Raw genomic sequence first — 104,707 nt, forward strand, 5'->3', positions numbered from 1 at the left:
ATTTTATTTTAGAAATTTTCTAAACAAACTTTCTTTCCTAACAATGCGTAATTGAAAAACAGATTGTTAATTTGAATATGAAAAATAGCTTTATTTATATTTGTTTAATGGTGGTTGCAATGATTTCATGCAATCAGGATGATAAGGATCCAGATGTAAATATTCTGGGCTATTGGAATATTGTAAGTGTTAATCGTAATTGGTCAAGCGAAATGAAACCTGACGAAAATATTGATTTTCAAGAACGGTATATTTTTAATGATGACGGGACATTCATCAAATTCTCGACAAAAAATCAAATTTCTGGAAAAACTTTCTTGGAACCAATTCAAGCTTTTGGTATCTATGAAATTAACCCTATCACCGACACTGATAATTTGTTTGAAGTTATCTTGACATTTGAAACCAACGTAGTTTTGGCTTCCAATTGTGGAAGTGATGCGGAGTACATGATTCTTACCAAAGACAACAAGCTTGTCAATAACTCATGGGTTGCCTGCGACGGGCCTAGTTTTGTATATCAGCGAAGAAAAATCTGACAGCTGTTTTTAAGCATTGAATATCAACTTGAAGGTAGTTCCTTCCCCTAGTTTTGACCTAACTTGAATATTCCCTTTATGTCTTCTCATTATCTGTTTTGAAAGACTTAAGCCGATGCCAGATCCTTTGCTTTTTGTAGTGAAAAATGGAATGAAGATTTTCGACAAAGCTTCCTCTTCTATGCCTTTACCGGAATCCGAAACTTCGATGATGATTTTCCCAGACTCGTCAATAAAAGCATCTATAGACAAGACCTTCGTGATAGCATCTTGCATAGCATGGATTCCATTGTGGATCAAGTTGATCAAAACTTGCTCGATGAGATTTTGATCACCAAACAAGATTAAATCTTGTGGCGCAACATTGCACTTCACTTGTATTTGATTTGATTCAAATTGGTGTTGCATCAATGTTTCCAATTGCATAAAAAGGTTTTTGATCTTGATGACTTGGAATTTTGGAGTTGGGATATGTGCCAAGCTTCTAAAATCACTCACGAAATTTATCAGCCCTTCGCTTCTTTTTTCGATGGTACCAATACCCATCAGATAATCTTCCAAGTCATCTGGTGGAATACTTGCGTTTTCATCAATTTTTTGTTCAATGTCACCTTTGATAGTAGCCGCAAGGGAAGAGATCGGAGCGATAGAATTCATGATTTCATGCGTGAGGATTTTGACAAGGTTTTGCCAAGCTTCCATCTCTTTTTCTTCAAGCTCACTTTGGATGTTTTGTAGTGATACCAATTTGATTTTCACATCTCTCATAAGCAACTCTATGACATATACCGAAAGTTGCATGATTCCATCTGGATGAGCGATTTTGATCAATTCACTTCCACCCGTTCTCAAGCTATGGATAGCTTGATGAAGTTCCTTATTGACACCCTCTATTTCCGAAATACTATGAAGCTGAGTGATGTTCAGCATTCTTTTGGCAGCGGTATTGAGGATCTGTATTTTCCCATCCTCTTCAAAAGTTATCAAGCCTATGCTCAAATGCTGGAAAACAGACCTGAAATACTGGTAATTGGCATCTTTCTCGGCCTGATCTTCTTTCAGTTTGGCAAGGATAGCATTGAATTCTATGTGCAAGTCGTCAGTTTCTGTACCGTCAAATTTCACAGGGAAAAGACTCGTGTAGTCATCCTGCTTGATATTATCTAGAAAAAGTCGAACTTTTTTGAAGGAGCTTTCGGCATAGCTCAGCAAAAAGATAGTCTGGGCCATAATCAAAATGATGAACAAAGAGATAGCAAATACTCCAGCACCATTGAGGATAAAGTAACTAAGAAAAAATAATGATATGGCCAGCAGGATAATCCTGCCAACCAAGCCGATTTTATAATCCATATTTCTCTAATCTTCTGTATAGGGAAGCCCTTGTCAAGCCGAGTTCTTTTGCAGCTTTTGAGATGTTCCCACCATTTTTGTCTATTGCTTTTTGGATGACATTTTTCTCCACCTCATCCAGATTGTAAGAAGCTGGAGTAGCTACTTTGTCATTTGTAGGTTTTGAGGATAAGAAAAAGAAGTCTCTGCTGTCAAGTTCGTCACTTTCAGCCATAATGATAGCTCTTTCAATTGCATGTTGCAACTCTCTAATGTTTCCAGGCCAATTATATTGTTGTAATAATTGCATGGCTGAAGATTTGAATCCACGGAATTCTTTGCGGTACTTTTGAGCATACACTTTGAGAAAATGATCTGCCAACAAAGGTATATCATCTTGTCTTTCTCTCAATGGTGGAAGGAAAATTTCCACCGTATTGATTCTATAAAGCAAATCCTGACGGAAAGTGTTTTCCATGACCATTTCATGTACATGCATATTTGTCGCACAGATCAATCGGATATCTACAGGAATAGCTTTGTTTGTACCGATTCTTGTTACTTCCCTTTTTTGCAAAACAGTGAGAAGCTTTGATTGCAAAGGCATGCTTAGATTGCCTATTTCATCTAAGAAAAGCGTACCATTATCAGCAATCTCAAAGCGACCTGCTCGATCGTCTTTTGCATCTGTAAAAGCCCCTCTTTTGTGACCAAAAAGTTCACTTTCGAACAAAGTCTCAGTAATCGACCCCATATCTACACCGACGAAGATCTCGTCTTTTCTCAATGATCTGTCATGAATAGCTCTTGCTATCAGTTCTTTTCCTGTCCCATTTTCTCCCAGTATCAAGACATTTGCGTCTGTTTGCGCCACTTTATCAATGATTGAGAAGATATTTTTCATAGAAGCACTAGTCCCAATGATATCAGAGTATGGTTTTTTGAGATCGGACTGCAGTTGCTTTTGTTTTTTGCTGAGCTTATCTACTTGGTCATAACTATCCTTGAGTCGGCTTGCTGAGGTTAGGGTAGCGAGTAGTTTTTCGTTTTGCCATGGTTTGAGAATAAAGTCTGTAGCTCCTTCTTTTAGCGCTTTGACAGCCATTTCTACGTCTCCAAATGCTGTAATCAGGATCACAACAGCTTTCGGATCTATTTCTTTGATTTGCTTCAACCAATGAAATCCTTCTTTGCCAGAAGTGGTATCTTCGGTGAAATTCATATCTAAAAGTATCACATCATAGCTGTTGTTATTGACCAAAAATGGAATCCTTCTAGGGTCTTTTTCAATAGTAACTTCCTTCGCATACTTTTTCAAATGCATTTTTGCTGCAAACAATAAGTCTTCGTTGTCGTCAATGATGAGGATTTTTCCTAACTGCTGATTGTCCATGGTAAATATTTTTCATTAGTAGTATTCAAAATGATGCCATTCGGAAAAGAGTCTGATTTTGAACAGATTGAGCAAATTTACAACATTTAATGTCCAAATACGAACGATTTATGGTCATTAGTGAACAGTTTTTAAATGATTATTGCTTTGGTTTTAATCCCTATCAAAAATTCATAACTTTGAACTTTACAAAACAGAATAAAAAAAATATGTCATTAGCAAGTAAAGGAAATTCGGTAAAAGTTCACTACACAGGGAAATTGAAAAGTGGAATTGTTTTCGATTCTTCAGAAAATAGAGAGCCACTTCAGTTTGTCTTAGGTGATGGAAATATGATTAAGGGCTTTGATGCAGCCGTTCACGGAATGCAAATAGGAGAAGCAAAAAGTGTTACCATACCTTCTGATGAAGCTTATGGTGAAAAAAGAGATGATATGATGGTAGATATCCCAAGAGCGGAAGTTCCTGCGGATATATCACCTGAAGTGGGGATGGATTTGACATTACAAGGGCCACAAGGTCAGCCAATGCCTGTGAAAGTTGTAGCTGTAGATGATGAAAAAATCACTTTGGACGCAAATCATCCATTAGCAGGTGAGGATTTGATCTTTGATATTACTTTGGTAGAGATCGTTTGATTTGATAAGCCTTGAAATAAAAAAGTCGCTGGAATTTGATTTCAGCGACTTTTTCTATTAATTGACTTGGGAATCAATCCTTTTTTTACTTCCTGGAGGGATGGCGTAGATACTTTTTGTAATGTTGTACTTTGAATTCCCTACCTCAACAACGAAAAGCTGGCTTTGGATATGGCTAAGATCATAAGATTTTTTGCCATTGTCTTCGGGCATTATCCTATCTTCAAAAAGAAGATTTCCAAGCGTGTCAAACACCTTTATTTTGGTGATTTCCACTGACTTTTTATCAAGAATTATTGAGAATTTTTTAATACCTTCTGCCTGTAGGTCAAAAGAAACTCTTTCTCTATTCAAATCAGCTGGGAAAGATATTTCTGCTTCTATCTTAGTTCGTTTTTTAAAAATCTGTGCATTGGAAACGAATGATACGCATATCATCACCATTGTGATGAAAATTAATATCATATTAAAAATGTATTGTCGGTTTATAGGTTTATTCATGCTTTTGCAAAATTGCAAAAATCAAACCATTTTATCAGCATTTTTAGAAAGCAATTAACATTTTTTTGAATTATTTCTTTCTTTAGAGTAAGGATAATGGGGAATTTTTTTTCTCAAAAATAAGTATTTGTTTGCTGTTGTAGAAAATCACTGATCGATTCGATAGGAGTATTTGGTATGAATCAAGATAAGCAGGTAATTGATATATCTGCGTCTTTTCATTTTGGATATCGATACATTTCAAATCACCATTTTCTATGGTCAATAAATTATCTTTCCAAAAACTCAATCTTTTTTCATTTGGTGTAAATATCTTCTTTATAAAATTTGCTTGATTGTCTAATATGCTTACTCCTTCATCTTTGATTTTTAAGAAAACAAGGTTTTGATATTCTTTGATTTCTCGTATTTGTAAAAAAGAGTTTGAAAGAATGAGGTTGAGGGGCTGTTTTTGAAGAATTCTATTTCTTCTATGATCGAATTGATTCAAGGTGAAATCAGATTCGTCGTATATCCAAATGATGTTGTTGTTACCAAGGGTTGCAGCTTTTGCCAGGTTGATTTCCTTTTGTTGTATTCTGTTTTCAGATATTGGATTGAGGAATCTATCTAAAATCCGATATTCTTGTAAATCTATTGAAAATGTAAAAAGATTGACCGTCCATGCAGCTTCAATTTGATCAATTGCCCCTTGCCTTGAGGGGGAGAAATTGTTTACCAATTCACCGATTTCGGTGTATTGATAGATATTTCCTTCCTGATTGGTGACAAAAAGAAATCCTTGATTATCCAAAGATACTTGGCTAAGTCTGTCAATTTTAATTTCTATAGGGTTAACCCATTGCTCATTTTGGGCCATGCTCTTGTGAAAGAACATAATGGTAAAAAGTAAGATTAAAAAAGACTTTTTCATTTGTCGAAAGTCTTGAGTTCCATATTTCTTCCGTCAAAGACACCATAAGTGTATTGGTTCACCCACTCTCCAAGGTTGATATAAGTTGAAGATTTACCTACTTCCAACTCCAAAGGCAAATGTCTATGACCGAAAATATAGTAATCAAAATGCTGTCTTTTGTCCATTTCTTTACAATATGCCCAAAGCCACTCATCGTTTCCTTTGAATTCATTCTCGTTTTTATTGTTGTTTGCCAAGCGACTATTGCTAGACCATTTGTGAGCGATTCTCATTCCTATGTCAGGATGAAGCCATTTGAATAACCACTTGCAAAATGGGTTTGTGAATAGTTTTTTGAGGATTTTGTATGTTTCGTCTCCGGGTCCTAATCCATCACCATGTCCAATCAAAAACTTTTTCCTTTCTATCTCCAATTCTATTGGGTAATGATAGACGGGTATTCCTAACTCCTTTGTAAAATAGTCTTTCATCCAAAGATCGTGATTGCCTGTAAAGAAGAAAATAGGAATGTTTTTGTCTCTCAGATCGGCGATTTTACCCATAAATCGGATAAATCCTTTAGGGATAACTTTGTCATACTCAAACCAAAAATCGAAGATGTCGCCAACAAGAAATACAGCAGCCGCATCATTTTCTATGAAATTGAGCCATTTGATGATTTTTTTTTCTCGAATTGCGCTCGAGATTTCATCAGGAGCTCCCAAATGAAAATCTGAGGCGAAAAATACTTTTTTTTGATTTAGTTGGATATTCATTCTTTAATTTTCAAAATTCAATTCGGGCTCAATCCGCTCTTCTTTTTTTGTTGTTTTTATTTCCATTATCATCTATTCTGACGTCAGGATTTATATAATTATCTTCCGCTAAGATCAGTTTCGAAGCATTATCAAACAATATATTTTTGTAATATAATGGGAGGACATAATTTCCATTTTCATCAATTACACCATACTTGTCACCTTTTCTCACCAAAATTATATTATGATCTTCTTTTCTTAATTCATCGAATTGTGGCTCTACTACCTCAATCCCCATTGAATTTATCAATCCAAAAACTCCATTGGATTCAGTAATATAATAATTGTCTGGAAGCAGGGAGACTCTGTCAAAACTCTTATCGTTTAGGATGTTTCCATTTTTATCTATCAGATGACTACTTCCATTTTTTTGTACCACCGCTAATCCTTTGTAAAACCTGCCTACAGCATCGTACTCGTTGCCAATGATCATTTGGCCTTGTACATTCACATATCCCCATTTCTCCGAACTTCTAACCGCAGCCAAGCCTTCATAGAATGGTAATACTTCATCAAAGCTATTTTGGATGGTCCAGGATCCTTGTTTGTCAATGAAGCCAAATTTTCCTGATTTCAATGAAGGGTATAGGTTTTCATTACCAGGAAGGATCTTTTCGACGTTCAGTGTTGGGGTTACTTCCCATCCATTGATTCCCAATAAGCCTACTTTCTTTTCTCTTGAATAAACATTATATTTTTCTTTTCCTACGAGCTTTACCTGTTCTATTCCAGTCATGTCAAGTAATATGCCGTCTTTTTTCATCACTCTTCGGAGTTTACCATGAATATATTCTAACATCATCGTATTTTCCAAGGTGATTTTATGGTAACTGGTATATTTGATGTCTGCACGCTCTTCACGTGCATGGATTAGCATATATTGGTTTCCGTCAAAAGCATAAAAATAGTCTTCATCCAAATAGGTCATTTCGTCAATAATTGGATCTAGAATATACTTTCCCTCTCTATTTATCAGTCCATATCCTGTTGTTTCATGAGAAATTATAAAGTTTTCATTTACTTCTCTGAGGTCTCCAAATGTCTTGTAGGGGTTGGAAGAGATAGGCAATGAATAACCTTTTTCGGACTTGGCTATTATTTGACCATTTTTTGCAAGTATGGCATTTTCGAATGTTCCAATCATTTCTACGGATCGTTTCATCCTATCATATACCCAAAAATCATTACCTTTCTTGGCTAGCAATCTTGTATAGAAGATTTGAATGTCATCGTAATCAGGAGTGAAAATCTCTTCACCATATTCATGAAATGCGCCTAATCCATCAGGTCCTTTGACGATAAGCCAAGGTTCTAGATATTGATATACTGATTCACCTTTTAAATCCAAAAACGGTTTGTAATCTTTGCTTAAAAGCCTCAATTGCTTGTTTGCGGTACTTACACGTACAGATTCACCTAGGATATTAATTTGGTCGTAAGCAATTCTCGATTTTAAATTGAGTTTGTGGTCATAAATTTCCCAAGACTGAGAGTTTGCTATAATTGGGAAGAGTAAGCTGCATATCAAAAAGATCTTTTTGAAATATTTAATTATTTTCATGATTCAGGTAAATTGAAAAGTAAAATAAGGGCTTTAGAACTGCATTTCAAAAAAAATAGATGTCATTTCTGACATCTATTTTTTTATGTGTATCCTCTTTGGAATCAGTATCCACATTTCACTAGGGACATACATTGAATTCAGCTGCTGTCGTCCGTCGACAGTCGTCGATTATCAGCATGATTTTATATGAAAATTCACCTACAAGTGTCATTGCAGATAATCATTATTTCTTTTCACTTACTCTTTCTAAATCAAAAAGGTCGGATAAAATCTCTATCATATTGTCTGCCTGATCTCTTTGGCAAGCAGCTCTAAGCTGTACTACAGGAACTTTAAGTATCTTTTGCATCATGCTTTTCGTGATTCTATCGATTACATCAATTTCCTTTTGATCGGCATTTTTCAAGAATCTTTCCATTTCTTCAAGTCGAATTTGCTCTAACGCATTTTTCAATTTGTTGATAGTAGGAGAGACCATCATTTCTTTTTTCCAATTATAAAACTCATCTATGCTCTCTTCGATGATCTGTTCTACTTTAGGAACGGCAGCAAGCCTATTTTCTAAAGTTTCCGAAGCTTTACTTCTAATGTTATCTACATTGTATAGTAATACTCCAGGGACATCTTCAATAGAAGTCTCGATGCTTCGAGGTACTGAAAGGTCCACAAACAATTTATAACTAGATATATCAAATGTCTTTACAAGGTTTTTTGTGATAAATGGTTCTGACTTCATGATTGAGGAGATGATTACATCTGACTCTTTCATCGCTTCGATGACGTTTTCAAAAGGAATAACATCAAAACCCATTTCTGAAGCTAATAATTGAGCTTTTTCAAAAGTTCGATTCGTGATCGTAACTTTTGCGTTCGGCAGATGTACCATGTTTTTGGCTACATCTTCACCGATTTCACCAACACCAATCAAGAGTATCCTTGGCTCAAAGATATTAGAAGTCAATTCTTCTATAAGTTCTACAGCAGCATAAGAAACTGAAGCAGCACCATCGCGGAAAGCAGTTTCCTGAACGACTCTTTTGTTGGTGAAGAAGATCGTATGCATCAATCTATGAAGAAAAGGACCTGCCAAATTGAGGTCTGCAGATGCTTGATATGCTCGCTTTACTTGATTTGAGATTTGCATATCACCTACCACCTGAGCTTCAAGTCCCATAGAAACTTTGAAAAGATGATTGATAGCCTCTCTATCGTTATTGTAAATCTTGAAATATTCTAGATAGTTAATGATTGTGGTAATTCCCTTTTCCAATCCAATCAGTTTGATAATCTCAGAACTAAGGTCTAAATCATGCGAGTAATAGATCTCTGTCCTGTTGCAAGTAGATAGGATTAAGGTGTCAGTAACACTAAAAAAATCTTTTAATTTCACCAAAAGTGCATGGATAGAACCTTCGTCTAAAGCGATGATCTCCCTTATCTCTACTGGAGCACTTTTATGTGATAAACTTATTGCTCTAAACTTGTTTTGCATTTTCATTGACTTTCGGGTACAAATTTAATTTATAAAGCGTAGCAAAAGAAAATTTTGAATAATCAGATTGCAATTTAAAACCTGTCTAAATAAGCTATCTTTAAATTTTTTTTCTACGCAAATATCGACATTTTTGGAATGCGCTGCCAATATTATTATCTTATGATCCATAGTTACGATCTATAATGCCAGTTTGGATTTATATTTTTAAATAAACTTTTAAATGATCAACAATGGTGAGAAAAATTATGTTTTTTATGAAAAACACTTTTGGGTTTACAAACAGGGAGTCAAGAGGTTTTGTGCTGCTTTTACCTGCTCTTATGGTATTGTATGCTGTCCCATTAGTTCATAGTAAAATAGTGGAGAGGAAAAAGCATTTTGAATACGATTCCTATCTTATGAAGATGGATAGTTTGGAAAGTGCTGGTTGGAATCGGGTCAATGTCAGTTATACCAACCAAGATTCCAGTAAGTCAAAGTCAAGCTACCAAAGAAGAAATCAACCGAAATTCAACAAAATCTTATTTGATGAAGCGGATTCTATTGTTTTGCAAATAGTTCCTGGAATTGGGCAGGCTACTGCTGGGAGGATTATTAAGTTTCGCGATGCGATAGGAGGGATGTATCAAAAAGAACAGTTGTTGGATGTTTATGGAATGACACCTGAAGTTTTAGAGAGGGTATTCGAATATTTTGAATTCCGACCTGGTATCAAAACAAAAATCAATATCAATACTGCAGACGTCGGAATGCTGGCTAGCCATCCTTATATTAATTATGGAAGTGCAAAAGTAATAGTAGCATACAGAGATCAGCATGGATTTTACACTTCTTCAGATGAATTGTTGAAAGTTAGGATTTTTACACAAGAATGGATTGAAAAAATAAAGCCCTATCTAACATATTGAAGTAAGACTTTATACAAATATACTTTGTTTAAGTAATTGAATTTAATTTTTAATTTTTTATAAATTATGGAAAGAAAATGCAAGAACCCAACATGTAGTAAGCCTATTTTGGGGAGATCTGACAAGCAATTTTGTTGTGACGGCTGTAGAAGTGCATATTTTAATGATAGAAAGAAAGAGAAAGTCTATGATCTCTATTCGGTTATTCCTAGAATTCAAAAGCAGAATAGGGAGATTTTGATGGTGATATTTTTAAAATATGGAGATCAAGTCAGAATATCCAAAAATTACCTGAATATGATCGGTTATAACTTTATATATCATACCCATACCATGATTGATAGTAAAGGTATTTTTTATCAATGCTGTTTTGAATTTGCAATAAGGCAGCTAGATGCATACTGGGTTGAAATCTCCCATGGATTGGAGGGTAATAATAAATTTAATAGTGAATTTGTAAAATCAATGTGATTTTAATTAATCTATACTTTTATACTCTGCAATTAGATGGGTAGGTGAATTTCCCAATAAAATTACAGCGATAATCGTTCTTTGCGATTTGCGGATTAGGAAATCAGTTGACTTGAAGTACATCGATTTGTTTGGCTATTTGTCAATGTGTTGATATACAACTCTACGGTATGTGCGGTTTAGTTGGAGGTGATTCATAATGATAAAGTTACAGATGAAATTATTTACTTTAATTTTTCTATTCTTCTGTTGAATTGTAAACTTTAGATGACACTGTTATATTTGGGGGTAAAATTTTTTAACTTTTTTTCACAACCCGTGCAACCTATTTTTATGATTTTGTATCTACCTATTTGAAAGCCACAAAAAAAGCATGTTCACAAGAAAAACTTTTAATTCTGAATCTGACATCATCGAAGGTTGCCTCAAAGGAGAGCGGAAAGCGCAGCAGCATTTGTATGAAAGATATTCAAGCAAGTTTTTCGCTATTGCGATTCGATATACCAAAGATCGAGAGATAGCAGAAGATGTGATGATTGAGTCTTTTATGAAAATATTTGAAAAGCTGGATCAATATGAATCAAAAGGAAGTTTCGAAGGCTGGATGAAGAGAATCATCGTCACTCAATCGCTATTGACCTTGAGAAATAATAAAAATCTCAGCATGGAAGTCAATATGGAAGAAGGGTCGGATTTTCAGAATCATCAGTATGAATTGAATAGCCTCGAAGCTGATGATCTCTTGGAACTGATAGAAGAGCTTCCTACTGGATATAGAACAGTTTTCAATCTCTATGCAATAGAAGGTTATAGTCATGCAGAGATTGGAGATTTGCTTGGAATCACAGAAAGCACTTCCAAATCACAATTGAATCGAGCTAGGAATTTATTAAAGCAAAAAATAGCCGAACAACAACTTAAAGAAAGGAGAATCAATGGCTAATGAAGATAAAAATTTTGATGAGCTATTTAGAAATAAGCTCTCAAATCATGAAGTAAAACCATCATCGCTTGCATGGGAGAGATTGGAAAATAAGCTCCCAAAAAGCAAGAAGTCTGGTTATTACCCATTTTTGAAAATAGCAGCATCTATAATTCTGCTTATGGGACTTGGATATATGGGTTGGTTTCTGTCAATTGATTTAGAACCTGAAGCACCTCAGGTGGCAGAAGTCACCAAGGGTCAAGTTGGAGAAGAAGCAGAAGGGGATTTTGGGTTGGAAAATGAAAAAGTGGAAACCGAGACTGCTGAAATAGCCCCGCAAGTAGATAAAACAGAGGTGATTTCAGAACCAATAGAAACAAAAAAACAAGTAGAGCATCATAAGCCAATCGTAAAACAGGAGGAGCCAAATGAATTGCTTGCTGAAAACCCTAAAGCTCCTCAAAGGATAGAGGTAGAGTCGTTACCGGAAATAGAAGTTCCAGAATTGGATTTGAATCAATCAGTGGCTATAAACGAGTCTGTTGAAGAACCTGAAGAGACAGAAGTCTCTTACAAAATCACAATAGTGAGTAGAGGAATATCAGATTCAGAACCGGAAAAACCTGGATTGATCGACGGAATTGAAAACAAAGTGGAAAAAATCGGTGGGATTTTGAGTAAGGTAGATCAGGGATTTGCAGAACTGCAGGATGCAAAAAACAATCTGTTTGCCTCAATTACCTCCAAAAAAGAAAGAAGTAAGTAATATTTTAGAATCACAGAAACATGAAAAAATATTTGTTATTATTTAGCTTGATGGCCATTGTGAGCTTTGCTTTCGGAGGAAATCATGAATCACTTTACGCTGAGAAGGATAGTATCATCGTAGAGTTTGGAAAGTCTGGAAAAGTCGTATTGATAGTCGATAATAAGGAAGATTTTGAAAGATTGAAATCAATGAATATCAATCAGATAATCAAGGAGTTGGATTTGCAACTTAATGAAGAGACGGGAGAGCTCACTGTAGTAGAAATCAAAAATAAATCAGGAAACAAAGAAATAGTAAGAGTAAGGGAAGATGGTCCTGAGACGGAAGTATCGGTTGGTAGGTATAAAGTGATTGTAGATGAATCTGGAGGAAATACAAAAATCAAGGTTGAAACAAATCCAAAGAAACGTAAAGATCCTCCATTCAGAACATATTTCAATTTGGATTTAGGTATCAATACTTACTTGGATGGAAATGGAAATTTCCCTTCTTCAAGTGATCCATTTGCAACCAAAGGCTGGGGAAGTTGGAATGTTGGTTTGAATTGGATGGCATCACAAAGATTGGCAAAAGGCTTTTATTGGGACTTTGGTTTGGGTGTACAATGGTATAATTTCAAGTTTGAGAATAGAGATTTTCAGGCTGTCAGAGGGAATGACGAAATCGATTTTATTCAAAGAAATGACGTCAACGGATTCAAAAGTAAAATTTCAGCATCATACCTGACAGCTCAAACTCTCTTGAAACTTGATTTTGGAAAAATGAATGACAATGGGAAAAAAGGAGTAAGAATAGCAGCAGGTCCTTATGTAGGTTACAGATTAGGTGGGGGAAGCAAGTTTGTATATAGAGAACTAGATGGTGGTGGACGAAGAAAAGCCAAACAAAACACAGGAGTCTATCTCAATAACTTCAGATATGGTGTAAGGGGAGAAGTAGGAGTAGGAAGGTTCAATTTCTTCTCTACTTATGACTTGAATACCTTATTCCAAGATGGAAGAGGCCCTGAACTTCACCCGATCACTTTTGGAGTGATATTTTAAAAAGTAATTTTATAAACCTTTTTGTAAAGTATTTAAGCTGAGAAAAAAATGAAGAAGATATTATTGATACTATGTTTTGGGGTGTTCTTTTCAGGAAATTCCTTTTCACAAGAGGAAGAAAAAGGAGATTTAGAAAAAAAGGAAATAGTAAAGACCAAAGATTTTAAACTATTTGGTTCAGAATGGCACTATGAAAAGTATGCCGACAAATCATACACATTGATTACAAACGACGGGGATATTGATATCTCAGGAAGAAAGAAGCGCAGATATCAAAGGTCATTAAATTTTGACTTGGGAATCAATACTTGGATTAATGATGAGACTGCACCCACTGTAAAACCATGGGGAAGTTGGAATGTGGCGATTAATTATCAGCATCAGTACAAGTTTGGTAAGAATTTCTCTTTGAACCCTTCTATTGGTGTGAGTTGGTATAATTTCAAATTTGAGGACACTAACCTGATTGCTGTAAAAGAGACAGATGGAATAGAATTTCAAGATTTCAATGGAGGCGTAGGTACCAAGTCAAAAATTTCCGCATCGTACCTGAATTTGAGTTTGATTCCGATAGTGCACAGTAGTAATGGTAAGTTTAGGTTTGGGATTGGACCATATGCAGGACTTCGATTGGGAGGGAGAGGTAAATTTGTTTATGATGATCAGAATGGACGATCTCGTAAATTGTTTGAAAAGTCAAACATGTACGCAAACAATTTCAGATATGGAGGCAGAGTAGTGCTGGGAGTATCAAATGTAGATTTGTTTGTCAATTATGATTTGAATGAGTTCTTTGAAAAAGACAAAGGACCTAGAGTAAATGCATTGAGTTTTGGTTTAATTTTATAAATAATCAAATATGAAAACTTTAAAAATAAGTATCTTTTTAATCATTGGGGTTTTGATGATGTCAAATACCTCGGAGCTATACGCTCAAATGCAAGTTTTGGTGGACACCAAAAAGACATTCGAAGCAATCAATAGGTTGGAAATCAGCAGTTCAGCCTTGGAAGTGGAATACATCGGTGATCCAAATATGAAGGTGGTAGTAGTAGAAGCTTATTTGGAGTCAACACAAGACGGTCAGGATATAGTTTTTGTGACTTTGGGAGAAGTGTTGAAAATTTCTTATCAGCAAAATGATCTGAAAAATATCAGCTGGGGGCTTAACCAAACTAAAGGGTATATTAGAATAAAAGGGCCTGAAAGTATTCAGCTTAGCATGACTGGAGGATCAGGGAAAATCAGAATAGACGGAGTTTCTTCAGAATTCACTTCTCTAAAAGTAGGTTCGGGACATTTGCAAATAGCCAATATTCGTGGAGACTTAGAAACAAGTGCTGGTTCTGGAAGGATTGAAATTTCGGATGTCAGTGGCTATCTCAAATTAAAAATGGGATCAGGAACTGCCAGTCTTTCTAATCTTTATGGAGATGCCGACGTATCATTTTCAAGTGGAAGCTTCAAAGCGAGTAATGTAGAAGGATTATTATCTTTATCTGTAAGCTCTGGAAATGCAAAATTGTCTAATGTAGCGCAATTAGGAAATGTATCAATCTCTTCTGGATCTGTGAAAGCAGAGAAATCAGGCTTAAGTAGTATGACTAATCTTAAAGCTTCTTCTGGAAGTATTAAGATCAATACAGATTCCAACCTGAATGATTACAATTATAACTTGAAAGCTACCTCAGGTTCATTGAGAGTAGGGGACAAAAGACAAGGCAAAACCTTGCAAATAAACAACGGCTCTCCAAACATGGTTAATGGAAGTGTTAGTTCAGGATCAATTTCGATTGAGAATTAGGTCATTTTTTGCCAAAAAAATTAAAGGCACAAAGAACATTATTCTGTTCTTTGTGCCTTTTTTATGGCTCTTGATTCTTACTGCTTCTAACTTTCCCTTGTCTTGATCCGGATGACACGCTCTTTTTCTTCACCTTTCAGCTTTAAAAGCCTAACAATCCTGTCGGGACTAGGTTTGCCAAGTGACAATAGTACCAATGTAACAGCATAAGCAATGATATACCCATTGTTTTCAAAAAACAGTAAACCCAATGAACATAAAATGCTGCTTAGAAATAATATCCAAAACCTACGCATTGTAGCTTGTTGGTACAAGTGAATTTTGGTTTCTAAATCCTGATTGCTGATAAAGGTTTTGCCTATTGCATTGTGAAAATTCCAATAATGAACTGCCAGCAATCCATAGATCAATCCCAGAAGGAAAAAATCAAGGATTTGTGGCAAATCAAATGGAGATCTGTTGATGGATTCACTTTGAGAGTAAAGGTATACTATTGCGAAAAAAGGAATGGAACACGCAATCAAAATCAGCGTATTCCTTTCAAGTTTTTCATAAATTGGCCTTATGGGGTCTTTTTCCAAAATTTTCTTATTCAATGATTATTTTGATATCGCTGCTTGCTGGTTTTGAGGAGCAACATAAAATATAGCCTTCTGCAATCTCTCCTTCACTAAGTCCTGCATCTTCAATCATGTCAACTTTTCCAGATACCAAACGGCCTCTACATGCTGTGCACAAGCCACTTTGGCAACTGTATGGCATATCAATGTTATTGTCAAGGCCAGCTTCCAAGATCGTTTTTTCTGGAGCTACTTCATAAGTGTAATCTTGACCTTCTACACTTACTATCACTTCTCTTGTCAATGATGGAGCCATTTCACCACTTGCTTTGAGTGCAGCTTCTTTTGCGTCTAGATCTGTGTAAAAGCTTTCTTCGAATATCAGTTCAGTAGAGATGTTGAGTTCCTTGAAGGTGTTCAGAGTTGTTGTCATCAAGCCTTCAGGTCCACAAACAAAGTATTTTTTGGTCGTTGTTGATTTGTCATCACTCCAACTCAAAACTTCCTTTACTTTTGTAGAGTCCAACCTGCCTTTCATGCCTTTCCATTCCGGATTAGGTTGGCTGAGGTTGTGGATGATCTCTAACTTGTCAGCATATTTTTCTTTTAGGACTTCAAATTCCTTTTTGAAGATTATTTGCTCTTCAGATCTTGAGCAGTACAGTAATGTGATTTTGGAGTCAGGCTCGTTGACCAATACAGACTTGACAAGTCCCATGATTGGAGTGATTCCGCTTCCACCAGCAACCATGAAATATTGCGTTCTATTTTTAGAATGAAAAGAGGTCGTAAAATTCCCCATAGGCTTCATGATCTCTATGGTTTTTCCTGGTCTTATTTGGTCATTGAGAAAATTGGAAACCACTCCTTTTTCTACCCTTTTTATAGTAATTCCAGGATATGGATCTACAAAAGGAGAGGTGCAAAGACTATAAGATCTTCTTTCTTCCTTTCCGTTGATTTCTAATATGACCGTGATAAATTGGCCAGGCTTGTAATCCAAATATGGCTCTGGCTGTTCAAAGAATATGCTCACTGTATCGGGAGTTTCTTTGACTACTTCCCTCACTTTCAGAGATAAATATTGTTCGCCTTTAGATGGCTCGTCTTTCTTTTTTTTGAATAAATTAAACATTCCCGCTTATTCTTTACACGTTAATCCAATACGTAAGCTTCAAAATTAATGCACGATTTTTAATTTGAAGATTTTCTGGATGATAATTATCAGTATACACAACAAAGAAATCCGACACAGGTTTGAATCTCCATTGAAACCGTGTATTGACATTGATGTTTTGAATTTGACTGTTGTATTGTACAAAGGTACTCAGAAACAATTTATCTGTAAAGGAAACTTCAGCTCTAGGGCCAATTAACCATAAATTACCCGAACTGAATGGTTTTGGAAGGTCAATTTTATTGTATTCTGCAAACATTGATATATTACCGAAAGGTTGGAAGCGATAGTTTAGGCTGGTATTTACAAATGTTCTTTTCCCATTAAAAAAGCCTCCATAATAAGTAGTGGCTGAATAATTAAACAATTTTCTTCTATCCGAAGTATAGGTAATGCCTGTTCTTAGGTAAGAATAATTAGTGCCCGCTTCCAATCTTTCTCCACCAGAACGAGTAGGATCAAATGAGTTGAAAAGGTAAATGTATTCATTGAATAATCTATATTGAATAGTTGCTGTGTTTTTTAGATACAATCGGTAAATAAATGAAACAGTTTCATCTGTTTTGAAAGTGAGGTTATCATTGGAATACATATCATACCTTATCTGAAAAGTTTGCTGAAAGATTTTCTTGTTATCTATGACATGACGGTACAATATACTAGGTTCTAATCTCCAATATGATCTTCTTGGGACGAATCCTACTTCAGCATTATATCCTTCCCCAACATACTCGTGATTCCATTGTAGTTTCCAAGTTTTAGAATTATAATCTAGATAACTTGCATGTGCTTTATTGTCGTCTTTATTTTCAGGACTAAAAGATTGGTGATAGAAAAATTTTCCAGTCCATTTATTGTCTCTAGAAGCCAAATTATAGTCCAACCCCAATACTCGATTATAATTAGAAATGGGATTTGTTTCTCCTACTTGACTTGTGTTTTGTCTGTTTACGAAGATTGCTGCAATATTTGATCTGGAAAAAACTTTCTGCTGTACTGTAGCAACTGTATAGTTTTGACCTGGGTAGCCAATGTTATCTTCGGTAGCAGTTTGCATATTTAGAAGCCCAACCCTGAGGTTATCATTTAAATTACCATTCAATCTTGCTCCAAATAGGATTCTGTTACTGACACTTCTTCCTAAACTATCAGTGGCAATACCAATTCTTCTAGAAAAAAATGGGCGAATGCTTCTAAATCCAAAATCACTGAACAAATCAGCATTTTCCAAAAAGAATTGTCTTCTTTCGGGAAAGAATAGTTCAAAGCGATTCAAATTAGTCTGTTGCTGATCAACTTCTACAGTTGAAAAGTCAGGGTTGAAAGTTAAGTCCAAATTTAGAGATGGTGTTACTGCAATTTTGGCATCAAGGCCTATGGCATATCCACCTCTGATAGGACTATCCTCTTGGTAATCTTTGGATCCACTTGCTGCAGCATAGGGGATCAGGGCGATATTAGAACCAGGTTTTTTTAATGGTTTGTCCCAGTTCAAATATCCTGTAAAAGCAAGACTTCCAATTCTTTGATTCAATGGTACAGGCACCCATGAAGATTGTTCGAAATTTTTCCTGTCGTTTCTTAAAAAATTCACTTTCCAGTATTCAGATCCTTCTGTATATCTAAGAGTTTTGAAAGGAATGGCCATCTCGACTTCCCATCGATCATCAAATCTCGTTACTTCTGAATACCATTTATTATCCCAGACACTTGAAAGTCGATCACCACTATTGACTAAGCCTTCCATCTGAATGTTAAAAGGCGAGACACCAAACATAAACCCATTGTTTCCGTCATCGTATGGGCCAATTAGAATGGCAAATGCATCATTTTGGTCAAACTCAAAGTCTCTTTTTAACGAAGATACTACATAATTCCCTGGCGTTTTGATATAAAGTGTAGCAGCCACATATAGAAAGTCTTCATCATATTTCAGTCGTACCTCAGTGGATTCTGTGGCAGGAAGGCCTTCTTTTGGGATTTGTTGGACAAAATTACTAATTATTGTTGCCTCAGCCCACTCGTCTACATTAATGATTCCATCTACTGTGATTTTTGACTTTGAGGGACTGACTTCAAGTCCAAATTCTTTTTCTTTTATGTCTTTTTTATCAAAAGCAAAACAAAAAGAAGTAGACATCAAAAGTGTGATTATACTTGGGTAAATATATTTCATTTGAGCAAAAGTAAAAGATTTAGGAAGCTTGGGCTATGTCTATTTTTCTTATGGTAAAATGCTAAGATATTAAAGCGAGATTTAATTATAGATGGAGGGTGCTTTTTCCTAGATAAAGGCTAAATTTGCATCCTCAAAACAAAAGCTAATCCCATGAATTTGACTAACCTGACAGCCGTAAGTTCCATTGACGGTAGGTATGGTAGCAAGACTGCGCCATTAAGACAATACTTTTCAGAATTTGCCTTGATCAAATATAGAGTTCACGTAGAAGTAGAATATTTCATTGCGCTTTGTGAACTACCACTTCCACAGCTAAAGGATTTTGACAAAAATTTGTTTGGATCTCTGAGAGAATTGGTGAAAAATTTCAGTGTAGCTGATGCGGAAAGCATCAAGGAAACTGAGAAGGTGACAAATCATGACGTGAAAGCTGTTGAGTATTTTCTTAAGGAAAAATTTGATGGGTTGGGACTGGATGCATTTAAGGAATTTATTCATTTTGGACTTACATCTCAGGATATCAACAATACCTCAACACCACTGATGCTCAAAGAAGGGCTTGAAGAAGTGATTTTACCTGTGTTGAATGAAGTGCTGGGGAATTTGAAAAGTAGGATGGAGGAATGGAAAGATATACCAATGCTAGCCAAGACACATGGTCAGCCTGCTTCCCCGACGAAGTTGGGCAAGGAGTTTCAGGTGTTTGTGGCAAGGGTAGAAAAGCAGTTAGAACTTCTAAAGCAAGTTCCTTATTCTGCAAAATTCGGTGGTGCTACTGGAAATATGAATGCTCATCATGTCGCATATCCAGAGATAGACTGGATGCTTTTTGCTAATGGTTTTGTGGCAAATTACTTAGGTTTGGAAAGAAGCTACCCAACTACACAGATCGAGCATTATGATAACCTAGCAGCGCTATTTGATGGATTGAAGAGGGTAAATACCATCCTTTTGGATTTGTCCAAAGATGTGTGGCAGTATGTAGCCATGAATTATTTCAAACAAAAAATAAAAGCTGGAGAGATTGGTTCATCAGCTATGCCTCACAAAGTGAATCCAATAGATTTTGAAAATGCAGAAGGAAATCTAGGTGTTGCAAATGCACTTTTGGAGCATCTGTCGGCCAAATTGCCGATCAGCAGATTGCAGCGAGATTTGACAGATAGTACGGTGTTGCGTGTTATTGGTGTGCCTTTGGGTCATATGCTTATAGCTTTTGAATCCTTGAACAAAGGCTTGAACAAGCTTGAATTGAATGCCGCCGCGATAGATGCAGACCTTGAAGACAACTGGGCAGTAGTAGCGGAAGCTTTACAGACAGTGTTGAGAAGAGAAGGGTATCCAAAGCCTTATGAAGCATTGAAAGACCTTACAAGGACAAATACTAAAATCACAGCAGAATCAATTTCAGATTTTATAGAAACCTTACAGGTAGATGATCAAATCAAGGCTGAATTGAAAAAAATCACCCCTTTCAATTATACAGGGATTGCTTAATTTACACTTTTGAAATGAATCTTGCTTTTGCCAAAATGAAAAAAATTGGACAAAGGCAAGATTCTTATAGCATTGTTACTAGTTTCTTTAAAATTTTTGCCAAATAAGGTTCAAAGAAGCTGAATTATTCTATTTTTACCATAGTATAGCTTGATTTTTCAGGTGTCAGAGATTTTAACCAGTCCAGTTTTTCCTATGAACAAATCAAAAAATATATTCTCACATCTTGGTTCAGATCTTCCGGCCGGGTTAGTTGTTTTTCTAGTTGCCTTGCCTCTATGTCTTGGGATAGCCTTATCATCAGGTGCACCCTTGTTCTCAGGGATCATTGCTGGAGTGATAGGGGGCATTGTTGTTGGGTATTTATCGGGTTCAAGCACTTCTGTTTCCGGACCAGCAGCAGGACTTACGGTCATAGTCTTGAATGCAATTACTGATTTGGGTGCTTTTGATGTATTCTTACTAGCTGTTGTACTTGCAGGGGTGTTTCAAGTTGTTTTGGGAATAGTAAAAGCTGGGGTGATTGGTTATTATTTCCCCACATCTGTAATCAAAGGAATGCTTGCAGGTATCGGTATTATTTTGATCATTAAGCAGATTCCTTATGCATTTGGAGTGAATGAAACAAAGAATCTAGCCCAATATGTGCCCTTTATCAACGATTGGGAGGCTGTACTGGATTTGCGGAATTTGGCTAATCAATTTGATTTTGGAGCATTAATCATCACTGTGATTTCACTCGCCGTTTTGATCCTTTGGGATAAGTCCTTTGTAAAACAAAATAAAATCCTTAGAGTAGTCCCTGGACCTTTGCTAGTTGTTATTTTAGGAGTTGGTATCAATAAGTTTTTCAAATTTGTAATCCCTTCTTTGTATTTGAATACAGACGATAAAGTCGTTTTGCCACAAGTACAAAGCTGGGAAGGGTTTACTTCACTTTTCACCTTCCCTGATTTTTCAGCAATTGGAAATCCCGAAGTATGGATAGTAGCATTTACGATTGCCATCATTGCGAGTTTGGAGACTCTTTTGAGTTTAGAAGCGGCAGATAAAATTGATCCATATAAGCGGGTTTCTCCTCCAAATCGAGAGCTTTTTGCACAGGGAACAGGAAACATTCTCAATGGTCTAGTAGGAGGGCTTCCTGTTACTGCAGTTATTGTAAGGAGTTCTGCCAATGTCACTTCTGGAGCACGGACAAAAATGTCTGCGATTTTCCATGGGCTACTTCTGGTAATGAGTGTGCTTTTGATTCCGGGTTTGCTTAATTTGATTCCATTGGCTTGCTTGGCAGCTATACTGCTTCAGGTTGGGTACAAACTAGCTAAAATATCCTTATTCAAAACTCAGGCAAAGCTGGGTTGGGATCAGTTCCTTCCCTTTATAGTTACCATTTTGGGAATTGTGATTTTTGATTTGTTGATAGGGATAGGGTTGGGAATGGGAGTGGCCATCGTCTATATTCTATTGAGAAACTTTCAGAATTCGCATGTCCTGACACTAGAGGGACATAAAGATTCCTTTGATGCTATTACAATAATACTTTCTGAAGAAATGAGTTTCTTAAACAAAGGAGCACTGATCAAAACGCTGGATGATATCCCAAATGGAAAATATGTGGTGATTGACGGATCCAATTCCAAAATTATAGATTATGATGTATTGGAGGTTATAGAAAACTTCAAGATCAATGCAAAAGAAAGAGATATTGAGGTAGATACCATCAAAATCAAGTCAGTAAAAATAGGTGGTTTACATTAGTCTTTTTTGAGGAAAATCTCTGCCATCATGCACCTAGCACTTCCTCCTCCTAGTTTTTCTATAGTTGGAATCTTTGGGGTGATTATTTCTGTGTACTTGCTGATATTTTCTTTTTGGGCTTTGCTCAATGAATCAAAGGCCGCTTGGGACATGACAGTGAATTTCTCACCTTTTTTATTTTGTACCTCTAGCATATTTCCTGCAAAGTTGAATTTTTGCTTTGCAGTGATTGGAATGATTTTCTTCCCTGAATTTTCCAATTTAGACTGTAGATTCAATCTTTCCGTAGTATTTGGAATACTTTCCAGGCAGACAATTGCTATCTCAGACCCTATATGCATCATTACATTGGTGTGGTAGATAGGCGATGCCACTCCATTGATAATTTGTGTTGCGTCAAAATCTACAATGTCAAATTCAAGTAACCTACCCAAATATTCCAAGGGTACTTGATGGGTTCTCAAAGATCTACAGGCATAAGCTATTTGGTTCACTCTATCCAAAATTAGACTTCCTGTTCCTTCTAAAAACTGTTCGTCCTGTTCAAAAAAACTAAGGTCAATAATTTCACTTACCTGATAACCTGATTGTATCAGACTTTCAATAATGTCTTTTCTCCTCTCCAATCTTCTGTTTGGCGAAAACATCGGATATAATATCACTTTTCCATCTTCATGCGTACTGAACCAGTTATTTGGGAAAATCGAATCTGTTTTTTTGGGTTCAATGGAATCTTCAATCACAATAATCTCTAAACCTTTACTTTTCAACAATGCCACAAAACCATCAAATTCTATTTGCGCAATATTATTGATTTCGTGGCTGTCTCTTTCGTCTTGTTTTTGATAAAAGTTATTGGCAGCAGTTTCAGGATTGAAGCCAAAGTTTGCAGGGCGAACCATTAAGATGGTAGAGGAGGTTTGGGAAGGCATGTTTTTGTTATTAAGCTTAAATTTACCTGTTTTTTTTTACACTTGTAAAATTTTGCTTTGATGTAAATTATTTATTTTTCTAGTCTTTTTGGGAATATCTATTTTATAAAATTGTATAATTATGTAATAAATAGATGAATATTATGATTCCAATAGTGAAGACTATTACATTTATTGAAGAACTCATACATCAGAATAGTGCTCCAGTAAAATTCTTATGTGATGATTTCAATACTTATTATTGTAAATCTACATTGAATGATTCGGGTCATGATTTTTTGGTTTATGAAATTATAGGCAATAGGTTGGCTAATTATTTTGAAATTGCGTCACCTGAAATAGCTTTTGTTCAATTTAATACAGAAGCTATGGGGTCTTACTTTTTTCAAAGGAACTTTAATGTAGAAAATGAAGATATTTTGTTTGGTTCTAAGTATATAGGTATTAATGATCACCTTGACAAAACAGGCAAGTTTACTATTAAAAACAGTAAAGAATTTTCTAAGTTATCAAACCCAGCAGACCTTTTGAAGATTGCAATAATGGATATTCATTTAAATAATTCTGATAGGAATGAAGAGAATTTTAATCTTCTCTTTCAAACAAAAAAGAGAAGCTATTATGCAATCGATCATGCTGCAATTTTTGGTGGGCCTGCAATGAAAGGAAGGTTCACTCCTAGAGGAGAGCCTTCTTTAGGGCAAAAGTTGCTGAGTTCTTATCTATTGAAAAATGTACTTAAATTCATATCTTTCGAAAAAGTTGAAGAAATCGTAGAAAATTACTTTTCGAAATGTAATGATGCATTGGTTCAGGAAGTTAGAGAAGTATTTGATTCTTTACCAAATACTTGGGAGATAGATTTAGGACTAGAAGATAGAATTCTAGAATATGTCCTTAATAATACTAGGTTAAATCTGCTAGAGTTGTTGATTAAAGATAGGATTTACGAAATCAAAAAAAAGAAATGAAAAATCTCATTGTTACAATATCTATTAAGCTAAATGATCTTACTGATGATGCGATTACTGTTGGTTTGTTAGCGTTCAATGAGCAAGTTGCTTTTTATGATTTCTCATATGAAAAACTAAAATCAGCTAAACCCCTTCTTGATAATAATTCTATGTATTATTTGGAGAATGCACTGATAGAAATGGGGAAAGCTTTTCAGATTGAAGGGGTGAAAAATGAGTTGGATTTTAAAGGTGAATTACTTAACGAAAAGTATATAAGTTATTTGTCAAAATATTCTAATGGAATCTTGAAAATAAGTGAACCAAAAGGATTAGCAACATTGCTCGATAAACACACTTTCGGGAAGTTGTTTAGATCTTTTGTTGGTACAAATCCTGTGAAAAATACGGTCAATGTTTCAAATAGTTTGAGGAGGGGAATGATTAATATCCTGAAACATGAAGTATTTGAAAGAATTGATACTCTTTATCCAATAGATCCGACAATAATTAATGGGATATACGCTAGACATAGGTTGGATTTTATAGGGGTCAACGGAAGTCCTTTTGCAGGATTGGCAGTGGACTTTAACAAGGAAGAAGGAGAAGTTGGCAAGACAATACTGACTTTTAGAAATATAGCCAAAGGCCTTGCAGAAAAGGCAAATAAAAATGGTATGAGTTCAGGAAGGTATGAAGTTTATTTTAATGAGCCTGAATCTATGGAAAACAAGAGGCTTTTGGATATAGTTATGAAGGATAAATCCAAAGGGTTTGAAATGATAGGTTTTGATAAGATAGATAGTGTGATTAAACGTTTAGAAGGGGGTGGGTTTAAGAAATTTTCTAGTTCAAAATTAGCATTAATTTAATTTTTTTTTTAGAAACTAAGGTTACTATCCATAATGTTCCATTTCCGGTACAACGAGACTTTGTAAGTTAAGAATAGACTTTCATAAATAGCCACTTGATTCAAATCAAGTGGCTAAATTGGTTAATGGTTTACTTATTTTTAATATAAAGGTATTGGATGATAAATCTTTATTAGTCCTCGTTTGGAACACCTTCGATGTTGGAAATTTGAGCCATGTAAGGTCTGATTGGACTCCAGTCATCTACTGACAATCCTCTCAAATCCAACGTTGCGCCACCGTTTTCAGAAGCACCTGGAGTAGTGTCAAGTAATGCACCTGCTGCCATCATTTCACCCAATACAGTCACATCAGTCACACCGGTGTTTCTCATGTTGATTCTGTAAAGAGTCGTGAAGTTTTTGATAGTAGTCAAGCCAGCATTTCCCATAGGTACTTCTCTTAGGATAATTTCTTTCATTCCAGTGTTTTTAGATAAAGGACTGATATCCGTAATACCTCTTGTAGTATTGGCATTGAAATATGTCAATGTAGTGTATTCAGAGATAGGAGTAAGGTCGGTAACGGCAGTGTTATTCATTCTCAAATACTCAACTTTTTTCAAGTCTTTGATAGGAGTAAGGTTAGTAACTTTAGTGGTACCGAAATGCAGGTAAGTTAGGTTTTCTGCGAATTCAAGACCAGTCAAGTCAGCTATTTCACTGATAGTTCCAGCGAAATCGTTACCACCATCAATTGTAAGCTCTTCTAATCTAAGCATATCTTCCGATGTGATTGGAGTAGAAGCTTCCAATTCCAAAGCTAGTCTTACTTGAGTAGCTAAGTTTGTGTCTGGGATATTTACAATTTGAGGTGTATCAGGTTCTGGATCATCTGAACAGCTAAAGCTGAATACGGCCACTAAGCAAAGGGTCAAGATTGACCAAGATTTGATAAAATTCTTCATTTTGTTTGTGATTAGTTGATTTTTAAATATTTGTATAGGTTAGGTTTTGTAGTACTGTTAAGCTCTTCACTTAGTGTGAAGTAATTTCCATCTGGATCAAAGCAAATGGCTTCACCCTGAGGTTCTCCTGCATATGGTGCCTTGATAGGTGTTCTACTTAGCATTTGCACCATGCTTTCATCTTCTTCTTTTTCCCAATAGAATATTTCCTGTCTGTTTTTGATCAGTACTTTGTCTCCTGCTAGATTGCTCGTGGCAGCAGATGTTTCTCTGAAGCCAAACTCACCAGCCTTAAATGCCACGTCAACAGCTTCCGTTTTTTGTGGATATGGAAGTACATATAGGAAGGAGAACACATCTCTTTTGGTAGCCAAGAAAATATCAAGAGTAATGGGGTCAACCAATAGCCCTTCTGTATCATGACTTCCATCTGGGAATCTAAAATCTATCTTATCTATTTCCAGATTAGAAAGCGTTACCGTCTGCCCAGAGTGTGACTCTTGATATTCAGGTTCTTTGAATCGGTATATTGTGTAGGAACCTCTTCTTTCTTGATTGTCACCAGTATCACCGATATATAGATACGTTTCACCTTCTTCAGGGCCATAAGAAATCTCTATGTCTTCCCAATCTATATTTACTGTTCCTTCGATTCTATATCTGGTAATTATTTCACCGGTTTCGGCATCGATGAGGAATAGCATGTTTGTATTTCCTGAGTCTTGATGTGACCAAAGCTTCCCTGGGTTTTTGTAACTATATGCCAATCCTGATGCTTCTCTTAGTGCTACAGTCCCTTTTATTTCAGGCAATGGATTCCATTTTTCTGAAAAGGGCATTGAAAAAGTATTGTAAACAGCTTTAAATGGTTCATGAGTTGACCAATTATAGCCAGTTTCAATAGGGTTGGAATCATCGATACATGATTGGCTAGAGATAGCAAAAATTATCATGATGACTAGAAAATAATACTTCATAAGGTTCTAGTATAAATGGAGCGGAAATTTTCCGCTCCATTGAGAGTTTGATTAGTTTCTTGTTCCGAATGCTCCGAAGTGAGCTTTTGGAGCAGGAGGAGCGAAGTTTAACGCTCCGTCCAAAGAAGTATAAGTAGCATGAACAGGTTCGAAATCTGTTTTTCCACCAGTTAAGGCTGGAGAACCTGCTTTCAGATGGAAATCTGCATTTGCTGGAATAGGGTCAATGTTTCTAGCCAAAGGATCAGTGCTTACATTTGAATTACCACCAAAAGTGAAAGTACTAGGATCGTAATTTTCAAACATTGGATCATTTTCTCTTGGAGCACCAGCAACGTCAGTAGTAGGAATTGGAGTTCTAGGATCATTTCCAATCAAGCCAACTGAGGTTGTAGCACTTGTAGGGTAGAATTCATCTGTGATTGTTTGTACTGCACCATAGTTCCAGTTGTAACCATAATTGATTGATTCCACTCTTGGCTGAGATTCACCTGAGACTAGTCTTAATCCAAATCTGTTGTTTACCAAAAGGTTGTTGTGAACATCACCATAAGCGTCAGATTCATAGTTTAATCCCGCACCTCTACCTGGCTCAGATCTTCTGTAACCTGAGTTTAGGATAGTGTTGTTGTAGAAATTAGTGTGACATTTACCTCTTTCTCCTGGCCCTGTATCAGCTGATTTAAGACCATTTGTAGCAAGGTTGTAAAAAAGGTTGAACCCAAAATCACCAGAAGTTCCAGCTTTGATATTCACAGCATCACCACCTGTACCACCTGTTACTTCGAAAGTGTTGTATGTCATCAAGGTTTTTCCACCGTTGATTCTGATTGCATCATCTGGGCAGAATGCTATTCTTGAATTATTCAAAACAAAGATACCATCCTGTCTCATTTCATTTTGTCTGATGTAGTAGATAGCATAACTAGCATCTCCAGCACTCAATTCTCCACCGCCTCCAGTGGATGGTTGAGCCATTACATTTTCTTCTCTTGTAGCACCACCAGCATGGAGGATATCAGTGTAAAGGATCACCAAGTCACCAGCTACATTTGTACCAATTACACCACCCCAAAGTTGTCCAGTTCCATTGTTTTTTGGAGAATTGATAAGTGCTTCAGAAGCAGTTAGGGTAACTCTTGCACCTTCTTCTCCTAAAATGTACAATGATCCCAAAACCTCAATAAACCATGCTTCACCATTTGTTCCTTCTTGAAATTCAAGTGTAACTCCAGCAGGGATTGTCACGGATTGGTTTGCAGGTACGGTCAAGTCACCAACAACCTTATAAGTCTCACCTCTTTCAAATTCAATCTCATTCATGTTTCCAGAAATACCTTCAAGGACTTCATCCGGATTTTCGTCGATAGGATCTCTTTCTCCATTATCATCACAGCTCATGAAAGCCATTGATAATAATGCTAATAATAGCAGTGATTTAATCGTTTTCATATTTATTCTAGTTTAGTTGTAATTCTGTTTTAAAGTGTGTAGCGAACGCCCAACCTGAATGACTGTCCAAAAAGGTCCCTTCTCACGTTTGCAATATTGAAAGGATCAGTTTGATAAGGGTATGGGTCAGTTGGGATTGTAAGTGGTTTTTTGATGTATAATTGATATGGTGTGTTAAGGATGTTGTTGACTTTCGCAAAAATCACCATGCCATTTTTGAAACCTTTGTCTATTGAAAAATCCAATTGAGTCATCGGTTTCATGTATTGGTCAGCACCCAAGAATGGGGAGACTACCGCTATCCTTTCACCTGCATAATTCCCAACCAATTGGATATCCAGCATGGCATTTTGGTTTTTATAAAGTAAACTCAGGTTTGCGATGTGGTCAGACTGTCCCTGTAGCGGACGTGTTTGGTTCACCACTGAATTGGTTCTGTCTTCATTTATCAAGACTTTGCTAGTCATGATTTCAGAATTTGTAAAGGTGTAATTCATTCTGATACCAAACCGGCTGAAATACTTGGTGAAATCGACTTCTACCCCAAAGTTCGTGGCATCAGCAAAGTTTTGCGGTAGAATGGTCCTTGGGTTCGTAACTGTGCCATCACTTTCAGGTTGAGGGAAGCCATATTCTATAGGATCAATTATTTTTTTGTAAAATACCCCTATCAATATTTGGTCAGCACCAGACGGGAAAAACTCATATCTCAAATCAGCACTATGACCGATGGAAGGTCTTAAGTTTTCATTTCCTCTTTCTGTAAAAAATGAATCACCTCCTCCTGCACTTCTGATTGTTGGTACTATTTCATAAAAACCTGGTCGGCTTATCCCTTTGAAATAAGTTGCTCTTAGATTTGTCTTGTTGTTGATGCTATGTTTGATGCTAGCAGAAGGGAAGATGTTTAAATATTCTTGTTCCTTTTTAAGTTCAGTATTGTTACTATTTGCTGAGATTGAATTTATTTCATATCCCTGAAAAGTTTGCTCTGCTCTCACTCCAGCTTGGAAGTTGGTTTTGTTTACCGTTACACTTGCATTGACATATCCTGCATAGATATTTTCATAGGCATCATACACAAGGTTACTTCTGTCCCCACTTCCTAAAGGGTTTGCCATTGCAGTAAATCGAACTTCTCCGAAATCATCCCAATCAACCCCTCTGAATTGCCCGAATATCTGTGCATAATTGTAAAAGTTAAAATAGTTGTCTCTAACTTTATTTCTTCCCAATGCTCCAAATAGGATTTCGGTTTTATCATTGATGATATTGGGGTTGTATTTGAAATCTAGGTAAAGCGAAATATCATCATCTCGGTTTCTTTCCCAAGCTCTAGAGTTTCTCGTGCCTTGGAAATATAGGGATTCATTGATGATTCTATTTTCTTCAGTGATCAGCGTACCTGCTCTAGAAAACACCCCGTCATCAGGTCTGTCATTTAGGGCAGAAGAGTAGATCGCCATCCAGTTGGCCTGAAGATTTGGTAAAAGCTGATGTTCTCCTCTTAGATCCGCTGTGCTTATCGATTGGAAAATATTGCTAAATCTTGTTATTGGATAAACAGAAATGTTTGTAGTAGCCACAAAAGACTCTCTTCTCACTTGATCCCTTACTCTGAATTCGTTCAGAAGATAGTGCCCTAGGTATAAGCTAAACTTATTATTGGGATTTAGATTGTAATCCAATTTCCCATGAACAGCTGCTCTTGTTTGTTGGGAACTTGTTTCTCTTTCAATCAATCTTCGCATATCCAGTGGATTGCCTGGGTTGAAGTTTGGTTCTGGAGCATAGAAGTAATTGGAAACTGGACGGTAAGAGTTTTGGAAACTTCCACCGAGCATCACCCCAAGTTTCTTGTCTAAATACCTGTTTCCAAAAGTGAGATTTGCAAAGATATCAGGCATTGCCTTGCTTAAATCTTTGTTGATCATGTTTTCTACAGGAAAATCATCAGGTGTAGCTCTATAATTTGGACCGAATTGTTCCTTTGGAGAAAGCTTGTTCAAGTTGGAGCGATCATAAGTTTGGAATGGCCTATCAAAATTCAGAGCATTGTAGCCAATTTGAAAGTCTCCTTCTATCATCAATTGTTCGGGAGCACTCTTCATCACCATGTTGACAGTTCCGCCTATCGCATCAGCTTCCATGTTTGCTGTGAGTGATTTATAAACTTCCAATCTCTCCAAGAGTACAGCTGGAAAAATATCTAAAGGAACGAATCTATTTTCATTGTCCGGAGAAGGGATTTTGATGCCGTTGACTAAGGTGTTGTTGTACCTTTTGTCCATTCCTCTTACGATAGCGTATTGTGGATCACCACTTGCATTTCTTTCTATAGAAAGACCTGAAACTCGTTGGATCACATTTGCTACAGTGATGTCAGGAGATAGCTGAATTTGTCTAGCAGAGATTACATTCAGGACACTTGCAGAGTTTCTTTCAAGTTGACGTGCTTGGATATCAGTTCCTCTTGCACCTGAAGTGACTACAAATTCCGAAAGGACTGATTCATCAAATTTGAGATCAAAATCCTGAGTAGCTGTAGCACTTGGACTATTTACTACTACAATGGTATTGATGGTAGCATAACCTACGTAGGAAACAGTCAGATTGTAAGTGCCTTGAGGGATATTATTGAAAGAATATACACCGTCAAGACCGGTAATAGTAGTATTCCCATATGCCGCATCGGCACTTTTGATGACTACATTGGCACCAATTAGGAGCTCTTTACTAGAAGTATCTCTGATTTTTCCGTTAATCTTAGCAGCAAACAAATCAGAAGAACCAATTAGTAAAAATGACAATAACAATAACTTGATCTTCATAACGCAAAGGTGCGATCGGTAGTTTGCTATATCATTTCCAAAATATTTTCAAATTGTTATAAAAGTACTGCTTAAAGTTTCCTTAAAGTTATTGTTGTGTTTTGTAAAAGTTTAATTAATATTAACTAGATGTTAAACTATTGATTTTAAGTGTTTTAATGTTTGTATTTTTAGCCCATTCGATAATATTGGAGAGAAAATTAGTGATCAAAAAATTCAGGTGATTTATTCAAATTAGGAATTGCATGTTAAAATATAACAATATTTATCGGTTCAGAGATAAATTGATTATATCAACGAGATCAAGACGAGAACATATCTACTTTTAATTTAATATTTTAGTTATTTGCATTTTCCAGCAATGAATAATACAATCGATCGTATAGCAGGAAATCATGTTTTGTTTTAGCTTCTTCCAGATTTTTATAAACCACAAAAAAAAGCGGCTAGAGTACCTAGCCGCTTTCTGTATTGCATGATCAACTTGATCTTATTCTGCGTTTTCTTTTTTATTCACTGCGATACTTAATTCTTCACCTTCACCAGAATAATCAGCTGTGATAACATCTCCTTCGGAAAGTTCTCCCTTCAGGATTTCTTCAGCAAGTGCATCTTCAAGATACTTTTGGATTGCTCTGTTTAGAGGTCTTGCTCCATACTGCTGATCATAACCTTTTTCAGCTAAGAAGTCTTTCGCTTTATCAGTCAACTCAATTTTGTACCCTAAATCTGTAATTCTTCCGAATAACTTATTCAGGCTGATTTCTATGATTTGATGAATATGTGATTTTTCCAGCGAATTGAATACGACCACATCGTCCAATCTGTTTAAGAATTCTGGACTAAATGCCTTTTTCAAAGCACTTTGGATAGTGGATTTCATCACTTCATCCATATTATCGGTTTTGGCTTTGTTGGCAAAACCAATACCTGCTCCGAAATCCTTCAGATCCCTAACGCCAATATTAGAAGTCATGATGATGATCGTATTTCTGAAATCTACCCTTCTTCCCAATCCATCTGTCAGAATACCATCATCCAATACTTGGAGTAAGATATTGAATACATCTGGATGGGCTTTCTCGATTTCATCCAAAAGAACAACAGAATACGGTTTTCTTCTAACTTTCTCAGTAAGCTGTCCACCTTCTTCGTATCCTACATAGCCTGGAGGTGCTCCTACAAGTCTAGATACAGAGAATTTCTCCATATATTCTGACATATCAATTCTCACAAGAGAATCATCTTTGTCAAATAGGTATGTAGCAAGCATTTTTGCCAACTCAGTCTTTCCAACACCTGTTGGTCCCAAGAAAATGAATGAACCGATAGGCTTCTTTGGATCTTTCAATCCAACTCTTGTCCTTTGAATTGCTTTTGTGAGCTTCTTTATTGCTTCTTCTTGGCCTACAACTTTCCCTTTGAGCTCTTCAGCCATGTTGAGAAGTTTAGCACCTTCTTTTTGGGCAATTCTTTTGGCAGGGATTCCTGTCATCATCGCAATCACTTCGGCTACATTGTCTTCTTCGACTTTATATCTTTTGGATTTGCTTTCTTCTTCCCATTTTACTTTGGCTGTTTCCAGCTGTTCCAAGAGTTTTTTCTCTTTGTCACGCAATTGGGCAGCTTCTTCATATTTCTGGCTTTTTACAACCCTGTTTTTCTCTACTTTAATTTGCTCAACTTCCTCTTCCAGCTTCAAAATATCTTCCGGTACGTGGATATTATTGATATGAACACGAGCACCTGCTTCATCCAAGATATCTATAGCCTTATCTGGTAAAAATCTATCAGAGATATATCTGTCAGAAAGTTTTACACAAGCTTCGATAGCTTCATTGGTATAGATGACATTGTGGTGATCTTCGTATTTGTCTTTGATGTTGTTCAGAATTTGAACAGTTTCTTCTGGAGTGGTAGCATCTACCATCACCATTTGGAATCTTCTTGCCAAAGCTCCATCTTTCTCAATGTACTGTCTGTATTCATCAAGTGTAGTCGCACCTATACATTGGATTTCGCCCCTTGCCAAGGCAGGTTTGAACATGTTGGATGCATCCAAAGAACCACTTGCTCCGCCAGCACCTACGATTGTATGAAGTTCATCAATAAAAAGAATCACATTTGGGGATTTTTCAAGCTCGTTCATCACGGCTTTCATTCTCTCTTCAAATTGACCTCTGTATTTTGTACCAGCTACCAAAGATGCTAAATCAAGCGTCACAACTCTTTTATTGAATAAAACCCTTGATACTTTTTTCTGAATGATTCTCAATGCCAAACCTTCTGCAATTGCAGTTTTACCTACACCAGGCTCACCGATCAAGATTGGATTGTTTTTCTTTCTTCTAGACAAAATCTGCGCAACACGCTCGATTTCCTTTTCTCTACCTATGATAGGATCAAGTTTGTCGTCCTCTGCCATTTTGGTAAGGTCTCTACCAAAGTTATCCAAAACTGGTGTTCTAGATTTTTCGGCACCAGGTTTTGTCGATCCACTCGAGGAACCACTGCCTGAAGAAGAACCGAACAGCTTACTGCCATCCTCGTCCGGATCATCAGCTTCCGCTTTGGATCTCGGACCTGAATCAGTCTGAAACTCCAACATTTCCTTTACGGAATCATAGTTGGTATCGAATTTCTGTAAAATCTGAGTGGCAATATTGTCTTCATCGCGCAAAATAGATAGCAACAGGTGTTCTGTTCCAATCAAAGCGCTTTTGAAAATTTTAGCTTCTAAATAGGTGATTTTTAATACTTTTTCCGACTGCCTAGTCAATGGAATGTTGGCAAGGTTTTTTACATTGTGGTTTGCGGTGCCTTTGACAGCACGCTCCACAGAATTCCTCAATTCGTCTAGAGGAACGCCTAACTTTTTCAATATGGAAACAGCCACGCCTTCACCCTCACGAATCATACCCAACAAGAGGTGTTCCGTACCTATGTAATCATGACCTAAGCGCAAAGCCTCTTCGCGACTTAGTGAGATCACCTCTTTGACTCTGTTTGAAAATTTTGCTTCCATTTATATCCTTTCTAAATGATTTGAAATCTTTACTAATGTTAAAGAATTTGTTTTAAAAACACAATTCTTTTGCGGTTTGTTCAATGATTTTTTTGTGACTTTGCCAAAATATTATTTGATTCTGGTCCAACGCAAAATAATAAATCAATGATACTTAAGTTTGGAACAAAGTCTAAGCCAAACAATTGGCTGTAGGGAGCTGGTTGATAGATGTTCCGATCTTCAAATGGGCTTTTTGAACTTATTAAACCTCTTATGTCAATTGATTCACTGTTTATGTCAGTTTTATTAAGTTTCATTACTTTTATATCCAATTGGAGCAGTTTCAGACAAACTGTCAGTAGTTCCAGGTTGAAATCGGTTAATAAGTCAAACTTTTTTTGAAACACTTCCTCAATGTATGGAAAATAATATTCAAAAAAAGGTGCTTTTCCATAAGCGCTTTGAATTCCTCTCAAATGTACATTCACCCACTTTTGATGATAATCTATTTTGACGAGCTCTGTTTTGACTTTTTTGTTGCCACCCAAAACAGGAATACTTAGTGTTTCCACTTTATTTGCAAGTCTTATCTGGCAGCGATTTCTATAAGTCTGCTTTTGATAATTTTCTTGAATGTCCAATAAAATCATTTTTTCCTTCTGAATAGCTACGAAATATTCAATAGGAGGTAGATAAAATAACTCTGTAATTATTGACATTGGATTTTTGATAAGTGGGGTTTTAATTGGCTTTTGAAATTGTGTTTAAGAAGAATTTTTAAAGTATGTCTTCCAAATTCCCCAAACCTTCTCTCACTACCTCAATCTGATCATTTGTACAATCCAAAATTGTGGATCCAATATTATTGCCATACCCTCCATCAATGACGATATCTACAAGGTGTTGGTATTTTTCATATATCAACTCAGGATCTGTACTATATTCAATTACGTCATCTTCATCTCTGATGGATGTAGTAAGAATTGGTTGGCCCAACTCTTTGACGAGCAACCTTGGGATTGGATGATTTGGAACCCGGATACCGATAGTCTTTTTGTTGCTGTTGAGTATTTTTGGTACAGAAGTATTTGCTTCTAGGATAAATGTATAAGGTCCAGGAAGCGCTTTTTTCATTATTTTGAATACTGGAGTACTCAAAGCTCTCGTATATTCAGAGATATTGCTTAGGTCATAGCAGATAAAGGAAAAATTATGCTTCTTGGCTTTTATTCCTTTGATTTGGCAGATCCTTTCTACCGCGCGCTGATTGTGGATATCACATCCCATTCCATACACCGTATCTGTAGGATATATAATAACGCCACCTGACCTAAGGACATCTATGATTCTTTGGATCTTTTTTGGATCTGGATTTTCCGGATAAAGCTTTATGAATTCAGCAGCCATTTTATTAGAATATTAGGTTAATGGTTTGATTAAGTCTTAATGGAGGATTCTCACCCTTTGTTATTGCAATACTTTTTCACCAATTCGTCCACAATCGGAAGATCTGCTTCTGTCCAATTGAGATTCTGTAGTTCGCAGAAAGCTAACCATCGGACTTCTTGATGTTCTTTGAGTTTCAATTCTCCATCTATATAGCTACAAATAAACGGAATAAGTTCGATTTCTTTTTCTTCGCTGTACTTGTGTCGTGTGGTTTGAAGTGAATCCTGTACTTCAATTTGCAAATTTAATTCCTCGAGGATTTCTCTTTTTATACATGCTTCATCTGATTCTGCAATTTCCACTTTTCCACCAGGAAACTCCCATTGAAGTGGATGGGACATGTTTTTTCCTCTTTGTGCACAGAGGATTTTATCATCTGCCATAATAATTGCGCAGGTCACTCTTAGGATTGCATGCATCAATTTTTGATTTTGATAAGCCCGATGAACAAAATTCCCTATTTTTGCGCTCAATCAAAGAGTTTTCTATTAAAATTATGCTTGAGGATAAAAAAACGAAATACTATCTAATAGGTGTTATCACATTTTCTGTCTTGATGACTTCACTTTCATTCTACTTTTATCAGGCATTCTTTAGTCCAAACACGATTTTGGAAGGTGAAGAACCTTACATGCTCGAAATCCCCAGCAATGCAACATTCAAGAATGTTTCCGATAGTCTTTATAAAGACGAAACAATTCATGATGTGATTACTTTTAGTTTTGTTGCAAAAATATTGGGATACCAAGACAATATAAAGCCCGGGTTATACAAAATCAATCCCAGGATGAGTAATTTGAATGTGGTAAAACTACTTAGATCGGGAAATCAAACACCTGTGAGACTGACTTTCAACAATGTGCGTACGAAAGAAGATTTGGCTGAGAAAATCACTAATAAGATTGAATTGACAGATGATCAGTTTCTTAACTTATTGACAGATTCTGTTAATATCAGAAAGTTTGGATTTGAAGAAGAGACGATTATGTCCATGTTTATCCCAAATACTTATGAAGTTTGGTGGAACACGAGTGCCGAAAATCTATTTGACAGAATGCATTCCGAGTACAAAAAATTCTGGACTGAGGAAAGAAAACAGAAAGCGAATGCGCTTGGATTGACTCAAAATGAAGTTTCTACTTTGGCATCAATCGTACAAGCGGAAACACAAAAAGCTGACGAAAGACCAAAGGTGGCCGGAGTTTACTTGAATAGGTTGAGAATCAACATGCCACTACAAGCAGATCCTACATTGGTTTTTGCTGTCGGGGATTTCAGCATAAAAAGAGTACTGAATGTGCACAAAGAAATTGATAGTCCCTACAATACATATAAGTATTTGGGTTTGCCTCCAGGTCCGATCAATTTGCCGGAAATTTCAGCTTTGGACGCAGTTTTGAATTTTGAGGAGCACAGTTATCTTTATTTTTGTGCCAAAGAGGATTTTTCTGGCTATCATGCATTCGCTACCAATTTGACGGAGCATTTGAATAATGCCAGAAGATATCAAAATGCACTGAATCAAGCTAAAATATATTGAAATGTTCAAGGCAGAAACACAAATAAGGGTACGGTATGCTGAAACAGATCAGATGGGATATGTATATTATGGCAATTATGCCATGTACTTCGAAGTGGCGCGAGTAGAGGCATTGAGATCTGTAGGCTTTTCTTACAAGAAAATGGAAGATGAGGGAGTAATGATGCCAGTTTTGGAGCAATTTACCAAATACCTAAAACCAGGAAAGTACGATGAGCTTCTGACGGTCAAAACTACAATCAAAGAAATGCCTGGTGTTAGGATTTCGTTTGATTATGAGGTGTTTAATGAAAGTGAGGAAATGATCACCCAGGGAAAAACTATTCTGACATTTCTGAAAAAAGATACTCACAGACCGAGTAGACCACCGCAATATTTACTAGATTTATTGAAACCATATTTTGACTAGACTTTTTCAGTGGAAAAAAGAATCAGACTTCTATCAATCAAATTCACCCGCGAGGCAAAAAAGCTTAGGCATATCCATTTTGGAAATCCTGATCAAAACCTCTATGATGTGGGTAAGATTTTTATGGAGCAGATTAGAAAGGACGAAATTATTGAAAGAGCAGGATCCGTTGCATTTAGTTTTACTGTAGCGATGTTTCCATTGTTGCTATTTTTACTAAATGTAATTCCCTACATAGGTTACTTTTTTGAAAATGTTACCACACAGAATATTTTAAGATTTACAGAAGAAATCATGCCAGCGACTATTTACGCTGAAGCCGAATCTACCATCATGGATATAGTGAGTAAGCCACGCCAAAGTTTGCTTTCTTTAGGTTTCTTTCTTGCATTATTCTTGGCAACCAATGGGGTGATCTCCCTTATGAGTGCTTTTAATGCCGTATATAGGACAAAAGAAAATAGAACATTCTGGCAAACAAGGTTGATTGCTGTAGGTATAATCATGGTACTTGTTTTGACTGTCTGTGGTGCAGTTGTTATTATGATACTAGGAAGTAGTGTGCTTTATAGCATTTCAGAATGGGAAATTGTATCTAGCAATCTCTATTATTATTTGCTTGCTTTTTTTAGGTTCTTTGTTTTGCTTGCGGTGTTTATGATCGCTACTGCATACATATTTAGGTTTGCACCTGCTGTACATGACAAGTGGAAATTTTTCTCAACAGGATCTACCACTGCTGGTCTGTTGATTACAGCAGGATTTTATTTGTTTTCCTACTACCTGAATAATTTTGCTACTTATAACAAGCTTTATGGATCCATTGGGACAATGCTGGCTGTGATGTTATGGCTATTTATCACTTCTTTAATCATATTGGTATGCTTTGAGATCAATGTGTCTTTAGACAAAGCTGCCAAGAAAAAAATGGTGACAAGGGCGCTAGAGAATACTTTATGAGATGATATACTAGAGGTGAGAAGCGAGATATGAGAAGGGATGCGGGATGCGAGATATGAGATATCAGACATAAGAAAAAGTTGTCTACGACTACGTGATCTCTCTCCCGAATGCTTTCGGGAAAGAGATCACGTCCCTTTTTGAAACTGGAAAGTTAAAATTGAAGATGGGGTGTTAAATTCAGTATGAGATTTCTCCCCGTAATTCTACGGGGCAGGCTCCTTTAGTCGAAATGACTTGCCTATAAAACGAGAGGATAAGTATAAAAAAAAGTGTCAAGTTATTTCAGGAAGCGACATGATAAACCTACCTTCTGAATTCTAAGAACTCAATTACCTCAATGAACTCCTAGATGGCAGCTTTTATCAAATATCTATTACCCTTCCTCAACAATCCTCCATATTTATCCGAGCAATTTCGCTACCCCTATTTGCCGCTAAGGCTAGGTATCTGCAGGCACTGGGATCGTTCAGCAATTTTTTGCAAAGCCCTAGTTGGGTCAAAGAGTTGACGTGTTCTGGATCTTTTTTGAGATAGGCTTCAAAATCCTCAATTGCCCATTTTACATAGCCGAAGGACATTCTGGCCAATCCTCTATTGTACAATGCAGCAAGGTTTTCCGGGTCATATGTCAGACACATGTTGAAAGAACCAGCAGCTCCATCAGCGATTCCCATTTTTGAACGTGCTATCCCTTGGTAAAAATATGTTTTGGAATCTCTTGGTTTTAGTTTTGCAGCAATTGAAAAAAACTCATCTGCGCTTTTGTAATTTTCATTCATCAAAAATGATCTTGCCAAAAGATAAACTATTTCAAAGTCATTTTCATCATGTTTAGCTGCAATCAATAGATTTTTTTGGGCATTTTCATAATCTTCTATTTTCCAATACAATTTCCCAATACCTCCATAAGCCTGCGCATAGTTCGGGTCTATGCTAAGGATTCTTTTATAGTCAGCCATTGCTTTTTGAAATTCTTCAAGTTCTTCATAAGCTCTTGCTCGAAGGTGAAGCGATTTGATGTCTGTGACGTTAATAAAAAGTGTAGATGAAAATTCAGAGATAGCTTTTTGATAGTCTCCATTTTTAAAATGAATTTCTCCTTCGGAAAAACTACCGAAACAAGAAGTTAGAGCAAAAAGGGCAAGAGCTAAATACTTGGTAATGTTTTTCATAGTAATGGAATTTTATCAAAACTAATAAAATAGCTGATGAATTAAAAAAGAAATTAAAAAATTTTAAAACCTCGCAATCCAGCATGTGCATTCAGGTCGTATATCAGGTGAATAAAAAAATATTGAGCCATGTTTAAAAGAATAATAATCGGATGTCTAGTCATTTTTGCAGCTTTAGTTGTGACTTTGGCGGTGCATATTTATTTGGTAACACAACCAAAAAATAATGGTATGCCTAATATGACAATGAGTAGGATTGATTTTGTAACACAATTAGATTCATTGGAAGCGATCAATGTTAAAAACCATACAAGTCAATTGGATGGTGTAAAGGATGTAAGGGTGAATGTGAAGGCAGGTCATATGGTTTGTCTTTATGACAGGAACAAGCAAGCTCCCCAAGATATTATAGAGTCAATCAGCAAGGATTTCTATTTAGAAGCAAGTTTGTATCAGCCTTCTGATGAAATGTTAGCACAAAGCTGCCCCGCCATCAATAAAAGTTCGCTTACCTACAAGCTTGGAGCCTTTTTCCAAAGAACATTTGAAAATTAAACTAAAACCAAATTTTAATGATTATGAAAAAAGTAAATTACTGGTTAGCCAGTGCTTTGATTGGATCTTTGGTCGTTTTTTCATCATGTAATGATGATGATGACGGACCAGATATGATGGACGATTCGTTTTACACAGTGCAGTTGGGAGGGGAAACGCGAGTTTCGGATCCTAACAATCCTGGACAAATGGTCGAGCAAGGTTTCCTAAACCTAAGGACAGTTGTGACAAATACAGTAATGACTATTGCCACAAATGAAGACGGAAAGTATGATGCACTGCAGCCATATTTCAGTGTATTGTTGAATGAAGTAGGACGTGGAGAGACATCTGGGTTTACTACTTTGGTGGGTGATTTTACTGAATTTTTGGCAGAAGCTACAGGTTCGAGAAACTTCACTTACAGTGGATTGGATATGGAAGCAGCGCATGATCCAGCAAGAAATTCTAGAATGAATGGAAGAATCAACAATGCTGATTATGATTTATTTGTACAGGCAGTAGTAGAAGGTGCTGCTCAGGCAAATATCACATCCAATGAGGTTTTAGGTCCAGTTGGACAATTGTTGGAATCTGTGAGAGAGCCTATTGTGCAGAGAGCAGATAATGAAGGATTGGATCTATATACAAGATTGGGGGGTAGCGGAATGATTGATGTTTCAGGTGATAATGAACCAGAAAGATTGGTAGAAGCTGGTTACGCTCCATTGGAAGCGGTTGTAACAAGTACTGTGATGATTATTGCTGATAATAATGGAGGTAAATACGATGCGCTTCAGCCTTATTTCTCTGTTTTGCTAGCTGAAGTAACTTCAGGTAACAATTCTGGATTCACTACACTGGTAACTGATTTCTCTGAGTTTTTGGCGGAAGCTATAGGTTCTGTAAACATCGAATATTCAGGATTGAATATGGTAGATGCACACAATCCTGCTACAAATTCAAGAATGACTGGATTAGTTTCTGCAGCGGATTATGATCTATTTATTGGAGCAGTGGTAGAAGGAGCAGTAGAAAACAATGTTCCTGAAAGCGTTATAGGAGAATTTGGAGCTTTATTGACAAGCCCAGGTTTGAAAGATGCGATTGTGCAGAGGTAAATTGATTTTAGATATCGATTATATTTAAAAAAAGGCCAGCTTTGAGACAAAGCTGGTTTTTTTTGTCAAAACTTGATCTTGATTTATCTATATATCGTCCATCCCTACGGGACTTTTACCGAGCCGCAAGTTTCGTGGGTCGGTGGGTTGAAACCCACCGTTAAGATGTCTGTCGTGCCGCTGGCACTGGAAAATAGGTGTATCTACTGGAAGTGGGATTTGCTATCAGCTCCATAGGAGCGATCGATGTATTAGTCATGGATTTCAATCCATGGCAAGGAGGTTGGCTATCATACCATGAAGTCCGCTAGGGATAAGTGAGATGGTTTGTTGATCAATCAGTAAAGATATCGTCCGTCCCTACGGGACTTTTACCGAGCCGCAAGTTTCGTGGGTCGGTGGGTTTCAACCCACCGTTAAGATGTCTGTCGTGCCGGTGGCACTGGAAAGTAGGTGTGTTGACTGGAAGTGGGATTTGCTATTAGCTCCATAGGAGCGACCGACGCATTAGTCTTGGATTTCAATTCATGACAAGGAGATTATCATCCAACCGTGAAGTCCGCTAGGGACAAGTTAGATGGTTTGATGATCAATCAGTAAAGATATCTTTCATCCCTACGGGACTTTTGCCGAGTCGTATGTTTTGTGGGTCGGTGGGTTGAAACCCACCGTTATGATGTCTGTCGTGCCGGTGGCACTGGAAAATAGGTGTATCTACTGGAAGTGGGATTTGCTATCAGCTCCATAGGAGCGATCGATGTATTAGTCATGGATTTCAATCCATGGCAAGGAGGTTACCACCCAACCGTGAAGTCCCGTAGGGATGAGCGATAAGGTTTTTGACTAGTGTATTTTGTCTTTCTTTAGCCTCTTCAGGGTCGGAAAGATGAAAGGGTTTTGTTCTTTTATCAATGGTTTTTAACCATTGTTTTATAATGTAACCATTTCATAGTTGGTTGACAAAAGAGACTTGTTTGATTATCAGAAGCTATTAATTTCAAAAAATAAATATCAATAATTAACTACTGCCCTGTAAGGGCAAGAGCTTCTAACAATGGGTGCAGCCCATTGCACAAGATGCTGCTATTATCAGTAATGCCCTGAAAGGGCATCTGAATAATCATGTTTTAGAGATTTCTCTGCTAGCTAATTCGATTTGCCAGAGCGAGATTGGGCAAACCCGATGCCCGGAAAAGGTTGGGAAAAAATGAAAATTTATTTAGATTATGGAAAATTTAAAAGAATTGAAGAGTAGATAAAGTATAAATCAACGCAGTTATGAAAAAGAAAACATTTCAATTTTTAATAATAGTAGCCTCTTTCCTTTTGTCACTGATGATATTCAATGATTGGGATGATTTCAAAAGGGGCTTGAAAGGAGAACGCTCACTCCAAAAAAGTGAAAATACTAATTGACTTATAATTAGTAGTAATTGATATCTTTTATCTATGAGTTTTAATCCAATATCTAATTTAGCAACTGTATATTTTGAGGTTTAACTATTTATTTTCATCCATCCCTACGGGACTTTCCCTTCATCGCAAGTGTCTAAGGTCGGTGGGTTGAAACCCACCGTTAAGATGTCTGTCGTGCCGCTGGCACTGGAAAGCAGGTATATCTAATGAAAGTGGGATTTGCTATTAGCTCCATAGGAGCGACCGATGTATTTGTCATGGATTTCAATCCATGACAAGGAGTTAGCCATCATACCATGAAGTCCGCTGGGGATAAGTGAGATGATTTGATGATCAATCAGCATAACACTATGCTAGCTAATTTGATTTGCTTGGGATAGATTGGGAGTACTCGATGCCCGGAAAAGGTTGGGGAAAAGTGAAGATTTATTTAGATTTTGGAAAATTTAAAAGGACAACGAAGTTATTTAAAGCTGACATGAAAAAGTTCTACTTTCTAATAATAGTTGCATTTTTTGCTTCTTGCAAACCTATTAAAAAAAGTGATTTTTATTTTGATGATCAGGGTTTTCTAGTAGTTGAAATTTCTATAAGTGGGAGTAAAGGGAAATTTATTTTTGATACTTGTGCAGAAGCAACTGTGATTTCAAAAAAATTAGTTAATGACTTAAATTTAGTTCCACACAGACAAATTTCTATAAATAAAACAAAAATAGTTGATGTTGTTTACATTCCTTCTGTTAAGATCAATGGGTTTGAGCTTTTTCAAGTTGAGGCAGCTGTTATAGATATGAATAATGAAACCTTTGGGGAGCTTGGATATGGTGGTATTTTAGGTTTGAATTTAATTTACTTATTTGTTTGGGATTTTGATTTAAAAAACAATTTACTTCAGGTATATAAAAATCAACCTAACTTTCAGAAAAACCTAAATGTCCTTGAATATAAAAAAATTGAACAAACAGGGTTGCCATTCATAGAGATTAATTTAGACTTTTTCAACTCCGATTCCGTTTTTTTTGATACTGGTTTTACAGGGTTTCTTTCAGTTAATAATCTAGTAGATACAGCAAACTTAGACTTTAAAAAAATCACTGAAAATCAAAAATTTGTCTTTGGGGTTGAAAACCAAAAAGTTGCTCACTACTCAGCAATGGAATTTGAATTGTTTGGAAAGTATTTTGAAGAGGAGACTATTATTCACAATATTCATCCAAAGAGGGATAAAGAGCTAATTGGAAATTTATTTGTTCAATCTTTCGATCGATTCATATTTGATCCAAAAAACTCCCAAATTTTACTTTCTCAAGGTGAAAAATGATATTTAAAAATTTTCATATATAAAATGTAATTATAATAATTTTTATTTAAAGAATTGTGGGCGATTTCTAGATAGGTAATCGTCCGTCCCTACGGGACTTTTACCGAGTCGCAAGTTTCGTGGGTCGGTGGGTTTCAACCCACCGTTATGATGTGTGTCGTGCCGCTGGCACTGGAATGCTGGTATATTGATTGAAAGTGGGATTTGCTATAAGCTCCATAGGAGCGATCGACGCATTAGTCATGGATTTCAATTCATGACAAGGAGATTACCATCCAACCGTGAAGTCCGCTAGGGATAAGTTAGATGGTTTGATGATCAATCAGTAAAGATATCTTTCATCCCTACGGGACTTTCTCTGCATCGCAAGTTTCGTTGATCGGTGGGTTGAAACCCACCGTTAAGATGTCTGTCGTGCCGCTGGCACTGGAAAGTAGGTATATCGAATGAAAGTGGGATTTGCTATTAGCTCCATAGGAGCGACCGACGCATTAGTCATGGATTTCAATTCATGACAAGGATTTAGCCATCATACCATGAAGTCTGCTAGGGATGAATGATATGGTTTGAGGTCAATCAGCAAAGATATCATCCGTCCCTACGGGACTTTTACCAAGTCGCAAGTTTCGTGGGTCAGTGGGTTGAAACCCACCGTTATGAAGTCGGTCGTGCCGCTGGCACTGGAAAGTAGATGTGTTGACTGGAAGTGGGATTTTCTATCAGCTCCATAGGAGCGACCGATGTATTAGTCATGGATTTCAATCCATGACAAGGAGATTGCCATGCTGCCATGAAGTCCGCTGGGGATAAGTGAGATGGTTTGATGATCAATCAGTAAAGATATCGTCCATCCCTACGGGACTTTCGCTGAGCCGCAAGTTTCGTGGGTCAGTGGGTTGAAACCCACCGTTAAGATGTCTGTCGTGCCGCTGGCACTGGAAAGCTGATATATCGACTGAAAGTGGGATTTGCAATTAGCTCCATAGGAGCGACCGATCTATTAGTCATGGATTTCAATCCATGACAAGGAGATTACCACCCAACCGTGAAGTCCCGTAGGGATGAGCGATACGGTTTTTGACTAGTGTATTTTGTCTTTCTTTAGACTCTTCAGGACTGGAAAGATGAAAGGGTTTTGTTCTTTTATCAATGGTTTTTAGCCATTGTTTTAATATGTAACCATTTCATAGTTTGTTGACAAAAGAGACTTGTTTGATTATCAGAATCTACTAATTTTAAAAAATAAATATCAATTTTAGACTACTGCCCTGTAAGGGCAAGAGCTTCTAACAATGGGTGCAGCCCATTGCACAAGATGCTGCTATTATCAGTAATGACCTGAAAGGGCATCTGAATAATCATGTTTTAGAGATTTCTATGCTAGCTAATCTGATTTACCAGAGCGAGATTGGGAAATACAGATGCCCAGGAAAGGTTGGTAACTAAAGAAAATTTATTTATTTTGACCAAAATTTAAAGGACATGGGAAAAAAATAAAAGTTAAAATTTTCCTTACTACAGTTGCTGTTTTGTTTATTTATGAAGTAGGTTCTCATTTTCTTTTAGGGTTATTCAGTCCATTTGTTCTGAATTAAAGTTGAAAAATACAGATTCAATATGCTAGAAAGGGATATTATTCTAAGGTGGCTTAGGTCGTTTTCTGAAGGTTTGCTAAGGGTAGTAGGCAAGGTACACATATTGGAAGAGGAGAGAAAAAAAGAATTTGCCAAGTTGTATCAGACCTTTTTCGATATGAATAGAGAATCATTCTTGAAAACAGAAAAGGATGGTTTTTTTGAAGGCTTGTTTAACTCAGATGAAGATCTTCAAATTAGAAAAGAAAAGTTAGTAGCATTGTGTGAATTGATTGAGACTGATTTAAAGTTTGAAAAAAATGAAGAAATTAAAACGAATCTTAGTAAAAAGATTGGGATGTTGAAGGATGTCTTAAATGAGCAATATGGATTTGAGTATTTGGATTTTAATAGATCATGAATTTTTGAGGTCTCGATTATGAAATATTTGGAATACGCATTTTGGTTTTCTATGGCTGTGATATCTATTTGCTTGTTTGCTTATGGATTTGGGTATTTTATAGGAATGAAAGACTGTGTAGAACTTTGCAATAGATAATTAAACTAGTTTAAATAGAAAAATATGAAACAAACCTTTACCAAACTAATAACTTTTCTCAAATCCCCGCATCATAGAGATTCTTTTGGAAACATAAAAGGAAGAGAATTTTTGTATCTGCTTTTGATAGCTTTTGCCATTGTGATTCCTTATGCACTTATTTTGGATTTGGCTGGTGTGGATGAGTTTGACCACAAGTTTGATATTCTTATAAAAAAATATAAATGGCTTTTAGTTATTCTTGGTGTTTTAATTGCTCCTTTGCTTGAAGAACCAATTTATAGGTTGCACCTAGATTTTAAAAAATCATCAATTTGGTGGAGTTTGGGACTCTCTGTTTTTGTAATCAGCGAAGCTTGGATTACCGTAGTTTTGTTATGGATTTGGTTGTTTTTCTTGCTGTTTAAGGTGAACAAAGGTGATCAACCAAACTTAAAGTACAGCGTTTTTATTTCTTCAGCACTTTTTGCACTTGTACATCTAATGAATTTCAAAGAATTCGATTATGCACAATATTTCTATTGGGTGCCTTTTATGGTAGGTGCCCAATTTTTGATTGGTTTAGTACTGAGTTATATTAGGTTGAATTATGGCATGAAATGGGCGATTATTTTCCATGGAGTATATAATGCTATCTTGATCATACCAGCAGTATATTTTTATGAAGTTTGAGCGTGTAATATCGTCCGTCCCTACGGGACTTTTACCGAGTCGCAAGTTTCTTGGGTCGGTGGGTTGAAACCCACCGTTAAGAAGTCGGTCGTGCCGCTGGCACTGGAAAGTAGGTGTGTCGAATGGAAGTGGGGTTTGCTATCAGCTCCATAGGAGCGACCGACGCATTAGTCATGGATTTCAATTCATGACAAGGAGATTACCATCCAACCGTGAAGTCCGCTAGGGATAAGTTAGATGGTTTGATGATCAATCAGTAAAGATATCGTCCATCCCTACGGGACTTTCTCTGCATCGCAAGTTTCTTGGGTCGGTGGGTTGAAACCCACCGTTAAGATGTCTGTCGTGCCGCTGGCACTGGAAAGCTGGTATATCGACTGGAAGTGGGATTTGCTATCAGCTCCATAGGAGCGACTGAGGTATCAGTCATGGATTTCAATACATGACAAAGATATTGCCATCATACCATGAAGTCCGCTAGGGATAAGTGATATGGTTTGATGATCAATCAGCAAAGATATCGTCCGTCCCTACGGGACTTTTGCCGAGTCGCAAGTTTCGTGGGTCGGTGGGTTGAAACCCACCGTTAAGATGTCTGTCGTGCCGCTGGCACTGGAAAGCTGGTATATCGGATGAAAGTGGGATTTGCTATCAGCTCCATAGGAGCGACCGATGTATTAGTCATGGATTTCAATCCATGACAAGGGGTAGACATGCTATCCAAAAGTCCCGTAGGGAAGTGTGATATGGTTTGATAATCAATCAGTAAAGATATCGTCCATCCCTACGGGACTTTTGCCGAGTCGCAAGTTTCGTGGGTCGGTGGGTTGAAACCCACCGTTAAGATGTCTGTCGTGCCGCTGGCACTGGAAAGCTGGTATATCGGATGAAAGTGGGATTTGCAATTAGCTCCATAGGAGCGACCGATGAATTAGTCATGGATTTCAATCCATGACAGGGGGTAGACATGCTATCCAAAAGTCCCGTAGGGACGAGAGATATATTGAGGTCTATCAGCAAATCAACATGCTAGCTAATTTGATTTGCCAGAGCGAGATTGGGAGTAACCGATTCCCAGAAAAGGTTGGGAAAAATGAAAAAGCGAGACAATTTTATTTGCCTCGCTTTTTTTATATTATTTGCCTTGCCTTACAAAACCCCCTTCGTACTCGGGAGTTGATTTAGGGCGTTAAGGTCTCTTTTAACAGCCATTTTGATTGCTCTTGCCATGGCTTTGAAGATAGCTTCTATTTTGTGGTGTTCATTTGCGCCTTCAGCTTTGATGTTGAGGTTGCACTTGGCAGTGTCAGAGAATGATTTGAAGAAATGGTAGAACATTTCTGTAGGCATTTCACCGATTTTTTCTCTTTTGAATTCAGCTTCCCACATCATCCATGGTCGTCCTCCAAAATCAATAGCACACTGAGCCAAAACATCATCCATTGGAAGTAAAAATCCATATCTATAGATTCCCTTTTTATCTCCCAATGCTTTTAAATAGGCTTCCCCAAGTGCCAAAGCTGTATCTTCGATGGTGTGATGTTCATCAATATGCAAATCACCATTGACATGGATTTCTAAATCTGTTCCGCCGTGCTTGCCTAGTTGCTCGAGCATGTGGTCAAAGAAATGCAAACCTGTGCTGATGTTACATTTTCCTGTTCCATCAAGGTTAAGGCTGATTTTGATATCTGTCTCAGAGGTCTTTCGCTCTACTTTAGCTTTTCTAGCGGGAAGTCTTAGAAACTCGTAAATCTCATCCCAAGATTTGGTTGAAAACGTCGCCTCTTCAAGCTTTTCACCAATTAAAATAGATTTGCTTCCTAGATTTTTTGCTAATTGAACGTCTGTCTTGCGGTCGCCTATCACATAGGAGTTGGCTAAATCATAGGTGCCATTTTGATACTCGGTAAGCATAGCAATACCAGGTTTTCTGGTTGGTAGATTTTCATGTTCAAATGAACGATCGATATGGACAGCTGAAAAATTGATTCCTTCATTTTCCAAAGTCTTCATCATTTTGTTATGTGCTGGCCAAAAAGTATCCTCCGGAAATGAATCCGTGCCCAAGCCGTCTTGGTTCGTAACCATGACCAATTCAAAATCACACTCTTCGGCAATTTTTCTCAAATTACTTAATGCCTTGGGATAGAATTCTAATTTTTCAAGACTATCCACCTGATAGTCCGTGGGTGGCTCGATGATGATCGTGCCATCGCGATCTATAAATAATACTTTCTTCATGGTTTAAATAGGTTTAATGCTTTTAAAAAGGCTTCATTCTCTTCTCTAGTACCAACTGAGACTCTTAGGCAATCTTCACAGAGAACTACTTTTGACCTGTCTCGGATGATGATGGTTTGTTCGATTAAGAACTCGTAAATAGCCCTAGCACCATCGACTTTGATCAAGATAAAATTGGCATTTGAGGGGAAGATTTTTTTGACGAATGGAAACTTAGAAACCTCAGCTTCCAAAAATTGCCTCTCTACAAATGTATCTTTCACTACTTGGTGAATAGCATCAGCATTTCCCAAAGCTTCCAACACTTTCTCCTGAGTCAAGCCTGAGATGTTGTACGGAGGCTTGATCAGGTTAAGGATTTTGATGATTTTTTCAGATGCGAATGCCATTCCAATTCGCAAAGATGCCAATCCCCAAGCCTTAGAAAAAGTCTGCATGACTAGAAGATTGGGATATTTTTCCAATTCTGTGGTGAAACTAGGTTCGTCACTGAAATCAATATAAGCTTCATCCACCACTACCAAACCATTGAAATTATCTAGAACCTGATAGATGTCTTTTCTATTGACCTTGTTACCACTTGGGTTATTTGGTGAGCAGATGAAGATGATTTTTGTACTTTCATTCACTGCTTCAAGAATTGCATCAGGACGAAGCTGGTAATCTTCTGTAAGATTTACTTTTTGGATTTCAATATCATTGATCCCCGCACTTACTTCGTACATTCCATAAGTTGGCGGTAGCAAAATGATGTTGTCTTGTCCTGGAATGCAAAATGCCCGCATCAGCAGGTCTATAGCCTCGTCGCTGCCATTTCCTAAGAAAATCTGGTTGGCAAAGACATTTTTGACCTCGGCGAGTTTTTGCTTGATATCCAATTGGTATGGGTCTGGATACCTGTTGAAGCTGCCGGATGCCATAGATCCAAAAGGGTTTTCGTTGGCATCCAAGAAGATACCCGCCTTGCCTGAGTATTCATCCCTCGCTGATGAATAAGGCTTGATATTGGCGATATGTGGTCGGAGTAGTTTTTCTAAATTAAAGGCCATTACTGATTTTCCTTTAAGTAGTTAAGACGGATGGTTACTGCATTTTTGTGCGCTTCAAGCAGTTCGTTTTCAGCCATTATTTCTATGGTAGGACCAATGTTTTGGATTCCTTTTTCGCTGATCTTTTGATAGGTGATTTTTTTGGTGAAGCTATCAAGTGATACGCCACTGTAATTTCTCGCATAGCCGTAAGTTGGCAAGGTGTGGTTTGTACCAGAGGCATAGTCACCTGCTGATTCTGGAGTGAAATTCCCTATGAAAACAGACCCTGCATTTTTGATTCGAGACACCACATCTTCTTCGTCTGCTTCATTTACACAGATGATCAAATGTTCAGGTGCATAGTCATTGATCAAGTCAATAGCCTTGTCTTGATTGGGGATTACTACCGCCACAGAATTTTCCAAAGCTCGCTTAGCAATTTCTTTTCTAGCTAACTTTTCTACTTGGGTATTTACTTCCTGCATCACTCTTTGCGCTATTTTTTCCGAAGACGCTACCAAGATCACCTGAGAATCGATACCATGCTCGGCTTGTGACAATAGATCAGACGCTACAAATGAAGGAATGGCAGATTCATCGGCATATACGAGAACTTCTGAAGGGCCAGCTGGCATATCGATGGCAACTCCCTTTTTCACTGCCAGTTGCTTGGCGGCCGTTACATATTGATTTCCAGGGCCAAAAATTTTGTCCACAGAAGGAACAGATTCAGTGCCATAAGTCATTGCTGCCACTGCTTGTGCTCCGCCTACTTTGATGATTTTGTCTATGCCAATCAGATCTGCTGTGAAAAGGATCGCAGGGTGGATATTACCTTCTTTGTTTGGAGGTGTACAAAGTACAATTTCTTCACAACCGGCAATATTTGCAGGAATGCCAAGCATCAATACCGTAGAAAACAAAGGTGCTGTACCTCCAGGGATGTATAGTCCGACTTTTTGGATGCCAACAGTCTTCCGCATGCAAGTGACACCTTCCATCGTCTCCATGATCAAATCGGGAGTTTGCTGTGCCTCGTGAAATTTTTCGATATTCACTTTTGCCTGAATGATAGCTTTTTGTAATTCTTCTGACACCAATAGCTTTGCTGTAGCAATTTCTTCCCTGCTTACAAGAAGGTTCTTGATACTCACATGATCATATTCCAATGCAAATTTCTTCAATGCTTTATCCCCTTGCCGCTTCACTTTGCGCATGATTGGCTTGACGATTTTTTCTATGTCTTTGGATTTTTGTACTGGTCTTGCCAGTTCTGATTTCCATTCTCCTCGAGGAGGATTGACTAATATTTTCATGGTTTTTGAATTTTTCTTTGGGAAAAATTGTGAATTAAATTCTTGGGGTTTTGCTGATCAAAGCACCATTTTCTCAATAGGCACTACTAGGATCCCCTCGGCTCCAGCGGCTCTCAGCTCTTCAATATTTTCCCAAAACTGATCCTCGCTCAATACCGAGTGAACAGATGACCATCCTTCTTCTGCCAATGGCAAAATGGTAGGACTTCTCATTCCCGGAATCAAAGAGATTATTCTGTCTAAAGACTTGTTTGGAGCATTGAGAAGTACATATTTATTGCTTTTTCCTGTTTGCACTGCACTCATTCTGAAAAGCAACTTGTCGACAATAGATTTTTTCTCTTGGCTTAAGTTTTTGTTGGAAATCAATACAGCTTCAGATTTGAATATCTGCTCCACTTCTTTCAATCCGTTCATCATCAAGGTAGAACCTGAGCTTACGATATCACAGATACCTTCAGCAAGCCCGATGCTTGGCGCAATTTCTACCGATCCAGAGATTTCATGGATTTCAGCTTTGATATTTTTTTCTTTGAGGTAATCGCCAAGGATTTTTGGATAGGAGGTAGCAATGTTTTTTCCGTCAAAATAATTGATTCCGGGATAATCCTCACCTTTTGGGATTGCGAGTGAAAGCCTGCATTTTGAAAAACCTAGTTTCTTCAAAACATTGACATCTTTGTCTTTTTCTACGAGTTCATTTTCACCAACTATTCCCAAATCAGCTACTCCATCAGCTACATAGCCTGGGATATCGTCATCCCTCAGAAATAAAAATTCGATCGGGAAATTGGTGGATGTTGATTTTAATTTTCCTGTTCCATTATAGAACTTGATGCCACATTCTTTGATAAGGCTTAATGAATCTTCGCTGAGTCTTCCGCTTTTTTGAACGGCTATGCGGATTATGTTTTCCATGTATGCAATATACGTTTAGTAATACAAAACAAATAAATGATTTGGATGATAGGGCTGTATAAATATATCAACAGCCTCTCCTTGGGCGATATGTAAATGTTGTTCCTCCTTAAGAGGAATGATGGATATGATGAACAGTTCCAGCATGAGCTGTAGCCAAAAATAAGTCGATATGGAGAAAATTTCTGTTCATTGATGTGCGCAAAGTTAAAGACCAATTGTTAACAAGCAAAAGTTGGGGAATGTTTTTCTGAAATAATTACAGATATGGAGAAAATTCGGTATGAAAACTTAAAAATACCCGCTTAATATTCCGAAAAGCAAGCCATTCATGCTTCCAATAGTTAATTCTTGCAATGAATGTCTTCCCAAATATTTTCTTGACCATGCGATCAATACACTAAAAATCAAGAAAAACACACCCAGGTAAATTGCAACTCCAAATAATTTGGCAGAAATAAACATGGCGATAGCCAGGTGTAATGACGCTTTCACTTTCAGATTTACCAAACTCATACTGATCAACATCATCAAAAATGAAAGAGTAGTTAAAATCACGACATCAGGAAATTTCAAAATGTAGAAAAAAATCAAACAAATTAAAAAAAGCAAAATACTGAATGGATAGAAACTTCTTCTTTGCTGCTGGTTGGAAACATCAAAGTTGGAGTACGAACCATTTCTTGTTTTGATCCAATTATGGATGATGATAGGGAAGGTTACAATGGATAAAATTGAAGCTGAGATGATCATAGCGGTCTCTTTCTCCAAATCATGAAAAGAAATGAAGATAACATACATCGTCCCAATCATCAGTGGGTGACCAATTATGGAAATGGTTTTTGCAATATTTAATTTACGCATCATTTTTCGCTGGTTCTATCAAATCCCAAAGGTTTCCATACAGATCCTCAAAAACTACAACTTTCCCAAAGCTTTCTGAAGACCTGTCTCTGAAAATCTTGATGTTGTGTTTAATCAGATTTTCATAGTCTCTTTCAAAATCGTCGGTGTGTAAAAATAGAAAAACTCTACCACCAGTTTGGTTTCCTATTGCATTCTTTTGTTGTTCTCCCACAGCTTTGGCAAGCAGGATGTGGCAGTTTGATTCAGTAGCGCCCGGAGGAGCTATTCTTACCCATCTTTTGGAATCGGAGATTTGGGTGTCTTCGAGTAGTTTGAAATTTAATTTTTTTGTGTAAAAATCAATGGCATCATCATAATCATCGACGATCAAAGCAAACTGTGCAATATATTGAGTCATGTGTGTTGGTTGAAATATTATGAACTTTTGTAAATCCAAAAACGATGTTGATTTCGTAAATGGTTATATAAATCAATAATACCTTTTACTAGAAGGTAAACAGGTTTAGTTTGTGGTTCAATTTTTCAGTAAAAAGGTGGCTAGGTTTGGTCACCTTTTTCTTTGATATAGATTGATACCAAGTCAGTCATCAGCCTATAACCTACATCAGAAGGGTGGATTCCATCTGTTGCAAAAAAGGCTGCTTCATATTTTTCGTTTTGATTGATAAAACTGACCTTTGGGTTGTTTTTAGCTATGTTTTTCACTTCCAAACTCAGTATTTCTCTATGGATTTTCAGAAAAAATCTGATGATTTTTGGGATCGCAGGGAAATGATGGACTGGCGGAATAAGCGGTATGATAAATTGCTCGCATGATTTTTCTTTCTTGACAAAAAGGATAAAGTCATTTAGTCCTTTAGTGAATTTTGTAGGTGAAGAGAATTGGAAGCAGTCATTTGCACCTATGAGCACAATACATTTTCCAAAAGAATCAGGTAATTTACTTTCATTCTTTTCGTACAAAGTAAGGAGTCTTGATGATTTCAAACCGTTTTTACCGACATTGAAAATGTTGTAATTGTCAAGCAACGTTTCTGCCATCATTGATCCGAAAGTAGTTTCCTTTTTGCTTGCGCCAACTCCAGCAGCAGTGGATTCACCGATTATAAGCAAATTTGGATTTGAGCTGTTTGTGCCAAACTCCAAGTATTCGCTATGTGGAGGGAGTTTTATGATGTTTTTGCGAAGTTTGTTTCCAGCAGATTTCAAAAAAGGATAGCAAGGAATAAGCAGCAAAATCTCAAAGAGGTACAATGTTCTTGATTTGAGAATATTCAAATTCATCTTGTTTGTTTAAAAAGAGAAAACAAATTGGTTCAAAAGTTTACAGATCGCCTAAAAATAGACGATCTGTTTTATGTTGTTTTTATAATAATCAGCCACCTGATTTTTTGGCTTTATAGCCAGCGGCTTGTAGAATGGTGACTACTTTGTCCCTGTGGTCACCTTGAATTAGGATTTCATTGTCTTTGGCACTTCCTCCAACACCACATTTGTTTTTGAGCATCTTGCCCAAATCCTTTAAGTCATCTTCTGTACCTACAAATCCTTCGATCAATGTCACTTGTTTACCTCCTCGAGATTTTTTGTCAAGCATCACTTTGAGGTTTTGCTGCTGAGGTGGAAGTGTGTTTTGTTCATCACCGTCTCCTAAGTCAAACTCAAAGTTATCACTTGTGGAGTAAACTACTCCATCTCTTTTTTTCCAATCGTTGTTTTTACTTTTTGCCATTTTTTTATTTCACTTTCATTGTCCATACCGGTCTTTTGGCATGATTTACTACATCTTCGGCGATGCTTCCACTTAGCAGATGCAAGAAGCCTGTTCTGCCATGAGTTGCCATTGCAATCAAGTCTGCATTCGAATCTTCGGCAAATTCTATAATTCCTTCTTCTTCTGAAGAACTGTTAAATACTTCCATTGAGTAGTTTTCGAGCTGATGTTCTTTTACAAACTCCTCCATAGTTTTTTTGGAACTGCGTGTGTTTTCGAACATACTTGGAGTATTTATTTTAACCAAAGCTAATTCAGCTTCCAACACGGATACTAGTTTTTTAAGTTTATTAACCACCTTGGCTGCACTTTCTCCAAAATCGCTCGCAAAAACTATTTTCTTGATCTCATTTATGTCTCTTTTGTCTTTGACAGTGATGACAGGACAAGAGGCATTTCTCACAATCTTTTCTGTATTGCTACCTATCAAAAGCTCCTCTAGCCCACTTGTTCCTTTGGAACCCATGACAATTAAGTTTGCATCAAAATCAGTCACTTCTTTTGTGATTCCTGCATAAGGGTTGCCAAATACCAGTTTTGTCGAAAATTTGTAATCAACATTTGAATGTAAGGCTTCGATTTCTGCTAGTTGGGTTTTTCGTTTTTCGATCAGCTCGATTACATAAATCTGATCGATTTCATTGCCGGACTCTACCGTTCCCATCGTCCCGAGGGAAGTCATGGTGGGTGCTTCTAAGACATGCAGTAACTTGAGGTGAGCTTTGGTTTTTGAAGCCAATCCTTGAGCAAATTCAAGGGCATTTTGTGCTTCTTTAGAAAAATCATAAGGTACGAGGATAGTTTTCATGGTGATTGTTTTGGTTTAGATTCAGGAAAATACAAAAAATAAGTAATCAAGTTAAAGGTTTGACCAATTAATTAAAAATAAAGAAACCTATCCCAAATGCAATTACCCAAAGTAATGTAGAAATCGCCATTTTTTTGAGATAAGGGTCTATCATTGCAGAATTTTCACCCTGACTTACTCCAACAGCTACTCGAATCATTAGGGGAGAAATCAAAATTGGGAAAAGAGACCAATAAGAATTTTGAATGATAGCGAATACGATGATTGTGATGTTGCCACCAAGAATAAGACTCCAGTTATATTTTACGGCAGCTTTTTTCCCAATTCTGACGGGAATAGATTTCTTGCCTGCTTTGGTGTCGGATTCTATATCCCTGATATTATTGATATTCAAAACTGCTGTGCTGAACATTCCCAAAGAGACAGCTGGTAATAAATTGATCCAATCAAAACTCAATGTGTGGAGAAAATACGTTCCAGATACTCCAAGTAACCCAAAGAATAGAAAAACAGAAATGTCTCCAAGTCCAGCGTATCCATAAGGTTTTTTGCCAGATGTGTAAGTCACTGCAGCTATAATAGCTAAGATTCCCAATCCTAAGAATAGAAAGAAAAGTCTCCAATCATTCAAGCTGATATAAAGTAAAATCAAACCGCTGACCAGAGAAAGAACTGCAAAAAGAATCATCGCTTTCTTCATTTCCGAAAGGCTAATTACTCCTGATTGCACCGCTCTGATAGGGCCTTTCCTGTCGATGCTATCTGCTCCATGTACACTGTCACCATAGTCATTTGCTAAATTGGACAGTATTTGAAGGAAAATGGTGGTGATAGCTGCTAGAATGAATATTTCCAACCGAAAGCTATTGTTTGAGGCAGCGAGAATGGAGCCCATCAAGATGCTCGACAAAGCCAAAGGTAAAGTTCTCAGTCTAATAGCATGAAGCCAAGCTTGTTTTTTACTCGCAAGAGTGATTTCCACGTTGTGTTTTTTTTTGCTAAAATAATAAAAAGACCTGTTTTCCTAAGAAAACAGGTCTAAAATTGATTAGAATCCTAAAAATTAGGATTTTATAAGGTTGATAATTTCATCATCCATTGGGTTTACTGATGAGGCGAAGAACTTTTTCAATTCACCGTTTTCATCGATAAAGTATTTGCAGAAATTCCAACTTGGCTCTTTATCATTCCAACCATTTAGGTCTTTGTCGGATAGCCACCTATACAAAGGGTGTTTGTCAGCACCTTTGACAGATATTTTGTCAAACATCTGAAAAGTCACTCCATAATTTGTGCTGCAGAACTGCTTGATATCTTCATTGGTTCCCGGCTCCTGTCCTCCAAAATTGTTTGCAGGAAATGCTAGGATGACCACCTTTTCTCCATATTCTTCATTCAATTTTTGAAGATCTTCATACTGTGGTGTATATCCACATTTGGAAGCGACATTGACCAATAGGAGTTTTTTACCTTTGAATTGGCTGAAATCGACTTCATTGCCATCGATATCATTTAGCTTAAAATCGTAAATAGATTTTTCCATGATCATTTTGTCTAAGGTTAGTGGATCTGAATTTTGTGGTTCTTTTTTTTGTACACTTGAAGTACAAGCAAAAGCAATCAGTACGAGAATTGCCAATAAGTTTTTCATAGTAGTTTTTTACATTCTATCTGGGACATTTATTCCTAACAACTTCATTCCGCCTTTGATTGTTTTGGCTGTCAAGGCTGATAAAGCAACTCTGAAAGCTTGGATCTTTTCGTCAGACTCGTTGAAAATGGATTGCTCTGCATAGAAGCGATTGTATTCTTTTGCCAAATCGAATAAGTATTGGGCAAGTAGGGCAGGAGAGTAGTCTTCACCTGCTTGTTTGATTTTTTTCTCGAAATCATACAAGACGATGATCAAATCTCTCTCAGCATCTTCCAATTTGTCAATTCCTTCAAAACCATCAGTTTTAAAATTCACACCGATTTGCTCAGCTTTTCTCAATATAGAAGCAATTCTTGCATGGGAATATTGAATGAAAGGCCCAGTATTCCCTTGGAACTCTATTGATTCTTGGGGATTGAAGAGCATTCTCTTTTTTGGATCTACCTTTAGCAAGAAGTATTTCAAAGCTCCCAATCCTAAAGTCTCATATAACTCAGCAGCTTCTTGCTGTGAAAAACCTTCGATCTTCCCAAGTTCCTTCGTATGAGTCTCAGCAGTTGTGACCATTTCATGCATCAAATCATCAGCATCTACTACAGTTCCTTCACGGGATTTCATTTTGCCTGTTGGAAGATCTACCATGCCATAGGAAAGATGATAAAGTCCTTCACCATATGGGCGACCAAGTTTTCTCATGATTTTGAATAAGACATCGAAATGATAATCTTGCTCATTTCCCACCACATAAATGGATTTGTCGAAACCGAAGTCATTGAACTTTAAATCGCAAGTCCCCATATCTTGGGTGATATAAACGGAAGTGCCGTCTCCTCTCAGTACCAATTTTTCATCCAAACCTTCCTCACTCAAATCTACCCAAGTGGAACCATTGTCTTTTTTGAAGAATACACCCTTGGTAAGGCCTTCTTCTACAATGTCTTTCCCTAAAAGGTATGTGTCAGATTCATAGTAGTATTTGTCGAAATTGACACCCATTTTTTGGTAAGTTGCTTCAAAACCTTCATACACCCAGCCATTCATCAATTTCCATAGATCAACAGTCTCAGCATCATTGGCTTCCCACTTACGGAGCATTTCCTGGGCTTCAAGCATCAGTGGAGCATTCTTTTTTGCTTCATCTTCTGACTGGCCCTGGGCAGCTAGTTCACTGATTTGTTTTTTGTATTCTTTATCAAAAATAACATAGTACTTACCCGCCAAATGATCTCCTTTCAATCCCGAAGATTGTGGAGTTTCATTATTCCCGAAATGCTGGTAAGCGACCATAGATTTGCATATATGTATGCCTCGGTCATTGACAAGGTTGGCTTTTGTTACTTCGTAGCCGTTTGCTTTGAGGATTTCAGAAATTGAATAACCCAAAAAATTATTTCGAAGATGGCCTAGATGAAGAGGCTTATTGGTGTTGGGAGAAGAGTATTCTACCATTACTTTCTTTCCATTTGCAGGAAGTTGACCAAAGTTTGGATTGGAATAAAGGTCACTGAATATTTGGATCCATGAAGCTTGTGCAACTGAAATATTCAAAAAACCTTTCACAACATTGTAAGCTGTCACTAAATCACTGTTTGCAACCAAAAAATCCCCGAGCTTATTTCCACTTGCTTCAGGAGCCATTTTGGTAACCTTGAGATAAGGAAACATCACAAATGTATATGTCCCTTCAAATTCTTTTCTAGTCGGTTGCAAACCTAACTCTTCCAAAGAAACCTCATGACCAAAAACCTCCCTAAATCCTTTTTGGATAACGGGAATAATTTGTTCTTCTAAATTCATCTTATTTATATTGTTGACTTGGATTGTTTTTTTCTAAGTCTGCAAAGATAGGGAAAGGTTTTTTCTTTCCGCAGTCCATTCCCCACCTTAATGTATAAATGATACTAAGGTGATGAAAAGGCTTCTAGGGTGTTTTTTGCTGCAAAGGTTTTGATTTGGGATTTTCATTAATCTTTGCGTAGCCTTGCGGTGAAGGAAAGTTAGTTTTTAGTAATTTTCTACTAATGATCTCGTTGTGGCTTCTAATACTTCAAAAGCATTTTCGGCCATAAGATTTTCGGTGTCAAGGGTTGGGTTTACCTCTACAATTTCCCAGCAGCAGACTCTTTTGTCTTTGATGAGTTCAGTATTGAGCTCAATAGCTTCTTCTACTGTCAATCCATTCGCAACAGGAGTGCCTGTACCTACAGAGATAGAACTGTCCATGCTGTCCACATCAAAGGAAATATAGACTTGATCACAATCTTTCAGTGTCTCAAGGGCTAATTTTGCGATTTCCACCACCCCTTTTTCTCTTACTTCCTCGGTAGTGAAATTTTTGATTCCATTTTTTTTGATGATGTGGTTTTCTGGTTCTTCTGTATCTCGTACCGAAATGAATACAATATCTTTTGGGTTAATTTTAGGCATTTCGCCTCCAATATTTTTAATTTTCTCCCAATACTGAATGGTTTCTTCACCAGGTTCATTCACTTGGCAGTCCATATTGTCAGTTTTGATACACATGGCCAAAGGCATACCATGCATATTGCCCGAGGGAGTAGTATAAGGTGTGTGTAAATCAGCGTGCGCGTCAATCCAAATTACCCCAAGTCTTTTATTAGGATCGGCGGATTTGATACCCATGATGGTTCCTGCTGCAGTAGAATGATCACCGGCAAGTACTATGGGGAATTTCTTTTCTAGTCTGAGGGATTCTATCGTACTATAGACATTTTTCAATACTTGATATACTCCATCTATGTACTTTGCATGTGGATGTTTGTTGCCTTTCCATAAGAAGTTGTTGGCATCAGGAACATTAATAGGGTCAAATTTTGTGAAAAAATCAGAGGCTTTATCCAAACTGGCAATCTTTAGGGCATCAATTCCCAAACTGGCTCCTCGCGTTCCTGCAGCGATTTCAGAACGGACTTCTACTAGTTTAATTTTTCTCATAAATGGTCTTGATATAATCGGGTTTATCTTCTGTAAGCTTCAAATATTTGGGCAAAAGTAGTCAAAATTGACCGAAAAACCATTTTGATAATTTTTTGGACACTTGTGAAAGAATAAAAATGGGGTTTTATTGTCTTTCATTCAAAATAACAAATATTTTGATTAGGTAGGGGAATAATTTTTAAAAAAAATAAGGGCCGCCTTTTCTATAAACTTATCAATCATTTATCGAAAAATTTTGGCAGCCCTCTTATGGGGTAATTGTTAATTGAAAATGTATCTCAAACCTAGTTGCATCTGCCAAACATCTCCGATGTTAGCAGTTCTGGTAAAGCTGTCAGATACAAGGTTTCCATTCGATGGGTTCATTTGATAAGTTGGGATGTTTGTAGTTGGATCAATTCCAACTATCCCAATAGGAGATTCGTTGGTGATGATTTGACCAACTCCCCATTTGTTGTTGATCATATTCGTGAAGTTGAAAACATCGGCTCTAAGCTGAAGAGTATTTCTTTTTCCTCCAATATTTAGAAAGAATTCTTGCATAAAAGAAAGATCAAGTCTTCCCACAACTGGGAATTGAACCCCATTTCTCAAAGCATACATTCCTCTTCTTGTACTTAGATGTGCATCTTGCTCAATAAATTGGTTGAAAGCAGCTCTTTGGTCTGCTGCACTAAATGTGGTCCCGTTTACTGTCAATGGTTCAAACAGCATTTCATCTAATTGCGCCGTTGTTGGCACAAAGAGCAAATCATTTCCTACGATCTGATCACCATTTATATCTGTGTTGTAAACATAAGATTCAACGCCTTGATTCCGAAGTTCATAGAATAATGAAACAGAAGTAGCAAAGTTTTTCGCATATTCTTTTCTATACCCAACAGAACTTATCAATCGATGTCTTTGGTCATCTAAAGAGAATCCTAATTCAGGATAATTCCCGCCTCTCACAGATGCAATGTTTTCATAAGACAGAAAATGTTGTGTATTTCCATCTACCATGTTTTTTGCAACAGCATAGTTGTATGCTGCCATAGCGTGAAGGCCACTGCTGAAGTTTTTCTGTAATTGAAATGTCAAACTATAAGAATAACCTTGGCTTGTATTATCCAAAACCACAGCATTTGTGATATTTTGATTTAGCCTATTTGCTTCATCGCTGAATCCATAAAGTGGTCTATCATCAGGCCCAGCAAGGTTTCTAGTCGATGGTCGCAAATTGGAGTCATAAAATAGTAGATCACTTACTTGTTGTGTATAGATGGCTTCGAAAGTAGCAACCAAACCTCCAAACAAATCCTTATCGATTCCAATATTTGACCTCCAAACCTGAGGATTCCTGAATCCTGGATCTATATAAGCCAGATCATAGGAGTCAGGAGCGCCCCCATTGGAAGGGATGTAAGCATTTACATCCGGATTAAAAGGAAAGTTGGTGGTATTATCCTCTCTAATTTGTCCTTGCAGCACTCCATTGGTATTTACCATATTGGAAATGTTGATGTAGATAGGTCTTCCGGAAAACAAGCCTGTTCCACCTCTTATCTGGAAGTTTCTGTCTCCAAGAACATCCCAATTGAACCCAAGTCTTGGACTCCACATATACTGTGGTTCAGGGAGTCTGTCTGTCCTGATTGTGATAGGTTCCCCGTTTGGTTTTTGGAAATTCAAACTTTCAGCTGCAATATTTCTCTCTGCAGTTTGTCCATAAAATGGAACATCAAGTCTAAGTCCAGCAGTCACTTTCAGATTATTTGTAACATTGATCTCGTCTTGGATATATGCACTAGCTATGTATGCCTGGGTATTGGCAGTAGGTATTCCTCCTCCAGGAAGTGCAGAATATTGACGTTGGAACCTTCTAAGTTCTACTTCTTCACCCGCTGCATCCCTGTAAAAATCGTCTAGGGAATTGTAAACATAATGTCCGAAAAATGTCGGGGTAAATGTGTATCTGAAATCAAAATACTCAAAATTCAATCCAGCTGTAACTGTGTGGTTACCAAGATATGCTGTAAAGTTGTTTTGGATTTGCCAAGTATCAGAGTCCAAACCTCTGTTTGGTGATAGAAGGTCAGTACCGAAAGAAATGTAATTTCTTCCTCCTTCAAGAATATCTACCATTGGAAAGTCTCCGCCTCCCCACGATCGGGAGTTTCTATTTGCAGTTAACCCAAATCGAAGTTCATTTGAAAATTTATTCCCAAAATTTGACTGAAGCTCTACTATTCCTGAATAGATGTCATCATTGAGCAAGTAGTTTGAGTTTGCGTAATTAAGTGAGAACAAGTTTTGGTTTCTACCTCCAAAGCCTAATGATGTTCGAGCTACAGGTCTTTCCATGGAGGAAATCAATGTGTTGAATCTTGCGCTTAGCTTGTGATTTTCATTGATATTGTAATCCAATTTGATCAAAAATTTGTCTGATCTGGTAGGTAAATTGTAATCTTCATATTCACCAGGGTCATACCCGAAGTTATCATTCAAGAATCCCCTTAATTCATCCATGTCGGATTTTTGAACTCTGGTGACGTTTGCGCCAGTTCTGCCTGGAGCAGCCGCTACAAAAGGGGAGTTTGGATCACTTCTTCTTTCAGATTCGGCACTAATGAAGAAAAATAACTTGTTTTTGATAATTGGGCCACCTAGTCTAAATCCATATTGCTGTACGCTGAAGTCATCAGTGACTACATCAGAACCTCTTGCATTGGTGCCGACCATTCTTTGGTTTCTGTTGTTGACAAAAGCCGAACCTCTCATTTCATTGTCTCCAGACCTTGTGATCGCATTGATGGCAGCACCGGTAAACCCACCTTGTGTGACATCATAAGGAGCAATGTTGACTTGGATTTCTTCTATTGCTTCCAAAGAAATAGGTGTAGATCCTGTAGGCGCTCCAGGAATAGACCCTGATAGTCCAAACGCATTGTTGAAAACACTCCCATCCAAAGAGAAATTGATAGCCTTTGGATCCTGTCCGGCAAAAGATTCTCCAGAAGACTGTGGTGTCAATCTTGTAAAATCCTGAACACTTCTACTCAATGTAGGCATTGTAGTTATAGCTTCTCTGTTGATGGTAGTGGAAGCACCTGTTTTTTCATCATTCAAAAGTGGGTCCTTGAACGCAGCGATTTCTACAGCATCCATTTCTATTCCTTCATCGTCCATCGTTACGTTGAGGACATATCTCTGACCTAATCTTAGTGTGATGTTATCGTAAACTATGGGTTCAAATCCAATGAAAGAAACAGTCACCTCATAAGGCCCACCTGTTCGCATTCCTGGGATCGTAAACCTACCATTGGGTTGAGTGACCATTGTATAATTTGTCCCTGATGGTTTGTGAACTGCTTGGATAGTAGCGCCAGGGAGTGGTTCTTTTTCGGCATCTAAAATTAGACCTGTCATACCCGAACTGGTGGTTCCTTGGGCGTATAGGCTTTTTGACCCCAAGAATAACAATAGGGTCATTGTTAAAATTAGTATAGTATATTTTTTCATCGGTAGGTGGATTTGTTGATTTGGAAATTTTTAGACTAGAATTATTCCAAATGAAAAAACCGCCAAAAACACTCATTTTCTTAGATTTTACCACTAGTTCATTGTGGACTTATTCAACAGCATGTAGAAAAGCGCTACAATTTGTTGACAAGTCAAAATCCATTGTTTTTCAGATTTGAAGGTTTTGAAGAGCTTTGATTGACTTCGAATTACATTTTTATAAAAATTAAAGAGGTAGATCCATTGATGTAAGTAGTAAATTTAAATTTTAATTCCTACAAAAAAGATAGGGATTATAGGTTTATTTGATTTTATTTTTACATTTGTAATTACAATTAATCATCATCCTTTTGATGTGATTTTTAATCATATAAAATAAGTATGAATAATCTGAATAATATAAAATAATAATTAAATCAAAAAAAAGGCATTTTTATGAAAACACTCTACATTTCATTTCTATTAGTTCTGGGCATTTTCAGAATTGGATATAGTCAAGAAATCATCTCTGGGAAAGTCTCCGATTCTGATGGTTTGGCATTGGTTGGAGCTACGGTGGTTATCAAAGGCTCAAATTTGTTTGCCTTGACTGATGAAAATGGAAATTTCAATATTTCTACAGATAGACAGCCTCCATTTACACTGGAGTTTAGTTTTGTTGGATTTGAATCAAAATCCCAAAGAATCAATCAGATATCTTCCTCACCTCTGACGGTCGTGTTGGAAGATGAAAATATCCTTGCTGAGGTTGTGATTACTGCTAGGAGACGTGCTGAGGAGATCCAAAAAGTACCAATTCCCATTTCTGTGGTATCGGGTGCTTTGGTTGAAGAAGCAGGGGCATTCAATGTGAACAGACTCAAAGAACTTGTTCCAAGTGTTCAACTTTACTCCTCAAATCCACGAAATACTACCCTAAATATTAGGGGACTTGGATCGACATTTGGCTTGACAAATGATGGGATAGATCCAGGAGTGGGTTTTTATGTGGATGGGGTTTACTACGCAAGACCTGCTGTGACTACACTTGATTTTATTGATATTGAGCAGATAGAAGTGCTGCGAGGGCCCCAGGGTACACTTTTTGGCAAAAACACTACTTCCGGTGCATTCAACATTACTACAAGAAGACCTAGCTTTCAGCCAAAAGTTAACTTTGAGACCAGTTTTGGTAATTTGGGGTTTATCCAATCCAAAAGTTCAATTACAGGACCCTTGACGGAAAAGGTTGCAGGTAGGTTGTCATTCTCGGGAAGCCATAGAGATGGAACGCTTTATAATGTGGCTACTCAAAGACGTGAGAATACGATCAATAACTTAGGTTTGAGAGGTCAATTGTTGTATTTGCCAAATGATAATGTTGAAATTTTGGTGGCGGGTGATGTTACAAGACAGAGGCCTGATGGTTTTGCACAAGTAGTAGCTGGAGTTGTAGAGACCAGGAGACAACCATTTAGACAGTTTAACCAAATAATTTCAGACTTAAACTACACATTACCCTCTCAAAATGCTTTTGATCGAATCATAGATCATGATACACCTTGGAGATCCGGAAATGATCTTGGCGGGGTTTCTGTGAATGTAGACTATAAAATTGGATCTGGGACTTTGACAGCAACTTCTGCATGGAGGTATTGGAATTGGGATCCATCCAACGATAGGGATTTTACTGGACTTCAAGCTTTGTCTTTGTCCCAAGCACCGTCAAAACATGACCAATGGTCTCACGAGATGAGGTATGCGGGGGAATTTTCATCTAAGCTAAGTGGTGTAGTGGGTGTATATAATCTAACCCAGAACCTTAGGTCAAATGACGTACATACCGAAGAGTCCGGGAGAGATCAGTGGAGGTTTGTTCAGAGTTCCACAAGTCCATTGTGGACAACTCCTGGTTTACTTGATGGTTACGGAACGAAGACGAGAAGTAGTTTACTAAGTTTGAGTGCTGCTGTTTTTGGACAGTTGGATTGGAAGGTCACAGACAAATTCAGTGTGTTGCCTGGAATCAGGTATAACTATGATGAGAAGCGGGTTAAATTTGACAGACAAGTTTATGGTGGGCTTCAGACAGATGATCCAGCATTGATAGCGCTGAAAAATTCTGTTTACAACGCACAGGAGTTCGAAGCTGATGTGACCGAATCAAATGTTTCTGGCCAGTTGACTTTGGCTTATGCTGCAAATTCTTGGATCAATACATTTGCTACTTACTCAAAAAGCTTTAAGCCTGTTGGGATTAACTTGGGTGGCTTGCCTAGAGAAAATGGTGAAACATTGCTCGACCTTGCCAGAATAGAGCCTGAAGATGTTTCCCACTATGAATTGGGGGTAAAAACCAATCCAACCAAAAGAGCTACGCTTAACCTGATTTTTCATCGATCGGATATCAAAAACTTCCAAACGCTTGTTCAGACGCCAGATTTGAGCGTAAATAGAGGCTATTTGGCAAATGCTGAATTGGTGAGGGTATCGGGTGTAGAACTTGATGGATCTTGGTCTGCTTCGAGAAATTTTAAAATTTTTGGCTCTTTGGCTTATACAGATGGCAAGTATGTCAAATTTGAAAATGCACCAGTCCCACTTGAGGAAGTAGGCGGTGAAAGTTTCAAGGATATTTCTGGAGGCAGGTTGCCTGGTATTTCCAAATGGGCAGGGTCTATTGGAGCTGAGCTTTCAAAAGATTCAAAATTCATCTCAAAACAAGGAAAATCTTTTATTGCTTTGGAAGGATTTTTTAGATCTGAGTTTTCTACCAGCCCTTCACCATCCCAATTCTTGAATGTTGATGGATACGAATTGATCAATGTTAGGGCAGGGTTCAGAACAGAAGAAGGGTTTTCGGTTTTCCTCTGGAGTAGAAATATTTTTGACAAAAACTATTTTGAGCAACTATTACCTGGAGCAGGCAATATAGGGCATTATGCAGGTGTATTGGGAGACCCTAGAACCTTCGGGCTTACGCTTAGTTATTCCATCCGGTAATTTTATTTCACAACAATTCCTATAAAACATATAGGAATTGTTGTTTTAATATGAATTGCTTTTTAGCTTGCAGCAATAAAATATTAAAGTGATGGAAAGAGTAATTTTAAGAATCAAAGAAGAACCATTTTGGGGAGTTTTTTTTGGAGTGAGTTTTTTACTTGTTCTATTGATAAGCTACAAGTCATTTTCCGGTATTTTAACAGTTCAGGATTTAGATTGGGAGATGTTCCTTTGGTTTTTGTTGGTTGGCTTTGTTGCCCAGACGATTGATGGTGCTTTGGGGATGGCTTATGGTGTTACTTCAAATTCTATTTTGTTAGGAATCGGGATTCCTCCTGCGATAGCGAGTGCATGGGTTCATTTTGCACAAGTGTTTACAAGTTTGGCATCGGGATTTTCCCATTGGAGGCTCGGCAATGTAAAGTGGGATTTGGCTAAGAGGTTGATTTTGCCAGGAGTGTTAGGTGCTATAATAGGTGCATTTTTCCTTTCCAATATAGATAGTAGAATAATTAAACCTGTGATTGCCATATATTTGCTGGTGATGGGTTTTGTGATTTTGTCAAAAGTGTTTAAAGGGAGAAAGAATACATTCAACCATAAGGAGAAAAGTATTTCGTACTTAGCAGGAGTAGGAGGTTTTGCTGACGCGATAGGAGGAGGAGGTTGGGGACCAATAGTGAACTCAACGCTCTTGGGGAAAGGTCAGGTTCCAAGATTTGCTATTGGTACTGGTAATTTTGTAGAGATTTTCGTCTCTTTGGCTAGTGCAACCACATTTTTGTTTTTTATCAAAGAATTGAGTTTAGCCCCCGTTCTTGGATTGATTATAGGCGGTGTGGTGGCTTCACCATTTGCAGCGATTATTTGCAAAAAAATGAATCCCAAAATACTGATGTTTATTGTTGGTGTTCTGATAGTTTTCTTAAGTATTAGAACCTTCTACTTGACAATCATTTAGACCCATGAATTTTCAGGAAGTCTGATAGTGTTTTGATATAGGTTTTCAAAGTTTTGAAATTTGGAAAAGCTTGTTCTATAATCACTTCTATGATAATACGCTTCTTTGCCAGTAGCTTTTATTCAAGGGTTTATTGCTCGCTGATAGATAATATCTATGAGTAACTTTTCCGCTGTGGTGGATTTAAAATCAATTAATATCAGAGATAAGATAAATCATTTTTCTCAATCATTACAGGCAAAGTTCTGTGTATCCAAGATCTCTTCATATTATTCTTTACTTATACCCACCAAACCTTCCGCAAATGATTACTAATCGGAAAAGTTGCTGAAATTCGTGTTCTTTTTTGTACTTTGGGTCGATAAATTAGTTTTAACATGTTATCTAAAAGAGCTAAGTACGCTATAAAAACAATTCTTTTTCTTTATGAAAATAAGGATAAAACCCCAATATCAGCCAAATCTATTTCTGAACAAGAAAATATTCCCTACAAATTTTTAGAAAACATCTTAAGAGATCTTCGTACGCATCAAGTGGTGAAAAGTATGAGAGGCCCTGTAGGAGGATACTCTTTGGCAAAAGATCCTAACGAAATTACGGTGACCCAACTTATGAGGATCATCGATGGACCCGTTGCTTTGATTCCATGTGTGTCAGAGAAGTTTTACGAATCGTGTTTTGAATGTACAGATGAAGAAACATGCAGAATCAGAAAACTTTTTAACCAATTGAGATCAGAAATGATTGGTGTATTGAATAAATCTATTGTAGAATTGTCAAAGTTATAAACCTAAAAATTAGCAGTTTAAGAAATTATTTTACCATTACCCTATAAAAGTTATAGGGTTATTAGGAAATTAAAAAATGTTCTTTTACTTTTGAAGAGTCATTGTAGCAAAAGCCAATGATTTTGTGAAACATTAATATTCATTACCATGTCAGTTACAGCAAGCATCACTACCTCTGAAAATCAAAACGCAAACGCATTTGCTTTTCAAAACATCAGTAGAAAGTCAAACACAGGTTCTCAGGATCTTGGAGTTATGAATGTCTTAGAGATGTGTGCTATGATCAATGTGACTGATTCGGCAAAATTTGATTTTCCAAATTTCCCAGAAGCAAGAAAAACTTTTCATGCTGTTTATTTTCAGATCAACGAGTCTTATTCTTCGTTGAAGGGTTTGTTCAGAGGCTTGGCAAGTCTTGGTAAACCCGAAGGAGTTGTTTTGGAGTATGTTTCTGAAAATGAAACCTTTACTTTGAAATTTTATGCAAGTAATGAACAGCTTACCAAAGCTTATCTTAATAAAATCATCAAGTCTATCGAAGATGAAATCAGGTTCAAGAGCATTTTGAACCAAATCATCGAAAACCAGAGAATCATCAAAGCTGAACAAAGTCTATTGCTTCAAAAGCTCTTTGCATGATCCTGTGAAAATTAAGAGAAAAATAGAAAAAAGGGGAAAATCCAATCGGATTTTCCCCTTTTTCATTATGATTTACGGATTATATAAGCAAATTTTGTAATCCATTAAATGACATAATCTTTACAATGAATAAATACGTTGATCTTATCCAACAGACTTTTGATTTCCCAACCAAGGAGTTTAAAGTCGAAAACAATGAGTTACATTTCAATGGTGTCAATTTGATGGAAATCATAGATACATATGGCACTCCCTTGAAATTGACCTATCTGCCTAAGATTTCTGAAAATATCCAAAATGCAAAGACCTTTTTTGGAAATGCTATTGAAAAGCATGACTACAAAGGACAATATACCTATTGCTATTGTACCAAATCATCGCATTTCAGCTTTGTATTAAATGAAGCGTTGAAGAATGACATTCATATAGAGACATCTTCGACTTTTGATATTCCCTTGGTCAGAAGTCTTTATGCAGAAGGAAAGATAACTAAGCAAACATATATTGTATGCAACGGTTTCAAAAGAGACCTTTACAAGCAATACATCACAGAATTGCTGAATGATGGTTTTGTAAACTGTGTGCCTGTACTTGACAATCTTACTGAAATAGATTACTACTTGGAGCATGTCAAAGTGCCTTTTCAAGTAGGTATTAGAATAGCAGCAGATGAAGAGCCGAAATTTGGTTTCTATACCTCAAGATTGGGTGTGAGATACAATGACATTTTGAGCCTTTATGAAGAAAAAATCAAGGATAATCCAAATGTATCCTTGAAGATGCTACATTTTTTCATCAATTCAGGAATAAGAGATACAGCCTATTATTGGTCGGAATTGACTCGCTTCATCCAGAAGTATGTGGATTTGAAGAAAATCGCTCCAAGCCTCGATACCATGGACATCGGCGGAGGTTGGCCGATCAAGACCAATGTGTTTTTTGATTATGACTATCAGTACATGGCTGAGCAGATTATCAAAAACATCAAATGGATGTGCGCAAAGAACAACACCGTGGAACCAAATATCTTTACAGAGTTCGGAAGCTATACAGTAGGGGAAAGTGGTGCAGTATTATACTCTATTTTGGACGAAAAGCTTCAAAATGACAAGGAGCTTTGGTATATGATAGATGGGAGTTTCATCACCCAACTTCCAGATAGTTGGGGGTTGAATCAGAAGTATATCATGCTGGCGGTAAATAATTGGGATGAAGAATACCATAATATCAATCTTGGTGGATTGACCTGTGATAGTATGGATTATTACAATTCAGAAGCACATCAGTTCAATATCTACCTTCCAAAACCTGACAATGGCAAAAAGCAATACATTGGATTTTTCCATACTGGAGCTTATCAAGAGTCTTTGGGTGGCTATGGCGGCATTCAGCACTGCCTAATACCTGCGCCAAAGCATGTGATCATAGACAGAGATACAGATGGAAGCGTGAAGCATTGGCTATTTGCACCTGAGCAGACGAGTGAAAGTATGATGAAGACCTTGGGATATAAGTAGAAATGAGAGGGGAAACCCTCTTTTTTTTTGATGTAGGTTTTTCTTGATAATGAAAAACAATATTTAATCAGTCATGTTTATTTTGTTGAAAATATTTGTGGTTAAACGGGTTGTGTAAAATATTCATTTGTTTAAAAATATTTTTAATGCATTCTAAATTTGCGAAAAGTCAAACAAAAATCATATTTTTTGCCATTTTGGAGTAATTTTTGGACTTTTGTTTTTTGAAACAATCAGAAAAAGCAGTATAATCATTAATTTGTTAAATTCTAAAAATGAGAAGATTTCAAAAATTAACATATATAATTATTATTTTAACTTTGGTTTTGCCAAATCATTTGATTGCTCAAAATGAGTATAAAGGTGAGTATAAATTCAATAACATCAGTGGAAATGCTACTTTTCAGCTTGTAGAAGGTCAGGAAGGAGCAATGTTGAAGCAAGGGGAGTTTTATTTTGTGAGGAGTGAAAAGGATATAGACGATGAAACTAGGTTTTTGAAAACCATTATACAAGGTTTTTATGAAAGCGACAAGAAGTCAGGTCTTTGGGAATATTTGGATGAAAGTCATCAAATTGAACTAAAGGATGTTGTTGATTTTAAAGTTGTATCAGATCTTGCAAGTAGTCAAATAAAGCTCACAGCCAATTACCTCAATGGAGTTCCAAATGGAAAGTGGGTATTTGAGGAGAATGAATTTTCAGATGGTAGTTTGAAGAAAAAGGCACAGGCAGAGGAATTTTTATTCAATAATGGAGATATTCAAGGTAAGTTTCAATTCAAATCATTCATTGGAAACTTTACGCAATTTATTCGTGGAGAGCTTAAAGATAATGGAGTTATGCATGGTGAATGGACCATGGTCTATCAGGAAGATGGTAAGCTGATAAGTGAAGTTAGAAATTATGAAGATGGGTTTTTATTGGGCTTAGTAAAAAGAGACTTAAATGACGATGAGGTTATTGATGAAGTTGTATTCTTTGAGACTATCGCAAGGTTGAAGAAAGTTAATGCTGGTACAAATCAGAAATTTAGAATAGCTGACCAAAGCTTTGGGATTTTATTTAATGATGGTTTTTTATCAAATTCAAATCAGTATCAATCACAAGAGTCTGGAAATAAGTTTTTATCTGATTTTCTGGTTAAGATCTTGAAATATGACCAAAGGTTTGTAAATCAAGATGATAATTTGATAGATTATCCGATACATACAAAAAAGTTTGTGTTTGAACTTAGTAGATCGCAGCAGAAACTTATAGAAGAGCTACCGGGTAAGTTTGATCAAATTCAAAAGATTAACCAAGATTACAAAGATAAAAACGCGTTAAAACTTAACAGACAAAGGTCAGACTCCTTATCATCAGCATTTGCATTTTTTGAATTTCAATATGATAAATTGAACAATGCAAAGGAGTTATTTGAAAAGATAAGGACAAAAGATATTCAATATTACGATTTGGATCAAATGGTTGATGAAGGAATTTTCTTTATCACATCTGAAGATGAAATTTATTACTCCTTCCAAGAAGAAGATAAAAAAATGTTACTAGAGTATGAATTAAAAGATTTTAGAGAAGATTTTTTTGTTGCCCTCAATGATTATTTGAATCAAGTAAGAGAAAATACTTTAAAAACAAGGAATTATGTTGATAGTCAGTTGGATAGAATCAAAGAAGACTCGGATCTGATTTTATTGGAGGAAGAAATTCAATCATTAAAAGAGAGTTTGGATTCCTTATATGCAAACAGAGAAGGGCTGGATGAACTGTCAAGATCCATAATTTCCAATGTTCAAAAAAACATATTAGAAGGACAGTTTGAAAGAATTAGTGAAAGGTACGCGCAAGCAGAACGGTATTCTACCAAAAAACAAGAAGCTGATAGAATGTTGGACTTAGTTGAAGAACTAGAGAATCAGCACGAGGTACTTGCAAATATTTCCAGAAATTGGGAGATTCTAGATGAGTTTTACACAGAAGAGTTTTTTAATGCATTTTTCAACGAAAGATATGATAGACGTTTCAAAGAAAGGCTTTTTGAAAGTGCGGAAAAATTATATAACCACTATGTGAAGAGTATTAATAATGAAACGAATTATGTAGAAGTTAAAAATTGGACAAGGAAAATTGAGGCATTGATTAGAAAAATGTCAGATTTGAGAAATGAGGATACCAGAAGTTTAGAAAGAAGACTCAACAGAAGATCTTCAATTGATAAAATTGAATCTGATTTAGGATTATAAAAAAATGATGCAGATGAGTGTATTGAGTAAGTCAATAAAAATTAGTGTAGTAATACTTCTGTTGTTTTTAAAAGTAGATTTTGCAAAAGGTCAGGGTGTCATTATACCAGATGAAAAAATAGGTCTTCCGGCAACTACAGAAAACTGGAATGGATTATATTTAAAGCTAAGGTTCTCAGATAAGTGGTGGTGGTATCAGGAAAATCATTACAGAAGAAGATCAAGTGCTGATAATAGGTTGGATTTTGTTGGTAGAATGAGTCAGTTATACAATAGGTTTGGTATGACCTATATGTTTACAGATTACTTTGAAGTTACATTTGGTCCTACTTTGGTGTGGAATTTTGCTCCTGAAAGAGGGAATCCTGAGTATGTGGATTCAGTGTTAGAACCAAGGTTTTGGCATCAGTGGTTATTGACTCAGTCTGTTGGGCCTGTTAAAGTGCTTCACCAATTCCGTTTTGAACACAGGTTCAAAAGAAACAATGACTTAGGTGCGGAGTTTAATTATACCGATAGGTGGAGATACAAAATTACGGCTTATGTTCCTTTGAATAAGCCTAGAATGGAAAACAAGACTTTTTTCATAGCTCCATCTAATGAGTTTTTCTTTGAAACAGGGAAGCAGGTTTGGAATATTTTCGAAGAAAATAGGATATATACAGCGATAGGATATACTTATAACAACTACATGTTTTTTGGTGGGCATATGTGGACTTATGGCCCTACTGCAACTCCAGCAACGTACAGAAATCGACATATTATCAGGCTTAATGTAATGTATACTTTTGATTTCAGAGGAAAAAGAAAACCACTTACACGAGATTTTGCATTTTAATTAAGATAGATAATGAGAAGTTTAATAATAATAGCAGTGCTGTTTTTTATAATTAATTCTGCTTCAGCTCAATATAAAGGGCAGTATAGGGCTATACATGCATATGAAATGGCTTATGATAAGCCGTTTTTTGGGTTGAATTTTACTGGTGAATATTTTCCTGTAAATTATTTCTCGGTAGTTCCGTCATTTACATTTTTTACTCCTGCTACAGGAAATGCACGGGCTATTGACATAAATGCCAGATATTATCTCACAGAAAAGGAAAAGCAATGGTATGTGACTGCTGGGTATGGTTTTTACAGAAGGGTTTTTGAATTTAACCCACAAGGTAGGTTTGATTTTAATTCAATGAATCTAGGAGCAGGAGGAATGCTTAAGATTTCTGATGAATTGGGGATAAATCCTGAAGTTAGGTTTCAGGCTTTTGGAAGAAATAGTACTGTGTTTAAACTCGGAATAGTATATTTTATCAATTAAAATCAATGCCCCTCTGCATGGTCAATCCATTGACCCGCAAGACTGAGATAGGATCTCATACAATCGGCTGTCATGCAGCTATGCACAGGTAGGATTCCCAAAAGGTCTCCTACCTTTGTTTTTTCTAGTAGTTCATCAGAAGCTTGGATGATGCCATGTTCCTGGGAAATGCTTTTGACAAAGGATCTAGATTCGGGAATGTTCCAGCCATTTTCTGTTAGAATTACAACTTCACCAAAATTCTTGCTTCCGTCAGATTCTATCAGAACATCCTTGGCCAAGTGCACACCTCCAGCATGAACCAGAATTGTTCTTTTGTCCTTTTTGATATCCACTACCGGTGCTGCCAATGCCACTGCGATATCCTTTTTTTGACAGCTTCCGATATGTTCTTGTGTCAAGTCGTAAAAAACAAAATTGCCTGGCCCCATTTCATCAATATCTCCAAAATCATCCATTGTCGAGCATCCAGGCGTATCACCTAGACGGGTTACTAAATCCGGATATTCGGTCCTGTATTTGTTTTTGAGCATGTTCAATGCCAACCGCGTTTCTTCGTATATTTTTGAAATATCTTTTTCATAGTAAGTATGTCCTGCATGAATATAGAATCCTTTGAAAACCAATTTGCTGCTTTCCTTTGCCTTTCTGAGAATTGCTTCTATTGTTCCAAAATCACTCACTTCCACACCTGTTCGTCCATAACCTGCATCGATTTCTATAAAAAATCCAACTTTATTTTTGAGTGTATTGCAAAGAATTTCAGTTACTTCTGCATTTACCAATTGCACGGAAATTCTGGTGTTGCTTGCCAATTGATCAAGCGCATTTGCCTCCAAAGGATTGAAAGGAAATGCGATATGGATATTATCCCAACTGTCACTTGAAAAGTAATTTGCCATTTTGACCGAAGAAACTGTAATTTCCCGAACACCATAATCTCTAGCCCATTTCCCGATTTCTTTGGATTGTCCAGTTTTGAAATGTGGGATCAGTTTCATTCTGTGTTTCTTCGCCTTTTCTGACATTCTCTTCAGATTTTCCCTACAGATTTTTTCGTCAATAAGCAGTGTAGGCGAGGCGATTTTAGAAAGGTAAGGCATGATTTGAGACTTGTTTTTTTGATGTAAAAATAAATTTCAGATTATCAATTCATTATTCTGAAAGGGCAATCCAACCCTTCCACAATGTAGGGAATTCTTCAATTGTGTGAAAGAACACTTACTGGAATTACAAAAAATATGGATTTTTGATGTAATTTAAGCTTTTACATTAACCCTAAAGAACAAATGACCAAAGGAATCAGCGTATTGACTTTTATTTTGACAGGAATCATGTTGTTTGCTTGTTCCCAAAAAGAAGCAAATATAATTGAAGTTAAAAAGTATGGAGAGCCATTTAGATCTCAGTTTCACTTCACGCCAGAAGCAAATTGGATGAATGATCCCAATGGGATGGTTTATTACGAAGGTGAATATCATCTTTTTTACCAATACCATCCAGAAGGGAATACTTGGGGGCCAATGCATTGGGGGCATGCAATCTCGACTGATTTGATCCATTGGGATCACCAGCCAATAGCAATCTTCCCCGATGAACATGGGACTATATTTTCAGGTTCCGCTGTGGCTGATATCAACAATACATCAGGACTTGGTACTAAAGAAAACCCTCCTCTTGTAGCTATTTATACTTATCACGACGCAGAAGCTGAGAAGTCTGGAGAAGTTGATTTTCAAACTCAAGGGATAGCGTTTAGTATTGATAAAGGAAGGACATGGGAGAAATATGCCGAGAATCCTGTTTTGAAAAATCCCGGAATCAAGGATTTTAGGGATCCAAAAGTAGATTGGTATGAGGATAAAGATGGTAAGGGCAAGTGGATCATGAGTCTTGCTGTCAAAGATAAAATCTCTTTCTATAGTTCACCGGATTTACTTGATTGGTCGTATGAAAGTGATTTTCAGCCTAGTTGGGGAGCTTATGGAGGTGTTTGGGAATGTCCGGATTTATTTAAACTGAAAAATGAGTCAGGTGAAGAGAAATGGGTTTTATTGGTAAGCATCAACCCGGGTGGACCGAATGGAGGATCTGCAACACAATATTTTGTGGGGGATTTTGATGGAAAGTCATTTCATGCAGAAGAGCAAGAGGTGAAATGGATCGATTATGGAGCTGACAATTACGCTGGTGTAACTTGGTCAAATGTGCCAAAAGAGGATGGAAGAAGGCTATTTATAGGATGGATGAGCAATTGGGATTATGCAAATATTGTCCCTACTGAAGTTTGGCGTTCAGCCATGACATTGCCTAGATCTCTTGAGCTTTTTCAATCCAATCAAAAGCACTATTTAGCTTCGAGACCTATTCAAGAAACCCAAGGACTTAGAGTCCAAAAGAAAGAGAGTAATGAAGATACCATTGACTTGGTTTCTGATTTGTTGGAAATCGAGTTGAATATCGTGTCCGAAGATTTTGATTTGGAATTCTCCAATGAATTTGGGGAAAAGGTCACCTTAAAGAAACAAGGAAACAGCCTTTACTTTGATAGAAGTGAATCTGGATTGACAGATTTCAATGAATCTTTCAAAAAAATGCACACAGCTCCTGATTTGGGATTAGAATTGAAAAATCTTCAAGTATTTGTTGATAAATCATCCATTGAGTTTTTCTTCAATGAAGGTGAACTGGTTTTAACAGAAATCATTTTCCCCGAAAATCCTTATACACAATTGAAGACAAAAGGCTTCGGCGAAGTAAAGAAAATTCATGTTTTGAAATCTATTTGGTAAGTTAGAAGAGAGATGTGGGGTGTGAGATAAGAATGCATTAACCCCGAATGGGGTTAAACTTTAAATAGCCCCTGGTCGCAACCCGGGGATCAATGATTATACAGGAGACAACAACCCCGAAGTGGGTTGAACTTCTTTAATCAATAGAAAAAAAGTGTCAAGTAATTTCAGGATGCGACAGAGATATGAGACACAAATGTCATGTCCTAAAACCCCGAAAGGGGTTAAACCTTGATTAGCCCCGGGTTGCAACCCGGGGATCAAAGTTGGGGACGATGACAACAACCCCGAAGTGGGTTGAACTCCTAATCAATAAAAAAGTGTCAAATAAAATCAGGACTTTACAAAGACGTGAGGCTTAATGAGAATATGCCCTGAAAAGGTTTCTGACATAAGCATAGGGTAATAACGCTATACTAAAAGTAAAAGACTTGATTGTTTTTGCCCTGAAAGGTCAATTGAATGGCTTCCGGAAATAAGAGAAAAACAATAAAAAAAGCACCAGCTATTCAAAAACAACAAATCAACCAAATATTCCATAACTTTAAAACTTTCCAACCTTAAAACCCTCCAACTATTTTAACAGCTAACCACTAATCCCTAATTTACTAATCTACTATTCAACCAATCCCTAATCTACTAACCCCCAATTAACAACCCTCAACCTATGCAAAGTAAAAATTACGTTCTTTTTTTATCCATCACGGCTGCGCTTGGTGGTTTTCTATTTGGTTTTGATACTGCCGTGATCTCAGGGGCAGAGCGAGATATCCAAAATCTTTGGCAATTGAGTGACCTGAAGCATGGACTTGCAGTCGCAATAGCGCTGTATGGAACAGTGTTGGGAGCGCTTTTTGGAGGGATTCCTGCTGATAAATATGGGAGAAAGACCTCTCTGCTATGGATAGGCTTGTTCTATTTAGTTTCTGCCCTTGGTTCAGCTTTGGCTCCCGATGTCAACACTTTCATGTTTTTCAGATTTTTGGGAGGCTTGGGAGTAGGAGCTTCTTCAGTGGTAGCGCCTATGTATATCTCAGAGATCGCGCCAGCTGCTCGCCGTGGTCAATTGGTCGCTTTGTATCAATTCAATATCGTTTTTGGAATTCTCATGGCTTATTTTTCCAATTATCTAATCGGGACAGCCAACCTGAATGAAGCTTGGAGATGGATGATGGGAGTAGAGGCTATTCCGGCTTTAATTTACTCTATCTTGATCTTGAAAGTTCCCAAGAGCCCAAGGTGGCTGATAGCAAAGAAGAATGCTTTTGAAGAAGCAAGAGTGATTTTGACAAAAACAGATCCTGATGGCGTAGATGAAGCCATTGCCTTGGCAATCCAAGAAAGCAAAGAGATCAAAGGAAAAGCCACAGTAAGTATGCTTTTCAATTCCAAATTCAAGAAAATCAGCTTTATGGCGATATTGATGGCGTTTTTTAATCAGGTTTCAGGGATTAATGCTATTATTTATTTTGCTCCCAGGGTTTTTGAATCAGCAGGAATATCCACTGAGACTGCCTTGATATCCACAATTGGAATTGGGGCGATCAATCTTGTTGCCACTATGCTTGGGCTATATTTGATTGATAAACTGGGTAGGAAAATGCTGATGTATATTGGTTCAGTCGGTTATATAATTTCACTTTCATTAATGGCCTACAGTTATTTTGGTGGAGCTATTGATAGTAGTTTGTTACCATATTTTGTATTTGCCTTTATTGCTTCACATGCGATAGGTCAGGGATCGGTGATATGGGTATTTATTTCGGAAATCTTCCCAAATGAATTGCGTGCATATGGACAATCTATGGGTTCATTTACCCATTGGATTTTGGCAGCAGTCATTGCAAATATTTTCCCATTGGTAGCCAATCGTTATGGTGCGGGAAATATTTTCGCTTTTTTTGCATTGATGATGGTTTTCCAATTGATCTGGGTAGCGATCAGAATGCCTGAGACAAAAGGCCGATCATTAGAAGAAATTCAAAAAGATTTACAGAAGAGTCATGAGTAAAAAAGTTATTTGTTTTGGGGAAATGCTCTGGGATTGTTTTCCCGACGGAGAAGTGGCAGGTGGAGCACCGATGAATGTAGCGCTTAATTTAAAGCAATTGGGCGTTGATGTAGAGATGATTTCCAGATTGGGAAATGATGCGTATGGAGAAAAACTCAAGGACTTCTTGGCAACATATAGTTTGCCCTTGCGGCTGGTTCAAGAAGATTCGGAACATCCTACAGGAAAAGTTCTGGTGGATGATACAGACAAAGAAAATATCAAATATGAAATTGTGGAGCCTTCTGCTTGGGATTTTATAGAATTGACAAGTGCCAATCAAGAAACTGTCGCAAAGGCAGATGCTTTGATATTTGGGAGTTTGGGAGTGAGAAATGAAACCTCGTGGAAGACACTTTATCACTTAGTACATCAACCGCTATTGACTATATTTGATATCAACTTGCGTGCGCCATACATAGATTTTTATAAGATAGACAGCTTGCTAGGCTATACTGATATCTTGAAGATCAATGAAGACGAACTTGAAATCTTGGCTGACTTTTTTGAATTGAAGAGAAAGGGAGATGGCTTGGCAAAAGACCTTTGTGATTACTTGGTGGAGGAATATCCTATTGAGGCGATTTGTATCACCCATGGCAGCAAAGGAGCGATGGTGTATAAAGATGGCAAAATTATCAGCCACTCAGGCTACAAAGTCAAAGTTGAAGACACAGTGGGTGCAGGCGATGCTTTTTTGAGTGGATTTGTGAAAATGTACTTAGAAGGGAGAAACTTAAAAGAGACTTTAGACTTTGCCAGCAAACTAGGTGCTTATGTCGCTACGCAAAAAGGAGGGACTCCAAAGTATAAAATGGAAGATGTAGAAACAGTAGGGAGTTAACTTTAGGGTATAATAGAGCCATGCTTATTTCTTGTTAGTGGTAGGAGGAAGATGGTTTTTCGAGATAGATTTATAAGTTAGAGTGGATTAGAAGACGAAGACACCGGAGGAAGTGTGATTTTGGACAGGAACGACTTTGGCAACACTGTTCTTCGGACTACTGGCTTTTTTGTCACTTAGTGAATGGTGGATTGTGCAGGTATAAAACAAACTGGAGGCTATCTCTAGGGACCAATAAATGAAAATCCTTAGTACTACGAAAATCCTGCAATAAACTCGAAAGTAATTTTGATAGAAGGATTAGGGGTTACTGTAATATTAGTAATTCTAACGATTCAGTTAATTAAATCACATAAGAAAAAGATTTTATACACACTAATATTTGGTTTGGGGCTGTTCGTAATAATGATTACTAATGGAACAATAAAATGAAAAAAAATAAAATTACTTTATGAATAAAGATATTTGAGGAGAAGCGAAAATTATCTGTTCAAGAAAAAATGGAAACATGGGGAAATATTTAAATGTAATTGCAAAAGTTTTCATTTTGGTACTTGGTCTATGTTTTTTGTCATTGTTTTTTTATCTTCATTATACACCTGATGTTAAAGAGTATATAAAAAAAGTAGATGCTAGTAATACAACTATGGGGTTTAAATTGACTGTGCTGTATGGTTTAACTAAGTTGATTTCATTGATAATAGGGCTTTCAATTCCAACTGCTATCATTTTGAAGAGTATTAAAAAGTAAAAAAAGAAAAACTTAACATAACAGCACTAAGAAAACATGAGGCGGTCAGTGGTACCCGAAAGATTTGTCTCCCGAGCTAACTTTAGTGGTGGCTGAAAGGTTATCGGTCCCAAATGCCCAACGTTTCTTAGTAGCCGACCGTCACAAACAATCCCGTAGAAACCCAATGACAATTAATCAAGCATTTAAAATCATTATTACACTGAGTTTGGCTATTTCAATAAGTTCGACATATGGACAAAGAACTGTTTTGCCTGTAAATAATGAAAACTTTGTAATTGAAATTCAAGGAAAAAAAACTGTGAATAAGGGTAAAATCAATTTTCCAATCACAAAATTGTTTGACATAAATGAAATTGGAAACATTGCCATCCTAGATACAGCACAAAATAGACTTTTAATTACGAATATTTCAAAAGACAATTTTAACAATATCATTGAAACAATAGCCTTTCCAGAAGGGATAGAACCAATTTCAATCAAAATTAATGGAAGTAATATATTTGTAGGTGGTGATTTCGGAAAGGAAAAAATATATAGCTACAATATGACTGAAAAAAAGTGGAGTCAAATTGATATACCTACAGAAATAATGTCTCTTGGGAAATCAGTTGACGACTTTTTAGTTTATTCAGATACTTTGATAGCTTTAGATAACTTGATTATGCCGAAATATTTACTTTTTTACAGCCTAAAAGATCCACTAAGTATAAATCTTATAAAATCTTATGAAGTTCCCCCAAATGGGACATACGAACAACTTCATCGAATACTTCTAAAAGAAGAATACTTTATCATTCTTTCTTCAACTTTTAGTGGATATACCGGTGGAGCCTCTCATGTAACAGTTTTAGATAAAAATAATTTACCAGATTACACTGGATATATTGAAAAAACTCAAAAAAACATCTTTCTAGAACCCGAAACCCGACCCAAAGGATTATTTAATGGATTCACAATTAGCTCAAATAAAAAATGGCTATGGTTTATAAGAAAAAGACCAAATAGAGATTATAGTGATATACGTTGGATTGATATAGCAGAACATAGAAATAGAATTTACTTATTGGAAGATCCTAACAAACTAAATATTTTCAAAATCAAACAAAAATTCTTTAAAGAAAGAATTGTAAAGGGTATTTGGCACAATGATGAAAGGTTCACTAGGCAACTAACAAGTAATAAATTAAAATCTAAAAAGCTTTCAGTGGAATCAGGTAAATGGTTTGTAAGTTTAGAGAATTCCCTTTTTTTGGTTTACCAAAACAAACAAGGAGAATTTAATTTCAAGAAAATAAAGTGAAGCAGATCCCTAAATGCCAAAAAGCAAGCAGTAGTGAAATGCTAATTTGAAAGTGATTACCTTTAATATACCTGGGTTTTAGAGGAAAGTGAGTCGGATTTTATTACCGCCATTTCTAGGCTGAAGCCCGATTAGTGGCAAGAATAGAACGACCCATGGCTAAAAAAGATAGTTTTTAAATGAAGAAAATATATAAATCAAAAATCGGACTTGAATTAATCATTCCTCTTATTCTTATATTAGGGTCAATTTTAGTTTTAGCTATAATTCAAAAACCAAGCTGGGTTGGAATTGCCATTCTTTTGGCTGTAATCCTATTTGTCGTTCATATGTTTATGACAACATACTACACGATTGACGGCGAGGAGCTGATAATAAAATGCGGTTTTTTGTTTAACAAAACTATCGAGATAAAGACCATAAAAAAGATTGCCGAAACAAACAATCCAACTAGTTCGCCTGCAACTTCGATTGACCGACTTGAAATTAATTACGGAAAATTTGACTCAGTAATAATTTCACCAAAATATAAGTCTGAATTTATCAATGACATTAAGAGATTAAATCCGAATGTTGAAGTAAAGTATAAGAAAAAGCAAAATGAAAAACTTGGCTAATCAAAACACTAAAAGCACTAGCCACCACCAGCCGTTTTGAAAATGCGAGGGCTTTCGTGTCCGTGGCGGTGTACGATGTTCCAAATTCAAGCTTGGTGCATTTAATAAAGTTTAGTGCTGAAAAATCCCGTCTTCTCCAAAGTGAATCCCTTAGTTAAAAGTTTAAAAAGAGACTGATACCTTGACAGAATATCCTAAAGACATAAAATTCAAATACGGTTGGAGAAAATACCAACAACGCGTGCTTGACGACTTACAAGACCACTTAACTGACGGACATTTACACGTCATTGCTCCCCCAGGTTCGGGTAAGACAGTTTTAGGTCTTGAAGTAGCTATTCGACTTAATAAACCTACTTTAATTCTTGCTCCAACAATTGCAATTCGTAATCAATGGATACAGCGGTTTTGTGAACTTTTTCTTCAAACCAACTCGACACCTGATTGGATTTCGAGAGACATTCGCAATCCCAAATTTATGACTGTAGTAACGTATCAAGGGCTCCACGCAGCTTGTAACAATTGGAGAGTTGAAGAAGAAGAAATTGACAACGAAGAAGAAACCGAAGAGACAAAGGGAAACGGAAAATCAACAAATCCAAATCTTGACAACATTGTAGGCGGACTAAAAACTCAAAATATCAAGACAATTGTTGTGGATGAAGCACACCATTTAAAGAATGAATGGTGGCAAACATTGACTAAGGTTAAAGAAAAATTAGATCCGATAATTGTTGGCTTGACTGCTACGCCACCATATGACGTTACAGCAACAGAATGGCAACGATACATTAACTTAAACGGACCTGTTGATACAGAAATTTCAGTTCCTGAATTAGTAATTGAAGGTGATTTATGCCCTCACCAAGATTATGTTTATTTCACACTCCCAACTGAGAAAGAAAATCAAAGTATTGTTGATTTCAGAAAAAATATTGAAAAGCTTTTTAAGGAAATAAAAAGTGATGAAACAATCATTCAAGCAATCGAACAACATCCCATTTGGCAAAACCCGACAGAGCAGTTAGATTGGATTTATAATAACCTCTCCAATTATTCAGCTTGTTTGATTTTTCTAAAAGCCAACGACAAAGAAATTCCCGAAACACATCTTGAAGTAATTGGAGATAAAAAATTTGAAATTCCCAAGCTCGATTACGAATGGATTGAAACGCTTTTAGATTTTTATCTCTACAAAGAAAAGGAGCATTTTAAGACGTTTGAAGAACATCAAAAAACCCTTGAAAACCGGCTAAGAAGATACGGAGCAATTGAAAGACGTCAAATCAATTTTTTGCATAACAAAAGAGTTACAGGATTTTTGACTTCAAGCATCAGCAAACTAAACGGAATCAAAGAAATTGTCGATTTTGAATACAAGAATTTAGGAAACAATTTGCGTTTAGTAATTCTTTCCGACTTCATCCGCAAAGAGTTTTATATCAACTCTCCTGATAACAATCTTGAACTAAATAAAATCGGTGTAATTCCAATCTTTGAAAAATTAAGACGAGAAAATAAGGAGAATAAGAAAATTGCTGTTTTGACAGGTTCAATGATAATCATTCCTGTTAGTGCCTATCCAGTATTTGAAGCTAAATCAGCAAAATATGGAATTACTCAAATCAATTCTAATCCTGTTCCTTTTGACAGCAATTACATTTTAATCAGCCAAACTGAGCAACTCAAACACGACATTGTTCACATCGTAACTCAAATCTTTCAAAGTGGAGAAATTGAAGTTTTGATCGGAACAAAGTCTTTGCTTGGTGAAGGTTGGGACGCACCTGCTATCAACTCCTTAATCTTGGCAAGTTTTGTAGGTTCATTTGTGCTTTCCAATCAAATGCGTGGTAGAGCCATTAGAACACAAAACGGAAATGGAGACAAGACAGGAAATATTTGGCATTTAGTCTGTATTGACCCCACTTCACCCACAGGCGGAGATGATTTCGATTTACTAAAAAGACGTTTTAGGAGTTTTGTTGGTGTTTCATTCAGAGAAGAACCTGGCATTGAAAATGGAATTGGGCGTTTAGATCTATCAGAAAACATTCATCATAAAGAAGAAGCGGAAAAAAAGAATGTTGAAATGTTCTCCTACGCAGGAGACAGAGAAAGTCTAAAACAAAGATGGAAAACGGCACTTGAAACAGGCGTTACACTTGTTGAAGAAATCAAAATCCCATTTCCTGAAGAAAAAGAATACAAAGCTGTTAAGTCAATGTATTTGAAAAAAACAATTCGTAACCTTTTAGCGACTTTAGGTTCAGGTTTAGTTGGTTTTGGTTTAGAAAGTTTACAAGGACTTGGTAGAGCAGCAAGGCATATTAAGACTACTCAAGACATATATGTTTTCCTGGCAATTTTCGGAGCTATCGGAATGGCTATTTTTGGTAGGCGGACATTTATGACCTTAAGGTTGTATTTCAAATACCGTGACATTGCAAAGGATATTCAGCAAATTGGGGATGCACTTTTAAACTCCTTGATTAGGGCAGGAACAATTCAATCAGATTATTCAAAGTTAAAGGTGGAAACTTCCGTTGATAATTGGGGAGCAGTGTTCTGTCATTTAGAAGGAGGAACGACTTTCGATAAATCGAATTTTATAAATTCACTTCAAGAAGTAATTGCTCCAATTGACAATCCAAGATATGTGATTATCAGAAAGAATAGGTTTATGCTATTCGTAAAGCAAAAAGACTATCATTCTGTTCCTGAAATACTTGGACGAAATAAAAACTTGGCTGAATATTTCAAAGATCAATGGGAAAGACTTGTTGGTTCTTGCGACTTGATTTATACAAGAACACTTGATGGCAGAAAAATACTTTTGAAGTCAAGAGTAAAGTCATTAGCAGCACAATTTGAAGACAAAGTAGAACATATCAACAAATGGAGATAACAAGAAACCTACATCAAATTTCATCTTGAGAATAGCATCCTTATAAGTAGGAGGGAGATTCTGAGAAAAATCAAAATTCTTTATCTTCAAGAAGTCTTGAGTAGGTTTGGAGAGAATGTTTTTGAGAAACGCTCTTCCATCAGGCAGTCCGGCCGATCCCTCCAAGTTGAATATCATTGATTCTTATTTCTCTCAAGAGTTCAGAGGTTTACACCCATTTTAATTAGAATGTTACTAGAAATCGATCCAAAATAGGCGAATACATATGCTTCTTCTCTTCTATGATAGCTTATATTGCTTCGTAATTTCTATTGTTTAATAAATTTAGTCTAGAATAAATAAAAATAACCTCATATGAAATCAAGCATGACGAAGAACTTTACACACTGGGATGATTATCAACCATGCGAGATTCCATGTGACCTCTGAAAAACAAATTATATACACATGAAAAGAGGTAAATGGCTGATTTTAAATGCTGTTCTCAAAATGATTTTTTTATTGGTTAGATTTTTTCTGTGATTCTGGAAACTTTGATGTGAAAGTATCTGTATGTAAATAGAATATCTTTATTTCTTTATATTTTACTATAGCCAAAAAATATTTGGTTTAATCCAAACAATGAACTAAACTATGAAATTTAAATATCTTTTGTCGGCAGCATTGATTTCTACTGTATTTTTTATCACTTCATCAAAAGTCACAGCACAGGCATTTGTTGACTTTGAGTCTGGAGGAGTTTTTACAGGATACAATAATGTCCGAATTCCGGGAGATGGAGGTACCAAGTTTTCTTTGAAAAATGATTTGAGTCCCACACCAAGCGCTTTTCTTCGCTTAAGGGCAGGTTATACTATTAAATCAAGGCATGCAATATCTCTACTTTATGCTCCTCTCAGTGTAGGATCTAGCGGGGCTATAAATAGACCGATTGATTTTGAAGGAGTTACTTTTGGTTCCAATACTTTGTTGGATGCGAGCTATGTATTTAATTCTTATAGAGTGACTTATAGATATGATTTTGTAAAAAGGCCAAAATTTGAATTCGGAGCTGGTTTTACTGCAAAAATCAGAGATGCCGAAATTGCCCTGAGAAGTGAGACATTATCTGCTTCAAAAACAAATGTAGGCTTTGTGCCCATCATAAACTTCAGGCTCAACTGGCAAATAAATGACAAAATCGGAGTTTTGTTCGTGGGGGATGCATTGGCAGCACCACAAGGAAGAGCAGAAGATGTGTTGCTTGCTGGGACATACAAAGTTTCGGACGAGTTGTCAGTTCGTCTGGGATATAGAATTCTTGAAGGAGGAGCAGACAATGATGAGGTCTATAATTTTAGCTTATTCCATTATGCTTCATTTGGTGTTTGTTACACTTTTAAAAACAAGTCTTTTAAAAAAGGTAATTGATAAGGAGTCAAAAATGAATAGTTCTTTGGAACCCTGCTGAACATTTAACACTTCCAAAACCCAGTACTTGTAAAAGACGTATAGAAATATTATAATTGTACGTATAAAAAATAAGTTGTAATGGATACTAAGTTAACATTGAGACTTAATGAAGATGTGATCAAGAGAGCTAAAGAATATGCGAATAGTCATAATATTAGTCTTTCTAAAATTATTGAATCTTATTTAGATAGTATTACAAAGGAGAAAGAGGAAGTGGGAAAGATTGCAATTACTCCTTTTGTTAAGAGTTTGATAGGTGTAATTGATTTGCCTGCTGACTATGATTATAAAAAAGCGTATGGGGATTTTTTAGAAGAAAAGTATAAATGAAAAACTTATTCATTGACACGAATATAATAATTGATCTATTAGCACGCAGAGAACCTTTTTTTGAAGATGCAGCTCAATTATTTTCTGTTGCTGATACAAATAAAGTCAAATTATCAGTGTCATCCTTGACTATTGCAAATACGAGTTATGCCTTATTGAAGCAAATGAATTCGAAAAAAGCAAAATCAGTATTAAGGAACCTTAGATTGATTTTAAATATATTGCCATTAAATGATGGGATTATAGGATTAGCTTTGGAGGATGAGAAATTTTCTGATTTTGAAGATGGACTCCAATATTTCACAGCACTTGAATATCGGCAAGATATGATCATTACAAGAAATCTAAAGGATTTTAAAAATTCAAAGTTACCGACAATGACAGCAAAACAATTCATTGAAATGATTTAATCAAGTAAATCTCAATGAAAGGGACCAGGATGTATTATTACATGTTTATTTTTATGAATAAATATAGCTAAGTTAGTTATTAAGCAAGCTTTCAATCATTTAGTGAACCTAGTAAATTCAACTAAAATTACTATTTTTAGAAATCTGCCTCGATAGAAGTGTAAGGGAATCGTTTAGAAATGTATATAAGTCATGCTGAAAAAAAATATAGTAAAAACCGTTCTAAGGCTTTTTCTTGGGATTTTAGTGATTATTACTTCAGCAGTTTTGCTCATTCTTTTGTTTACAGAAGTTGTTGAAGTGCAAAATATTCAAGTAATGAAATGGTTGCCAATATTGATTTGTGCCATTGGTTTTTATTTTGCTGGACTTATCAACAAAAGAACCAAAATTATTTTTACACTTTTCCTGCTTATTTCATTGTTGTTTTTCATTCTTCTTGACATGCTTCATTTCCCATTTTTCTTTTTAATTGGCTTTGTATCTGTACTCAGTATACTGTCAACAAGAAAAGAGTTGAGTAAAAATATTAGAATATCCTCTCTGACTCTCATTTTGGTAATATTTGTTGGCTATTTGCTATCTCAACCATTTATTATAAAAAATAAAGGTTATGGGACTGACATGACGGGGATTAATTTATATAATGCAACTGTCTTGTGGGATTTTACGACAAAACCTTCAAGAACTTTACCAAAAGAATTCTTTAAAGATTATGATGACAATGAAGTAAGGTTTGGAGACTTTAAGGGTAAAACCATTTATGTGTCATTTTGGGCAACTTGGTGTGGCCCTTGTATGCAACAAAAACCTCATCTAGAAAATTTGAAACAGCAGTTAAAGGATTATGCTGACATAGTATTTATAGATGTTTCGATTGATACGGATCTTGAAAAATGGAAAAACTATTTGTTAAGTAATGAACAAGAGGGACATCAACTAATAAGCCAAAATATTGCAAAAACTCATTCTAATTATCAGTTTTCTGGAATCCCTTACCATATTGTGATTGACTCAATAGGTAACTTTAAACAAATTGCAGGTCCACACGCCTTAGGCTATGACAGTGGTCTACTTTCAGATTCAAAAAGACTGACTGACTTTATGAATACTCCGTACAAAGTATTCAAAATTAATAATATAGCAGGGAAAGACACAATAATAAGAGTTAGGTGAATTGAATAGAGATTGAGATTGAATAAAGAAATGATTTTAAAGAAAATGTCTCATTTATATCACAAGAGAATAGCAAATATGACGGAGATTAATTTATAAGCTTTGTTAAATTCAGAAATCACCCAAAACTCCAAGCCAAAATTCTACTGATTTTATTTCCTTGACTCATTTCGATCGTTTTTATTGATTTGACATTGACAGCATCCAAGGTTTTGTAAAGTTTGGCAAGGTTTGACTCTTTTGAAACCAAGCTTGTAAACCAGCGACACTGTCTGCCAAAGCGTCTGCTTTCATAGATCATATTAGTCAAAAACTTCAATTCGCCACCCTCGTACCATAGTTCATTGCTCTGACCTCCAAAATTCAATGTGGCTTTTTTTACTTTTTCACCTTTCAGATTGCTGAGTTTTCTCAAAGAACTTGCATTTGCTTCTTTTGCCGAAGCGTGAAATGGCGGATTGCATATACTGACGTCATAAAATTCACCAGCTTGAATAATTTCCTCAAAGATCTTTCTGCGATTAGTTTGTAATCGTAAAAACACTTTATTCTTTAATTGGGGATTTGAATTGATGATTTTTTGGGCTGCTTCGATAGCCTCCGGATCTATATCTGATCCTACAAAGGTCCATCCATATTCTTGAACTCCAATAATTGGGTAGATGCAGTTTGCTCCAACACCGATATCCAGACATTTAGTCTGATTTGAACTTTTGTCATTTTTGTCAATAATCAAATCAGCTATATAATGGATATAGTCCGCTCTTCCTGGTATAGGTGGGCAAAGATAATTTTCCGGAATTTCCCAATGATCAATTTGATAAAAATGCTTCAAAAGTGCCTTGTTGAGCATTATTACGGCCTCAGGGTTGAAAAAATCCACAGACTCATCACCATATTTATTGGTGAAAACGAACTCTTGAAGTGCTGGCAAAGTTTCTATCAATGCTCGAAAATCATACCTTTCCCTGTGTTTATTACTTGGATGGAGGACTGATTTGATAGTAGCGTGTACTTTTTTCTCTTCTGGCATCATTCGTGAGCGTTGGTAAGTACAAAAGTATTCAATTTTTACCCTTCATCAATTATTTCTCCTTTATTAAAACTTATTAAGGGAATTGAGGTTTGGTCTGTGTTGAATCATAAAACAAAGAAACAAATGAAAATTTTGAAAATTTTAACTTTAGCTGCTGTATGTAGTGCAGTAGTATTGGCAGTAAGTTGTGAAAACAAACCTGCAGAGACTGAAGAATCTACGGAGATTGTAGAGGAAGAAGTTGTAGTAGAAGAAGCGCCAAATACGGTAGTTGATATCGCAGTTGGTTCGCCAGACCATACTACATTGGTAGCTGCGGTCTCTGCAGCTGGTTTGGTAGAGACTTTGAATGGTGGTGGTCCATTTACTGTGTTCGCTCCTACAAACGCTGCATTTGCTGCTTTGCCAGCTGGTGCTGTTGACGACTTGTTGAAAGCTGAGAATAAGGAAAAATTGACTGGCGTTTTGACCTACCATGTAGTGTCTGGAAATGTGAAGTCAAGTGACCTTTCGGACGGACAAGTTGTGACTACTTTGAATGGTCAGGAATTGACTGTAAGCATCAAGGATGGCAAGGTGATGATCAATGGAGCTACTGTTACCGCTGCTGACCTTGAAGGAAGCAATGGCGTAGTTCACGTAATTGATTCTGTCTTAATGCCAAAATAAGTTGCATTAAACTGTTCAGAAAAACTAAAGCCTGCTTTCGAGCGGGCTTTTTCAGTTTCCATTCATTCTTAAATTCTGAATTTTATTTTTTGTTGCTTTCTTGAGATACACACTAATTATTTCATTGAAAGATAGTTTGTTATAACCTTTTTTTGACCAGTCTTTAGCAGATATGTCTTATCTATCTCAAAATGGAGATTTTCAATTTTTAAATAATTTTTCTTCGAGTTTCCTTGGATTCTTAAAATTCCTGAATTTACTTTGTGGCATCCTATCACTTTTTATGGTGTTGGGATTTATACAGAAGAGACGAGAGACAGGCTCTAAGACCCTCTGGCAACCTGGAAAATCCAAGGTGCCAATTCCTGCCGAAAGAGAATATCCTCCTTCGGAAATATAAATTCTTAACAAGATGATTTATATTCCAAATTTCAGGCAATCCAACAATTCAAATTTGACAAGTCAAGTTCAATGCACTATGTGTTTTGATTCTTTTGCATGTCCCATGTGTAGGTGATTTTTGCCTATTGCCAACTGTTTCCTTCTTCAGTTCCCTTCAAAAAGAATATTGATAAGTAATTCTCAAACCAATTTAACCATTTTATCATGTCAGCAAATTATCATTTCGACACTTTACAGCTTCATGCTGGACAAAGCCCAGATACTGCAACTAATTCAAGGGCAGTACCAATTTATCAAACGACTTCTTATGTTTTCAATTCCGCTGAACACGGAGCTAACCTTTTTGCTTTGAAGGAATTTGGGAATATCTATACCCGAATCATGAATCCTACTACGGACGTTTTTGAGCAGAGAGTGGCAGCTTTGGAAGGTGGAGTGGCAGCTGTGGCAACTGGTTCTGGTCAGGCAGCTCAGTTTTTGGCTTTGAACAATATCCTGCAAGCAGGTGAGAATTTTGTTTCTACATCATTCCTTTATGGCGGTTCTTATAACCAATTCAAAGTGGCTTTCAAAAGAATCGGTATCGAAGCAAGGTTTGCAAAAGGAAATGCGGTAGCAGATTTTGAAGCCTTGATAGATGACAAAACAAAGGCGCTTTACCTTGAGACGATAGGCAATCCTGAATTTAATATTCCTGATTTTGAAGCAATCGCAGCTTTGGCTCAAAAATACGAAATCCCTCTTGTAGTGGATAATACTTTTGGTGCAGGTGGCTATTTGTTTAAACCTTTGAAGCATGGAGCAAATGTAGTGACTGCTTCAGCTACAAAATGGATCGGTGGTCATGGGACTTCAGTAGGAGGGATCATTGTAGATGGGGGAAATTTCAATTGGGGAAATGGGAAATTCCCACAATTCACTGAACCTTCTGAAGGATATCACGGATTGAAGTTTTGGGAAGTTTTCGGGGAAAATAATCCATTGGRACTTCCAAACATTGCATTTGCAATCAGAGCGAGAGTTGAAGGTCTGAGGGATTTTGGTCCTGCATTGAGCCCATTCAATTCATTTTTGTTGCTTCAAGGGCTAGAGACACTTTCTTTGAGAGTTCAGAGAACTGTAGAGAATGCACTTGCGATAGCTCAATGGCTAGAAGGGCATGCTCAAGTTCAAAAAGTGAATTATCCTGGATTGAAATCTTCTCCTTACCATGATTTGGCTAATAAATACCTTACCAACGGCTTTGGTGGTGTATTGAGTTTCGAGATCAAAGGAGACAAAGAAAGCACTTCTGAATTTATCAATAAGCTGGAATTGATTTCTCATCTTGCCAATGTTGGTGATGCAAAAACCTTGATCATCCAACCTTCAGCAACTACACATCAGCAACTCTCTGAAGAGGAACAAAAAGCTGCGGGAGTGACGCCAACTTTGTTGAGACTTTCATTGGGTATAGAACACATTGAAGATATCAAAGCAGACTTGCAACAAGCTTTTGATCAAATAAAATAACCTGTAAATCTTACAAAGTCTAATTGTCGGGAGACTAATTCATCATTTCAAAATCCAATGAATTTAGAAAGCCCTTACCTGAGTATCGATATGGCGCAAGAGACCTTTATCCATAAAGGAGATTTTCAACTAGAATCCAAAGAAATAATAAAGGACATGCAGTTGTCTTTTATCACACATGGTCAGTTAAATGCGAAAAAGGACAATGTGATTTGGGTAATCCATGCACTAACAGGTGATGCAAATGCGCAAGAATGGTGGTCAGGAATAATCGGCGAGGATAAGTTTTATGATCCAAGTAAATACTTCATCATCTGCGCCAATTTATTGGGGTCATGTTATGGCTCTACCCAGCCACTTTCGGAAAATCCAGTTACGGGCATACCATATTATTATGATTTTCCAAACTTGACTTCCAGGGATATGGCCAATGCATTGGAATTGCTCAGGTTAGACCTGGGGATTCATCAAATCCATACCTTGATAGGAGGTTCACTTGGTGGTCAAGTTGGTATCGAGTGGGCTTATGTGTTGCAAGAAAAAGTCAGAAATACAATCATTCTTGCTAGCAATGCCAAGACTTCTCCTTGGACGATAGGCTTCAATGAGACGCAAAGAATGGCAATTGCAGCAGATCAAACATGGGGTCAAAATGATCCTGATGCTGGAAAAAAAGGTCTGGAAGCAGCAAGAGCGATTGCTATGTTGACTTACAGACATCCAGAAAACCTTGCAAACAACCAAGCTGATGACGCTGACAAAACTGATGGCTACAGAGCAAGCTCTTATTTGAGATATCAAGGGCAAAAACTCGCCAAGCGGTTCAATGCCTTGTCTTATTGGACTTTGACCAAGACGATGGATAGCCATGATATAGGAAGGAATAGGGGTGGAGCAGCATTTGCTTTGTCCCAAATCCCTTCAAGAGTCCTCGCCATTGGCGTTGATAAAGATTTACTTTTCCTCAAAGAGGAATCACAATTTATTGCCAATCATGTTCAGAAAGGGACCTATCGAGAGATCAAATCTTCTTACGGACATGATGCATTTCTAATAGAATACGAACAGTTAAAATATATTCTCAGCTCTTTTTACCTAGAACACAATGATGACTAAGCGAATAGGACTCTTCGGATTTGGAGTAGTTGGCCAAGGCTACTATCAGATTGCCAAAAAACAAAAAGAACAATGGGTGCCGGATACCATTGTCGTGAAGGATCAGAAAAAAAGAAGACCTTCTGACATAAAATTCTCATATACAGCAAAAGATGTTTTTGATAAAAACCCTGACTATATTCTTGAGTTGATTTCCGATGAAAAGGAAGCATATGAGTATGTTACGGAGGCATTGAAAAGGGGGATTACCGTTATTTCTGCAAACAAGAAATTACTTTCTGCACATCTTCCTGAGTTGATCAGCCTGCAAAAGGTGTTTGGCGGGAAGTTGCTTTATGAAGCGGCTGCTGCGGCAGGGATTCCTGTGATTACCAATCTGGAAACCCACTTTGAAGAGGATACGATTATAAGCTTAGAAGGAATTCTCAATGGGTCTTCCAATTATATACTTTCTCGCATTTTCAACAATGGCCTGAGCTTCGAAGAAGCACTTAGAATGGCTCAGCAAAAGGGTTTTGCAGAATCTGATCCAAGCTTTGATATCAATGGGAGTGATGTGTCTAGCAAACTGAATATCCTGATTTTGCATGCATTTGGGAAGTTTGTTGGACAAGAGCAGATTGCTACTTTTGGCATTCAGCACTTGGGTGATGTAGAGATCAACCTTGCAAAAGCATTAGGCTTAAAAATAAAATTGATGGCAAAAGCTGACAAGGATTACAGAGGTATATCTGCACAGATTTTACCAACTTTTGTAGAAGAGTCCAATTCCTTTTTTGGAGTGGAAAATGAATACAATGCCGTAAAAATAGTTTCAGAACACTTGCAAGAGCAGTTTTATCTAGGAAAAGGAGCTGGTAGCTTGCCTACTGGTGCAGCAGTCTATGGTGATTTGATCAAAGCCAGAAATGGTTTCTCGTACAATTATTCGAAAGTGAATTTTGATAAACCTTTGGACGAAAAACTCTTGAATCTGGGGGTGAGGGTATTGTTTAGAAGCAAGTCACTGGAACAAAATGACAGCGTAGTTTTCTCTCCAGAATATTCGATACACTTGGACGGATATTACTATACAGTAGGAAAGGTAAAGCCAAAGAATTTCTCAAGGCTCAATGAAGAAGGAGGAGTTTCTATCGTCGCCTTACCAGATAGTGTATCAGCAGAGGATATAGAATATGCTTTCAGGGAGATTCAAAAATCTGTGGAGGTAGTTTGAGCATTTGGTTGTTCGTTTTTGAATAAAATGCGGTAAGGAAGCTTGTTCTTTACCGCATTTTTTCTGGGTATTTTTTTCTGCCGTTGAGCATGGCAATCGAAAATCAAATTGTTTGCGCAGCATTTATTTTGTGCCCCATATTTAAAACTTTAAATTTAGATATGAAATACACTCAAATCAAAGAAACCTGTCTTTACATTTCTGATATAGATCAAGCAGAGAAATTTTATCATGAAACTCTCGCAATGCCAGTGATTTCTAAAGTCAATGATCGCCATATCTTTTTTCGATGTGGTAGTTCAGTTTTGTTGTGCTTTTTGCCTGAAGTTACCAAAAATGAAACCAACCTTCCTCCCCATTTTGCTAAAGGAAAGCAGCATATAGCTTTTGAAGTATCCGCTGAAGATTTTTCAGAGTCCAAACAAAAATTGATTGATTGTGGCATTGAAATTACCCATGAACAAGAATGGTCAAAGGGTCAAAAAAGCATTTATTTTGAAGATCCCTTTGGAAACGTCCTTGAACTTGTTCCCAAAGGGATTTGGGAAGTGTGATTATTCCACCTTCGTCCACTCCACAGTCCTTCCTACAAGAGAAATTCCTATATAACCTCTCACTTCCAAGGTTTTATCATTCTTCTTTTTGATGATGCATGAATAGGTTTTTCCGTTTTTCGGATCGTAGATGGTTCCGTCTTCCCATGCTCCTCCTTTGTATTCAAAACCATTGAGGAGCTTCATTCCCATGATTGGTCGATCACGCTTTGATTTATCACTGTTGTTTTTATCAGTCTTTGGCTTGCCATTTTCTGTTGGTTCGGCAAGCCATACGATTTTTCCTGAATACTTATTTCCCTCTTTGGTGATTTCAACTTGTGCATCTTTTTCGGTATTGTACCATTTCCCAACAATTGCATCCGCATTTTGCGCAAAAACTGCTGATCCACAAAAAGTGAAAATCAGGACAAGACTTAATTTCAAGAATTTCAAATTCATAATATTTTGAGTTTAGGTTGTTATACTTAATCGAATAATAATACTTTTATAAAACGAAAACAAATTACTTTGTTTGCAAATTTGCTTTCAAAAGTGTGTTTAATCCTCGTTTTATTAAATGAATTAGAGCAATAAAAATGCTAGAAATAGATCATGGTCATGAATTGAAGCTTGAGACATTGGGTTTTAGCTTATTTTTATTACCTCAAAATGCCATCTACTGCAAATCATTGGAAGCGATCTTTATCGCAGATCCACATTTTGGTAAGGCAGCACATTTTAGAAAAGCGGGAGTGCCGATTTCAGAATATTTGCATCATGATGATTTGTCTAAGATCAGTAAATTGATTCAAGATTTCAATCCAAATGATATTTACTTTTTGGGTGATTTGTTCCACTCTGATCTAAATGATTCTTGGTGGGTATTGGAAGAATTCATAGAATTGTTTCCATCTGTAAATTTTCATTTGGTAAAAGGCAATCATGATATCTTGCCTGCTGCCTGCTATCAATCAGGAAAGTGGATTATTCATGAAGAACCTTTGGAGTATCATGGACTTGTGCTTTCTCATGAACCAATGGAATCTGTGCCTAATGGAAAAGTGAATTTGTGTGGACATATCCATCCGGGGATTTCTCTGAGTGGAAAAGGAAGACAGAAAATCACCTTGCCTTGCTTTTTCTACAGTGAAGGGAGACTGCTTTTACCAGCCTTTGGAAGATTCACAGGATTGGTCAAGATGACTTGTACCAAATCAGACCAAGCCTTCGTTATTGCTAATGAAAAGGTAATTCGAGTCAATTAAATCGAATATGATTGGTTATATACAGTAACCTGATTAATTTTGACCAAATTTGTTTACCTTTTTCGTGCTTCTATCATTTAAGGTATATCAATCTGTTTAAAAAAAGGGTGAAATCCCTATCTCAATCAATATGAAAGGCAATTCAAGGAAAAAGACCAAAGTCGGTAAATTCAAATTTATCTCAGTACTCTTCAGTACAACCCTTTCCCTTTTTATTGTTGGCCTATTTGGGGTGATTTTTATCCAAGCAAAGACACTTACAAAAATCATCAGGGAGAATATTGAAATCCAGGTTTTTCTTAATAAGAATATTGAAGAAAAGCAGAAAGCCAATATCGGAAAATTGCTAGCTGCAAAGCCTTACATCATGCAAAAAGCAGATAGCGCTGCTTTGGTTTTTATATCCCAAGAAGAGGCTGCCGCAAGTTTTTTGGAAGATACAGGGGAAGATTTCACCAAATTCTTGAATGATAACCCACTTCGGGACAGTTATACCATTGCCATTTCTGAAGAATATCAGACTTCTGAACAAATCCAAGAAATTGTGACAGAGATCCAGGATATGGATGGAGTATTTGAAGTGACATACATGTCAGATTTGGTAGAATCTATCAATGAAAACCTGCTGAAAGTGAGCTTGGTGATGGGAGGTTTTATCATTATTTTGATCGTGACCGTCATCATGCTGATCAACAATACGATCAGGTTGGCATTGTTTTCACAGCGGTTTTTGATCAGAAGTATGCAGTTGGTGGGTGCCACGAGAGGTTTTATACGTCAGCCATTTCTGAGTAGGGCATTTTTCTTTGGAGCTTTATCAGGAGTTTTGGCTTCGGCTATACTATTCGGGATCATCGAATATACCAAAGCAAATATTGACGGTTTTGCTATGCTACAGAATTATGAATTATTATATATGCTTTTTGGGGGACTGATTGTAGTAGGTGCTTTACTTTCTGTATTCAGTACTTTGAGAGCAGTAAATAAATACTTGAATATGTCTTTGGACGAACTTTATTAAAAATATGAGCAATCAATCTTTACCTTTTTCCAAGAAAAATTACATTCTGATGTTGATCGGAATAGCCATTATTGTAGTTGGATTTACCATAATTGGCTTAGATCCTGAACCCCACGGATTTGGATTTATGGGATTGACTCTTGGGCCAATAGTCACTCTCATTGGATTTATTTTTGAATTTTATGCCATTTTCTACAAGTCAGAGAAAAAATAAATCATGGATATTATAGATGCTATAATCCTTGGAATCATCCAAGGGTTAACGGAGTTTTTGCCTGTTTCTTCAAGTGGGCATTTGGAATTGGGTTCTGCCATATTGGGCGACACCAAGCTTCCTGAGGAGAGTATGATGTTTACAGTCGTGCTCCATTTTGCCACTGCATTATCTACTATTTTGGTATTTAGAAAGGATTTAGCAGAGATTTTCAAAGGTTTGTTCCAATTCAAATGGAATGAAGAAACAAAGTTTTCTATCAAAATAATCATTTCTATGATTCCAGCTGCCATAGTAGGTGTGTTTTTCAACGATCAGCTAGAGCAGTTTTTTGGTGGAAAGATTGTATTTGTAGGATGCATGCTTTTATTGACGGCGGTTTTATTGTACTTGGCAGACAAAGCAAAAAACACAGACAAGCCAGTCAGTTTTGGCAATGCTTTTTTGGTAGGGATATCGCAGGCTATTGCGATTCTACCCGGTATTTCTAGGTCAGGAGCTACGATCTCCACGTCCGTGTTATTGGGAATAGATAAGTCTAAGGCAGCTCGATTTTCCTTTTTGATGGTTGTACCATTGATCTTGGGAAAAATCGCTAAAGATATTTTGGATGGCGGACTTGCTTATAATCCAGAGAGTTTTGGTTATTTGTCAGCAGGTTTTATCGCGGCATTCGTGGCGGGATATTTTGCCTGTACATGGATGATTGCTTTGGTAAGGAGAAGCAAATTGACTTATTTTTCTATTTATTGCGCCATAGTAGGTTTGATAGCCATAGTAGTGGGCTTATATTTGTAAAATGCAGGAACAAGAACCGTACGGAGAAGTATTTTTGATTGATAAACCTTTGGAATGGACATCATTTGATGTTGTCAAAAAAGTTAGGAATGCACTAAGAATCAAAAAAGTGGGCCATGCTGGTACACTTGATCCTTTGGCTACTGGGCTTTTGATTGTGTGTGCCGGTAAGAAAACCAAAAGTATCGATATCTACATGGGGCAGGAAAAGGAGTACACTGGTACTTTTGTTTTGGGGAAAACCACAGAGAGTTTCGATAGGGAAAAGGAAATCATAGAAGTGGCAGACCCTTCCCACATTTCCAAAGAAATGTTGCTAGCTGCTGTAGCGGAATTGACTGGTGATATTTTACAAGTTCCACCGATGCATTCTGCCATCAAAGTAGATGGTAAGCGTGTCTATGAATCGGCAAGAAAAGGAATTGAGGTCAAAATGGAGCCACGTCCAGTTACAGTATCCGAATTTGAAATCACAAGGTTTGAGCTGCCAGAGATTGATTTTAAAATTGTTTGCTCCAAAGGGACTTACATCAGAAGCTTGGCGAGAGATCTTGGAGAGAAGCTGGAAGTTGGCGCCTATATGTCGGCATTGAAGCGAACAAGAATAGGAGAATTCAAGTTAGAAAATGCAGAAGAACTAGGGGAGTTGGTTGAAAAAATTAAAGCAAGAATGAATGAGGATTTATGAAGGAATTGAGGATTTTGGTCCTGTCAATAATCCGGTAGTCACTAGCGGCACTTTTGATGGGGTTCACCTTGGCCATCAAAAAATCCTCCATAGAATCAGGACTATAGCTGATGAAATTGGAGGGGAAACTGTTTTGATCACTTTTTGGCCACATCCTAGATTGGTCCTGTATCCAACAGAGCACAATTTGAAATTGCTTTCCACTTTTGAAGAAAAAACCAAATTGTTACGCCAATTTGGGATCGATCATTTGATTACAATTCCGTTTACCAAAGAATTTTCTGAACTTAGTTCGGAAGATTTCATCCAGAAGATCATAATTGACAAAATTCAAACAAGAAAATTGGTGATTGGTTATGACCATAGGTTCGGGAAAAATAGAGAAGGAGGATTTGATTACCTAAAGGAAAATATCCAAAATTACGCTTTTGAGCTGGAGGAAATCTCACGAGAGGATGTGGAGAATGTGGGAGTATCAAGTACCAAAATCCGACATGCTTTGGAAGATGGAAAAGTCCACATAGCAAATGATTACCTTGGTAGAGATTACGAGCTCAATGGAATTATCATCAAAGGGCAGCAATTAGGCAGGTCTATTGGATTTCCCACGGCAAATATTCATGTCCCAAATGACTACAAGCTAATTCCATCCGACGGCGCTTATGCGGTAGAAGTCAATGTGGAAGGAGAAGTATTCAGGGGCATGTTAAATATTGGCAATAGGCCAACTGTAAACGGAAATAGCCGTAGTATTGAAGTAAACCTTTTTGATTTCGAAGGTGATTTGTATGACAAGCGCATAACTGTCTTGATCAAAGAGTACCTCAGACCTGAGACCAAATTCGGAGGATTGGAAGAATTGAAAAGTCAACTCAAATCTGATAGAGAAAAAGCAATAAGCATATTAACCCAAAAATAACTTTCAAAGTATGATCAATAAAACAGTAGCAAACGCAGAAGTGGCTGTAGCCGATGTTTTTTCCAATGCAGTTTTGATGTTTGGAGGATTTGGTCTTTCAGGAATCCCTGAGAATAGTATCAAAGCATTGCTGAACAAAGAACTTCACGGCCTAACTTGTATTTCCAACAACGCAGGAGTTGATGATTTTGGGATCGGACTGATGCTTCAAAAGCGGATGGTCAAAAAAATGATATCAAGCTATGTGGGTGAAAATGCAGAATTTGAAAGACAATTGCTAAGTGGTGAGCTAGAAGTGGAACTTATCCCACAAGGAACTTTGGCCGAACGAGTAAGGGCAGGAGGAGCTGGAATTCCAGCATTTTTTACACCGGCAGGAGTAGGGACAGAAGTTGCAGATGGTAAGGAATTGCGAGAATTTGATGGGAAGTTATATCTTTTGGAAAGGTGGTTGAAAGCTGATTTTGCATTTGTAAAAGCTTGGAAAGGTGATACTGCTGGCAACTTGATTTTCAAAGGTACGGCCAGAAATTTCAACCCAATGATGGCAGCAGCAGGGAAAATAACGATAGCTGAAGTTGAAGAATTGGTTCCAGCCGGAGAATTGAACCCGAATGAAATCCATACTCCAGGTATTTATGTACAGAGGATTTTCCAAGGAAAAGACTACGAAAAAAGAATTGAACAAAGGACAGTTTCTAGGAAGTGAAATATAGTAGAAATATATCTTTGACGAAATATGGTTGAAATAAGCTTCGCGAAATAAGGTTGAAATATGCCTGGGGGCGAAATAAGGTTGAAATATTTCCATTTATTTCTACTCTATTTCAAATTATTTCCACCTTATTTCAATTAATCTAAAATCTACCTTCTAAAATCTTAATTTATAAAAGACCCTAAATAACTCTAGATATGCTCAATAAAGATCAAATAGCCCAAAGAATAGCCAAAGAAGTGCAAAGTGGCCAATACATCAATTTGGGGATCGGTATCCCGACTTTGGTGGCAAACTATATTCCTGATGATTTGGAAGTGGTATTGCAGTCTGAAAATGGACTTTTGGGGATTGGCCCTTTTCCTACCGAAGATAAAGTTGATCCTGATTTGATCAATGCAGGAAAGCAGACGATTACCATGTCCAAAGGATCTGCACTTTTTAACTCCTCAGAGTCTTTTGCAATGATCCGTGGAGGTCATGTTCATTTGACTATTCTAGGAGCTATGGAAGTTTCCGAGAATGGAGATATTGCCAACTGGAAGATCCCTGGGAAAATGGTCAAAGGAATGGGTGGAGCTATGGATTTGGTTGCATCCGCAGAAAATATTATTGTGGCTATGCAGCATTGCAGCAAAGATGGTCAATCCAAGTTACTGAAAGAATGCTCCCTTCCGATTACAGGAATTAGGTGTGTCAAAAAAATAGTAACAGATTTGGCAGTAGTAGAAGTGCTTCCAGAAGGAGGTTTTAGATTGTTGGAGCGAGCACCAGGCGTGTCTGTTCAAGAAATAATCGATAAGACAGAAGGGAGAATGCTGATAGAAGGAGAAATACCGGAGATGAGTTTTTAGGTTTGGGATGGTAGAGGACTCAGAGAATAGTATTAAGAGCTTTCTGATGCATAATTCTTGGTTAAATGAACCTTTTTTATTTGAGGAAAGTCCAAGCTAACAACATTTTTTTCAATGAAATAAACGCAACAGAAGGAGAAGATAAATAACCATTACTTGAATTACGATTTAATTGATTTAAGATTCATGGTTATTAAGATTTTGAACCCTTGGTAAACTTGAATAAAGTAAATGTCAGTAAAAGTAAAGTACCAAGTAATACTTCAAGACAACAAAAACAAACTCATCTTCGGAACTTAGATTCTGCTTTTGTAGTTTTGTCGGATATACAATTAAAATAGGTAATGAAAAGCTCAGAAATAAAGTTTAAAATCAATCTTGACGATAAGAATCTTCCAAAATCAATCCAATGGGATGCTTCAGACAAAGAAGGCGAAGGTGAGGAAACTACAAAAAGCATTAGTTTGAATGTTTGGGATAATCTAAACCACAGTACATTGAGAATTGATCTTTGGACAGAAGACATGTCTGTAGTAGAAATGAAAAGATTCTATATAGATATTCTAGGGGGGATGGCCCAGACAATCCTAAATGCTACTGGAGACGAATATATTTCTGAAGAAATGAAAGAACTCTGTGATAGGTTGGTCAAGCATGTCAATGAAGAAAATAAAAAATCGTCCAAATAATCATTTTCCCTGATCATCATCAGGGATTTTTTTTGGTTCTTTTTACCTTTTAGATTTATTATTTAACTGTATTTTTTTTAAAACTGGGTAACTTGAACCGAGTAATTGAGCTCATTCTAACAACTTTCAGAATTTGTAATTGATATTCAAACAGATTTTATTAAACATCAAAAATACATCTGTCCAATGCTACTAAGCATTGATTTTTCACCAAATAGTTACAGAGAGCATAAAGCGTAGGAGTTTTTTTATTGATTTGGCAGAGAAACAATTTAAAAATTGATTTTTGAATAATTGTACTCAGTCAAAGAGGTTTTTTCTTGTTAAAAATAAGTCTATGCTCTTTTTAGTTGGATTTCGTTTATTTGCATTTCAAAAGTGTGGAGAGATTGTTTTTTTGAGTAGTATGGTAATTTCTAAAATTAATAAATTTTAAAAAAAGGATTTAATCTATAGTGGCTGATTATCAGGATCTTTTTTTTGAAATTTCAAAACAACAAAATATTTTCAATTAATTTTTTTAGTTAAAAATGAAGGATTATTCGGAAATTCCTCTAATTTTCACAATAATTCGTCTTTATTAGGAGGATTGAAGCAATTAAACAATAAACCCAAGATTAACATATGCAAAACTTTACAAAAAGAGCATGGCTGGTAGTTTTTACACTATTTGTCATAGTTTCCTTTAGCACATCTACGGTTTTTGCTCAGAGTACCAATATTTCTGGTACTGTGACTGAGGAAGGGTCAAAAGAAACACTCATTGGGGTGAATATAGTGGTAAAAGGAAAAGTGATCGGTACAGTTACCGATATGCAAGGGAATTTTAACCTTCGTGTGAACCAAGCGCCACCGCTGACATTGATTTTTTCAATGGTCGGTTTTGCAAGTCAGGAAGTTGAAATCACTCAGGAAAATGTCTCGAATCTACGAATCTCTCTCGCTGAGCAATTTATGCTAGGTCAAGAAGTGGTAGTCTCGGCTTCAAGAGTTGAAGAGAGTATCCTAAAATCTCCAGTTTCCATAGAGAAAATGGATATTCTTGCGATCAGAGATACTCCTGCTGACAATTATTACAAAGGTATTGCTAATTTGAAAGGTGTAGATGTGACCACGTCTTCCATCAATTTCCAAATCATCAATGCTAGAGGGTTCAACTCTACTGGCAACACTAGATTCGTGCAGCTAACTGATGGGATGGATACACAAGCTCCTGCTTTGAACTTCCCAATTGGTAACCTCAATGGGCCTTCGGAGTTGGATGTGGAATCAGTGGAGTTTATTCCAGGATCCTCTTCAGCGCTTTATGGACCAAATGCTTTTAATGGGATTTTATTGGTAAACAGTAAGAGTCCATTTGAATACCAAGGTTTGAGTGCATTTTATAAGCAAGGAGTAAACCATATCAATGGACGTGCAGGCGAGCCTACAAGTCCACAGCCGATGTATGAAGGTTCCATCCGCTATGCAAAGGCGTTCAATAATAAAATAGCTTTTAAAGTGAATGCATCATACATGCAAGCAGTGGATTGGCATGGCACTGATCAAACAGACCTAAGCAGAGGAAATCAAGGAGACCTACCTTTCAACCCTGGAGCAAACAGAGTTCATGTTTTTGGTGATGAGGTTTCCAACAATATTGGTCTGTTTAGAAATGTTGCAGGCTTCCAACAGAATGCTCAAGCCAATGGATTGGCAGCTTTTGTTCCTTTCCTTCCTGATCAAGTGGTGTCTCGAACAGGGTATGACGAAAGACACTTAGTAGATTACAATGCAAGCAATCTAAAATTGAATGGTGCTTTGCATTACAGGATTACTGATAGATCAGAGTTGTCTTACACTATGAATTATGGTGCAGGAACTTCGGTTTATACTGGCGCTCAAAGGTATTCTTTAGCAAATTTTTCTATTATCCAGCATAAATTGGAGCTAA

91 protein-coding genes and 1 riboswitch are annotated in these 104,707 nt (G+C 36.8%); of the genes, 54 read left to right on the forward strand and 37 right to left on the reverse strand.

Going from position 1 to position 104,707, the window contains the following annotated elements:
- Positions 1-77 precede the first annotated feature (77 nt).
- Complete coding sequence (locus MM213_RS13110) at positions 78-539, forward strand: hypothetical protein (protein WP_241412873.1); 462 nt, start codon at positions 78-80, stop codon at positions 537-539.
- A 9-nt stretch (positions 540-548) separates the two neighbouring features.
- Here the strand turns inward: MM213_RS13110 and MM213_RS13115 are convergent, their stop codons facing one another.
- Positions 549-1,892 carry a sensor histidine kinase gene (locus MM213_RS13115; protein ID WP_241412875.1) on the reverse strand — a complete coding sequence of 448 codons (1,344 nt, stop codon included), beginning with the start codon at positions 1,890-1,892 and terminating at the stop codon, positions 549-551.
- The gene (locus MM213_RS13120; protein ID WP_241412877.1) at positions 1,882-3,264 is read right to left on the reverse strand and encodes a sigma-54-dependent transcriptional regulator; all 1,383 of its coding nucleotides are present in this window, start codon (positions 3,262-3,264) and stop codon (positions 1,882-1,884) included. The genes MM213_RS13115 and MM213_RS13120 overlap by 11 nt, the downstream gene beginning before the upstream one ends.
- A gap of 209 nt (positions 3,265-3,473) precedes the next feature.
- On the opposite strand from MM213_RS13120, the gene MM213_RS13125 reads away from it, so the two are divergent.
- Positions 3,474-3,902: an FKBP-type peptidyl-prolyl cis-trans isomerase gene (locus MM213_RS13125; RefSeq protein WP_241412879.1), complete on the forward strand. Its 429-nt coding sequence runs from the start codon at positions 3,474-3,476 to the stop codon at positions 3,900-3,902.
- A 57-nt stretch (positions 3,903-3,959) separates the two neighbouring features.
- Here the strand turns inward: MM213_RS13125 and MM213_RS13130 are convergent, their stop codons facing one another.
- The 5 genes from MM213_RS13130 to hemA form a co-directional block, all read right to left on the reverse strand.
- Entirely contained in the window at positions 3,960-4,367 is a 408-nt protein-coding gene (locus tag MM213_RS13130; protein ID WP_241412880.1) for a T9SS type A sorting domain-containing protein, read from the reverse strand.
- 118 nt (positions 4,368-4,485) lie between these two features.
- Positions 4,486-5,316 (reverse strand): hypothetical protein, encoded by an 831-nt coding sequence (locus tag MM213_RS13135; RefSeq protein ID WP_241412881.1) that lies wholly within the window; start codon positions 5,314-5,316, stop codon positions 4,486-4,488.
- Entirely contained in the window at positions 5,313-6,074 is a 762-nt protein-coding gene (locus tag MM213_RS13140; RefSeq protein ID WP_241412882.1) for a UDP-2,3-diacylglucosamine diphosphatase, read from the reverse strand. The genes MM213_RS13135 and MM213_RS13140 overlap by 4 nt, the downstream gene beginning before the upstream one ends.
- Before the next feature lie 28 nt (positions 6,075-6,102).
- Positions 6,103-7,677, reverse strand: coding sequence for a WG repeat-containing protein (locus MM213_RS13145; RefSeq protein ID WP_241412883.1), 1,575 nt, complete (start codon positions 7,675-7,677; stop codon positions 6,103-6,105).
- A 226-nt stretch (positions 7,678-7,903) separates the two neighbouring features.
- Entirely contained in the window at positions 7,904-9,172 is a 1,269-nt protein-coding gene (hemA, locus tag MM213_RS13150) for a glutamyl-tRNA reductase (RefSeq protein WP_241412884.1), read from the reverse strand.
- A 257-nt stretch (positions 9,173-9,429) separates the two neighbouring features.
- Here hemA and MM213_RS13155 point away from each other — a divergent pair, with 257 nt between their 5' ends.
- From MM213_RS13155 to MM213_RS13185, 7 genes are all read left to right on the forward strand, one after another.
- Positions 9,430-10,083 (forward strand): ComEA family DNA-binding protein, encoded by a 654-nt coding sequence (locus MM213_RS13155; protein ID WP_241412885.1) that lies wholly within the window; start codon positions 9,430-9,432, stop codon positions 10,081-10,083.
- Between the two features lie 66 nt (positions 10,084-10,149).
- Positions 10,150-10,554: a hypothetical protein gene (locus MM213_RS13160; RefSeq protein WP_241412886.1), complete on the forward strand. Its 405-nt coding sequence runs from the start codon at positions 10,150-10,152 to the stop codon at positions 10,552-10,554.
- A gap of 373 nt (positions 10,555-10,927) precedes the next feature.
- The gene (locus MM213_RS13165) at positions 10,928-11,497 is read left to right on the forward strand and encodes an RNA polymerase sigma factor (protein ID WP_241412888.1); all 570 of its coding nucleotides are present in this window, start codon (positions 10,928-10,930) and stop codon (positions 11,495-11,497) included.
- A complete protein-coding gene (locus MM213_RS13170; protein WP_241412890.1) occupies positions 11,490-12,245 on the forward strand; it encodes a hypothetical protein in 756 nt (251 codons plus the stop codon). Before MM213_RS13165 ends, MM213_RS13170 begins: the two co-directional genes overlap by 8 nt.
- A 20-nt stretch (positions 12,246-12,265) precedes the next feature.
- Positions 12,266-13,291, forward strand: coding sequence for a hypothetical protein (locus tag MM213_RS13175; protein WP_241412892.1), 1,026 nt, complete (start codon positions 12,266-12,268; stop codon positions 13,289-13,291).
- A 48-nt stretch (positions 13,292-13,339) separates the two neighbouring features.
- Entirely contained in the window at positions 13,340-14,140 is an 801-nt protein-coding gene (locus MM213_RS13180; protein WP_241412894.1) for a hypothetical protein, read from the forward strand.
- Between the two features lie 10 nt (positions 14,141-14,150).
- Positions 14,151-15,095, forward strand: a complete 945-nt coding sequence (locus MM213_RS13185; protein WP_241412895.1) for a DUF4097 family beta strand repeat-containing protein — start codon at positions 14,151-14,153, stop codon at positions 15,093-15,095.
- Positions 15,096-15,181: 86 nt separating this feature from the next.
- Here MM213_RS13185 and MM213_RS13190 read toward each other — a convergent pair whose 3' ends face one another.
- From MM213_RS13190 to MM213_RS13200, 3 genes are read right to left on the reverse strand one after another with little or no spacing between them, the layout of a single operon-like run.
- Positions 15,182-15,691 (reverse strand): hypothetical protein, encoded by a 510-nt coding sequence (locus MM213_RS13190; RefSeq protein ID WP_241412897.1) that lies wholly within the window; start codon positions 15,689-15,691, stop codon positions 15,182-15,184.
- Positions 15,684-16,790 carry a ferredoxin--NADP reductase gene (locus tag MM213_RS13195; protein ID WP_241412899.1) on the reverse strand — a complete coding sequence of 369 codons (1,107 nt, stop codon included), beginning with the start codon at positions 16,788-16,790 and terminating at the stop codon, positions 15,684-15,686. The genes MM213_RS13190 and MM213_RS13195 overlap by 8 nt, the downstream gene beginning before the upstream one ends.
- A gap of 13 nt (positions 16,791-16,803) precedes the next feature.
- On the reverse strand, positions 16,804-19,008 hold the full coding sequence (locus MM213_RS13200) for a DUF5916 domain-containing protein (RefSeq protein ID WP_241412901.1): 2,205 nt from the start codon (positions 19,006-19,008) through the stop codon (positions 16,804-16,806).
- 153 nt (positions 19,009-19,161) lie between these two features.
- Between MM213_RS13200 and purB the strand changes: the two genes are divergently transcribed.
- Both purB and MM213_RS13210 read left to right on the forward strand, forming a co-directional pair.
- Positions 19,162-20,508 (forward strand): adenylosuccinate lyase, encoded by a 1,347-nt coding sequence (gene purB / locus MM213_RS13205; protein WP_241412903.1) that lies wholly within the window; start codon positions 19,162-19,164, stop codon positions 20,506-20,508.
- Between the two features lie 195 nt (positions 20,509-20,703).
- Positions 20,704-22,269 (forward strand): SulP family inorganic anion transporter, encoded by a 1,566-nt coding sequence (locus tag MM213_RS13210; protein WP_241412905.1) that lies wholly within the window; start codon positions 20,704-20,706, stop codon positions 22,267-22,269.
- On the opposite strand, the gene ctlX is transcribed toward MM213_RS13210, so the two are convergent.
- Positions 22,266-23,201: a citrulline utilization hydrolase CtlX gene (ctlX, locus tag MM213_RS13215; RefSeq protein WP_241412907.1), complete on the reverse strand. Its 936-nt coding sequence runs from the start codon at positions 23,199-23,201 to the stop codon at positions 22,266-22,268. The genes MM213_RS13210 and ctlX overlap by 4 nt on opposite strands.
- Positions 23,202-23,344: 143 nt before the next feature.
- Here ctlX and MM213_RS13220 point away from each other — a divergent pair, with 143 nt between their 5' ends.
- Together MM213_RS13220 and MM213_RS13225 are read left to right on the forward strand one after the other, a co-directional pair.
- Positions 23,345-24,172 carry a HipA family kinase gene (locus MM213_RS13220; RefSeq protein WP_241412908.1) on the forward strand — a complete coding sequence of 276 codons (828 nt, stop codon included), beginning with the start codon at positions 23,345-23,347 and terminating at the stop codon, positions 24,170-24,172.
- Complete coding sequence (locus MM213_RS13225) at positions 24,169-25,026, forward strand: hypothetical protein (RefSeq protein WP_241412910.1); 858 nt, start codon at positions 24,169-24,171, stop codon at positions 25,024-25,026. The genes MM213_RS13220 and MM213_RS13225 overlap by 4 nt, the downstream gene beginning before the upstream one ends.
- A gap of 172 nt (positions 25,027-25,198) precedes the next feature.
- On the opposite strand, the gene MM213_RS13230 is transcribed toward MM213_RS13225, so the two are convergent.
- From MM213_RS13230 to MM213_RS13265, 8 genes are all read right to left on the reverse strand, one after another.
- A complete protein-coding gene (locus tag MM213_RS13230; protein WP_241412912.1) occupies positions 25,199-25,972 on the reverse strand; it encodes a leucine-rich repeat domain-containing protein in 774 nt (257 codons plus the stop codon).
- Positions 25,973-25,983: 11 nt separating this feature from the next.
- Positions 25,984-26,949 carry a hypothetical protein gene (locus MM213_RS13235; protein WP_241412913.1) on the reverse strand — a complete coding sequence of 322 codons (966 nt, stop codon included), beginning with the start codon at positions 26,947-26,949 and terminating at the stop codon, positions 25,984-25,986.
- A 51-nt stretch (positions 26,950-27,000) separates the two neighbouring features.
- Positions 27,001-28,401, reverse strand: a complete 1,401-nt coding sequence (locus MM213_RS13240) for a hypothetical protein (protein WP_241412914.1) — start codon at positions 28,399-28,401, stop codon at positions 27,001-27,003.
- A 29-nt stretch (positions 28,402-28,430) separates the two neighbouring features.
- Entirely contained in the window at positions 28,431-31,232 is a 2,802-nt protein-coding gene (locus tag MM213_RS13245; protein ID WP_241412915.1) for a TonB-dependent receptor, read from the reverse strand.
- Between the two features lie 490 nt (positions 31,233-31,722).
- The gene (locus MM213_RS13250; RefSeq protein WP_241412916.1) at positions 31,723-34,257 is read right to left on the reverse strand and encodes an ATP-dependent Clp protease ATP-binding subunit; all 2,535 of its coding nucleotides are present in this window, start codon (positions 34,255-34,257) and stop codon (positions 31,723-31,725) included.
- Positions 34,258-34,337: 80 nt separating this feature from the next.
- The gene (locus MM213_RS13255) at positions 34,338-34,958 is read right to left on the reverse strand and encodes a WbqC family protein (protein ID WP_241412917.1); all 621 of its coding nucleotides are present in this window, start codon (positions 34,956-34,958) and stop codon (positions 34,338-34,340) included.
- Between the two features lie 58 nt (positions 34,959-35,016).
- Entirely contained in the window at positions 35,017-35,646 is a 630-nt protein-coding gene (locus MM213_RS13260; protein WP_241412918.1) for an L-threonylcarbamoyladenylate synthase, read from the reverse strand.
- Between the two features lie 50 nt (positions 35,647-35,696).
- Positions 35,697-36,107 (reverse strand): (deoxy)nucleoside triphosphate pyrophosphohydrolase, encoded by a 411-nt coding sequence (locus MM213_RS13265; protein ID WP_241412920.1) that lies wholly within the window; start codon positions 36,105-36,107, stop codon positions 35,697-35,699.
- A 77-nt stretch (positions 36,108-36,184) separates the two neighbouring features.
- Here MM213_RS13265 and mltG point away from each other — a divergent pair, with 77 nt between their 5' ends.
- From mltG to MM213_RS13280, 3 genes are read left to right on the forward strand one after another with little or no spacing between them, the layout of a single operon-like run.
- A complete protein-coding gene (gene mltG, locus MM213_RS13270; RefSeq protein WP_241412922.1) occupies positions 36,185-37,228 on the forward strand; it encodes an endolytic transglycosylase MltG in 1,044 nt (347 codons plus the stop codon).
- A 1-nt stretch (position 37,229) separates the two neighbouring features.
- Entirely contained in the window at positions 37,230-37,637 is a 408-nt protein-coding gene (locus MM213_RS13275; RefSeq protein WP_241412924.1) for an acyl-CoA thioesterase, read from the forward strand.
- 9 nt (positions 37,638-37,646) lie between these two features.
- Complete coding sequence (locus MM213_RS13280; protein ID WP_241412925.1) at positions 37,647-38,597, forward strand: YihY/virulence factor BrkB family protein; 951 nt, start codon at positions 37,647-37,649, stop codon at positions 38,595-38,597.
- Positions 38,598-38,983: 386 nt separating this feature from the next.
- Here MM213_RS13280 and MM213_RS13285 read toward each other — a convergent pair whose 3' ends face one another.
- On the reverse strand, positions 38,984-39,772 hold the full coding sequence (locus MM213_RS13285) for a tetratricopeptide repeat protein (RefSeq protein WP_241412926.1): 789 nt from the start codon (positions 39,770-39,772) through the stop codon (positions 38,984-38,986).
- 129 nt (positions 39,773-39,901) lie between these two features.
- Here MM213_RS13285 and MM213_RS13290 point away from each other — a divergent pair, with 129 nt between their 5' ends.
- The 5 genes from MM213_RS13290 to MM213_RS13310 all read left to right on the forward strand — a co-directional run bounded on the left by MM213_RS13290 (position 39,902) and on the right by MM213_RS13310 (position 46,969).
- Complete coding sequence (locus tag MM213_RS13290) at positions 39,902-40,327, forward strand: heavy-metal-associated domain-containing protein (protein WP_241412928.1); 426 nt, start codon at positions 39,902-39,904, stop codon at positions 40,325-40,327.
- Between the two features lie 23 nt (positions 40,328-40,350).
- Positions 40,351-41,427, forward strand: coding sequence for a globin family protein (locus MM213_RS13295; protein ID WP_241412930.1), 1,077 nt, complete (start codon positions 40,351-40,353; stop codon positions 41,425-41,427).
- Positions 41,428-43,237: 1,810 nt separating this feature from the next.
- A complete protein-coding gene (locus MM213_RS13300; protein WP_241412933.1) occupies positions 43,238-44,164 on the forward strand; it encodes a retropepsin-like aspartic protease in 927 nt (308 codons plus the stop codon).
- 1,617 nt (positions 44,165-45,781) lie between these two features.
- Positions 45,782-46,159 carry a hypothetical protein gene (locus MM213_RS13305; RefSeq protein WP_241412934.1) on the forward strand — a complete coding sequence of 126 codons (378 nt, stop codon included), beginning with the start codon at positions 45,782-45,784 and terminating at the stop codon, positions 46,157-46,159.
- Between the two features lie 162 nt (positions 46,160-46,321).
- Entirely contained in the window at positions 46,322-46,969 is a 648-nt protein-coding gene (locus tag MM213_RS13310) for a CPBP family intramembrane glutamic endopeptidase (RefSeq protein ID WP_241412936.1), read from the forward strand.
- A 1,149-nt stretch (positions 46,970-48,118) separates the two neighbouring features.
- Here the strand turns inward: MM213_RS13310 and hisB are convergent.
- The 14 genes from hisB to MM213_RS13380 all read right to left on the reverse strand — a co-directional run bounded on the left by hisB (position 48,119) and on the right by MM213_RS13380 (position 64,010).
- Positions 48,119-49,213 (reverse strand): bifunctional histidinol-phosphatase/imidazoleglycerol-phosphate dehydratase HisB, encoded by a 1,095-nt coding sequence (gene hisB, locus MM213_RS13315; protein ID WP_241412938.1) that lies wholly within the window; start codon positions 49,211-49,213, stop codon positions 48,119-48,121.
- Positions 49,210-50,262, reverse strand: coding sequence for a histidinol-phosphate transaminase (gene hisC / locus MM213_RS13320; RefSeq protein ID WP_241412940.1), 1,053 nt, complete (start codon positions 50,260-50,262; stop codon positions 49,210-49,212). The genes hisB and hisC overlap by 4 nt, the downstream gene beginning before the upstream one ends.
- Positions 50,262-51,560: a histidinol dehydrogenase gene (gene hisD / locus MM213_RS13325; RefSeq protein ID WP_241412941.1), complete on the reverse strand. Its 1,299-nt coding sequence runs from the start codon at positions 51,558-51,560 to the stop codon at positions 50,262-50,264. The genes hisC and hisD overlap by 1 nt, the downstream gene beginning before the upstream one ends.
- 57 nt (positions 51,561-51,617) lie before the next feature.
- Positions 51,618-52,478 carry an ATP phosphoribosyltransferase gene (hisG, locus tag MM213_RS13330; RefSeq protein ID WP_241412942.1) on the reverse strand — a complete coding sequence of 287 codons (861 nt, stop codon included), beginning with the start codon at positions 52,476-52,478 and terminating at the stop codon, positions 51,618-51,620.
- Between the two features lie 291 nt (positions 52,479-52,769).
- Positions 52,770-53,345: a hypothetical protein gene (locus tag MM213_RS13335; protein WP_241412943.1), complete on the reverse strand. Its 576-nt coding sequence runs from the start codon at positions 53,343-53,345 to the stop codon at positions 52,770-52,772.
- Entirely contained in the window at positions 53,335-53,742 is a 408-nt protein-coding gene (locus MM213_RS13340; protein ID WP_241412944.1) for a VOC family protein, read from the reverse strand. The genes MM213_RS13335 and MM213_RS13340 overlap by 11 nt, the downstream gene beginning before the upstream one ends.
- A gap of 140 nt (positions 53,743-53,882) precedes the next feature.
- Complete coding sequence (locus tag MM213_RS13345; RefSeq protein WP_241412945.1) at positions 53,883-54,629, reverse strand: GDSL-type esterase/lipase family protein; 747 nt, start codon at positions 54,627-54,629, stop codon at positions 53,883-53,885.
- Positions 54,630-54,720: 91 nt separating this feature from the next.
- A complete protein-coding gene (locus MM213_RS13350) occupies positions 54,721-55,077 on the reverse strand; it encodes a translation initiation factor (protein WP_241412946.1) in 357 nt (118 codons plus the stop codon).
- Between the two features lie 4 nt (positions 55,078-55,081).
- Entirely contained in the window at positions 55,082-55,927 is an 846-nt protein-coding gene (locus tag MM213_RS13355) for a universal stress protein (RefSeq protein WP_241412948.1), read from the reverse strand.
- 67 nt (positions 55,928-55,994) lie between these two features.
- Positions 55,995-56,909, reverse strand: a complete 915-nt coding sequence (locus MM213_RS13360; protein WP_241412950.1) for a 1,4-dihydroxy-2-naphthoate polyprenyltransferase — start codon at positions 56,907-56,909, stop codon at positions 55,995-55,997.
- A gap of 81 nt (positions 56,910-56,990) precedes the next feature.
- Positions 56,991-57,578: a glutathione peroxidase gene (locus MM213_RS13365; protein WP_241412952.1), complete on the reverse strand. Its 588-nt coding sequence runs from the start codon at positions 57,576-57,578 to the stop codon at positions 56,991-56,993.
- 9 nt (positions 57,579-57,587) lie between these two features.
- Positions 57,588-59,378, reverse strand: coding sequence for an arginine--tRNA ligase (gene argS, locus MM213_RS13370; protein WP_241412954.1), 1,791 nt, complete (start codon positions 59,376-59,378; stop codon positions 57,588-57,590).
- Positions 59,379-59,585: 207 nt separating this feature from the next.
- Positions 59,586-60,536, reverse strand: a complete 951-nt coding sequence (rocF, locus tag MM213_RS13375) for an arginase (protein WP_241412956.1) — start codon at positions 60,534-60,536, stop codon at positions 59,586-59,588.
- 264 nt (positions 60,537-60,800) lie between these two features.
- Positions 60,801-64,010 (reverse strand): TonB-dependent receptor, encoded by a 3,210-nt coding sequence (locus tag MM213_RS13380; RefSeq protein ID WP_241412958.1) that lies wholly within the window; start codon positions 64,008-64,010, stop codon positions 60,801-60,803.
- Positions 64,011-64,475: 465 nt separating this feature from the next.
- Here MM213_RS13380 and MM213_RS13385 point away from each other — a divergent pair, with 465 nt between their 5' ends.
- The 8 genes from MM213_RS13385 (at position 64,476) to MM213_RS13420 (ending at position 74,491) form a co-directional block, all read left to right on the forward strand.
- Positions 64,476-67,022, forward strand: a complete 2,547-nt coding sequence (locus MM213_RS13385) for a TonB-dependent receptor (RefSeq protein ID WP_241412959.1) — start codon at positions 64,476-64,478, stop codon at positions 67,020-67,022.
- A 91-nt stretch (positions 67,023-67,113) separates the two neighbouring features.
- Positions 67,114-67,986, forward strand: coding sequence for a sulfite exporter TauE/SafE family protein (locus MM213_RS13390; protein ID WP_241412961.1), 873 nt, complete (start codon positions 67,114-67,116; stop codon positions 67,984-67,986).
- 377 nt (positions 67,987-68,363) lie between these two features.
- A complete protein-coding gene (locus tag MM213_RS13395; protein WP_241412962.1) occupies positions 68,364-68,774 on the forward strand; it encodes an RrF2 family transcriptional regulator in 411 nt (136 codons plus the stop codon).
- Positions 68,775-68,921: 147 nt separating this feature from the next.
- Positions 68,922-69,413 carry a hypothetical protein gene (locus tag MM213_RS13400; RefSeq protein WP_241412963.1) on the forward strand — a complete coding sequence of 164 codons (492 nt, stop codon included), beginning with the start codon at positions 68,922-68,924 and terminating at the stop codon, positions 69,411-69,413.
- 125 nt (positions 69,414-69,538) lie between these two features.
- Positions 69,539-70,930: an arginine decarboxylase gene (locus MM213_RS13405; protein ID WP_241412965.1), complete on the forward strand. Its 1,392-nt coding sequence runs from the start codon at positions 69,539-69,541 to the stop codon at positions 70,928-70,930.
- 275 nt (positions 70,931-71,205) lie between these two features.
- Complete coding sequence (locus MM213_RS13410; protein WP_241412967.1) at positions 71,206-73,173, forward strand: toxin-antitoxin system YwqK family antitoxin; 1,968 nt, start codon at positions 71,206-71,208, stop codon at positions 73,171-73,173.
- Positions 73,174-73,186: 13 nt separating this feature from the next.
- Positions 73,187-74,011 carry a DUF2490 domain-containing protein gene (locus tag MM213_RS13415; protein ID WP_241412968.1) on the forward strand — a complete coding sequence of 275 codons (825 nt, stop codon included), beginning with the start codon at positions 73,187-73,189 and terminating at the stop codon, positions 74,009-74,011.
- A 12-nt stretch (positions 74,012-74,023) separates the two neighbouring features.
- A complete protein-coding gene (locus tag MM213_RS13420; protein ID WP_241412970.1) occupies positions 74,024-74,491 on the forward strand; it encodes a hypothetical protein in 468 nt (155 codons plus the stop codon).
- Between the two features lie 2 nt (positions 74,492-74,493).
- On the opposite strand, the gene MM213_RS13425 is transcribed toward MM213_RS13420, so the two are convergent.
- Positions 74,494-75,594, reverse strand: a complete 1,101-nt coding sequence (locus tag MM213_RS13425; RefSeq protein WP_241412972.1) for an alanine racemase — start codon at positions 75,592-75,594, stop codon at positions 74,494-74,496.
- Between the two features lie 186 nt (positions 75,595-75,780).
- Between MM213_RS13425 and MM213_RS13430 the strand changes: the two genes are divergently transcribed.
- The 10 genes from MM213_RS13430 to MM213_RS13475 all read left to right on the forward strand — a co-directional run bounded on the left by MM213_RS13430 (position 75,781) and on the right by MM213_RS13475 (position 89,124).
- Positions 75,781-77,283, forward strand: coding sequence for a glycoside hydrolase family 32 protein (locus MM213_RS13430; RefSeq protein WP_241412974.1), 1,503 nt, complete (start codon positions 75,781-75,783; stop codon positions 77,281-77,283).
- A gap of 667 nt (positions 77,284-77,950) precedes the next feature.
- Positions 77,951-79,294: a sugar porter family MFS transporter gene (locus tag MM213_RS13435; RefSeq protein WP_241412978.1), complete on the forward strand. Its 1,344-nt coding sequence runs from the start codon at positions 77,951-77,953 to the stop codon at positions 79,292-79,294.
- Positions 79,287-80,177 (forward strand): carbohydrate kinase family protein, encoded by an 891-nt coding sequence (locus MM213_RS13440; RefSeq protein WP_241412979.1) that lies wholly within the window; start codon positions 79,287-79,289, stop codon positions 80,175-80,177. Before MM213_RS13435 ends, MM213_RS13440 begins: the two co-directional genes overlap by 8 nt.
- Before the next feature lie 839 nt (positions 80,178-81,016).
- Positions 81,017-82,231 carry a hypothetical protein gene (locus MM213_RS13445; RefSeq protein ID WP_241412980.1) on the forward strand — a complete coding sequence of 405 codons (1,215 nt, stop codon included), beginning with the start codon at positions 81,017-81,019 and terminating at the stop codon, positions 82,229-82,231.
- Positions 82,232-82,410: 179 nt separating this feature from the next.
- Positions 82,411-82,848, forward strand: a complete 438-nt coding sequence (locus tag MM213_RS13450) for a PH domain-containing protein (protein WP_241412981.1) — start codon at positions 82,411-82,413, stop codon at positions 82,846-82,848.
- A 181-nt stretch (positions 82,849-83,029) separates the two neighbouring features.
- Positions 83,030-85,756: a DEAD/DEAH box helicase family protein gene (locus MM213_RS13455; RefSeq protein ID WP_241412982.1), complete on the forward strand. Its 2,727-nt coding sequence runs from the start codon at positions 83,030-83,032 to the stop codon at positions 85,754-85,756.
- A gap of 633 nt (positions 85,757-86,389) precedes the next feature.
- Positions 86,390-87,166, forward strand: a complete 777-nt coding sequence (locus MM213_RS13460) for a hypothetical protein (protein WP_241412984.1) — start codon at positions 86,390-86,392, stop codon at positions 87,164-87,166.
- Between the two features lie 120 nt (positions 87,167-87,286).
- Positions 87,287-87,538 carry a DUF6364 family protein gene (locus MM213_RS13465; protein ID WP_241412986.1) on the forward strand — a complete coding sequence of 84 codons (252 nt, stop codon included), beginning with the start codon at positions 87,287-87,289 and terminating at the stop codon, positions 87,536-87,538.
- Entirely contained in the window at positions 87,535-87,948 is a 414-nt protein-coding gene (locus MM213_RS13470) for a type II toxin-antitoxin system VapC family toxin (protein ID WP_241412988.1), read from the forward strand. The genes MM213_RS13465 and MM213_RS13470 overlap by 4 nt, the downstream gene beginning before the upstream one ends.
- A gap of 192 nt (positions 87,949-88,140) precedes the next feature.
- Complete coding sequence (locus MM213_RS13475; RefSeq protein WP_241412990.1) at positions 88,141-89,124, forward strand: TlpA family protein disulfide reductase; 984 nt, start codon at positions 88,141-88,143, stop codon at positions 89,122-89,124.
- Between the two features lie 118 nt (positions 89,125-89,242).
- Here the strand turns inward: MM213_RS13475 and rlmF are convergent, their stop codons facing one another.
- Positions 89,243-90,160 (reverse strand): 23S rRNA (adenine(1618)-N(6))-methyltransferase RlmF, encoded by a 918-nt coding sequence (gene rlmF / locus MM213_RS13480; protein WP_439647567.1) that lies wholly within the window; start codon positions 90,158-90,160, stop codon positions 89,243-89,245.
- A gap of 123 nt (positions 90,161-90,283) precedes the next feature.
- Between rlmF and MM213_RS13485 the strand changes: the two genes are divergently transcribed.
- The 5 genes from MM213_RS13485 to MM213_RS13505 all read left to right on the forward strand — a co-directional run bounded on the left by MM213_RS13485 (position 90,284) and on the right by MM213_RS13505 (position 95,629).
- Positions 90,284-90,829: a fasciclin domain-containing protein gene (locus MM213_RS13485; RefSeq protein ID WP_241412991.1), complete on the forward strand. Its 546-nt coding sequence runs from the start codon at positions 90,284-90,286 to the stop codon at positions 90,827-90,829.
- Between the two features lie 293 nt (positions 90,830-91,122).
- Positions 91,123-91,232, forward strand: a riboswitch (SAM riboswitch).
- Positions 91,233-91,435: 203 nt separating this feature from the next.
- On the forward strand, positions 91,436-92,743 hold the full coding sequence (locus MM213_RS13490; RefSeq protein ID WP_241412995.1) for an O-acetylhomoserine aminocarboxypropyltransferase/cysteine synthase family protein: 1,308 nt from the start codon (positions 91,436-91,438) through the stop codon (positions 92,741-92,743).
- A 57-nt stretch (positions 92,744-92,800) separates the two neighbouring features.
- Positions 92,801-93,859, forward strand: a complete 1,059-nt coding sequence (locus MM213_RS13495) for a homoserine O-acetyltransferase family protein (RefSeq protein WP_241412997.1) — start codon at positions 92,801-92,803, stop codon at positions 93,857-93,859.
- Positions 93,849-95,075: a homoserine dehydrogenase gene (locus MM213_RS13500; protein WP_241413001.1), complete on the forward strand. Its 1,227-nt coding sequence runs from the start codon at positions 93,849-93,851 to the stop codon at positions 95,073-95,075. Before MM213_RS13495 ends, MM213_RS13500 begins: the two co-directional genes overlap by 11 nt.
- A 161-nt stretch (positions 95,076-95,236) precedes the next feature.
- The gene (locus tag MM213_RS13505; RefSeq protein WP_241413025.1) at positions 95,237-95,629 is read left to right on the forward strand and encodes a VOC family protein; all 393 of its coding nucleotides are present in this window, start codon (positions 95,237-95,239) and stop codon (positions 95,627-95,629) included.
- Here MM213_RS13505 and MM213_RS13510 read toward each other — a convergent pair whose 3' ends face one another.
- The gene (locus MM213_RS13510) at positions 95,630-96,070 is read right to left on the reverse strand and encodes a DUF2147 domain-containing protein (RefSeq protein WP_241274954.1); all 441 of its coding nucleotides are present in this window, start codon (positions 96,068-96,070) and stop codon (positions 95,630-95,632) included.
- Between the two features lie 137 nt (positions 96,071-96,207).
- Here MM213_RS13510 and pdeM point away from each other — a divergent pair, with 137 nt between their 5' ends.
- The 10 genes from pdeM to MM213_RS13560 form a co-directional block, all read left to right on the forward strand.
- The gene (pdeM, locus tag MM213_RS13515) at positions 96,208-96,876 is read left to right on the forward strand and encodes a ligase-associated DNA damage response endonuclease PdeM (RefSeq protein ID WP_241413002.1); all 669 of its coding nucleotides are present in this window, start codon (positions 96,208-96,210) and stop codon (positions 96,874-96,876) included.
- Positions 96,877-97,006: 130 nt separating this feature from the next.
- The gene (locus tag MM213_RS13520) at positions 97,007-97,897 is read left to right on the forward strand and encodes a cell division protein FtsX (RefSeq protein ID WP_241413004.1); all 891 of its coding nucleotides are present in this window, start codon (positions 97,007-97,009) and stop codon (positions 97,895-97,897) included.
- A 4-nt stretch (positions 97,898-97,901) separates the two neighbouring features.
- On the forward strand, positions 97,902-98,111 hold the full coding sequence (locus tag MM213_RS13525; protein ID WP_241413006.1) for a DUF3098 domain-containing protein: 210 nt from the start codon (positions 97,902-97,904) through the stop codon (positions 98,109-98,111).
- Positions 98,112-98,114: 3 nt separating this feature from the next.
- Positions 98,115-98,909 carry an undecaprenyl-diphosphate phosphatase gene (locus MM213_RS13530; RefSeq protein ID WP_241413008.1) on the forward strand — a complete coding sequence of 265 codons (795 nt, stop codon included), beginning with the start codon at positions 98,115-98,117 and terminating at the stop codon, positions 98,907-98,909.
- Position 98,910: 1 nt separating this feature from the next.
- Positions 98,911-99,597, forward strand: coding sequence for a tRNA pseudouridine(55) synthase TruB (truB, locus tag MM213_RS13535; protein ID WP_241413010.1), 687 nt, complete (start codon positions 98,911-98,913; stop codon positions 99,595-99,597).
- Positions 99,584-100,516 (forward strand): bifunctional riboflavin kinase/FAD synthetase, encoded by a 933-nt coding sequence (locus tag MM213_RS13540; protein ID WP_241413012.1) that lies wholly within the window; start codon positions 99,584-99,586, stop codon positions 100,514-100,516. Before truB ends, MM213_RS13540 begins: the two co-directional genes overlap by 14 nt.
- Before the next feature lie 10 nt (positions 100,517-100,526).
- On the forward strand, positions 100,527-101,225 hold the full coding sequence (locus MM213_RS13545) for a CoA transferase subunit A (protein WP_241413014.1): 699 nt from the start codon (positions 100,527-100,529) through the stop codon (positions 101,223-101,225).
- A gap of 203 nt (positions 101,226-101,428) precedes the next feature.
- Positions 101,429-102,085: a 3-oxoacid CoA-transferase subunit B gene (locus tag MM213_RS13550; RefSeq protein ID WP_241413016.1), complete on the forward strand. Its 657-nt coding sequence runs from the start codon at positions 101,429-101,431 to the stop codon at positions 102,083-102,085.
- A 344-nt stretch (positions 102,086-102,429) separates the two neighbouring features.
- The gene (gene gldC, locus MM213_RS13555) at positions 102,430-102,774 is read left to right on the forward strand and encodes a gliding motility protein GldC (protein WP_241413018.1); all 345 of its coding nucleotides are present in this window, start codon (positions 102,430-102,432) and stop codon (positions 102,772-102,774) included.
- Positions 102,775-103,398: 624 nt separating this feature from the next.
- Positions 103,399-104,707, forward strand: a 1,309-nt coding sequence (locus MM213_RS13560; RefSeq protein WP_241413020.1) for a carboxypeptidase-like regulatory domain-containing protein, incomplete at its 3' end; no start/stop codon positions are given.

This window comes from Belliella alkalica, from assembly GCF_022549785.1.
Classification (GTDB): domain Bacteria; phylum Bacteroidota; class Bacteroidia; order Cytophagales; family Cyclobacteriaceae; genus Belliella; species Belliella alkalica.

Bases quoted from the DNA above. Each gene is read 5' to 3' on its own strand.
- MM213_RS13300 (WP_241412933.1), top strand. From the start codon at position 43,238: ATGCCCGGAAAAGGTTGGGGAAAAGTGAAGATTTATTTAGATTTTGGA.
- MM213_RS13390 (WP_241412961.1), top strand. From the start codon at position 67,114: ATGGAAAGAGTAATTTTAAGAATCAAAGAAGAACCATTTTGGGGAGTT.
- MM213_RS13225 (WP_241412910.1), top strand. From the start codon at position 24,169: ATGAAAAATCTCATTGTTACAATATCTATTAAGCTAAATGATCTTACT.
- MM213_RS13355 (WP_241412948.1), bottom strand. From the start codon at position 55,927: ATGAAAACTATCCTCGTACCTTATGATTTTTCTAAAGAAGCACAAAAT.
- MM213_RS13550 (WP_241413016.1), top strand. From the start codon at position 101,429: ATGCTCAATAAAGATCAAATAGCCCAAAGAATAGCCAAAGAAGTGCAA.
- MM213_RS13125 (WP_241412879.1), top strand. From the start codon at position 3,474: ATGTCATTAGCAAGTAAAGGAAATTCGGTAAAAGTTCACTACACAGGG.
- pdeM (WP_241413002.1), top strand. From the start codon at position 96,208: ATGCTAGAAATAGATCATGGTCATGAATTGAAGCTTGAGACATTGGGT.
- MM213_RS13500 (WP_241413001.1), top strand. From the start codon at position 93,849: ATGATGACTAAGCGAATAGGACTCTTCGGATTTGGAGTAGTTGGCCAA.
- MM213_RS13275 (WP_241412924.1), top strand. From the start codon at position 37,230: ATGTTCAAGGCAGAAACACAAATAAGGGTACGGTATGCTGAAACAGAT.
- rocF (WP_241412956.1), bottom strand. From the start codon at position 60,536: ATGAGAAAAATTAAACTAGTAGAAGTCCGTTCTGAAATCGCTGCAGGA.
- MM213_RS13290 (WP_241412928.1), top strand. From the start codon at position 39,902: ATGTTTAAAAGAATAATAATCGGATGTCTAGTCATTTTTGCAGCTTTA.
- MM213_RS13180 (WP_241412894.1), top strand. From the start codon at position 13,340: ATGAAGAAGATATTATTGATACTATGTTTTGGGGTGTTCTTTTCAGGA.
- MM213_RS13160 (WP_241412886.1), top strand. From the start codon at position 10,150: ATGGAAAGAAAATGCAAGAACCCAACATGTAGTAAGCCTATTTTGGGG.
- MM213_RS13260 (WP_241412918.1), bottom strand. From the start codon at position 35,646: ATGGCTGCTGAATTCATAAAGCTTTATCCGGAAAATCCAGATCCAAAA.
- MM213_RS13420 (WP_241412970.1), top strand. From the start codon at position 74,024: ATGAGAAGTTTAATAATAATAGCAGTGCTGTTTTTTATAATTAATTCT.
- MM213_RS13430 (WP_241412974.1), top strand. From the start codon at position 75,781: ATGACCAAAGGAATCAGCGTATTGACTTTTATTTTGACAGGAATCATG.
- MM213_RS13345 (WP_241412945.1), bottom strand. From the start codon at position 54,629: ATGAATTTGAATATTCTCAAATCAAGAACATTGTACCTCTTTGAGATT.
- MM213_RS13310 (WP_241412936.1), top strand. From the start codon at position 46,322: ATGAAACAAACCTTTACCAAACTAATAACTTTTCTCAAATCCCCGCAT.
- ctlX (WP_241412907.1), bottom strand. From the start codon at position 23,201: ATGCCTTCCCAAACCTCCTCTACCATCTTAATGGTTCGCCCTGCAAAC.
- MM213_RS13185 (WP_241412895.1), top strand. From the start codon at position 14,151: ATGAAAACTTTAAAAATAAGTATCTTTTTAATCATTGGGGTTTTGATG.
- MM213_RS13365 (WP_241412952.1), bottom strand. From the start codon at position 57,578: ATGAAAAACTTATTGGCAATTCTCGTACTGATTGCTTTTGCTTGTACT.
- MM213_RS13350 (WP_241412946.1), bottom strand. From the start codon at position 55,077: ATGGCAAAAAGTAAAAACAACGATTGGAAAAAAAGAGATGGAGTAGTT.
- MM213_RS13395 (WP_241412962.1), top strand. From the start codon at position 68,364: ATGTTATCTAAAAGAGCTAAGTACGCTATAAAAACAATTCTTTTTCTT.
- gldC (WP_241413018.1), top strand. From the start codon at position 102,430: ATGAAAAGCTCAGAAATAAAGTTTAAAATCAATCTTGACGATAAGAAT.
- MM213_RS13210 (WP_241412905.1), top strand. From the start codon at position 20,704: ATGAACAAATCAAAAAATATATTCTCACATCTTGGTTCAGATCTTCCG.
- MM213_RS13220 (WP_241412908.1), top strand. From the start codon at position 23,345: ATGATTCCAATAGTGAAGACTATTACATTTATTGAAGAACTCATACAT.
- MM213_RS13340 (WP_241412944.1), bottom strand. From the start codon at position 53,742: ATGACTCAATATATTGCACAGTTTGCTTTGATCGTCGATGATTATGAT.
- MM213_RS13475 (WP_241412990.1), top strand. From the start codon at position 88,141: ATGCTGAAAAAAAATATAGTAAAAACCGTTCTAAGGCTTTTTCTTGGG.
- MM213_RS13155 (WP_241412885.1), top strand. From the start codon at position 9,430: ATGAAAAACACTTTTGGGTTTACAAACAGGGAGTCAAGAGGTTTTGTG.
- rlmF (WP_439647567.1), bottom strand. From the start codon at position 90,160: ATGATGCCAGAAGAGAAAAAAGTACACGCTACTATCAAATCAGTCCTC.
- MM213_RS13425 (WP_241412972.1), bottom strand. From the start codon at position 75,594: ATGCCTTACCTTTCTAAAATCGCCTCGCCTACACTGCTTATTGACGAA.
- MM213_RS13265 (WP_241412920.1), bottom strand. From the start codon at position 36,107: ATGCATGCAATCCTAAGAGTGACCTGCGCAATTATTATGGCAGATGAT.
- MM213_RS13335 (WP_241412943.1), bottom strand. From the start codon at position 53,345: ATGATGCGTAAATTAAATATTGCAAAAACCATTTCCATAATTGGTCAC.
- MM213_RS13440 (WP_241412979.1), top strand. From the start codon at position 79,287: ATGAGTAAAAAAGTTATTTGTTTTGGGGAAATGCTCTGGGATTGTTTT.
- MM213_RS13510 (WP_241274954.1), bottom strand. From the start codon at position 96,070: ATGAATTTGAAATTCTTGAAATTAAGTCTTGTCCTGATTTTCACTTTT.
- hemA (WP_241412884.1), bottom strand. From the start codon at position 9,172: ATGCAAAACAAGTTTAGAGCAATAAGTTTATCACATAAAAGTGCTCCA.
- MM213_RS13175 (WP_241412892.1), top strand. From the start codon at position 12,266: ATGAAAAAATATTTGTTATTATTTAGCTTGATGGCCATTGTGAGCTTT.
- MM213_RS13120 (WP_241412877.1), bottom strand. From the start codon at position 3,264: ATGGACAATCAGCAGTTAGGAAAAATCCTCATCATTGACGACAACGAA.
- MM213_RS13245 (WP_241412915.1), bottom strand. From the start codon at position 31,232: ATGAAGATCAAGTTATTGTTATTGTCATTTTTACTAATTGGTTCTTCT.
- MM213_RS13405 (WP_241412965.1), top strand. From the start codon at position 69,539: ATGAATAAATACGTTGATCTTATCCAACAGACTTTTGATTTCCCAACC.
- MM213_RS13235 (WP_241412913.1), bottom strand. From the start codon at position 26,949: ATGAAGTATTATTTTCTAGTCATCATGATAATTTTTGCTATCTCTAGC.
- argS (WP_241412954.1), bottom strand. From the start codon at position 59,378: ATGAATTTAGAAGAACAAATTATTCCCGTTATCCAAAAAGGATTTAGG.
- MM213_RS13200 (WP_241412901.1), bottom strand. From the start codon at position 19,008: ATGAAATATATTTACCCAAGTATAATCACACTTTTGATGTCTACTTCT.
- MM213_RS13145 (WP_241412883.1), bottom strand. From the start codon at position 7,677: ATGAAAATAATTAAATATTTCAAAAAGATCTTTTTGATATGCAGCTTA.
- MM213_RS13305 (WP_241412934.1), top strand. From the start codon at position 45,782: ATGCTAGAAAGGGATATTATTCTAAGGTGGCTTAGGTCGTTTTCTGAA.
- hisG (WP_241412942.1), bottom strand. From the start codon at position 52,478: ATGGAAAACATAATCCGCATAGCCGTTCAAAAAAGCGGAAGACTCAGC.
- hisB (WP_241412938.1), bottom strand. From the start codon at position 49,213: ATGAAGAAAGTATTATTTATAGATCGCGATGGCACGATCATCATCGAG.
- MM213_RS13410 (WP_241412967.1), top strand. From the start codon at position 71,206: ATGAGAAGATTTCAAAAATTAACATATATAATTATTATTTTAACTTTG.
- MM213_RS13400 (WP_241412963.1), top strand. From the start codon at position 68,922: ATGTCAGTTACAGCAAGCATCACTACCTCTGAAAATCAAAACGCAAAC.
- MM213_RS13135 (WP_241412881.1), bottom strand. From the start codon at position 5,316: ATGAAAAAGTCTTTTTTAATCTTACTTTTTACCATTATGTTCTTTCAC.
- MM213_RS13140 (WP_241412882.1), bottom strand. From the start codon at position 6,074: ATGAATATCCAACTAAATCAAAAAAAAGTATTTTTCGCCTCAGATTTT.
- MM213_RS13110 (WP_241412873.1), top strand. From the start codon at position 78: ATGAAAAATAGCTTTATTTATATTTGTTTAATGGTGGTTGCAATGATT.
- truB (WP_241413010.1), top strand. From the start codon at position 98,911: ATGCAGGAACAAGAACCGTACGGAGAAGTATTTTTGATTGATAAACCT.
- MM213_RS13460 (WP_241412984.1), top strand. From the start codon at position 86,390: ATGAAATTTAAATATCTTTTGTCGGCAGCATTGATTTCTACTGTATTT.
- MM213_RS13485 (WP_241412991.1), top strand. From the start codon at position 90,284: ATGAAAATTTTGAAAATTTTAACTTTAGCTGCTGTATGTAGTGCAGTA.
- MM213_RS13505 (WP_241413025.1), top strand. From the start codon at position 95,237: ATGAAATACACTCAAATCAAAGAAACCTGTCTTTACATTTCTGATATA.
- MM213_RS13465 (WP_241412986.1), top strand. From the start codon at position 87,287: ATGGATACTAAGTTAACATTGAGACTTAATGAAGATGTGATCAAGAGA.
- MM213_RS13520 (WP_241413004.1), top strand. From the start codon at position 97,007: ATGAAAGGCAATTCAAGGAAAAAGACCAAAGTCGGTAAATTCAAATTT.
- MM213_RS13495 (WP_241412997.1), top strand. From the start codon at position 92,801: ATGAATTTAGAAAGCCCTTACCTGAGTATCGATATGGCGCAAGAGACC.
- MM213_RS13285 (WP_241412926.1), bottom strand. From the start codon at position 39,772: ATGAAAAACATTACCAAGTATTTAGCTCTTGCCCTTTTTGCTCTAACT.
- MM213_RS13525 (WP_241413006.1), top strand. From the start codon at position 97,902: ATGAGCAATCAATCTTTACCTTTTTCCAAGAAAAATTACATTCTGATG.
- hisD (WP_241412941.1), bottom strand. From the start codon at position 51,560: ATGAAAATATTAGTCAATCCTCCTCGAGGAGAATGGAAATCAGAACTG.
- MM213_RS13435 (WP_241412978.1), top strand. From the start codon at position 77,951: ATGCAAAGTAAAAATTACGTTCTTTTTTTATCCATCACGGCTGCGCTT.
- MM213_RS13530 (WP_241413008.1), top strand. From the start codon at position 98,115: ATGGATATTATAGATGCTATAATCCTTGGAATCATCCAAGGGTTAACG.
- MM213_RS13240 (WP_241412914.1), bottom strand. From the start codon at position 28,401: ATGAAAACGATTAAATCACTGCTATTATTAGCATTATTATCAATGGCT.
- purB (WP_241412903.1), top strand. From the start codon at position 19,162: ATGAATTTGACTAACCTGACAGCCGTAAGTTCCATTGACGGTAGGTAT.
- MM213_RS13415 (WP_241412968.1), top strand. From the start codon at position 73,187: ATGAGTGTATTGAGTAAGTCAATAAAAATTAGTGTAGTAATACTTCTG.
- MM213_RS13130 (WP_241412880.1), bottom strand. From the start codon at position 4,367: ATGATATTAATTTTCATCACAATGGTGATGATATGCGTATCATTCGTT.
- MM213_RS13250 (WP_241412916.1), bottom strand. From the start codon at position 34,257: ATGGAAGCAAAATTTTCAAACAGAGTCAAAGAGGTGATCTCACTAAGT.
- MM213_RS13545 (WP_241413014.1), top strand. From the start codon at position 100,527: ATGATCAATAAAACAGTAGCAAACGCAGAAGTGGCTGTAGCCGATGTT.
- mltG (WP_241412922.1), top strand. From the start codon at position 36,185: ATGCTTGAGGATAAAAAAACGAAATACTATCTAATAGGTGTTATCACA.
- hisC (WP_241412940.1), bottom strand. From the start codon at position 50,262: ATGGCCTTTAATTTAGAAAAACTACTCCGACCACATATCGCCAATATC.
- MM213_RS13380 (WP_241412958.1), bottom strand. From the start codon at position 64,010: ATGACCCTATTGTTATTCTTGGGGTCAAAAAGCCTATACGCCCAAGGA.
- MM213_RS13230 (WP_241412912.1), bottom strand. From the start codon at position 25,972: ATGAAGAATTTTATCAAATCTTGGTCAATCTTGACCCTTTGCTTAGTG.
- MM213_RS13385 (WP_241412959.1), top strand. From the start codon at position 64,476: ATGAAAACACTCTACATTTCATTTCTATTAGTTCTGGGCATTTTCAGA.
- MM213_RS13450 (WP_241412981.1), top strand. From the start codon at position 82,411: ATGAAGAAAATATATAAATCAAAAATCGGACTTGAATTAATCATTCCT.
- MM213_RS13165 (WP_241412888.1), top strand. From the start codon at position 10,928: ATGTTCACAAGAAAAACTTTTAATTCTGAATCTGACATCATCGAAGGT.
- MM213_RS13115 (WP_241412875.1), bottom strand. From the start codon at position 1,892: ATGGATTATAAAATCGGCTTGGTTGGCAGGATTATCCTGCTGGCCATA.
- MM213_RS13170 (WP_241412890.1), top strand. From the start codon at position 11,490: ATGGCTAATGAAGATAAAAATTTTGATGAGCTATTTAGAAATAAGCTC.
- MM213_RS13295 (WP_241412930.1), top strand. From the start codon at position 40,351: ATGAAAAAAGTAAATTACTGGTTAGCCAGTGCTTTGATTGGATCTTTG.
- MM213_RS13195 (WP_241412899.1), bottom strand. From the start codon at position 16,790: ATGTTTAATTTATTCAAAAAAAAGAAAGACGAGCCATCTAAAGGCGAA.
- MM213_RS13540 (WP_241413012.1), top strand. From the start codon at position 99,584: ATGAGGATTTATGAAGGAATTGAGGATTTTGGTCCTGTCAATAATCCG.
- MM213_RS13255 (WP_241412917.1), bottom strand. From the start codon at position 34,958: ATGTCAATAATTACAGAGTTATTTTATCTACCTCCTATTGAATATTTC.
- MM213_RS13470 (WP_241412988.1), top strand. From the start codon at position 87,535: ATGAAAAACTTATTCATTGACACGAATATAATAATTGATCTATTAGCA.